The following is a 115,343-nucleotide window of genomic DNA, read 5'->3' as shown; positions in this document are numbered from 1 at the left end:
TCTTTGTATGAAAAAGCGCAAATTTTATAGTCCATAATGTCTCTTCAGTTAAAAAGAGAATAAAAGCTTTTCCAAATTCTACGCATTTAATGACTTTAGGGAAAGACAAGGATTCAATTTATGAAGAAGTGTTTTCTTTTTTAGTATAGAATAATTATAAAAAAGGGTTGAGTATGATGCCGGTTAATTCTTTTGAAGATTATCCGATGAGCTGGAAGCCATCGATTGATAAAACTAAAAAGCCGATTTATCAAGTACTCGCGGACCAATTGGAGCAGGATATATTAAATGGAGTTTTACTACCGGGAACCAAACTTCCTCCGCAGCGAGAACTAGCCGATTATTTGGATTTAAATTTGAGTACCATTTCAAAAGCATTTAAAGAGTGTGTGTTAAAGGGCTTGTTAAGTACATCTGTCGGAAGTGGCACCTTTGTATCGTATGATGCGTTATCGAATGCATATTTACTGGAAGATGCGAAGCCGAAGCATCTAATTGAAATGGGAGCCACACTCCCAGATAATGCTTCTTTCGAGCCACTATTCCTCCAGTTGAAAAGTATGCTACAAGAGACAGATTACGAAAAATGGTTTAGTTATGGCCGAGCAGGAGAAAGCCTTTGGCAAAAGGATGCGGCTATAAAGCTAATTCGAAGGGGTGGGTTTGAAACAACGGTTGATCACATTTTATTTGCAAACGGGGGACAAAATGCAATGGCTGCCACATTGGCTAGTCTTTGTCAGCCAGGAGATCGCATCGGTGTTGATCAACATACTTACCCGGGATTGAAAACAGCTGCAGCGATGCTTAGTGTGAAAATAGTACCGATAAAATCAGAGAATAATGAAATGAGTCCAGCAGCCTTTGAATATGCTTGTAAAAATGAGCATATTAAAGGGATTTTCTTAATACCAGATTATCATAATCCGACAGCTAGCTGTATGTCTGTAGAAAATCGAAGAAAGATTGCTTCAATTGCCAAAAAGTATAATCAGTTCATTATTGAAGATGCTACGTATCATCTCCATAACAAAAAACCACTTCCGGCAATCGCATCCTTTGCACCGGAACGAGTCATACATATTGCAAGTTTATCCAAATCAATAGCTCCGGGGTTACGACTGGCCTATGTAGCGGTGCCAAGTCAATTTAAGGAGCTAATTTCAAAGGCACTTTATAATTTAAATATATCAGTATCCCCATTACTAGCAGAATTAGCAGCACGTACTATAGTATCTAATCAGTTTGAGGTCTTAATTGAACGGCATCGGGAAGAAACAATTCGCAGAAACCAAGTCGTCAATCGATATTTGGAGAACTATACATGTTTTGGTCATGATGCTGGCATCTTTCGATGGCTGTTATTACCAGGCATTATCACAGGGGCTGAGTTTGAAAAGTTAGCCGCCGAGCGCGGGGTACAAGTATATGCGGCTGAACGTTTTGTAGTTGGAAACAGTAGCCCAGAACGCGCTGTAAGGGTTGCTGTATGCGCACCAGAATCACTCGAAGAGCTTGAGCAAGGACTGACTATACTTAAATGTTTACTAAACGATCTTATTTAATATTGAGTAACTTTGGTAGGCATTTTTCAAATACATGTAAAACAAACTTTGTATTTATAATCGGAATTTTATGATAATATTGTCCGCCATACAATTTTAATGTTGTATGGCTTTTTTGTGCATGTTATCATGATTCAAATCTAGTAGGCGTATTAAAAGATAAAGGTGGTTAACTGGTCATTTATTCTTTGGAAAAAAAAGTAGCTATCCATATAATCATAAAAAAGGAAGGTTTATAAATGGAAAACAAGTTTGCAAGTAGAACGCATTTAATAAAATCCTCGGAGACTCGTGAAATATTGAAAGTAACCGCAAGACCTGAAGTTATCTCTTTTGCGGGAGGACTCCCTGCTCCAGAGTTATTTCCTGTAGAAGCTCTAAAGGAAGTATGCAATGCCGTTTTAAATGAAGAAGGAGCGGCTTCTCTTCAATATAGTACAACTGAAGGATACATCCCTTTAAGAAATGCTATTTGTGAGATGATGATAGATAATGGTATCAACTCCACGATTGAAAATATTCTTATAACATCCGGATCCCAGCAAGCAATCGACCTTACCGGAAGATTATTCCTTGATGAGGGAGATACTATTATTTGTGAAAGCCCAACCTATCTTGCAGCGATTAACGTATTCAAGTCATATAATGCTAAATTTGTAGAAGTTGATATGGATGAAGATGGCATGATGATGGAAGAGTTAGAGAAAAAACTGCAGGAACATCCAAACACAAAATTTATCTATACCATTCCGGATTTCCAAAACCCCACAGGCCGGACTTTAAAACTGGAAAGACGAAAAAGAATGATTGAGCTTGCCAATCAATATGATGTACTGATTATAGAGGATAATCCGTATGGCGCTATTAGATTTGCTGGAGAGGAACTTCCCCCTTTGAAACATTTCGATGCGGAAGGAAGAGTAATCTATTTAAGCACTTTCTCTAAAATCTTTGCCCCTGGTCTTCGTCTTGGATGGATTTGTGCAGATGAATCCCTAATTGATAAGTATGTTGCCCTAAAACAAATTGCCGATTTACATACAGACAGTTTTGCTCAAAGAATTACAGCTAAATATATGGAACTATTCCATATCGAAGATCACATTCATAACATAAAAGCTGTTTATAAAGAAAGATGTGCAACTATGCTCTCTTGTATCGAAGAACTTTTTCCCGCAAATATTTCTTATAGTAAGCCAGAAGGAGGATTATTTATATGGGTTGAGCTTCCTGAGGGGCTGGATGCAGCGCATATATTTTCAGAGTGCTTAAGAAATAATGTCGCCTGTGTTCCCGGAACTCCTTTTTTTCCAAACGGTACAGATAAAAATACATTACGCCTAAATTACTCCAATATGTCGAACGAGAAAATTAGGGAAGGTATGAAGCGTATGGGAGAAGTATTGCATCGTGAATTAGAAAAAGAAACAACCCTTCTTGATTCCAAGCTGACTGTCTGACCGGGAATAAAATTAAGGTCAAAGACGAAGTGGTACAAAACTAAATGTTTATGCTTTTAAACTAAATTGGAGGAAGAAGGTATTCACTATGGTTAGTAAAATGAAAGACACAGCAGAAACGTACATAAATGATCCAGAAAAACAAAAACAATTATATAAAAGAACATTACTTATTATAGTTATATCCCAAATGTTCGGGGGAGCAGGACTGGCTGCCGGAATAACAGTTGGAGCATTGCTTGCAGAACAAATGCTTGGTACGGGTGCATTTGCCGGTATTCCTGCTGCTTTATTTACGTTAGGATCAGCTGGGGCAGCATTAGTAGTAGGAAGACTTTCTAATCATTATGGAAGACGCAGGGGTCTCTCCACAGGATTTATAGTAGGTGGACTTGGAGCAATAGGTGTTGTAATTGCCGCTGTCTTAAACAGTGTGATTTTATTATTCGCTTCCCTGCTCGTATATGGGGCAGGTACTGCTACAAATTTACAAGCACGTTATGCTGGTACAGATTTAGCAACGAAAAAACAGCGGGGAACTGCGGTTAGTATAGCCATGGTTTCCACGACACTTGGTGCAGTTGCAGGTCCAAATTTAGTCGAAGTGATGGGAAGTGTGGCTCACTCTATCGGTGTTCCAGAACTCGCAGGTCCCTTCATTTTATCCGCAGCCGCATTTATATCCGCAGGGATTTTTCTATTTATTTTTTTACGTCCTGACCCGTTCAAGATTGCTTTACAAATAAATGCACAAAAAGAAAATATGGAAACTAGTGAAGTTCCGGAACAGAATCCACTAAATAAAAAAGGAATTGCAGTTGGAGCTATCATTATGGTACTTAGTCAAATTGTGATGATTTCCATTATGACGATGACGCCGATTCATATGGGACATCATGGTCACGCTCTAGGGGCAATCGGGCTTGTTATTGGTTTCCACGTCGGTGCGATGTACTTACCTTCCCTTGTAACAGGAATTCTTGTTGATAAGATTGGTCGACCCGTCATGGCGATTGCTTCGGGAGTAACATTGCTCCTTGCAGGAATTGTAGCATCGATAGCACCAGGAGATTCTGTATTTTTCATGATTCTTGCCCTATCTTTACTCGGAATAGGATGGAATTTTGGATTAATAAGTGGTACAGCTTTAATAATTGATTCGACTGAGCCTGCGACACGTGCCAAAACGCAAGGTACAGTGGATGTTTTTATAGCTTTAGCAGGATCCGCAGGCGGTGCAATGTCGGGTATGGTGGTTGCTGGTTCCAGTTATGAAATGTTATCACTTGCTGGTGGGATTTTATCCTTAATCCTTATTCCCATCGTTGTATGTTCTATTGGCAGTAAAAATAAACAGAAGCAGTATTTAAAGGAGTCTCCTTTTAAAAATAAAGGGATAAAGACTTAGAGGGAGTTTGAGCTTTTGGCAAGGTGGTAAACAGATAAAAAGCTGATTTTTGTATTTGTAATACTAGTTTGGCTTTTAGGTGAAAGTACAGTACTAATATGAAAGAGGAGGATTTTTTGATGAATCAAATTAAAGTCTATACAACTAATACTTGTCCATATTGTACAATGATGAAAAATTTCTTAAACGAGAAGGAACTTCCTTTTGAAGAAGTAAACGTCCAGGAAGATCCGATTGCTGCAGACCGTTTAGTAAAAATGACAGGTGAAATGGGAGTACCACAAACTGAAATAAATGGTCAATGGATACTAGGATTTGATCCGGAAAAAGTAATGCAGCTAGTTAAGTAAACTAAAAATTACTAATATCCTTAGCTGTTTAGTAAAAGTTATAAGAGAAAAGAGGGTAGCGTTAGTTCTTCCTCTTTTCTCTTTTTAATGATAAAAGGAATAGCTGTTTCGTAAGTATTTTTAGACAGCTTACATATGATTGAAAAGAGGAAAGAAAATGAAAAATCCCATAGTCATTGTTGGAGCTGGTTTAAGTGGGCTTCGAGTTGCATCTCTACTCACTGCACAGGGAATCGAATGTAAGGTGCTAGAGGCTAGAGATAGGATTGGCGGTAGGGTCTTGAGTACTTCTGTTCCAAACAAACCTGAATTAGGCAAATTTGACCTTGGACCAACCTGGTTTTGGCCACGGTATGAGAGCACGATTACCAATCTCGTTAAAGAATTGAATTTAGAAAGTTTGGTCCAGTATACAAAAGGGGCAATGCTTTCAGAACGATCTCCAAACGAAGCGCCAGAGCATTTTGTGCTTCCCGAAAATGCTGATGCAAGGTCGATTCGATTAATAGGAGGGGTTCAATCTCTTATTAATGCTGTAGCAAAGACTATACCTTCAGAAACGGTCGAGTTAGAAACACGAGTTACAGCAATCCGACTAGATAACAATTCTCTTATAGTAGAAGCAAATACTGCTGATGGAAAGAGAAAAAAATTTTCAGCAAGTGCTATTATCCTAGCATTGCCACCTAGGATTGTAGCTCATCAAATTGAATTTTCGCCCTCTCTCCCGCCAAATCTAAATACTGATCTACTAAGCAAACCCACTTGGATGGGAGGGCAGGCTAAGGTAATTGCAGTTTATGACCGTCCTTTTTGGAGGGAAGCTGGGTTATCTGGTTTCGCAACAAGCTGGGTAGGACCCTTGCAAGAAATCCATGATGCTTCTCCTCATACAGGGGCTGGTGCATTGTTTGGTTTTTTCGGATTACCTGCAAGAATGCGCCGAACAATGGGTAAGGATGAAATTTTAAAATTAGTTATAGACCAATTGGTTAGGCTCTTTGGACCCTCGGCTCAACAGGTAAGGGCTATCCTTTATAAGGATTGGGCTCAGGATACTGAGACGACTGTCGAGGAAGATCTAGATCCACTTAGAGATTTTCCGATTTATGGTCAACCACCAAATGCAGGAATTTGGGAAAAGAAAATTTATTTTGCTGGAACTGAGACTAATTCACAATTTGGCGGTCATCTGGAAGGTGCACTTCAATCAGCTGAACAGGCAGTTGCTGAGATTATTCAGTTAAAGAACTAGCCGTAATGATACATTTTGTACTGGTCTAAAAAAATAAAACAAACAACAACACCTTTCGTTGAAAGTGGGTATACAATACCTAAATTATCAACGTGAAGGTGTTTTTTTCTATAGGGTAAAAAATACTTCTAATAAAAACAGAACTATAAGAAATATTATATTGGCAACAATAATTTGGTAATATACTACAATAGGAATTTGCTCTTATCTTCTAATCCATACTTAAAAGAGTAGCAGTTTTTATAATAGTCGTTTTCATATAATTTCCAAATGATATTCTATAGAGCTATACTGAAATTATAATATTGAAACATTTTTTAGCGGAGGTCCTTGAATGAATTTGGTTGGAAGTATATATAAAAAGATGAGCTCCAAAGATAAAGTAATTATTGCCATAGTTCTATGTTGTTTTATAGGTTCTGTTATTTTTGTTTTTAATAATTATTCCTTTTATGACAAACCTATAGCAAAGATTGTCCATACCAATATAGAAGATGTGGTCAAAGTAAGTGATATAAATGGTAATGAAGATACTTTATATACACAGCATATAATTGCAAAATTATTAAATGGAGAAGAAAAAGGAAAGGAGATTCATTTAACAAATGAATACTCCCAATCCAAAGCCTATGATCATGAGTTTCAAATTGGAAATGAGTTATTTGTTAAAATCGATCAAAGTGATAAAAAGGATGTAGATTTAACGGGAACAATTCAAGAGGTCAAACGGGATAAGTATTTGTTGCTGATTGGATGGGTATTTATCATTGTCTTACTGATTGTCGGCAAAAAGCAGGGGCTATTCTCGTTTATTAGTTTAGTATTTAATGCCATTCTTTTATCATATGCACTAGATGTCTATATTCATAATTCCAGTCAAAGTCTCTTATGGATTTGTGGAATAAGTGTTATTTTGTTTACGGTCATTTCATTGTTGCTTGCGAATGGTTTAAATGAGAAAACATATGCAGCTATTATCGCGACCTTGCTTGGAACTTTTGTATCTCTATTGATTACATACCTTGTTCTGTTGGTTACTGGAGAAAAGGGACTGCGTTATGAGGAAATGCAGTTTATTACTCGACCGTATCGCATGGTATTTATGGCGGGATTATTCCTTGGCTCTTTAGGGGCTGTAATGGATGTAGCTATAACTATGTCTTCCTCGATTTTTGGATTATATGAGAAAAATAACTATATATCCGTAAAAGCACTCATTAAATCAGGAATGGAAATCGGAAAAGATATTATGGGCACGATGACAAATATTTTGTTTTTTGCTTATGTAAGTGGTTCGATTCCAACGCTTATTCTCTATTTTAAAAATGCTTCTCCATTTGGTTATACGATTTCCTTAACTCTTTCACTGGAATTGGCTCGTGCGTTAGCGGGAGGTATAGGAATTGTGTTGACCATTCCGATAGGTCTGTATACTACCTTATTTTTCGTGAATAGAAAGAGGGCAAAACTATGAATGTATTAGTGTTATTGGGAGGTATCTTGTTACTATTAATGACCATTATCGGCGGCAGAAAAGGGGTAAGGTCTTTTTTTGCTTTGTTTTTCAACTTTGCTGTCATTATAATAACAGTTATTTTGCTATGTTCCCCGGATATTAATCCAGTAATTGTAACTTTATTCGCATGTGTAGTGATTAGTTGCATCAATCTTTTCTATATTAATGGAGTGAATAGCAAAACAAAAACAGCTTTTCTGTCCACGATTATTTGTATTGTTATCTTACTTTTATTTATTATCTTCGTAACGAATAAGTCAATGATACAAGGATTTGGCGAAGAAGAAATAGGGGAGCTTGGAGCGTTTTCCTTATTAGTCGAAGTAGATTTTGTGAAAATTGCAGTGTCAGTGATTATTATGAGTACAATTGGGGCGATTACGGATACGGCAATAGCAGTTTCCTCTCCTATGCGGGAAATCCATTATCATCATCCGGACATTAGTCGAAAAGAGTTATTCCTCTCTGGATTGTCTATTGCAAGAGATATATTAGGAACTAGTGCAAATACACTGTTTTTTGCGTTCTTTGGAGGATATTTAGCATTGCTCATATGGTTTAAAGATTTATCGTATTCCGTTGGGGATATCGTCAATTCGAAGATTTTCAGTGCCGAAATAATCACGATCCTTTGTGCAGGAATTGGTGTAACATTGGTTATTCCTATAACGACATGGATTACAGCTTATTTTTTTGTGAGGAACAAAGAAACAAATGAAAAAGTATGATAAAAAGGTTCATTACTATATATTTTCTAACCTTCAAATAATTATTTGGAGGTTTTCTTATTTGATAGACAGCACCAATTAGAATAAGCAAAAAATAACAATATAACATTCGAAAAATTTGTGTTAAAATAAAATATCAGTCTATTTAATGATAAAATAAGTACATATTATTTCAACTGGGGAGAAGTGATTGTACTCTTTTATAATAGATGTATGAAGAATATGTTGGGGGATAGTAGGATGAAAAATTTATTAATTAAATGGAACCAAATTAGCCTTGTAAAAAGGATTGTAGTCGGTATTATAATCGGTGTTATCTTAGCATTAACCCTTCCTAATGCCGCAAGTGGGGTCACGATTCTTGGCTCTTTATTTGTTGGTGCATTAAAGGCAGTTGCACCAGTACTAGTATTATTCTTAGTGATGCACGCCATTGCTGGACATAAAAGCGGTAAGAAAACGAATATGAAGTCAATTCTGTTTCTTTATTTGCTTGGTACATTCCTAGCAGGTGCTGTAGCTGTAGTTGCAAGCTTTATATTCCCAGTTACATTAACATTAACAACAGGTGCAGAAGATCTTGCACCACCAGAAGGTATTGTGGAAGTTGTTCAAACATTATTATTTAACTTAGTTGCTAATCCGGTTGATGCTATTATAAATGCAAACTATCTAGGTATACTAACGTGGGCAGTTGTACTTGGACTTGCCTTAAAGAGTGCAAGCCAAAATACGAAAGACATGTTAGGTAGTTTTTCAGATGCAATAACGAAAGTAGTACAATGGGTGATCAATTTAGCGCCACTTGGTATTTTGGGGCTTGTATTTGATGCAATTGTTACAAGTGGGCTTTCTGCTTTAGTTGAATATGGTAGATTGATTTTGATTTTAGTAGGATGTATGTTGTTTATCGCACTTGTCGTGCATCCATTACTCGTGTTCATCTATACGCGAAAAAATCCTTACCCTCTAGTTTTCATGGTTTTACGAGAAAGTGGTATTACGGCATTCTTTACTCGTAGCTCTGCTGCAAATATTCCAGTAAATATGAAATTATGTGAAAAACTTGGCTTAGATGAAGATACGTATGCAGTATCCATTCCTCTAGGTGCTACTATTAATATGGCTGGAGCAGCCGTTACAATTGCTGTTCTAACACTTGCAACAGTAAATACGCTAGGTATTGAAGTCGATTTTGTAACTGCTCTTCTGCTTTCCGTTGTAGCAGCTATTTCTGCAGCGGGTGCATCAGGTGTTGCGGGAGGATCTCTATTACTTATCCCTTTAGCTTGTAGCTTATTTGGAGTTCCAGCTGATATTGCTATGCAAGTTGTAGGGGTAGGTTTTATCATTGGTGTTATTCAAGATTCTTGTGAAACTGCACTGAATTCTTCTTCTGACGTATTGTTCACAGCAGCGGCTGAAGAAGCTAAAGTACGTAAAGAAAACAAAGTTGGTAAAGCATCTCCTGTTAATTCTTAAAAAGTACAGCCATAAAAGCTATAAAAGCTACTATTACCGAAGATAATTCGGTGATGGTGGCTTTTTGTTTTAATAGGAGAAAGTTGAGGTAAATAAAGACTAGTCCTCTAAATAGTGGTGAAACCGAAAAAAGTCACAAAGACATAAATTACGATAATGGAATCGAATATATGTTTATTTCACTTTGTTTCTTCTATATAGATTGACCATAATCTTCCAATACTTCTTTTGAAATCGGTAACATTTTATAAATAGTATTTGGACATAATGAGTAATAAATGTATACTTAGTAAGGAAGTTTAATGGTCAGACGTTTGACCTTCTAATAATACTATTTTGTGGAGGCATTAAATGAACTATTTAATCTCAATCTTAGGCTTAATTGTTGTGCTGGCTCTTGCCTGGGTTGCAAGTAATAATCGCAAAGGAATAAAAATTAGACCAATTATCCAAATGCTTGTTATTCAAGTAATATTAACTTACTTATTACTGAATACGAAATTTGGATTGATACTTATTAAAGGAATAGCCGCTGGTTTTGAAAAATTACTTGAATTTGCAAATGAAGGAATCAATTTTGTATTTGGTGGACTTGCGAATGAAGGACAAGCTCCTTTCTTCTTAACAGCTCTACTTCCTATTGTATTCATCTCCGTTCTGATAGGAATTCTACAACATATTAAAGTGCTTCCTTTCATTATGAAATGGTTGGGCTGGATCATCAGTAAAGTTAATGGCATGGGTAAATTAGAATCATACAACGGAGTAGCATCTGCTATTGTTGGACAATCTGAAGTTTTCATTACGGTGAAAAAACAGCTTGGTCATCTATCTCCTCAACGTCTATATACACTTTCAGCGTCAGCGATGTCTACTGTATCGATGTCTATTGTAGGAGCATACATGACGATGATTGAGCCGAGATATGTCGTAACGGCAATCGTGATTAATTTATTTGGAGGATTTATCATTGCTTCCATCATCAATCCATACACTGTAACCGAAGAAGAGGATCTCCTGGTTATCCAATCTGAAAAACAAAGCTTCTTTGAAATGTTGGGCGAGTATATTTTAGATGGATTTAAGGTTGTCATCATAGTTGCGGCGATGTTAATTGGATTCGTTGCATTAATGGCGGGGGTAAATACCTTATTTGATGTAATATTTGGAATCTCGTTCCAAGAAATTATGGGATTTGTTTTTGCTCCATTCGCTATTTTAATGGGTATTCCTGTTTCAGAATCAGTAACAGCGGGAGGTATCATGGCTACCAAATTAGTGACAAACGAATTTGTAGCAATGCTCTCATTAAATGAATTAGCGTCAGGCTTAAGTGAGCGATCAATCGGAATCCTTTCTGTTTTTCTTGTTTCCTTTGCAAACTTCTCTTCCATTGGAATTATTTCCGGTGCAGTAAAAGGTCTTCATGAAAAACAAGGTAACGTTGTAGCGCGAATGGGCTTGAAGCTTTTATACGGAGCAACATTAGTAAGTGTATTATCAGCAGTTATTGTAAGCTTTATCCTATAATCTTAACAAAGAAGATTCGCTATTCGTAGTGGATCTTCTTTTTCGTATTTCCGTCCTATCATGTAAATTTGTTGGAGAAATGCTAAAATTGAAAAGATAGTTATTTTGAGAAAAGAGTTTTGACCATGCATAAACTTAAAAATATTCCATTACAAACAAAAATATTAGGTCTAATTAGTACGTTAATTCTTTTAATTATTATTCTTCTCGCAAGCATATTTGCTTACCTTCAATCGGTCGATACAAGAAATCATGTGAAACAGCTGGCGTTACAATCAGCAAAGTCGATTTCTCTCATGCCAGAGCTTAGGGATGCTATTGAACAAAAAGATATTGAGACTCACTTCGGACCAATTGCCGAGCAAGTAAAAGATCAGGTGCATGCGGCAAATATAATTATTGAAAATCGAGAGGGCATTATTTATTCACATACGAATCCAAGCCTGGTCGGTCAGAAGAGTTTAGACGATACCAGTTATCAGACATTGGTATTTGGTGGTTCTAATAATTTTGAAGCGCAGCGTGAGGAAGGCGCAGTTTTAATTGGGAAGGTTCCGATTATGGCTGATTATGGAGAATATACTCAAGTGATTGGAACGGTATCCGTCGAGTTTCTGGAAAGTGACATCTATGAGAGTATATATCAGCGGGTGAAAATTATTATTATCGCATCACTAATTGTATTGCTGTTAGGAATTACTGGAGGTATATTCCTAACAAAAAGTATAAGAAAAGATACGTTGGGGTTGGAACCACATGAAATTGCTGCATTGTATCGGGAAAGAAGTGCCATTCTTTTATCTGTTAAAGAGGCAATTATAGCTATTGATGAAAATGGATTTTTAACTTTGATCAATCATTCTGCAAAGTCTATGCTGAATCTTAACGAAAAAGATTTTATAGGTCAGCATATTCAGCATGTCCTTCAGGATATAAACATAGAGGATGCGTTAAAGACAGGAAAGACTGCTCATAATGTGGAGGTCTTGATCAATGATAAAATGTTCATCTTTAATATAATCCCGATAATCGAAAATGGAAATGTAACAGGCGTCGTTTCTAGTTTTCGAGACAAAACGGAGTTAAAAAAGCTGATGAATACAATAACAGAGGTACGTGACTATTCAGATGGACTTCGAGCACAAACACATGAGTACACCAATAAATTATATTTGTTATCAGGATTATTACAGTTAGAACGATATCAAGATGCATTTGAGCTTATTCAAAAAGAGTCTATTACTCATCAGCAGCAAAATGATATATTATTTAACCAAATTCATGATGCAAATGTCCAAGCTATTTTGTTAGGGAAGCTTGGAAAAGCATCGGAAAAGAAAATTATTCTTGAAATTGATGCCGACAGCTATGTAGACCCTTTACCAAGTCATATAGAGGTAACAGACATTATCACAATTATAGGAAATCTTATCGATAATGCGTTTGATGCGGTTGCAGAGCAGAAAGAGAAAAAAGTGACTTTTTCTATAATGGGACTTGGAAACGATATTATTATAGAAGTAATGGACAATGGAAAAGGAATCTCAGACGACTTGTTGGCATCCTTGTTTACGCTAGGTTACTCCTCTAAGGGTGAAAATAGGGGGTATGGTCTATTTAATGTCAACCGTATTGTAGAATCGCTTGGTGGAACAATTGAAGTGAGTAATAAACCTAATGGTGGGTCTATTTTTACAGTCTACCTTCCTAAAAAGGTTTTCGGATAGAGTAAGGAGTGGGATAAAGTGATTAAAGTTGCAATAGTTGAGGACGATTTTCGAATTGCCCAAGTACAAGAACAGTTTTTGCAAAAGGTAACGGGTGTAAAATTGGTCGGGAAGGCGCTAAATGCGAAAGAAGCGATGGAGCTTTTAAACGAAAATGAAGTAGATTTACTTTTACTAGATATCTATTTGCCTGATAAGCTTGGTACCGATTTATTAGCTACAATTAGAGAGAGTTATCCAGCAGTTGATATTATTATGGTGACAGCTGCAACGGAACGAACAATGCTTGAGAAGACAGCCAGATATGGTGTATTTAACTATCTATTAAAACCAGTAACCATGAAAAAATTTGTAGAAACCATTGAAGATTATAAAAGAAGAAAAGAATTATTAAGCAAGAGTGATGAGATTGATCAGACAATAATCGATAGATTCTTTGGAATCACCAACCAATCGACAATCCTGGAAAAGGATCTTCCTACAGGTGTTGATCGCCATACGTTAAAGAAAATAAAAGAAGTGGTGGAAGAGCTTAAGGGCGTCTCGATCGATGAAATGAGTGAGACGATGGGGGTATCTAGAACGACTGCAAGAAGATATCTAGAATTTCTTGTTTCAGAAAATGTCTGCATCGCAAAACATGAGTATGGAATTGTAGGAAGGCCTCTGCGAAAATATTACTTAATAGAATAACAAGTAACATTCATTCTACTTGAATCAATTAACGAGGGATAAACAATGAGGAAAAAAATAATAGTCATTGTGATGATTTTGGTGACGCTATTAACCGGATGTTTACCGGAAAAGAATCAAGAAGTCATTGCAAATGAAGTAACGATTATTGCTCCGAGTTCAATGGGTGGAGGCTGGGACTTAACAGCACGGGCAATGCAAGACGTTTTAATAAGTGAAAACTTAATAGACGAAGATATTCAAGTAATGAATAAAATAGGAGCTGGTGGAGAGTTAGGCTGGAAATATACAAATCAGCAAAAAGGTCATGTATTAGCTATTAATTCTAGTTTGCTCATTACCAATCATTTATTAGGCCAGAGTAAGATAACTTATAAAGATTTTACACCAATCGCCACGTTAGCTACGGAATGGGAGGTTGTGATCGTTTCTAAGGATTCAACTATAAGCAGTGCAAGGAGCTTAATGAACAATATGGAAGAAGCCCCCCATAATTTTAAAATTGGTGTTTCTCCAAGATTAGGGAATGATGATCAGCTATCGTTTGTATTGGCGGGTAAACAAGTGGGATTAAAATCCGATGAGCTTGATTTTTATATATATGAAAACAGTGCTCAAGTAGTAGATGCCTTATTAAAAAAGCAAATAGATGTGGCAACAATGACTTTAGCAGAGGCAAAAAAATATTACGATATCAATCAAGTGAAAATACTCGTTATTTCATCAGATAAGAGATTAAAAGAGCTTCCAGATGTTCCTACATGGTCAGAGGAAGGCATTGATTTAGTATTTGAACATTGGCGTGGTGTGATGGGACCGCCAAACATGACGAAGGATGAAATTCAATTTTGGGATACGACAATCGAAAAAATGGTGCAAACAGAAAAGTGGCAGCAAACGCTAGAGAAGTATATGTGGAAAGACTTTTATAAGAACAGTAGTGAAACTGCAAAATTTCTAGAAGAGCAAGATAGGATGTATGAAACTTTAATGAATGTAAATAGGGAAGATTAATATGTCTATGAACAAAATAAACAAAATAGTTTAAATAAATTTAATGATATAATATTTCGTATTATTTACTTTTTACACTAATAGCTGTACGATTGGCAAAAGTACAAGACACTGGCTTGTTTCAAACCTAGCTACTGTCTTTACAGCGTTACTTTTTAATATAACTATTGGAGGAACGGATAAATGTGGATTCTAACTGTTTATACGAATGATGGTAGTATTAAAATGTTTGAATTTGAGGACGAAAAAGAAGCAAGAGAATCAACAGAAAAGATAAAAGACAATAAAATTCTCTCAAATGTCGTCTATTTCAACGATCGTATTATAGAAGCTGTTATTTAAGAGGAATGTTATAATTACAAGGTTGACTCCAAGATCTATGTGTTAATATCTCCACCTTTTCATACAAGAGGGGAGAGAAGGACTGCATAATCTGAGACAGCCTTGTTTTTTCGTATATAAGTGATTAGTAAGAACGGGAGGACATCATGACTTTAGCATCTGTTGTTAAGTTGATAAATAAAAGAAAACAAAGCCAGCTTCCATTTATAGAAACTTTACTATGTGGCATATTAGGTGGTTTGATATTCACATTATTAAAATTACCGTTGTCGTGGATGTTAGGACCTTTAACGGCTGTTATAGTCTGGAAGTTATTATCCAACCGGAATTCATATTGGCCGGCAAGTTTTAAAAATGGAGGTCAAATGTTACTAGGTTATAGTATGGGCCTATCGTTTACGATTGCTAGTGCGAAACAGATTGTAGACCAGCTACCATCCATGGCTATTATTACTATTCTAATGGTAGTTGTCGGAATGGCAATTGCTTTTTTTGTTTCCAAATTAACTGGCATTAATATAGCAAGTGCGGTAATGGGGACGACGCCTGGTGGGTTATCCCAAATGGTTTTATTGAGTGAAGAGATCAAAGGAGCAGTTCCACCATTGTTACCTTCATGCAAACAATTAGAATGTTAACAGTTATCTTCATTGTACCTACACTGTCAATTCATGCATTTTCAAGTGGTGGAACAATAGCCGGTACTCCTACTGTTGATGTAGTAACGCAAACAGAATACAGCAATTTTTTTCAAATTATTACGGTTCTTATCATTGTTCTACTTATCACTGCGTGTGCAGTTCGCTTCAAATTTCCAACCCCATGGATTATAGGACCTCTACTATCATCCGCTATATTAACTGTGGCTGGCTTTGGAACATTTCCGTTACCTCACATACTTATCATACTTGCCCAGCTTTGCTTAGGTGTTTATTTGGGTCTCGGAATAAAAATGGATATGCTGAAAAATTGGAAAAAGCTACTGCCCTTTTCGATTGTTTCTGGATTTTTGATTGTTGGTTTTGCGCTTGTTTTAGCTTATGGCTTACATATCGTCTATCCGATTTCAATGACTACAGCTTTTTTATGTATAGCTCCAGGTGGCTTACCAGAAATGGGTGTTACGGCACACACCGTCCAAGCGGATGTATCAATGGTTGCCGCCTATCAGTTGTTTCGTGTTTTTTTCATATTGTTTATCGTTCCGATTTTTTAAGGTATGTATTTGGTGGCCCGGATGTTTTAGAGAGTTCGGCAAAAGCTTAACTTATTCTATTTAAAGACTTACGACCTGATTTGTAACCTGCACTCCCATATATAGCTCAAAAAACGCTTGGATTTACCAAGCGTTTGTCTAAATCTATTCCTAATTTTCAAATAATAATTTTAATGTACTAAATGGCTGTAAAGTATTTAAATAACTATATTTTGTAAACGTTTACATAGATGTTTTCCTCCTTTATATTAATTAAATAATATCTAAATTGTTTAATTATTTTCCATATTTGATAAATGACATTTGGGGAAAAGAAGTAGTGAGGGGGAAAAGTATGTTAGCACTTTTAGGTTTTTCAATGATCGCCGTATTTATGTATTTAATAATATCAAAACGTATGTCCGCTATGGTTGCGTTAGTTGCGATACCAATTTTGTTTGCATTACTAGGAGGATTTGGACAGGGCATCGGTGAAATGATGCTAGAAGGTATAAAGCAAGTAGCACCGACTGGTGTCATGTTAATGTTTGCTATACTGTACTTTGGTATAATGATTGATGCGGGCTTATTTGATCCGCTTGTGGCAAAAATTTTAACGATTGTTAAAGGTGATCCATTAAAAATTGTTATAGGTACAGCTATTCTTGCGATGATTGTTGCACTTGATGGTGATGGAACAACAACATATATGATTACAGTATCAGCAATGCTGCCGTTATATAAGCGCATTGGAATGAACCCACTTATCTTAACCTGTGTTGCGATGCTCTCATTTGGCGTTATGAACATGACACCTTGGGGTGGACCGACAGCTAGAGCGGTAGCAGCATTGCAGCTTGATGTAGCAGATGTGTTCACACCTCTTATCCCTGTTATGGCTGCAGGAATTCTGTGGATTTTATTTACAGCGTTCATTCTTGGGAAAAAAGAGCGTAAAAGATTGGGAGTTGCCAAGATCCAATATTCAAAGGAAGAGATGCTTGCTGTAAGTGAGTTAGCGGCAACTTCCACAGTAGAGGACTATAAACGACCAAAAATGTTATGGGTTAACCTTGCATTAACAGTTGCACTGATTGTTTGTTTGGTTACTTCTGTATTACCATTATCTACTTTGTTCATGATTGCTTTTGTTATAGCGCTTATGATTAACTATCCAAATCTAGAAGATCAGAAAGCCAGAATTTCTCATCATGCAGGAAATGTACTTGCAGTTGTTGGATTAGTTTTTGCTTCGGGTATTTTCACTGGAATTTTATCTGGAACGGAAATGGTTGATGCAATGGCCAATAGCTTAGTTGCCGTTATTCCAGAATCTTTTGGTTCGAGTTTTGCTGTTATTACTGCTGTAACAAGTATTCCATTTACTTACTTTATGGCAAATGATCCTTACTATTTCGGCGTGTTGCCAATCTTGGCTGAAACTGCTGCAGCTTATGGGGTAGATCCAGTAGAGATTGCGCGTGCTTCTATATTAGGTCAACCAGTTCATGCGATGAGCCCATTAATGGCTTCTGCTTACCTACTTGTGGGGATGGCTGGTGTAGAATTTGGAGATCACCAAAAGTTTATCATTAAGTGGGCATTAGGTTCATGTTTTGTCATGATTACAGCAGCAATTTTGTTAGGAGTTATAACTTTCTAATATAAAAAATCATCTCGGCTTTTTAGCTAGAGATGATTTTAGTATTTTTCGGGGAGTTTGAGAAAGGTATGTCTAACCGGAATATTTAATAATAGAGGAATTTTTCAGTCTTAAACAGGATTGTTTAAGTGATGGTACAATAGGAATTAAGGTAGATTATTGTTCTAATTTAATGGAGAAACTAGTGGAGGTGTGAATATGAATAAAAAATGGACGTTTGAACAAATACGAGATTATGTTGCGAAGAACTCAGATAGTGAATTACTTTCAAAAGAATATCTAGGTTTTTCGCAAAAACTACAGTTTAAATGTTCATGTGGAAATGAATTCGAAAAAACATTTACAAAATTTAAAGGTAGTAATCAAAAAAATGTTCTAACTGTCAAGAAGCGAGACCTTCTCGTTAAAGTTTTCAAAATATTACCTCGATGATTAATAGAAACAAGAAGAAACCAATCATAGTATTTAATCTATGATTGGTTTCTTTTTGTTCCTAGCTTAGGAAATAATAAGCTCTATGGCTTGTAGATCAGTATAGAGAAACTGTGCGGTAGTGGGTTGATTGAAGTGTCCGCTAGGATTTCCGCTACAGGGCGTACGCTTTCCGCCGGCTTGGCTTCAGCCGCTTCCCTCGCTATGCTCAGTCCAGGGTCTTCAGCTCAAGCTATTCCGGCTGGAGTCCACGCCCTTTCGCTCCAATCCATTTTAATAGCTAACAACTCAACTTTAACTCTTTCCATTAAGAGCAACAAACTAGTCGCTGAAAGTAACTAAATTAGCAGGAAAGCAATCAAATCGTAAAAGAACAAGTTTACTTCTAAAAGCGATAATTATTAAGCAATGCTATCCCAATAAATGGTTGAGTAATTCGAGCTTTATCCTGCTCAATGCGGATACTAAATGAGCAAGAAATTCCCATTGATTGTAGCGCAAGGCTGCTCACCGCCCGCCCCGCGGTAAGCGTCCGCCTGGAGCGGAAATCAATTGCCTTTGCCGTATCTCTTACGTCGCAGTTTCTCTATTATGGGCGATATTCCAATATTATTGCTCATTTCCATTTGCCATAGGGGGCGGATATAGGTACTTGCTCTATTGTTTCTATTTTTTGAGGGTTGAACCAAAGTTATTAAGAATTATTGGTCATCAAGTGTAAGGAATCTTCGCTGCAAAGCATTCTTTGGAAAAGAGATTCTTAACATTTCATTTTGAAAAGTAACTAGAGTATCTTTTTCAGGGATTGTATAAGGAAGAGTAATCATTTGCTCTCTTCTTGAATAAAATTGTTTTCTGCCTGTGTGCGTGGGATATTTAATTTCTTCCTGAATAGAGTCCTCTACACCTATTCTTAGATGATTTTCTACAATTTCTAATTTAATCTGATTGCGTTTGCAGCCAGGTAATTTTACTTCGACAATCACGTCCGTTTCGGTTTCAAATGTGTCAATTTGAAATGAATGAAATGGAAGATGATTGTCTAGATGGTTAAAAAATTGACTGAAAAGCGAATCCATTTGTTGCATCATATTCCATAATGGTTTAAAACCAAATTCCGATGCTACCATGAAATGATCATTTTTCTTTTGGGGAAGATTACCATCGCCATAATTCATTTTTGTGCCTCCTACCAGTATTTATACTCATGCATACATTATGTAGGGGCGAAAGATGGGAGTGGGCTAAGTGAAATGTAATATGTACAAGCGAATAAAATTTTCTTTACTTTTTACCAATGTTATGATTTAATTCATTATATCAACAAACCGTAATCATTACTATTTGTGTCGATGATATTTTTATATTCAGTTGATGGCTTATAGCTTATAGTTTAGTTTTTAAATTATAAGGAAGTTATTACTAGGAGGAACAGCAATTATGAGAGTAAATATTACATTGGCTTGTACAGAGACGGGCGATCGAAATTATATTACAGCGAAGAACAAGCGGACCAATCCGGAACGTATTGAACTAAAAAAATATTGCCCGCGTGTACGCAAAGTAACGCTTCATAGAGAAACAAAATAATAAAGAGGGAGGTATTACAATGGCAAAAAAATCGAAAGTGGTCAAGGACAAAAAACAGCGAGAACTGGTTATTCGCTATGCAGAACTTCTGAAGGAATTAAAAGAAATGGGAGATTATATTGGGCTCAGCAAGCTTCCGAAAAATTCGTCACCTACACGATTAAAAAATCGTTGTGAAGTGACTGGAAGACCAAGAGGTTATTTGCGTAAATTCAATATATCTAGAATTGCATTTCGAGAATTGGCACATAAAGGACAATTACCCGGTGTAAAAAAATCGAGTTGGTAATATAAATCAGGATTACATTAAATACTTTAGTTTGTCTATAACACTTGAAGAGAAGGGCTAGGAAAAGAATTTCTTTCGAAAAGTATAGTTAACCTAATGACGTTGGAGAACCTTCAATGCAATTATTGGGAGATTTGACCGTTTGATGTCGACTTAGGGATAATGTGTCGTGAAAAGCATTATTACACCCTAACTTACTAGTTTCAAATAATCTGTATGTATCTTATTAGTATTCCTTTAATGTAATCTAGAAAATGTTTATTCAACAACTCCAAAAGTTTTGTGTTGATGACGGGTATTAAAGAGTAGGAATTAATATAGCCATAAAAAAGCACTATCTCCCTAGGGATAATGCTTTTTCTAAATTATTCTTTGCAGTACTTTCTTCTATCAATTATCTGGATGCAGGTTATTTTGCATGAGTTCCTGTACTTTGTCAATCTGTTCCTGAGACGCAAGCTCGGTCTTATACCAGCCTTTATTGCTCATTATTTCAAAAAGCTGATAATGGTTTGAATTTGCATTTTCAAAGCATTGCTTATATATTTCTCGTAGTTGTTGATGTGTTGTCTCTAATATAGTATTGCTGATGCTTCGACAGCGTCCTTTTTCTAATTCTAAACAAAGCTGGAGTATTTCCCGGTCTGTTAGTCCGCGTTCTGCGATATTATTTGGCATATGAATCCACCTTTTGTTGTTATTGAATGTTATTTGTTTGGTTGAAATATTGGGAGAGCTCGATAATTTTTAGCTGGTGTTTTTCTGCCATCTGCTCAAGTGTTTTTCTTAGCTCTGGGTCTTTACATTGCGTTGCACACCAGTTCATCGTTTTTGCGGTGATCACCTCTGCACGAATTTCATCCTCCATAAATGCTAATTCTTTCATCGTTAGAACAGTCATCTCATATCACCTCCAAAACTATAAGAAAGTCTTTTCTCATACTCTTTCATACATATGGACAATTTATTGATAGCGGCACCAATAGGATTATTTATCGTTACCATTGAATTTAATTGCTGGGATATTATTGTAGATGAAGCTTGGTGAAATTTCTTCATCATTATTTTCAGCATAGAACTCTTCTTGGATAGCGATATTCGCTTCCGTAGCTGAGGTAACATCTTTTTGTAGGTAAGTTTTTTTTCTTCATTCATTTTTTCGTTCAACTCAATGTTTACTTCGGCTGCTTCCACTTGGGAAAACTTATCTTTTTTCATGTTCTTCACTCCTATTATTTTTAGTATGAAGCAAAAAGGAAGGAAAATACGAAACGTATAACAATGAATTGCCAATTAGAACTCAATTACCCTAAAAAGAAATAAATAAAACCAGACTATAGCTTTGAACTAGGGTCTGGTTTTAAGAGGCACATATTATGAAGTTATTTCTCGCTCAGCTGACTGATTCATCCGCTGTTTCTTAGATTTTCTAAAATAAAGTAATTCATAAATACAAGGAATTACAATCAATGTTAGTAATGTTGCCATTGCTAATCCACCTATAACAACAATAGCAAGGCTTTGTGATACTAAACTTCCTGATTCCGCTTGCTTCATGAGTAGTGGAAGCATTGCACAGATTGTCGCGATTGCGGTCATGAAAATTGGTCTCATTCTTGTTGCGGTTGCTTCGACAAGTGCATCGCGAATAATCATTTTTTGTTCATTTTGCTTCACACGATCTAATAGTACAATCGCATTTGTTACGACAATCCCAATTAGCATTAATGCTCCAAGAAGAGCTGTAATATCAACTGATATTCCACTAATAAGAATTCCAAGGATTGCTCCAATTGCTGCAAGTGGTAATGAGCATAGAATCGCGATTGGTGCTTTAATAGATTTAAATGTGATGACCATGATTAAAAATACAATTCCGATAGATACAAGCATTATAAGGAATAAATCTGTAAAGTCTTCTGCTTGTTGGCTGCTTGAACCACCGATAAGGACATCGACATTTTCTGGGATATCTAAACCTGCTTTATCCTCTTTATCGCCGAAAATTTCAAGATTTACTGCACTTGAGATTTCTGATAGCTTTGCTGGATCTACGGAAGCTGTAACTCGAAGATAGGTATCTCCGTCTTTATGAAACTGGTTCGTTGATCTTTCCTCACTTTGTAATGTAGCAATCGATGAAACTGGAACAAGACCTGTATCCGTCATAACTTGGATTTTTTCTAAGTCTTCTGTTGTTTTAGTATCGAGAAGTGGTTCCAAGAATACTGTTTTTTGTTTATCATTCACACTAATTGTTCCGATTGGTGTTTTATTTAACATGACACCTAACTGTTGTGCAACTTGTTCTGTATTTCCTTTTGACGGGTCAACTACGAGAGAGTGCACTGTTTTCTTTTCGTCTTGATTGGTCGTTACTTCCTCTACACCTTCAATACTTTGTACTTTTTCTTTTATAGCTGTTGCTACTTCTTCCAAATCAGTTACATTTTCACCAACGACATCAATTGTAATACTCGTGCTTGAACCACCCATCATAAAGGAGGCTGCCGATAATTCTAAAGTGGCATCAGGATAGTCCTCTTTTTTCTTTTCCATTTCTTTCATGATATGTTCTGTATCTTTTTTATCGTGCACTAAAATACTGAAGGACGCTTCAGTTGGTGATCCTACCCATCCATATTGAGCTGCTTCTGCTGGAGAACCGACTTGAGAAAATACATGCTGCACCTCATCTATTGCCAGAATGGAGGATTCAAGCTCCAATGTCTTTTCCTTTACTTCCGTTATTGGTGTGTCATTTGGGTAACTAAGTGTTGCCATGACATAGTCAGCAGAAGAATTGTCCACTGCTCCTTTAGGGATGACAAAATAAGTACCGATGGATCCGAAAAATAGAAGTATGGAAATAGTGAAGACAATCCATTTGTGGTTTAAAGACCACGTAACTAGTTTTGGAAAACGAATAGCTGGTTTATGTTCAGGCATCTTTGTATTTTTTAATAATCTTGCACTCATTACTGGCACAACAGTTAACGCTACGAGTAACGATGCAAGTAAGGAATAGGTAACCGTTAAGGCAAATGGTAATAGGAATTCTTGTAATCCACCATTTAATAAGCTCATTGGTAAGAATACGGCTACTGTTGTCAGCGTGGAAGCAGTAATCGCAACACCTACTTGTTTTGTTGCGTCAATAACCATTTGAACGGAGAATTTCTCTGACTGCATTTTGCGGAAAATATTCTCGATAACAACGATACTGTCGTCTACTAAACGTCCCACTGCAACAGCGACACCACCAAGCGTTAAAATATTCAGGGTTACTCCAGACATTGATAATAGGAATAACGTAAAACATAGTGATAAAGGAATCGATACGATAGTGATAAAGGTAGAACGGATATTTCGTAAAAAGAGCATAATAACAATGGTTGCAAATAGTGCACCAAGTAGCACTTCTTTTATCATCGTATGAACGGAGTTTTCGACTAAATCAGCGGATGATACGTAAATGACAGATTCCTGCTGATTATATTTTTCATTGATTTCCTTTGTTGCTTTTTCAACTTCTTTACTAATCGTTACAGCATTCGATTGGCTGTCTTTCGTGATGCTTATATCTAAGCTGTCTTTTCCATTAAAACGGCTGATAAAGTTTGTATCCTTTGTTTCTTCAATAGAGGCAATATCACTTAGCTTTACATTTGGAGCTACTGTTAACCCCTTTAGCTTTTCAATGCTTGTGACATCCCCAATTACTTTAACATTGCTCGTTTTACCGTCTATCGTTTTTTCTCCGACAGCTACAGCAGTATTTTGACCTTGAAGTACTCCCATGACCGCTTGAAGAGGAATTTGATTTTCGGCCAATTTTTCTTCATCAATCTTGATAGAAATAATGGAATCCGTAACGCCATATACATCTACATTAGAAACACCTTTAATCTCTTGATAGATAGATTTAAGCTCTTCTCGTGCAAAATCCATATTTTCCGTAGTTAAACCTTCATCAAAAGTAACGGCAATGTTGACGATTGGAATCATGGACGTATTTAGCTGTGATATGGTAGGTTTAGCTATATAGGGAGGCAATGCCACACTGCTAATTGCATCCTGTACATCCTGTTTCGCTTGTTTCATATCAGACCCTGCTTCAAAAAATAGGTCTACTTTTGAAAAGCCATCCCCCGTTGTAGAATAAACAGATGTTTTTCCATTCAATCCAGTAACTGCTCTTTCAATTGGAATGGTCACTTCAGACTCCATTGTTTTGGAGTCAGTGCCATGACCCATAGAAATGATCGTTACTTGCGGATTATCCGCAGTCGGTAAAAATTCCATTGGTAGCCTAAAATAACTGACTATACCTATCACTAATATTAAAATCGTTAATACAGCGACAGCGGCCCTGTTACCAAAAGCCCATTTAGTAAACGTTGACATAGAAATAATTCCTCCTAAAAATTACAATTTTGCACCAATAAAATGCTAGCATAAAAGAAAAGTAAAAAAACAGATTTGTAGATAATTTTAAAAATTTTACAAAAACTTAATTTCTAAAAGCTCCCTTCTATCGGTAAAGTTCCTATTTCATTTTAGAAAATAGAAAAATGTTCCACATTGAACCTTAGATTTAACTTTTTCTACGACCTAAGGCTTAGAAGGGGGGAGTTAACTGGCTGACGCTAATTATTAGGAATAACCTGGTCACGGTTATGGCTATAATGAACCATGGAAAGATGATTTTAGGAATATGTCTTGATATAAGTAAACTTAAAGGAGTAATGCATGATGAATTTTATATCCTCATTATTTGATTCGCATATTGACTTATATATAAGACTGGTTGTAGCAACGATAGTCGGATTTTTTATAGGTTTAGAAAGGGCGATAAAAAATAAGCCCGCAGGTATTAGAACTCATATATTAGTATGTTTAGGATCGACATTAGCGATGTCCTTATCAACTTTAAATCAAGGACCCTATATGGACCCGATGCGGTTGGCAGCTCAAGTAATAAGTGGCATTGGTTTTCTTGGAGCAGGTGTAATTTGGATAGATAAGGGAAATGTGAAGCGTGGACTTACTACTGCTGCAAATCTTTGGATTACTGCGTGTGTCGGTTTGACAATAGGGTATGGAGCATATGATTTAGCAATTATTACGGCAGTGTTAATGTTTATAGCGATGAACTTGCCAAAGCTTGTGGTGAAAATAGGGATTTTACCATCCAGAGAAAAAGATGATGATAGTGATGGGGAGTAACCAAATAGTTTAAATAAGACAAATGAAGCAAAGACTACAATTATCGTAATTAGCGGTAATTGTAGTTTTTTATGGTTATTTACTGCCAAGAAGTAGGTTACAGAATGGGGGATAAAAGCAGTGGAACAAACAAGTAACCAAAAGTTAATCGATGACTGGATTAAGCATTATCGCTCCTTTACTTCACAAGGAAAAAATGCCTCCTACATACCAGCTTTAGAAAAGGCAAATTCTTCTCATTTAGGCATTTCCATCATAGAACCAGATGGAAGCATTATAAGGTCCGGTGATTGGGAAGTAGTATTCACGCTACAAAGCATTTCTAAAGTAATTAGTTTTATCGCAGCATGTATGCATCATGGAGTTCCTTATGTTTTGGAACGGGTCGATTTAGAACCAACCGGTGATCCATTTGACTCTATCATTCGTTTAGAGATGCATAAGCTCGGCAAGCCACTAAATCCCATGATTAATGCAGGAGCTATTACGGTATCTTCTATCCTACCGGGGGAAGACTCAAAAACGAAGTTGGATTCCGTATTACTATTAATGGAGAAAATGGTTGGGAAACCATTTACCTACAATGAAGAAGTGTTCCTCTCTGAATGGAAAACGGCGAATCGAAATAGAGCGCTCGCTTATTATTTAAAAGAGACAGGCTATTTAGAAATAGAAGTAGAGGAAGCTTTAGAAGTGTATTTGAAACAATGCTCGATTGAAGTGACGACAGAAGATATTGCTTTGATGGGGTTAGTACTAGCACATGATGGCTATCATCCACTTCAGAAAGCCCAAATCCTTCCGAAAGAAGTTGCTAGATTGGCAAAGAGTCTTATGCTGACTTGTGGTGTCTACAATAACTCGGGACGATTTGCTGCATTCATTGGGATTCCGTCAAAAACAGGAGTTTCTGGAGGCGTTATGGCAGCAGTACCACCTCGTGTTAGACAGGAGGCATCTCCTCTACTCGAAGGATGTGGGATAGGTATTTATGGACCTGCTATCGATGAGTATGGAAGTAGTGTAGCGGGAGTTTTTTTATTGGAGAAAATAGCGAAAACATGGGATTTGAGTATTTTTTAGAATAAAAATATATAAGGCTTTCCTAGTGTTGTACATAAGGGAGGCCTTCTCTCTAAATACTGTCCTATTTAGTTGTTGATACCTTATAAAAACAGTCGTATAATACGTAATGGAATCACTAGCAAATTCTATCCATTTTATTCTGTTTTCTTCCACCCACTCTCTGGTAATCTTCCGCATTACCAAAATATGACCTTCGTCATGCCACAAATAATATTTCTTTCATTCTTTATTTTAAACCGGATCGATTTCAATTTTTTAATAAAAGGAGTGCAGTAAATGACCAAAAAGTTTTTCGGTTTCATCGTTATAGCTACTCTAGCTGTATCGATAATATTAGCAGGATGTTCAACATCTAATTCACAACAAAATAATGATAAAAGTAAGGAAGCTCCAAAAGATGAGCTTGTTTTAGCTTTTGGGTCTGAACCTGAAACTGGATTCGATCCAACGACTGGTTGGGGACGTTATGGTTCTCCTCTATTTCAAAGTACTCTATTAAAAAGAGATGACAAGCTTAATATTGTTAATGATTTGGCAACAAGTTATGAGGTAAATGAAGACGGCAAAGTTTGGACTGTAAAATTACGTGAAGATGTGAAATTTTCAGATGGCGAGCCTTTAACAGCACAAGACGTTAAATTTACTTTTGAAACAGCGATGAACAGTGGATCTGTTGTGGATTTGAATGGATTGGAAAAAGTAGAGGCAGTGGATAATACAACTGTTAAATTCATACTGAAGGAAGCACAATCTACGTTTATAAATAATTTAGTTGCAACTGGTATTGTACCGAAGCATGCATATAGTGAAAACTATGGAGAAAACCCAATAGGCTCCGGACCATATCAGCTCGAACAATGGGACAAGGGCCAACAGCTAATTGTTAAGGAAAATCCTGAATACTATGGCAAAAAACCTTACTTTAAAAAAGTTACTTTTGTATTTTTAAATGAAGACTCTGCCTTTGCGGCTGCTCAAGCAGGAACAGTTGATCTTGCGTATATCCCAGCAGCATATAGCAAACAGAACGTTCCTGGCATGAAAATTAAAGCAATAAAAACAGTAGATAATCGTGGGATTGTATTTCCTTATGTGAAGTCCGGTAACTTTACAAAGGACGGCTTACCAATTGGGAATGATGTGACAGCAGATCCGGCTATTCGTCACGCGATAAATATTGCGGTAGATCGAAAAGCATTAATCGACGGAGTGTTAGAAGGCTATGGTTCCCCAGCTTATACATCAGTCGATGGGCTACCTTGGTGGAATCCAGATACAGTGATAGAAGATGCAGATGTAGACGGAGCACGTCAACTATTAGAAGAAGCAGGCTGGAAAGATACAGATAATGATGGAATTCTTGAAAAAGGCAATATGAAAGCAGAATTTACTCTCTATTACGTTGCGGATGATGTAATAAGACAATCACTTGCAATTTCCGTTGCGGATATGATGAAACCACTTGGTATTAATATAAAAGTTGAAGGCGGCAGTTGGGATATTATCGGACAAAAAATGTATTCCGAAGCTGTTCTGATGGGATGGGGAAGTCATGACCCGCATGAAATGTATAATATCTATGGCGGTAATAATGCCGGAGTAGATTACTATAATACTGGATATTATCGAAACGATACAGTTGACGGATATTTTAAAAAGGCCCTTCAAGCGAAAAGTGAAGCAGAAGCAATTGAGTTTTGGCAAAAGGCTCAATGGGATGGAACGACTGGTTTAAGTGCAAAAGGAGATGCTCCATGGGCATGGTTAGTCAATATTGATCACCTGTACTTAGTGAAAGAAGGTCTTGATATAGGAGAACAAAGAATCCACGTACATGGACATGGTTGGCCGGCAACAGATAATATCGTTGACTGGAAATGGAGTAAATAAACGTGCGTAAAATGCTTTTAGGAAAGCTAGGAATCTTTCTATTACTGAAAGGTTTAAGAATGCTTACATTATTAATAGCTATTTGTTTCATTTCGTTTTTGTTAGTAAAAAACTCTCCAATAGATCCGATTCAAGCCTATATTGGTGCGGATATGTTAAAAGTGGGGCCGGAGCAACGAGAAAAGATAGCCGAGTATTGGGGACTTGATCAACCAGTTATGGTGCAGTTTTTGAATTGGGGATCTGCCCTACTGGCTGGTGACTTGGGCACATCCATGATTTTTCGTCGACCGGTAGCGGAAATAATAGGAGAACGATTTGTAAACTCTCTTGTCCTAATGATAACAGCATGGGTTCTATCAGGAGTAATTGGTTTTGTTATGGGAGTTTTGTCTGCTATGAAGAAGGACACTTGGATTGATCGATTGATTAAGTGGTATTGTTACACACTTGCATCTACTCCTACTTTTTGGATGGGACTTTTAATGCTCATAGTGTTCGCTGTGTGGCTCGGCTGGTTTCCAATCGGATTGGGTGTTCCAGCAGGGGTACTTGCAGCTGATGTGACCATTGCAGATCGAATAGAGCATCTTATTCTACCGGCCATTACACTAAGTATTATTGGTGTTGCTAATGTTGCGTTACATACGCGTCAGAAGCTAATCGATGTACTTGCGAGCGATTATGTGTTGTTTGCGAGGGCTAGAGGAGAACGTGGTTTTATATTGTTTTGGAGGCATGGATTACGTAATGTTGCTTTGCCAGCAATAACCTTACAATTTGCGGCGTTTGGCGAATTATTTGGAGGCGCTGTACTTGCAGAGCAAATATTCTCTTATCCAGGTCTAGGACAAGCGACGGTAGAAGCAGGTCTTCGGGGAGATGTTCCGCTTCTATTAGGATTAGTCATTTTTAGTACATTCTTTGTTTTCGCAGGGAATTTAATTGCTGATTTGATTTATTATGCTGTAGACCCAAGAACGAGGGAGAGTAGAATGATATGATTCAAAATCTCCATGTTCGAAAAAAAGAAGAAAATCGATTTTCGTTAAATCGAAGACAAAGGAAGCTCATAACAAGTATTGTTGCGGCGATACTTTTGCTAGGTATAGTAGTGGTTGGTGCTTTACTAGATGAGGATAGAATTGCGACTAATCTTATTGCTCGTAATTTAGCACCGTCTTTTGATCATCTTTTTGGTACAGATTGGCTAGGGAGAGATATGTTTGCCCGAACAATTATGGGCCTTTCATTAAGTGTGAAAGTTGGATTGATTGGAGCAATTGGCAGTACGTCTATTGCGCTAATTCTAGGTATGGCAGCAGCGACAATGGGTAAAGTAGCTGATCGTATAATCTCATGGCTGATCGATCTATTCCTCAGTGTCCCTCATCTTGTGACCTTAATACTCATTGCGTTTACGTTAGGAGGAGGGTTTAAGGGGATTGTCATGGGGCTTGTTTTAACTCACTGGCCAAGTTTGGCCCGTGTTATTAGAGCTGAGGTTATGCAAATTCGATCAGCAGAATATGTTCAGATTTCCAAGCAACTAGGAAAATCTAGGGGGTGGATTGCAGTTCATCATATACTTCCCCACCTAACCCCGCAAATCTTAATCGGTTTTATGTTGATGTTTCCTCACGTGATTTTACACGAATCTGCCGTAACATTTATAGGTTTAGGGCTGTCTCCACACGAGCCGGCTATTGGCATTATTTTGTCAGAATCCATGAAGTATTTGTCTGCAGGTATGTGGTGGCTTGCTTTTTTCCCAGGCCTTTGCCTGCTTATGATAGTTCAGACATTCGACCGAATAGGAGAAAATCTTAGATTACTTTTGGATCCTACGAAAAGCAATGATTAATAAAAGGAGGGAGAAAAAATGCCTATCCTTGAAGTGGAAAATTTATCGATATCATTTAATCAATATACAGCTGGTTTGAGACGGAAAAACATACAAGTAATTTCAAGCCTGCATGTCACGCTTGAAGCAGGGGAGATATTAGCAGTAGTAGGAGCGAGTGGTTCGGGGAAAAGTTTGCTCGCTCATGCGATTCTTGGAATACTTCCCGATAATGCGCTCGTAAGTGGAACCATTAAATATAATGGGGAAGTGCTCAACGCTTCCACACAAGCATCACTACGTGGTAAAGAGATTGCACTTATTCCACAATCGACAAACTATTTAGACCCACTAATGCGTGTAGGAAATCAAGTTCGTACCTCCGTCAAAACTGGAGATGCTACTGTAGCCCAACGAGCGGTTTTTAAAAGGCTTCACTTACAACAATCGGTGGAGAAGATGTATCCCTTCCAGCTTTCTGGGGGAATGGCAAGAAGAACGCTTCTATCCACCGCAATCGTAAGCGATGCGAAGGTAATTATTGCAGATGAACCTACACCAGGTCTAGATCCAGTAGTTATGAAAGAAGCGTTAAATAACTTCAGAGAGTTTGCAGATAATGGATGTGCGGTTATGCTCATTACACATGATATTGAATCTGCTTTAACAATTGCTGATAAAATCGCTGTGTTTTATGCAGGTACGACAGTTGAGGTAGCTCCTGTAGAAGATTTTACGGGGAACGGCGAATCATTGCGGCATCCTTATAGTAAAGCATTATGGAGAGCCTTGCCTCAAAATGATTTTATTCCAATTCCTGGTTCGCAGCCTCATCCAAGTGCCCTGCCAACTGGTTGTTTGTTTGCACCGCGTTGTACAATGGCAACCCCTGCATGCAGTGAGAAACAACCGGATATGCAAAATATCCGCGACGGAATGGTGAGGTGTATGCATGCGACTTGAAGCAAAAAATATTGGATTTCGATATGGTAATGGACCATGGCTATTCCAACATGTCAACCTAACTGTAGAACCTGGAGAAATTGTCGGACTCACAGGACCTAGCGGACGTGGTAAAACAACTTTATGCCGTATTTTATCGGGATATGAAAAGGCGTTAGAAGGAAATGTGACGATTGGTGGTTTGCCCATTGCTTCGAAAGGAGTCCACCCAGTTCAATTAGTTTTCCAACATCCAGAAAAAGCAGTAAATCCACGTTGGAAAATGGGGAAGGTGCTTAACGAAGGAGGAAGGCCCGACATAGAACTGCTAGATTTATTAGGAATTGAGCAGGAATGGTTAACTAGATGGCCGGGAGAGCTATCAGGTGGAGAACTACAGCGATTCTGCGTAGCAAGAGCCCTAGGAGCTGGGACTCGCTTTCTTATAGCGGATGAAATGACTACGATGCTGGATGCAATCACACAAGCTCAAATTTGGCATGCAGTTATGGAAATTGCAAAAAAAAGAGAAATGGGCATCATCGTGGTAAGTCACGAAGCTAAGCTTGTTCAAAGACTTTGTGATCGAGTGATTACATTAACTGACCCAAATTAAGTGACTAAAGTATTTTTAAAAGAATTTAGCCCTTTAGGTAAAAAGATGTGCATTCAATTATTTTACTATAGCTGAGCAAATTGTTTATAAGCCGCTCTAACGTGAAAACGTTGGGGCGGCTTGTTTTGCGTTAATAGAACTTGTCTTATAAATTATTTAAATTAGTTCTTTTTTAGTAGCAGTCGGTAATATACTAATTGCAATAGATCATATTTATCTATGTAAAGGAGACAATGCATTGGAAAGTATTAAAGAGACTACGCTTTCGGAATCAGTCGATAATTTTTATTCCCGTATTGGTAAAAGAATTGCTGATATTATAGCTAGTATTATTCTTTTATTACTACTAGCACCATTACTTTTATTTTTTTCGATTCTTGCATTGTCACTTTCAGGTAGGCCTATTTTTTTTAGACAAATTAGAAGTGGTATGTATAATACATCTTTTGAGATTTGGAAATTCCGAACGATGCAAACCATGATGGATGAGTCTAGCAGTCATCAATATGAATGGGGAAATGGCGTCCCAAAAAACTTTTCTTTTGTTAAACCGATAGATCAAGAAGTGACTAAAATTGGAAAGATATATAGGAAGTATAGCATCGATGAATTTCCTCAGTTATGGAATGTTCTGAAAGGTGATATGAGTTTTGTAGGTCCTAGACCGGAGATGGTAGAAATTACGAGCCACTATTCCGAAGAGCAAAAGAAGCGATTACGAGTAAAACCGGGAATTACAGGCTATGCCCAAATAAATGGCCGTTCAGAAATAAGTCATGGACAAAAAATGGAGTTGGATCGATATTATGTGGAAAATTGCTCCCTGGCATTAGACATAAAAATCATTGCTCGTACCATATTATTAGTTATTCGGGGGAAGGGGGCGTATTGAATCGATGACTTTTTTTCAATTAAGAATGGTTAGAAGAAGATGAGGCAGACAATTAGTTTGAAAGAAATTCTTCGTTTATTTTATAAAAAACGTAGAGTAATAATTATTGTTGTGCTACTGATTACATTAGGAGGAGGGTCCATATATTTTACAATACCACCGGTTTACGAAGTTAGGACGGACCTCCTAATTAATAATTCGAATAAAATTTCCCCAAATACTTTACTCCAAGCGAATGAAATTGATACAAATTTACGGCTTATAGAAACATATAAGCAAATGTTAAAAAGCGACAGAATGATTAGTAAAGTGAATGAAGAATTAGAAAAACCCTACTCGAAAGGAACCATTACAAATAACGTAATAATAGAAACGAGTAATAACTCACAAATTATTACGATTGTTGTAAGTGAAAAAACACCTGAAGCAGCTGCATTGCTGGCAAATATTTATGCGGAAACTTTTCAAAAACAGGTTAATGAATTAATGAATCTAGAAAATATAAATATTTTGAAAGAAGTTTCGGCTGAAACAGATGTAACTATGGTCAAACTAAGTGCCATTTTATATTATTTTATTTCCTTTGTTATAGGGATACTTCTCTGCATAATTACCATTCTTATAAGAGAATTTTATATGACAGATTTAAATACAGTTATTAAAACAGAAAGAAGTTTAGGTATACCTAGCTTAGGGACGATTTCTATTACTAAGACAAAGAAAAGTATGAAAAAAAGAATTAAGGATAAGCAAAACCAATTTTTGCAAAATTTGAATAACCGTCCCCATTTGATTGAAGAATTTAGAAATTTACGTGCGAATGTTCAATATCAAATGGAACAAAAAAAGATTAAAGCATTTATGGTAACAAGCGCGAATGTGGGGGATGGAAAAACCTTTGTTAGTGGCAATTTGGCAATCGTCATGGCGATGGACGGTAAAAAAACAGTATATGTAGATACGGATCTTCGGAAACCGGATGGAAGGAAGTTATTTAATCTTCCGGAAAGAAAAGGTCTTACATCTGCCGTATCAGGAGAATTTAAATTGGAAGAAATAATACAGCAAACTTCAATTAATAATTTATTTTTTATAAGTGCTGGTCCGACACCTACCAATACAGCAGAAGTATTATCTTCTACAAGGATGAAAGAGGTTGTGGAGGAATTGAAGACAAGCTATGATGTTATCATTTTTGATACATCTCCGTTATCGGTAACAGATGCACTAGGTCTATCATCATTAGTAGACGGATGTTTATTTGTCGTTAATGCCGTAAATACAAAAGAAGAACTTGCGAGAAAGAGTATGTCTAGATTAACAAAAGTAGGGAGAATATTTTTAGGGTCGGTATTAAACAGAAGCGATATTAAACAAAAATGATGGGAATTATTACTGCTATAGATAGGGGACTTTGAAATGCTTGTAGATATACACAATTATATATTGCCGGTTGATGAAAGACCGGGAAATGATGAGGGAGCAATTCGACTAGCAAAGCAAGCAGTGGAGAACGGAATAACACATATTATTGCAGCGCCACATAGTATGAACAAAGCCTGTAGTGACTTTGAACCATGGATTAAGCATCTAGTAACTAACTTGAACAAAAAGCTTATAGAATTAAACATTCCGTTAACAGTTCTCGAAGGAATGGAAGTACAACTCAAGGAGGGTTTACTTGATGATGTAGAGAAACAATTTTTACCACTAGCAGGTACAAATAAATATATATTAATAGAATTACCTAAAAATAGAATACCTGCATTTACCCAAAAACTATTTTATGAAATTCAATTAAAGGGATATATACCTATCATCGCACATCCAGAACAAAACGCAGAAATAGTTAAAAATCCGGCAAAACTCTTTGAGTTAGTAAACAAAGGGGCACTTGTTCAAGTGAATGCAGCAAGTATGCTAGGTATACATGGAAGGCGGATAAAAAGGTTTGTCAAAAAATATGTCGACATAATCTTATTCATTTTATGACAACTAATTCGTATAAAGATGAGAAGGCGCCATTTATTCAAAATAATGCTTATAAAGTTATTCAAAAAAAATTTTCTTTAGAACTTGTAAATTATTTCAGAGCTAATTCGGAGCATGTAGTGACAGGTACCGAGTTCCATATCCGTGAACCGATTCAATTTTAGGGAAAGCAAGCTGATGGGAGAAAAAAATGACTGATAGTACAAGTAAATGGTTGCCCAATTTATTATTTTTAACTTTGGCAATGAGCGCATTCGTATTTGTTGAACCTTCTCCATATGATCTGTTTTTCATACTTATTATGTTAATTGGTTTTGTTTTCTCTATTTATAACTTTACAAAAGACATGATATTCCCATTATTGATACTTTGTGTTTTTTTAATATGTAATTTACTTCCTTTATTTTTCATAGAAGAAATAGGGTCATCCATTTTTTTTACTGCAATTACTTTTTACTTAGCATTTACATGGATTGTATTAATTGGAATGAGTGACTTTATAAAACCACCGTATTTACAATTCATCCTACATGGCTATTTAATTTCGGCCTGTATTTCAGCGATTATAGGTATATTAGCATATTTTTATATCTTACCTTCAAGTGATTTTTTTTTAATGTATGGAAGGGCGAAGGCGCTTTTTAAAGATCCAAATGTGTTCGGTCCTTTTCTCGTTATACCTGCTCTATTTTCGATTAGTATGGCAGAGCTGAAAGATAGGAAGCTAAACAAGAAAGTTTTTTATTATCTCACATTTCTACTTTTGTCAGCGGGAATCATTATTAGTTTTTCTAGAGCTGCTTGGGGAAATTTTGCAATTTCTTTATTAATCTATTTGTGTTTATTTAAAATTAATCATTTTAGAAATCGAATCCATACGATTATTTTTCTTATTTTAATCGGTATTCCAGGAATTTTATATTTCATTCAAACTCCTATGGTTGAAGATTTACTAGTTACTAGATTAAGTTATCAAGGTTATGATAACGATCGATTTGATACACAGCTTGCGGCATTTGAAAGTGGACTTTCAAACCCTTTTGGAATCGGACCTGGTCAGTCGGAAAATACTTTTCAATACTCACCGCATAGTCTTTATGCGAGGGTTTTTACTGAAAATGGAGTGGTCGGATTAATCTCATTTTCTTTACTTTTGATAGTTAGTATATTTAAGGCTTTTGCTAGGTTTTGGAATGCAAAGGTTTACGGGACTTTATATCTAGTTATCTTCGCTTCTTTAACTGGTTTAGCATTTAATAGTTTATTTGTTGACACATTACATTGGAGACATTTGTGGTTGCTATTAGCGTTAGCTTGGTTACCAGAAAAGTAGCTTATAATTCAAACTTAATAGTACGGCTATTAGAAACTAAATAGAGCAAAGAAATGAGTGGTAGGGTGAGTATCCTAGTGAGTATTAATTGTACAACTTATAACCATGAGAATTATATTGCGGATGCAATAGAAAGTTTTTTGAGTCAAAAAACAAATTTTAATTATGAAATTCTTATTGGAGAGGATTGCAGTACTGATAATACAAAACAAATAGTAGAAAAGTATGCAAAAATGTATTCCGAGAAAATTAAATTAATAACTTCTTCACATAATGTTGGTGCGCGAAAGAATTCACTACGTCTTATTGAGAACAGTAAAGGTAAATACATTGCAGAATGTGAGGGGGATGATTATTGGACAGACCCCTATAAGTTGCAAAGACAGGTAGATTATATGGAAAATCATCCGGATTGTAGTTTATGTTTTCATTCTGCAGAGATTATCCAAGCTCCAGATAAGTCCACTGGTAGGATGATTAGATCCTATTTTGAAGATACTATAAGCCCGATAGGGGATATTATTAGTGGCGGGGGAGGCTTCTGTCCTACACCTTCTTTGCTTTATCCTAAGAGATATATGGAAACCCCCCCTTCATATTATTTAAAAGCACCAATAGGGGACTACCCTATGCAAATGTATCTTGCAAGCCAAGGTTATGCATATTACATGGATAGATGTATGAGTGCTTATCGAACTGGTGTTAAAGGTTCGTGGACAAACCGTATGAGCTTTGGCTCCAACATTAAAGGAAAAATCATTCAAATTAATGAAGGGATTATTCAGTTATTAGACGGATTCAGTGAATCGACAAAGCATGAATACCAAAATGAAGTAAATAAAGCGAAACAAAAAATAGAGTTTGAGTTACTTATACTTAAAAAGCAAAAAAAGGAACAGAAATACTTTAACTTTGGTAAGTATTCTTGGTTATTGAAAATAAAAGCTCGCATAAAAATATTTATACGCTGTAATTATCCCAAATTATTTTTAAAATTGTCTAAATTAAAAACAGCTAAAATAAGTAGGAAAACTAATGAGTAAGAATCAATCATGAAAGAGTTCTCCTCATTAAAGAAGAAGACAATATCTGCTGTATTTTGGAGTTTTTTCGATTTAATAGCTAACCATGGTATTCAATTTATTATTCAAATTATTTTAGCAAGACTTTTATTACCAGAACATTTTGGTGTGATTGGCATGATTTTGGTCTTTATTGCCATTTCTAACTCGATTGTTGACAGTGGATTTACACAGGCTCTAATTAGGGATCAGCATACAACACAAGAAGACTATTCAACTATCTTTTATTTTAATCTGGTTATGTCTTTTATTTTATATGTAATGCTTTTTATTAGTTCCAAGTCTATCAGTATTTTTTTTGAAGAACCGCAGTTAGTTGAAATAATTAGGGTTCTTTCTATTGTGGTAATCATTAATTCATTAGCAGTTATTCAAAAAGTTATGCTTATGAAGCGAGTAGATTTTCGAACAATAACTAAAATTAGTATGGTATCTTCGTTTGTTTCAGGAACTATAACGATTGTCGTTGCTCTTTTAGGTTTTGGAGTTTGGAGCCTTGTAATTAATATGATTGCCCTTCAATTTTTTCAAACATTACTTTTTTTCTTCTATAATAGATGGCTACCGTCCTTTACATTTAACTATCAATCATTCAAAAGATTTTTTGGGTTCGGTTCAAAATTACTTCTTTCGGGACTAATAGATACAATCTATAATAATATATTCTTTTTTATCATAGGGAAGGCCTATTCTTCTATTCAACTAGGATATTACTCAAATGCAGTAAAGTTTCGAGATCTTGCTTCCCAGTCTTTGGCTTCAACTATTCAACGTGTGACGTATCCAGTACTTAGCGCTATCCAAGAAGATGAGGAACGTCTGAAGTTAGGATTCAAGAGAATCATAAGAATTTCTGCATTTATCAATTTTCCATTATTGATTGGATTGGCAGCAACTGCAAATCCACTTTTCCATATTCTTTTTGGAGAAAAGTGGATTCCTTCAGTTATCTACTTTCAACTTCTTTGCTTTGCAGGTATGCTGTATCCACTTCATGCTTTAAACTTGAATATTCTACAAGTCAAAGGTAGGTCTGATTTATACTTATTAATAGAAATCATAAAAAAGTCTTTTTTTTCGCTATTGATTCTTTTAAGTTTCTTTCTAAAGTTAGGGATTATCGGTTTAATTTGTGCGGCAATGTTAAATTCTTATGTATCGCTATTTATAAACACATATTTTTCAGCAAAGGAAATTGCTTATTCTTTTAGGGAACAGTTGAAAGATCTAATGTTTCCTTTTTTGATATCACTTCTTATGGGTGTGAGTGTTTATTTGCTTGGTGATGTTTTGCCTAGCAATCATTTTGTTCAACTAGTTTTTCAAATAATAATTGGGATTATTATCTATATAGGGATGAGCAAAATTCTTAGAATACAAGAGTTAACTGTTGTATTTGAATTACTAGTTCCACTATTATCCAAAATAAAATACTGGTCAATCAGGTAAAATAAATTGAATCCAAACTATATTAATATCTATTTAGAGAGGGAATGAATAAATGAAAATACTTTTGACTTCCGCAGGGAGAAGGGGATATTTAGTTAAATATTTTAAGGAAGTGTTAGGTAATGAAGGAGAGGTACATGTTGCGAACAATACGGATTCAACAGCAATGTTATATGGAGATATGTCTGTAATTACACCGCTTATTCATGATGAAGGTTATATTCCATTTTTGAAAAAATATTGTCAGATTAACCACATAGATGTAATTATTCCACTGTTTGATATTGACTTACCAATCCTCTCAAAATGTATAAATGAATTCAAAGAGATTGGAGTTAGAGTTATCGTTTCCAATGAAGCTTTTATCAAAATATGTAATGACAAATGGGCGACATATAATTATCTTAAAAAGAACGGTTTTTATACACCAGCCACTTTTTTAAACATTTCAGATGTGTTAAAAGCAATCAATGATGGAAGCGTACATTTTCCACTAATAGTTAAACCTAGATGGGGAATGGGGTCTATTTCTATATTTGAAGCAGATAATAAAGAGGAGTTGAAAGTTTTATATGAAAAGACAAAAAAAAATATTAACTCTTCATATTTATCTTTTGAGTCAAATCAAAATAATAAATTTCCGGTAATCATACAAGAAAAGCTAAATGGTCAGGAATATGGATTAGATATAATAAATGACCTTAATGGAACATATATGACAACTGTTGTAAAGAAAAAGTATGCAATGAGGTCTGGGGAGACCGACCAAGCAGAAATCGTAATCAATCGGGACCTGGAGCTTATCGGTAAAGAGATTGGAAGCTTAACAGGTCATATTGGCAATTTAGACATTGATGCTTTTAGTGTTGATGGGGTTCCCTATGTATTAGAGATGAATGCTAGGTTCGGCGGAGGGTATCCTTTTAGTCATCATGCCGGGGTAAACCTACCAAAAGCAATTTTTTTGTGGTTAAAGAATGAACCAGTTGAACAATCGGTACTAGAACCAGAAATTGGTGTAATCGGTTATAAAGATATCCAAGTAATAGGTGATGGCATGGGTGTAGCAACTATTCAAAAACTAAAGGAGGCTATTAATCATCGAAATTATGTTTAAGGAACCCATTTACATTACAAGGCCACTACTGCCGAATCTAAATGATATTTTAAGTAGTTTGACAGATGTTTGGAATAATCAATGGTTAACTAATAACGGACCTCAGCATTCCAAACTAGAAGACCAATTAAAACAATATTTGAATGTAGAAAACTTATCATTGTTTAATAATGGCACGTCGGCACTACTCCTAGGAATAAAAGCTTTAAATCTTACTGGAGAGGTAATAACGACTCCATTCACTTTTCCAGCAACGGTTCAAGCACTTGATTGGAATAATTTAACCCCAGTATTTTGTGATATTGATCCCACCACTCTTACTTTAGATGCCGCAAAAATCGAATCTCTCATAACTGAAAAAACTTCTGCAATTCTTGGAGTCCACACATTTGGAAATCCATGTGATGTTAAGCGAATTCAAACAATAGCTAATAAATATAATTTGAAAGTGATATATGATGGTGCCCATACTTTCGGAACAAACATAGAGCAGCACCCTATCGGAAATTTCGGGGATATGACAATGTTCAGCTTTCACGCAACAAAACTGTTTAATACGGTAGAAGGTGGAGCACTGACTTATAAAGATGAAAGTTTAGTAGAAAAATTAAACCTTCTTAAGAATTTTGGGATTGCAAATCCTGAAGAAGTCATATTGTCTGGTCTTAATGCAAAATTGAACGAAATTCAATCGATAATAGGACTTGAAGTTTTGAAATTAGTAGAGTTGGAGCGTCAAAAGAGACATGAAATAAAAAAGGTTTACGAACAGTATTTGGCTGATATTCCTGGTATTCGAGTACTGACAAAAAATGAAGGTGATCAAAGTAGCTATCAATATTTTGTCATTCAAATTGATAAGGAAATATACGGGAAAACTAGAGACTGGCTTCACGAAAAATTAAAAGAGTTTAATGTATTTACAAGGAAGTACTTTTTTCCGTTGTGTAGTGAGTTTAAATGGTATGAGAACTTGAAATCCGCAAGAAAAGAAAATCTTCCACAAGCACATAAAGTAGTGACAGAAGTATTAGCTATGCCATATTACGGAGAATTACAAATGGAATCTGTAATAAAAATCTGTAAGGTAATTCGTGAAAGCCGATGAAAGGAATTATTTTAGCCGGAGGGTCTGGTACCCGTTTATATCCTTTAACCAAGGCAATTTCAAAGCAAATGCTTCCAGTATATGATAAGCCAATGATTTATTATCCACTATCTGTATTAATGCTTGCAGGCATAAGGGATATTTTAATCATTTCAACACCAAGAGATATTGAAGGATTTAAGGAATTACTAGGTGATGGTACTAAAATAGGAATCGATTTGCAATATACAGTGCAAGAAAAACCATTAGGTCTCGCAGAGGCATTTACTATAGGTGAAGGGTTTATAGGGCAATCATCTGTAGCTTTAGTGCTAGGAGATAATATTTTTTATGGCTCGAATTTTGGCAATAAGGTACGAGACGCAGCGAATTTATCAGAAGGAGCACTCATATTTGGTTGTTATGTCAAGGATCCAAGGGCATATGGTGTTGTGGAAGTTGATGAGCAAAAGAATGCGATATCAATAGAAGAAAAACCTGATAAGCCAAAATCTTCTTATGCAGTTCCTGGATTATATTTTTTTGATAACGAAGTAATCAATATCGCTAAAAAAGTGAAACTTTCAGCTCGTGGTGAGTTAGAGATTACCTCCATTATTGAGAAGTATCTACAAAAAGGAAATCTGAAAGTGAAGATTATGGGTAGAGGATTGGCTTGGTTAGATACTGGTACTCATGAATCATTATTAGAGGCATCCAATTTTGTTGAAGCTATTCAAAATCGGCAAGGGCTATATGTTTCTTGTATTGAAGAAATTGCATATCGCAGGGGCTATATAACAAGGGAACAGTTGCTACAGCTCGCCGAGCCATTACTGAAGACGAACTATGGAAAGTATTTAGTAGATATTGCAAATTTCAATAAAGCTTAAAGGAGTTTAAGATGAATATTTTAGTTACGGGTGGAGCAGGGTTTATTGGATCTAATTTTATCAAATACATGCTTTCTAAATACAATTATACTGTGATTAATTTAGATTTATTAACTTATGCCGGTAATTTAGAAAATTTCCGTGGTATAGAACTTTCGGAAAGATATCATTTTGTTCAAGGGGATATTTGTGATCGGGAACTTCTTAAAGAGCTATTTAAGCAATATGATATTCAGTCTGTTATACATTTTGCAGCTGAATCACATGTTGACAGAAGTATTGAAGACCCTGAAATATTTTTAAAATCGAATGTATTAGGTACCCAAGCTCTACTGGATACGGCAAAAGAGTATTGGAAAGCTAATAAAGCAGATAAATACTGTACAACTTATAAAGATGATGTCAAGTTTATACACATATCTACTGATGAAGTATACGGTTCTCTAGGGAAAACGGGAAACTTCACAGAAGATACAAAACTTGCCCCCAACAGTCCTTATTCAGCTTCTAAAGCAGCTTCAGATATGATTGTAAGAGCTTATTATGAAACCTACAAGTTACCAGTAGTTATTACAAGATGCTCTAACAATTATGGATCATACCAATATCCCGAAAAGTTAATCCCCCTTATGATTCACAATGCCTTAAATGAGTTACCTTTACCGGTATATGGTGATGGAAAACAAGTGAGAGATTGGTTACATGTTGAGGATCATTGTTCCGCGATAGACACTGTTCTCCATAGTGGAATAGTTGGAGAGATATATAACATAGGTGGAAATAATGAAAAAGAAAATATTGAAATAGTCAAATTCATACTAAAATCCTTAAATAAGAGTGAGGATTTAATCGAGTTTGTTCAAGATCGATTGGGACATGATAGAAGGTATGCAATTAGTAACCTCAAAATAATGAGAGAACTGGGCTGGTCACCAATGTTATCGTTGGATGAAGGTCTAACTAAGACAATCCAATGGTATAAAGACAACAAAGCATGGATGAACATTAAGAAGGAGTCTAGTACAAAAATTTAGAAATGAAAACATATACTATTCAATAAGTTAAAGGAGTAATAACAGGATCCTTTTCAATATTTCTAGAATGACAATTTCTCTTGTAGGGAATTTTACTTTATACCGGCCTTAAGGATAATTTGAGATAGGCGGAACCTAGAAAACAAAATGAGGGATAATAGATGAGAATTGTTCAACTGATCACACATATGAATGAACTAGGCGGAGCTCAAGTACATGTCCGTGACTTAGCTAGACGGCTTGCAGTGGATGGTCATACGGTGACAATTGTTTCTGGGGGGGAAGAAACAATTGCAGAGGATTTAGTTATTCCTTCCGTTGAATTTGTTCATAGCAAATTTTTAATACGAAATATTCACCCAATAAAAGATTTTATAGCCTTATTAGATATACGGAAAAAAATAAAAAAAATTCGTCCTGAAATAGTTGCAATCCATTCATCAAAAGCAGGAATTCTTGGTAGGATCGCTTGTTGGTCCCTGCGTATTCCTTTTGTATTTACGGCGCACGGTTGGTCATTTACAGAGGGAGTGGAGCAGAAGAAGCAAAATTTTTATAGAAGAATTGAAAAGTGGATTGGGAAAATTAGCTCAACAGTCATCACTGTTTGTGATTATGATAGAAGCCTTGCCTTAAAACATCAAGTGCTTCCATACGAAAAACTAAAGACTATTCACAACGGTGTATTAGACAAGAAAGATACTAGTAGTGGAAAAGAACCGAGAGAAATTGTGAAAATTTTGATGGTAGCTCGCTTTGAAAAACCAAAAAAGCAACAGGAGCTCTTAGAGAAACTTTTGCTTCTTAAGGATTTAAACTGGCATATGATTTTTGCAGGTGATGGAAGTTTAAGACAAAAATCATCTCAATTTGTCCTGGAAAATAACCTAGGTCATAAAGTAACATTTTTAGGAAATCATTCAAATATCGCAGATTTATTAAGTGATTCTGATTTGTTCATTTTAAATTCCTCATGGGAAGGGCTTCCTTTAAGTATATTGGAAGCGATGTCACAAGGCCTCCCGATTATTGCCTCTAATGTTGGGGGTGTGAAAGAAGCGGTTAGAGATTGGAAAAATGGTTTTTTAATTCATGAAGATTTATCTGAAAAGCTTACCATATTAATAAAAGATGAGTTACTACGAAAAAAAATGGGTGAAAAGAGTCGTGAAATATATGAGGCAAGTTTCAGGTTTGAAAAAATGTATGAGAAAACAGTTTCTACGTATCATAACTTAACTATATCGGGGGAAAATAATTGAAGGTATTAGTAACTGGAGCAGCAGGGTTTATCGGTTCCTATGTGGTACGAGCGTTATTAGAACAACAATTTACTGTTGTTACAGTAGATAATTTGTCGACAGGTAAGCAGAGTAATCTTTTGGAGGATACTCGATTTTATGAAATGGATATAACAAATAATGATTTAGAGCGTGTGTTTAAATATGAACAACTAGATTATGTAATTCATTTAGCTGCTCAGTCTTCCGTATTTGAGTCAATAATAAATCCAATGGATGATTGTCAATCGAACTTAGTTGGTACACTTAATATTCTCCGTTTTTCTAATCAATATAATGTGAAGAAATGTATATTTGCATCTTCAGCCGCTGTATATGGAAATCCCACTACTTTGCCTATTAAAGAAGATTCGAAACTGGCTCCACTGTCTTTTTATGCTTTATCTAAGCTATCTGCTGAAAAATATGTGCTACTATATGAAAAACTATTTGGACTAAAAAGTTGTATATTAAGATTTTCAAATGTATTTGGTCCTATGCAGGCGAGTGGAGTAATTACAAAATTATTGGATTGTTTATTAATTAGTAAAGACCCAGTCATTTTTGACGGTAATCAAACGAGAGACTTTATATATGTAAAAGATGTTGCTGCTGCTTGTATTCAATCATTATTATCTGAAAGTACTGGGACATTTAATATTAGCTCTTCAAACGAAATATCCATTCAGCAAGTGTTTGAAGAGATAACAGTCCTTACTGGGATTCAGACTAAACCAATATATAAATTATTACGAGAAGGAGAGATTGTAAGAAGTGTTCTTTCCAACGAGAAAGCAATAACATCTCTTAAATGGTCTCCAACGTATAGTTTTGTATCCGGTCTTGAAGAGACAATCAATTATCATACTTATTTAAAACAGACCTAAATTGAACGGAGGATTATTTGGAGCTCATTCTTATTAAATCGTATAACCATTTAAAATTATTCGAAAAAGAATGGTCTACAATTTTGGAAGAAATTCATAACACAAATCCTTTTATAGAATTTGAATTTGTGTATAATTGGTGGAGGTTTTTGGGAGAAGATAAAGAAATTGAAATATATGCAATTAAAGAAAATAATAGTATTATAGCTTTTTTCCCTTTTCATTCTGAAAAAAGATGGTTTGGCTATATACTGCATTTTTTAGCATATGGAGATGCTAATTATATGGATATCATTGCAAAAAAAGTGATATGGATCGGGCGATAATGTTTGTTTTTGATGCACTGATAAAGACGAAGAAGCAGGTTGTTTTTTATTTGCATGGCTTATTAGAAAGTGTAGATACCCCTCTTAAACTATCTAATTATTTAAAAGCAAGAAATATTAAAGAGAGATATTATCAAATTGAAACTCCTTTTATTGATTTACAAAATCTTTCTTATAATGAATATATGCATACCCGCAAAAAGTTACATGGTTTGGATAGAAGGGAAAAAAAGCTGCATTTACTTGGAGATGTTCGTTTGCAAATTTCTCCCTCTACAAATATGAGCCAAATATTTGAGGTACATCGAAAACGATGGGAAAAGAAAAATGATACTAGCGGGTTTTCAAGTGATAAAAAGAAAGCATTTTTTAAATTTCTAGCGGAACAAAATCACGGAATACTAAATGTACTCTTAACAACATTGACGTTAGAAGATGAGATAATTGCCTTTACTTATGGATTTTCATGTAGAGGTAGATATTTGGGTTATGTATTGGGACATGACTCCGATTTTGATGACTACGGTCCAGGTAGAATACTAGTTAAAGAGAAAATCAAAAAAAATAAAGATGATGGATTTCATAAACTGGATATGAGCATAGGGTATGAACCTTATAAGTTTGATTGGAATACGGATCTTGATTACACTAGAAAAACAATCTTCTCTACTAATACTTTCAAAGCTAAAGTATATAGAAATTTTTTATGGTTGAAGGCGACGTCTATTTCTACAGTTAAAAAAAATTACCCTCTTGTAATATTCCGTAGAAATGTAGTTGGCAAGTTAAAATATTATCTCCGTAATAAAGATAAAATCTATTTAAGAAAATTTCATTGGAAAAATAAGTTGATATCTTTCATGTTTGAACGAAAGAGGTATTTAATTGCAAAGAGAACAGAAAGTAACATACATGTTAAAAGTGAGTTTCAGCTTATAACTCCTAAAGAAGTACTTACGATGAAGCAAGATCGAAAAAATATATTACAAAAGAAATTTCGTGGATTTAAAGGATACTACTTTGAAGATAAGCATGTGCCTTTTTGGGTCAATGATAATGTAATACGGTTAGATGATATTGAAGTTATAACAAACCTAAAAAAAAGAAGTGTTTATATTCAGGAATGGGAACATCAAGATTTAGAGAAAGTTATTTCATTTGTCCAAACAAAATATAATCCAAAACATATATTTATTCATTTAAGTAAATACGATAAGGAAGGTATAAAAAAGTTGGAAGCTTACGGTTTTCAAATCATCGAAAAAATTTCTTACTCAAAAGTATTTGGAATTAAAAACGTAAAAAAAGAGATAATAAGATAACAGGAGAAGTGCATATAATCATCCGTGTGAAGCAAATCCTTTTTGATTTCTTGTTTGTGTTAAAAGGGTCTGTATTAAATTATTTATACTATCAATGGGATTACTATTATAAAAAATATTAGCAAATTCAGAATTTGGCGTGGCAGATAAATCACCGAAGTCAACTCTAGTAAGGAAGTAGACTTATGCATTGGAAAGTTTGTTCTATTACTAAGAACAATGAAGAAGAAGAAAGGATGAAGTCCTGGGAGCTCTCGTTATTTCTTTAGATATGGAGCTAAATTGGGGAGTACACGATGCATTTACACTTCAAAACTATGGAGAAAATATACTAGGGGCTCGCATTGCAATACCTAGAATTTTGCAGTTATTTCTCAAGTATGATATTCACGCGACTTGGGCAATTGTTGGTATGCTTTATTGCAAAAGTAAGGAGGAACTTCTTTCAAAGCTAGAAGACTTAGAGGTTCCATATGAGAATGAAGCTTTTTCTCCAAAATCTAATCTGTGGCAAGTTGGAGAGAATGAAATACAAGATCCGTATCATTACGGCCATTCACTGATTGATACAATAAAATCCCTACCTAACCAAGAAATTGGAACTCATACATTTTCCCATTATTATTGTTTAGAAGCAGGGCAAAGAACTGAACATTTCGAAACAGATTTACAAGCGATTGTTCAACTAAATGAAGAAATTACATCATTAGTCTTTCCAAGAAATCAAACTAATAATGACTATTTATATGTTTGTAAAAAGTACGGCATCAATGCGTACCGTGGTAATGAAAAAACTTGGATTTATAGTCCTTACACAAGTAAAACAAATACCCGAACAAAAAGAATGCTCAGATTGTTAGATGCGTATGTAAATTTGACAGGACACCATACATTTCCATTAAAAAGCATTCAAAAGGAACCAATCATCAATATAAAATCAAGTCGCTTTTTAAGACCCTATAGTAAACAACTTGCAGTATTAGAAAAATTGCGTTTAAGACGTATAAAAAATGGATTAACAAAAGCTGCTAAAAACAATGAACTATATCATCTTTGGTGGCATCCACATAATTTTGGAAAGAATATTGAAGAGAATTTGCAGTTTCTCGAAGAAATCTTAAAGCATGTAGATTATTTAAAAGCAAACTACAATTTTCAAAGCATGCATATGAGAGATGTAATAGATGTACTGAAAATTATTTCATAAAAAGCACGAAGGGAGTGCTACTCACCTTCGTGCTTTTTATGTCACTCCATATTTCCGATGTAGTTCAACAATCTCCGCATCTTCATTTCTTTTCTCAGTAATTAAATCCCTTAAAATTTGAGATCCTAACATGCTATATACTGTCCCGTTTCCGCCGTAGCCTAATAAATAGTAATGATTGTTTTTGGTAGGGTGTTCACCGATGAAAGGAAGGTTATCGTTAGACTCGCCAAAGCTCGCCGCGTACGCGTAGTCAATTTTTAAATCATAGTTTGGGAATAATTTCATAGTTTGATGTAACAAGTTGTTAGCGCGTTTCATAATTAATTCGTCTGAAACCGGCGCTTCTGGTATATCCTCATCTAATCCACCCGCAATTATTCGGCCGTCTACCGTTGTACGTATATAAAGATATGGTCGTTTTGTTTCCCAAATAAGTGCTCGTTTATACCAGTCAGATAAATCTTCAATTGGATTGCTTACAAATACATAGGATCGGTTAATATCTGCACCAATTCTATTGCCAACTGGTGTAGTTTCATAACCTGTTGTATATATGATATGTTTTGCATGGAATGTCTGTCCGGAAGTACGTAGCTCGAGGTGATCTTCTACATTAAATACATCTTGCACCTCGACATATGGAAAGAGATGAACTCCCATCGATTCGACTTTCTTTAGAAGTGCTTGTACAAATTTTAATGGGTTTACTTCTGCATCATTAAACGTAACTAAAGCACCTAACTTAGAAAATGGAAACTTTTCTTTTATATCCTTTTGCTCGTAATAGTCACATGGAAGTCCATACTTTTGCAAAGTAGCGTATTCGGTTTTTATTTTTTCCACGTCTTTTTCATCGCTCGCATAACAAATACTAGGTCTACGAATAAAATCTGCATCTATATGTAGTCGATTTACTGTTTTTTCAATGTCATCCACTGCTTCATAACAAAGCTGATAAAAGCGGACAGCCTCTAGTTCCCCTATTTGTTCAATCAATTCATGCAGCATAATATCATTGGAATACTGCAGCAAGCCTGTATTGGCACTAGTGCTACCAGTGCCAAGCGCCCGTTTATCTAATACTGCAACGGATAAACCAGCCTCTGCTAATGCAAGAGCAGTTAAAGAACCGGACATGCCAGAGCCGACAATTACTGTATCATATAGATCTAGCTTCTCGTAAAGCATATTTGGAGTAAAAGGAGCAGTTGTTGTAGGCCAATAAAGTGAGCCATTATGTATGTTCATGCGGTGATTCCCCCTATTATATATTTCTATTAATATACCCCCTCCTAATAAGATTTAAGCCTATTCATGTTATACTAGATAATATTAACTTTAAAGGATGTTTGAAATGAATCAAGATAAACCACATGTACTAATAATAGATGGAATGGCCCTGTTATTCCGCTCATTTTTTGCAACAGCTATGTCCGGAAACTACTTCAAAAATGAGAAAGGGATTCCAACGAATGCTGTACAAGGATTTGCACGCCATGTACTTGCAGCACAAAATTTAATGCAGCCGACACATATGGCGGTTTGTTGGGATAAAGGGATGCATACGTTTCGGAATGAACTGTATGACGGATATAAAGCAAACCGTCCGAAACCAGCAGAGGAACTAATCCCCCAATTTGATATGGCACAAGATTTATCGGAGCATTTAGGCTGGATGAACTTTGGAGTAGTTGGAATGGAAGCAGATGATACAATCGCTTCTATTACTCATAAATGGCAAGAAGATGCGAAGTTCACAATCGTTAGTGGAGATAAAGATTTATTACAGCTACTTCATCCATCAACGGAAATCGCATTTACGAAAAAAGGATTTACAATCTACGATGTGTACAATGAAGCGCGTTTTATAGAAGAGTATGGAATTTCACCGTTACTATTCCCTGATGTGAAAGCGTTCATGGGAGACACTAGCGATGGCTATGCAGGCGTAAAAGGGATTGGGCCGAAAACGGCATTACAATTAGTGCAAACTTATGGCAGTGTGGAAGCAGTAATTGACTCCCTTCATTTATTGAAAGCAGGGCAACGAACGAAAATTGAGACAGATCTAGAAATGCTAAAATTATCAAAGGAACTTGCAACAATTAGAAGGGATGTCCCAATCGAAGCAGAATTAAATCATTTAGCTGTAAACGATATCCCGGCTTCGAAATTCGATTATTTATATGAACACGGCTATACGATATTGGCAAGACAGCTTCAAAAGTAGAGCGATTTGTATGTTAGTTAAAGAGTTTTTCCTGATTCGTTGGGAAGAACTCTTTTTTGTTGGTTAGGAAAACTATATGTGATTAAGACATATGGATAACTTTTTTCAAATAGCCTAAGATTTTATACGCGATATAGGGAAACTGTGCGGTAGTGAGATACGGCACAGGCAATTGATTTCCACTCCAGGCGGACGCTTACCGCGGGGCGGGCGGTGAGCCTCCTCGTCGCACGCTCCTGCGGGGTCTCACCTGTCCCGCTGATCCCGCAGGTGTCGCCGCCTTGCGCTTCCATCAATAGAACTTGCTGACTAATCCGTAAACAAATGCAAAAAAGCTATTTAATTTATTTACAACTGTCCAGCAGTTTCTTATTTAAAATCATTTTATGTACAGTATTAATTATAGGAAAGGTTGCTATTAGCCATTCGGAGCAATGGCAGCTTTCAATAATTGATCACAATCGCTAGATAGTCTATCTTATTCCACTAATCAAAGGTTTTCACCCATAGAAAATACAAAATCGTACTAAATTTAGTGTCTTATTATGGAGTAAATAGCAAACTCTATTGGATTGGAGCGAAGGGGTGGCGACTCCGGCGGGAACAGTACGAGCTGAAAGCCCCGCAGGAGCGGGAGCTCCGAGGAGATTGAAGCCGTGCCCGCGGAAAGCGTCCACCCTGTAGCGGAAATCCAAGCGTCCACTTCATTCAACTCACTACCGCACAGTTTCCCTATTATATGTGTTACCCATTTATCCTTCCAATGTGCTAATGCTAGAGACAGGTGCTTTAGCACTTTTGTAACGTATCAATTCTTAAGTAGGGAATTTAATCATACAATGACTAAGTTTTACTGACAAAAGAAAAATAGTAAAACTATTATCAAAACATAGAAAATAAAATATAATTACTTTATATATAAGATGGACATGGTTTTTCGCAAGGGGGAGACTGATTTGATTCGACTTTTACAAAACAAAGACTTGGAAGCTGCAGCAAACATTGTTGCTTTTGCATATCCAGGGATGAATATCCAAACACCAGAGAAAAAAATGGAATTTATAGGACGTTTAACGAAAGAGCAAGAAGAACAAAATGGTATTCAGTATTTTGGGTATTTTAATGAGGAAGAAGAACTTTTAGGTATGTATCGTCTGCATGATTTTGAATGTAATGTGAACGGTAAATTCCAGCGTATTTTTGGTATTGGAATGGTAGCGGTGCATCTGCTTCATAAAAAAGAAAAAATTGCATTTACACTTCTTTCTCATTTCCATCAATATGCTAGTCAAGAAAATGTATCGCTAGTATCACTTTATCCGTTTAATCCAAGTTTTTATCGCAATATGGGTTATGGTTATGGACCAATGAAATATGAATTTAAAATTAAACCGAATGCACTTGTTTCAAATGGTGAAAAAGGATTGGTCAAGTTCTTGTCTCCAAAGGATGAAGAAGTAATCGTTTCCCTGTATAACGATTATGCGCAAAAAAATCATGGAATGATTAAAAGAACGTGGACTGAACGACAACGAATTAAAAATGGGGTAACTAATTATGTCGGCGTGATAGAAAATGGACAGCTATTAGGTGCATTAGCATTCACTTTAGAAACGGTAAAAGATAGTCACTTTTTACATCAATATATGATTGTCCACGAATGGATATGGACAGATCCAATTGCCTATAAACAAATAGCTGCTTGGTTATATTCCCAACAAGATCAAGTGGATCGAATTATTTTTCGGACAAATGATCCATCCTTTTTATACACGCTTTCGAATCCATTAAACGGCTCCAATCATCTGATACCTAGTGTTTATCATGAAGTGGCAACTACTGGAGCAGGTTTAATGTATAGAATAACTAATGTCGTTGATTTCATACACGAAATGAATTTCCAGCAGCTCAGAAGACCGGATGAATATATCAGGTTATTAATAGAAATTGAAGATACATTCTTAATAGAACAAAACGGCTTATATGAAGTTATTTACAATGGTGATTTTTGGAATGCCACAAAAATATCGAATATCAATGAAGAAGCAACCATTAAGATAGGTATCCATGATTTGAGTTCCTGGTGGATGGGATGCATATCGGTTGAGGCGCTTCATAATTTTGGAGTTATATCTATTGGCGACATAGATATTAAGAAGCTTGATGAGTGGTTTAAACCGAAACAAAGTCCTATTTGTTTCACATCGTTTTAAAGACTTATACAAAGGGGTATGAAATGATTACTTTTAAAACAATGGAGCATTTAACTTTTAAAGAAGCGCATGAACTTTTTACGAATGGTTTTGAAGGGTATTATATACCGATGAAGATGTCATTGGATGCTTTTGTTGCACGTTTCGGAAATGAAAATCTTTCACCAGCTTTGTCGATTATTATGTTTGACGATAATAACCCGATTGGATTTGTTTTACAGGGCATTCGAGAAGTAGATGGTAAGAAAATCGCCTGGAATGGCGGTACGGGTATTATTCCTGCGTACAGAGGGAAGAAACTAGGTTCTCTACTGGTAGAAAAAGCCCTTCATCTATTAAAAGAACAAAATGTAGATATTGCAACATTAGAAGCTTTGTCCATTAATCAGCCGGCTATTAAACTATACGAAAAAGCTGGCTACAATGTAATCGACACATTACATTTTTTAGAGGCAGATGGAGAGCTCTCTTTTGATGAAGAAGTTGCAGACGAATTTTCTATAAAAAGATTGCCTGCTATACAAGTGAGCAATACAGGGATATTTCCTTCTGTTGTACCTTGGCAAGTAGATACAACTAATACTCCAAGAGTTGGGGGTGAAGCAATAATTGCAACAAAGGAGAATGAAATTCTTGCAGCTTGTTTAGTAAGGACAAAGCAACAATATGGGGGAGAAATAGAAGGAGTCACTTTGTTTCAAGCAGCAATTGCTACAGAGAAAGAGGAAGGGGAGCGTGCGCTCAAAGCGGTCCTCCAAGAAGGATTATACTTTGAACACTCACTCAAAAGGACGACGTATAATTTATACGATCATACGAAAAAAACACTTCCTTTTTTACAGAGCAAAGGATTTAGAAATACGGCCATTTCCCAAGTATTTATGGTGAAGGAATTATAGAGGAAATATAACGAAGACTGTTCCTAGTGTAGAACAGTCTTTTTTCACGTTAATCCTGATCATCAAGGGATTCTGTCACTTTTTGCATTAGCCCTTTTATTAAATTTTGGAGTGATTTGTATAAAAGTTAAAATAGATGCATTTTGAGCATAGGATACTTTGCGAATTTTACTTTCTCGATTTTGCCCACCATTATCATGAATGAGTAAAAAAAGCTCATCGTCTTCTATTTCGTATCCGATAAGGGGTACCCAGTGATAAGAAAATGTCGCTTTTTTTCTCCAACGAAAGGAAAAATATTTATCGAATTTGAGCGCAACGGGTCTACCGTTTTTAAGTTCATCTAGTGCTGTATGAAGAGAACATTTTTCAATTTGCCAATTTGGACCGAGTATTTTGCGAAGATTACGGACAAATCGATGGGTAAATAATCCGATGCGAGTACCACCCAGTTTTTCGTAAAGTGTGTTGGGGGTATCAGGAAAAGTATTTTCTTGTAAATAATTTAATAATAGAAATGCTGTCACTGGACCGCATGCAGAGGCTTGATAGTCTGCTCTAATCGATGAATCATATTGAGATAAGCCTTGTAGCTGTAATTGGATTTTCATACGGACCCTCCCTTTATTCTGCATTATCGGACAGTAAGCCCCTACTTCCATGCTAAGAGAATCTTTCCTTTCAATAGGTGGGGCTCTTTATTATTTTATATAAATTCCAACTAGTTTGCACATTATCATAAACTATTGAATATAAAAATAGAAATTTTAGAATATTTTATATATTTGTTGATTGAGTTATTTGTTTGCCATACAATTAGAGATATTAATAAGTAGAGAGCAAATGAATTAGGAGGAATCCAATCATGCAAAAAGTAATAGTTTATAGAAAAGTGGATCCACGTGTTTTAGATTATTTGCGAACAACATGTGAAGTTATTTATTTTGAAGAGTTAGATGAATCGACATATCCCGAGTTCATGTCTCATTTAAAGGATGCAGAAGCATTACTTGGTTCTGCTCTAAAAATCGATGAGGAAACTTTGGATAAAAGTCCAAAGCTGAAAGTAATAAGTAATATTTCGGTTGGATATGATAATTTGGATTTAGATCTATTAACAAAACGGAATATAATTGCAACAAATACACCAAGCATTTTGAATGAAACTGTAGCAGATGCAGTCTTTGGTGTACTTCTTTCTGCAGCTAGAAGGATACCAGAGTTGGATGCGTATGTGAAACAAGGAAATTGGGATTCCATGATTGGAGAAGAATTATTCGGAACTGATGTGTATGGAAAAGTAATAGGCATTGTAGGAATGGGTGGGGTTGGAAAGGCAATTGCTACACGTGCAAAATTTGGATTTGGTATGGAAATTCTATATCATAATAGAAGTCGTGATGAGGAAATCGAATCGACTTATAATGCACAATATTGCAGTTTTCAGGATTTGCTGAAACGTTCGGACTTTGTTTGTAATATGGTTCCACTAAGCGAGGAAACGAAAAGCATGTATGGGGCTAGTGAGTTTAAGCTGATGAAGCAAAACGCTATTTTTGTAAACGGATCACGGGGTGCTGTCGTTGATGAAGATGCTTTAGTTGAAGCATTGAAGAATAAAGTAATTGCGGGAGCTGGATTAGACGTATATAAACAAGAACCGGTTAAGGTCGATCATCCACTATTGAAACTTGCGAACGTCGTCACTACACCACATATTGGGTCAGCGACGGTAGAGACGAGATTTAAAATGGGGATGCTCGCTGCTGATTCTGTTTTACAGGTACTTAGAGGGGAAACCCCTACGAATGCATTGAACATATTAACCTCGCGTGATGCAATAACAAATGAATAGTGTGAAATAAAATATTACAAAATACATAAAGCCCTTTGAAACCAAAAGTAGCGGTTTCAAAGGGCTTTAACAATTTGTGATTATTTGTTTTGAACATCTAAAAATTCTGTTACTTGCTCCTGCGCGAAGCTCGTCGCAGAGAAAAAGGTATACCACCAGGCAGATAGCCCCTCAATATTAATTAATTCTGAGCATCTAAAAATTCTGTTACTTGCTCTGGTGATTTTGCGTTTGCACTGTGTAAATGTGCTTTTTTCTCGCCGTTTTGATAAATAAGAAGACTTGGAATTCCCATTACTTCGTATTTTTCTGCGATTTCCGGTAATTCGTCACGGTTTACTTCATACCATGTATATTGGTTGTACTTTTCAATGATTGGGTCGATGAACATTTCCATGCGTCGGCAATCGGGGCACCAACCAGCTTCGAATTTTACTAGTACTTCGTTGTCACCAGAAATGATTTCGTTGAATTGTTCTACAGTTGTAATTTTGTTCATATTAAAACCTCCTATAATCTTTTTTCATATATAGGTTCCAGGCGACCCTCTTATGATTAAATGCCAAATTTCTGTATTTGATCAAGCTCCTCGGCGAAGAGCTTTGTCGTGGCTAAGCAGGTGCCTTTCACTTTTCTAAATTAGTTTACACTGTTTCAGAAAGACTAGAAAGAAAATTGCTCGTTTTTATTCATTTTATTATTGCGAAAATTTAAAAATTGTTCTAAACTAATAGACATAGAGAGTGTTCTATTTTTTTTATCTATAAAATGAATGAGCATTCATTCAAGACGAAGGGGAGGCTTTTGCACGTGACATTTCAAATTAAAAAAGCAGCTGTTCTTGGCTCGGGGGTAATGGGATCTGGAATTGCAGCACACTTAGCGAATATAGGTATTCCGACATTATTGTTAGATATCGTGCCAAAAGAAGTGAGTAAGGAAGAGGAAGCAAAGGGGTTAACATTAGAGCATCCAGGAGTTCGTAATAAATTTGCTCAGACTGCTTTACAAAAATTGCTGAAGCAAAAACCCGCACCTCTAACTTCTACAAAAAACTTACAACTCATTACTGCAGGAAACTTTGAAGATGATTTAGAGAAGTTAAAAGAGGTCGATTGGATCATTGAAGTAGTAGTGGAAAATTTAGATGTGAAAAAAAGTCTGTATGAAAAAATAGACACAGTTAGAAAAGCGGGGACAATAATTAGTTCCAATACTTCAGGTATTAGTATTAATGCAATGGTGGAAGGAAGATCTGAAGATTTTGCTAAACATTTTCTTGGCACACATTTCTTCAATCCACCACGTTATTTAAAGCTGTTAGAAGTGATACCTGCGAAAACAACCGATATCCAGGTAGTAGAATATATGAAGCAATTCGGTGAAGATATTCTAGGAAAAGGAGTCGTATTAGCAAAAGATACGCCTAACTTTATTGCCAATCGAATCGGCACGTATGGTTTACTTGTGACTCTGCGTGAAATGCAGGCACGCGGATATTCTGTTGGAGAAGTAGATTCGGTTACTGGCCCACTGATTGGACGTCCAAAATCTGCGACGTTCCGCACATTAGACGTAGTCGGATTAGATACGTTTGCACATGTCGCAAAAAATGTATTTGACCAAACGACCGGGGAAGAGCAGAAAGTGTTTGAAGTACCGGCATTTATGCATCAAATGCTTGAAAATAAATGGCTTGGTGCAAAAACAGGGCAAGGTTTCTTCTTAAAAGAAGGAAAGGAAATTAAAGAATTAAATACGGAAACACTTGAATATGAGCCAGTCAAAAAGCTAAAAACACCATCGATGGAAATGGCAAAACAGCAAAAAGGATTAGCGGCAAAAGTGAAAACGTTAACATATGCTAAAGACCGTACTGGAGAACTGCTGTGGAGCATTTTAAGCCCGACACTTATTTATTCCGCTAAGTTGCACGGAGAAATTGCAGACGATATCGTATCCATTGACCAAGCGATGAAATGGGGATTTGGCTGGCAGCAAGGACCGTTTGAAATATGGGATGCAATTGGTGTAAAAGAGTCAGTTGAAAAGATGAAAGCAGAAGGAAAGGAAATCCCTACATTCGTACAGTCGCTTTTAGATAAAGGATTCGAATCCTTTTATAAAGAAGAAAATGGCGATCTTTATTACTTTGGTGGAAATGACTACAATATCGTTTCTTTCAATGAAAAAGTAATTGACCTGAAGCGTTATAAGAAAAAACATGGTGTTATTAAATCTAATTCCGGTGCTAGTTTAATAGATTTAGGTGACGGAATTGCTTTACTGGAATTCCACTCTAAATCAAATGCAATTGGACTCGACATATTACAAATGATTAACTTTGCGATTGAGGAAGTGGAGAAAAACTTTAAAGGGCTTGTTATTGGAAACCAAGGGAAAAACTTTAGTGTTGGTGCAAACCTTGGGATGATTTTGATGGAAGCTCAAGACGATAATTTATTTGAATTGGATTATGTTATTCGAAGTTTCCAAAATGCAACGATGAAAATTAAATATTCCACTAAGCCAGTGGTTGTTGCACCATTTGGAATGACACTTGGCGGTGGTGCTGAAGCTTGTTTACCAGCAGCACATATTCAAGCAACGACCGAAACCTATATGGGGCTAGTAGAAGTAGGGGTTGGTCTAATCCCTGGCGGCGGTGGTAACAAAGAGTTATATATGAAGCATTTAAAAGGGCTTCCAAAAGGCGTCCAGGTGGATTATCAATACGTTGCCAATAAAGTATTTGAAACAATTGCAATGGCAAAGGTTTCAACGTCTGGAGAAGAAGCTCTTGAAAATAACTTCTTAAACTTTGCAGATGGTATTAGTGTGAATCCTGATCATCAATTGTATGATGCAAAACAAGCAGCACTTAGTCTTGCAAATGCTGGATACAAAGCCCCATTACGAGAGAAGGTTCCTGTAACAGGGTCTCCTGGATATGCAACATTACTTTTAGGTGCTGAGGGTATGTTCTTATCTGGCTATATTAGTGAGCATGACTTGAAAATTGCGAAAAAGCTTGCCTATGTGATTGCTGGAGGAGAAGTTCCATACGGTACATTAGTGGATGAGCAATATTTACTTAACTTGGAACGCGAAGCATTTTTGAGCTTGGTAGCTGATCCAAAATCGCAAGCAAGAATGCAACATATGTTAGTGAAAGGTAAGCCATTGCGCAACTAAGTATGCGTAGGTGATAAGGGAGGAAAAACTCATGCGTGAAGCAGTTATCGTAGCAGGTGCAAGAACACCAGTTGGTAAAGCAAAAAAAGGATCTCTCGCAACTGTTCGTCCAGATGATTTTGGAGCATTAGTTGTAAAAGAAACATTAAAAAGAGCGGGAAACTATGATGGACCAATCGATGATTTAATATTAGGCTGTGCTATGCCAGAAGCAGAGCAAGGGATGAATGTTGCTCGTAATATAGGGGCTTTGGCAGGCCTTCCTGACTCAACACCAGCGATTACAGTGAATCGCTTCTGTTCATCAGGCTTGCAATCGATTGCATATGCAGCGGAACGAATTATGCTAGGGCATTCGGAAGCAATTATTGCAGGCGGAGTAGAGTCAATGAGTATGGTTCCAATGATGGGAAATACGATCCGACCGAATGCACACTTAGCAGAAACAGCTCCGCAGTACTATATGGGGATGGGGCATACAGCGGAGCAAGTGGCAAATAAGTACGGCGTGAGTCGCGAAGACCAAGACGCCTTTGCAGTGCGTTCACATGAACTAGCTGCAGCTGCCATTGCTGCTGGTAAGTTTAATGATGAAATTGTTCCAGTAGAAGTAGTGAAGCGTTTTGTAGACGAAAGCGATAAAGCGCAGGAGAAGAAGTTTTTGTTTGAAATGGATGAGGGAGTTCGGGTTGGAACATCTATTGAAACACTTTCCAAGTTACGTCCTGCTTTTAACGTCCGTGGTTCAGTAACAGCGGGTAACGCTTCGCAAACTTCAGACGGAGCAGGGGCAGTTTTAGTGATGGACCGTGAAGTGGCGGAAGCACAAGGATTAAAACCAATTGCTAAATTCCGTTCCTTTGCAGTAGGAGGAGTTGCACCTGACGTAATGGGAATTGGCCCAATTGTTGCCGTTCCAAAGGCATTAAAACTTGCTGGTTTATCTATAGAAGATATCGACGTTTGGGAGATTAATGAAGCGTTCGCTTCCCAATCGATCCAAGTTGTACGTCATTTAGGGATTGATCTAGATAAAGTAAATGTAAATGGGGGAGCAATTGCCCTTGGTCATCCGCTTGGGGCTACAGGTACTATTCTGACATTAAAAATGATGAGTGAATTAAAACGACAAGGAAAACAATTCGGTGTTGTAACGATGTGTATCGGTGGGGGAATGGGAGCTGCCGGAGTGTTCGAACTGCTATAAACAAACTTTTCAAGGGGGAATTTAACATGACGGAAGTAAAACAAATGATTAAAGGTGGAAGCTTTTTAGTAGAAGACGTGGAAGCAAATCGTATTTTCACACCAGAGGATTTTACAGATGAGCAAAAGATGATTGCGAAAACGGCGGAAGACTTTGTCACAAATGAAATATTACCGGTAGTAGAAAAATTAGAAAATCACGAGTTCGAGCATTCGGTTCGATTACTTAAATCTGCAGGTGATCTAGGCTTACTGGCAGCAGATATTCCAGAAGAGTACGGCGGGATTGCATTAGATAAAATTTCTTCTGCACTAATTGCGGAGAAGTTATCTGTAGCTGGTGGTTTTTCGATTACACACGGTGCCCATGTAGGAATCGGAACTTTACCAATCGTCCTTTTTGGTAATGAAGAGCAAAAACAAAAATACTTACCAAACTCCGCTTCTGGAGACAAAATTTCTGCATACGCACTTACAGAGCCAGGTTCAGGTTCAGATGCTTTAGGAGCAAAAACTACTGCAAAGTTAAACGCAGAAGGCACGCACTATGTTTTAAACGGGGAAAAACAATGGATTACAAATGCAGGTTTTGCAGATGTATTTGTTGTATACGCAAAAGTGGATGGGGATAAATTCTCTGCTTTTATCGTAGAGCGTGAATTCCCAGGCGTTTCTATTGGAGCAGAAGAAAAGAAAATGGGGATTAAATCGTCTTCCACTCGCACACTTATTTTACAAGATGCCCAAGTACCAGTAGAGAACTTACTAGGTGAGATTGGCCGCGGTCACGTCATTGCGTTCAATATTTTAAATATTGGTCGTTACAAACTAGGAGTTGGAACTGTTGGAGGTTCTAAACGTGCACTAGAATTAGCAATTTCTTATTCTAATCAACGTCAACAATTTAAAACGCCTATTTCTTCTTTTAATTTAACGAAACAAAAATTAGCGACAATGGCTTCGAAATTATATGCGACAGAAAGCTTAATCTACCGCACTGTTGGATATTTTGAAGAGCGTATGAGTCAGTTGAGTGTAGAAGAACAAAAAGATGGCAAAGCGATTGCAGCATCTATCGCAGAATACGCAATTGAATGCTCTATTAACAAAGTAGTAGGTTCCGAAGTATTGGATTATATTGCGGATGAAGCTGTGCAACTACATGGAGGATATGGTTTCATGCAAGAATACGAAGTAGAGCGTATTTACCGTGACTCGCGTATTAATCGTATCTTTGAAGGGACGAATGAAATTAACCGACTAATCGTTCCAGGTACTTTCCTTAAAAAGGCAATGAAAGGCGAATTACCACTTCTTCAAAAAGCACAAAGCTTACAGGAAGAGCTACTTATGATGATGCCAGAAGAGGTAAGTGATGCGCCATTAGCACAAGAAAAAGTATTAGTAGCAAATGCGAAGAAAATTGGTTTGCTAGCAGCTGGTCTTGCAGCACAGCGTTTCGGCACTAAACTAGAAGCAGAACAAGAAGTACTTGTGAACATTGCAAATATCGCAAATAACTTATTTGCAATGGAATCGGCTGTTCTACGTACGGAAAAAGCCATTGCACGTAATGGAGTAGAAAAAGCGAATCAAAAACTGCTTTATACTCAAATTTTCTGCCAAGAAGCGTTCGAAGCAATCGAGAAGGATGCGAAAGAAACGCTCATCGCATCTGTAGAAGGCGATACATTACGCATGATGCTATCCGCTCTTCGTAAACTAACACGTAACACACCTTATAATGTTATTGCTAAAAAACGGGAAGCATCTGTTAAATTGATTGATGCAGAGAAATATGTCGTTTAATTAACCCCCTACAAAAAACGATGGACGCAAAGTGCGGTTCATCGTTTTTTTTGATATGATAAAAAGAAAAAAGGTGAGAAGTAATGACAATACAATTTTTTGGTTATCCTAAATGTAGTTCATGTAATAAAGCGAGTAAGTGGTTGAAGGACAAAGATGTAGAATTTACATATCATCACATTGTGGAGGACCCTCCCACAAAAGAGTTAATAAAAGAAATAATAGAAAAAACAAATGTCGAATTAAAGAAACTTTTTAATACGAGTGGTACAAAATATAGAGAGTTACAACTAAAGGACAAGTTACCGAATATGACGGAAGCGGAACAAATTGAAACGCTAGTATCCGATGGTATGCTTGTGAAGCGACCACTTGTTTTTGATGGTAAGCATTTGACGCTTGGTTTTAAAGAAGAAGAGTTTGAACAAATTTGGTCAAACAACTAAAGTAACTTGTTTTTAATATAAAAATATGTGAATATTATAGATGAATATATAACTTATTTGAGAGGGGTATAATTTATGAGCACACCAAAAGAATTGAAATACTCAGAAGAACATGAATGGGTAAAAACAGAAGGTGGAAATGCACGTATCGGTATTACTCATTTTGCGCAATCTGAGCTTGGGGATATCGTGTTTGTCGAGCTTCCACAAGTGGGAGACGATATTAAAGCAGGAGACCCATTCGGTAGTGTGGAATCAGTAAAAACTGTTTCAGAACTTTATGCTCCAATTAGCGGAAAAGTGGTTGAAGTGAACAGTGAGCTAGAAGATAGCCCTGAATTTGTAAACGAATCTCCGTATGAAAATGCATGGATGATCGTTGTTGAGCCATCAGATGCTTCAGAAATCGATGGTTTATTAACTGCTGACCAGTATGAAGAATTAATTTCAGAATAATAATTAAAACGCCGGTTAATTGTCGGCGTTTTTTTCATATACTGAGTTAACGATGAAGATTAGGGAGAGAAGCTAATTGGCTAATGTATTTAGTGAAAAAGTAATTCTCGTCGAAGGAAGGTCGGATAAGCTTCAGCTTTTACGGCTTCTTGATGAATCCCCAGAAATTATTTGTACAAATGGTACAATCTCCAATGTAAAGCTAGAGGAAATCTTAAGCCCATATGATGACTTGCCGATTTATGCTTTTTTAGATGCAGATAAATCAGGTGAGCAAATACGTTCAATCGTCCGAAAAGAATATCCAGAAGCAATTCATCTTTACACAAATCCGATGTATTGTGAAGTCGCAAATACTCCTTTCAAAGTTTTGGCTTCTATATTGAAACGTGTTAATATTAAAGTGAAAAAAGAATTTTTACTTTAGGATGATGTTTTGTGAAGGAATGGACGAGTGAACAATGGGAGCATTACAAAAATAACAACGAGCTTTCATTATTCTATCTTTATACACCGATGTGCGGTACATGCATGGTGGCAAGCAAGATGATGCAAGTGATCGACGAACTAGTGCCAAATCCAGTAGGCCAAGCAAATATAAATTACCTCGAAAGCCTGGCAATGGAATATGAAATAGAAAGCGTCCCATGCTTACTGATCGCCAAAAAGGGACACGTATATAAAAAGATATATGCTTTTCAATCCGTTCCTTTTCTGCTAGAAACAACAAAAAATATTGACGATCAAGCGATGATATGATAGTATACTTCTTACTGAGCTTTACCAATTAAATAGTATTACTCTTATTAAGAGTGGTGGAGGGAAGTGCCCTACGAAGCCCGGCAACCGTCATGTAAATGAAATGGTGCCAAATCACACAAAGCAAACGCTTTGGGAAATGAGAGAATGGATAAGTTCTTTTCGATGGATAACTTACTTCCCTTCTGCTCTTTTGCAGAAGGGATTTTTACTTTATTGTGCAAGATTCAAACTTGCACAATAAAGTAATAGCCTCCGGCGGATGCCACAGATTTTGAATTGAGCTAGCTCAATTCAAAATCTGGGCGCAATTACGCCGAGGCGTAATTGATTTAGGAAGGTGTGAGATTTACATGATAAGTTTAAAAGATGTTTCGAAGAAGTTTAAAACGAAACTAGGTACGATAATTGCTGTTGATGATGTAAATCTTGACATAAAGCAAGGCGAAATTTTCGGCATTATTGGATATAGTGGTGCTGGAAAAAGTACAATGATCCGTTTGCTAAATGGATTAGAGAAACCAACTGCTGGACAAATTATTGTGAACGGAAAAGAAATTACATCGATAAATGAGGAGAAGCTTCGTCAAGTTAGACATAAAGTAAGTATGATTTTCCAACATTTTAATCTGTTATGGTCCCGAACAGTTGCAGAAAATATTGCATTCCCCCTTGAAATTGCAGGAGTTCCAAAGGATCAACGAGTAGCGCGTGTTAATGAATTGATTGAACTTGTGGGGTTAGAGGGAAGAGGCGACTATTATCCTTCACAACTATCTGGTGGGCAGAAACAGCGTGTGGGAATTGCTCGTGCACTGGCTAATCGTCCGGAAGTTCTGCTTTGTGATGAGGCGACATCTGCACTGGACCCAGAAACAACGGACGCTATTTTAGATCTATTGGTTAGTATTAACGAGAAACTTGGCTTAACCATTGTATTGATCACTCACGAGATGCAAGTCATTCAAAAGATTTGTAATCGAGTGGCAGTAATGGAAGGTGGACGAGTTGTAGAAGAAGGGGACGTCCTAGAAGTCTTCCAAAATCCACAACAACCTATTACAAAACGGTTTGTTTCGCAAGTTTCTGAACCGACGCAAACAATGCAAACGATACAAAATTTAGTGGATATATATCCAAACGGTAAGTTAATCAAACTCACTTTTGTAGGAGAACAAACAGAGCAACCAATACTTTCTAGGCTGATCAAACAATTCGAGCTAGAAGTAAATATCGTGCAAGGAAATATCTCGCATACAAAAAGTGGTGCATTTGGGACACTAATTCTTCAAATAGATGGCGACGCATTAGCTGTCGATGAAGCAATACGATTTATACATGAACAGAAAGTAAGTACAGAGGTGATCAACAATGATTAATACGCTTTTTCCGAATGTTGATTGGCCTAAAATGTGGGAAGCAGCACTAGAGACATTATATATGACAGCAGTTTCCACTATTTTAACTGCAATTTTTGGTTTAGCACTTGGGCTAATATTATTTTTAACAAGTCCACATCAAGCATGGGCAAATAAATTAGCGAATTGGTTAACAGGGGCTATAGTCAATATTTTCAGATCTATCCCTTTTATTATTTTAATCATTTTGCTTATTCCTTTTACGAAATTACTACTTGATACAATTCGTGGCCCAAACGCAGCTTTCCCAGCTCTAGTAATTGGAGCAGCTCCGTTCTATGCACGAATGGTATTAATCGGTTTACGAGAAATTGATAAGGGTGTTTTAGAAGCGGCAAGATCAATGGGGGCAAAGACTTCTACTATTATATGGAAGGTTCTCCTTCCTGAATCATTGCCAGCCCTAGTTTCGGGAATTACAGTCACTTGTATTTCGCTCGTTGGCTATACAGCGATGGCAGGAATAATTGGTGCCGGTGGTTTAGGAACACTAGCGTTTCTAGATGGCTTCCAACGAAATAGAACGGATGTCACCTTAATGGCTACGATTTTAATATTAATCCTTGTGTTCATTATTCAATGGATTGGAGACATGGTGACGACGAAGATTGACAAACGTTAGGTGTTTACGGGTCTACCCGATCACATATAAAAATGGGGACAATAGAAGGAGAGAATACAGATGAAGAAGTTTTTAGCTGGAGCTTTATTATCCGTAAGTGCGCTTGCGCTAGCAGCTTGTGGAGGAGAAGAAGAAAGCAATAAATTGGTAGTAGGTGCTTCCAACACACCACACGCTGTCATTTTAGAAGAAGTAAAACCAATCTTAGAAGAACAGGGAATTGAATTAGTTATAGAATCTTACCAAGACTACGTATTACCAAATAAAGATTTAGAATCCGATGAACTAGATGCAAACTATTTTCAACATATTCCATATTTAGAGGATCAGATTAAACAATTTGGTTATGATTTTGTGAATGCTGGTGGAATTCATATCGAGCCAATCGGTTTATATTCTAAGAAATATAATTCTGTTGAAGAGCTTCCAGAAGGCGCTACAATCTTAATGAGTAACTCAGTTACAGACCACGGTCGTGTTTTATCGATGCTTGAAAGTGAAGGATTAATCAAATTAGCAGAAGGTGTTGAAAAAACGACTGCTGAAATCTCTGATATTGTAGAAAATCCGAAAAATCTTCAATTTGATCCAAACTATGAACCAGCATTAATGGTTCAATTATATGAAAATGACGAAGGCGATGCGTTGCTTATCAACTCAAACTATGCAATCGACGCAGGGTTAAATCCAATTGAAGACTCTATCGCAATTGAAAACTCAGATTCACCATACGTAAATATCATTGCAACAAAAGCTGGTAAAGAAAACGATAAAAATATCAAAGCATTAGTAGATGCATTACACTCAAAAGAAATCCAAGACTTCATTCAAAAAGAGTGGGGCGGCACAATCGTTCCAGTAAATGAATAAATAATATGATTAAGCAGGCACGCATATGAAGTGCCTGCTTTTTTATATGCGAGATAATAAAATCGCATCGCTCGTAAAGGAACCCCATGCGCTCGGAAAGCCGAGATACGCGCCTCGGAAAGGAAAGTTATGCGCTCGTAAAAGAAAGGAATCCGCTGCATAAGAAAGTTCATCACTCCTAGAGGAACCCCACGCGCTCGCAAAGCCGAGATCATCGTAGGGGAACCTCATGCGCTCGCAAAGCCGTGGTATGCGCTCGTAAAAGAAAGTTATGCGCTCATAAAAGAAAGCTATCCGCTCGTAAGAAAGTTCATCACTCCTAGAGGAACCCCACGTGCTCGCAAAGCCGGAGTATCCGCTCCTAAAAATAAAATCAAAATTATTAGATTTCTATCGGTATCCATGCTATCCTAATTCTGAGGTGATAAAAATTGTTTATTAAACCGTATACAAAATCTACTCATTTGGAAGCGATGGAAATGCTTTTAAAGAGGCTTTCTTTAGATCACCCGAAGCATCTAACAGTAACAAATCAAATCGGTACTACCAGAGCTGGGGATATTGGGGAAGAGATAGTGTTTCGAGAATTAGAGAATATGCATTTACCTTTTAAATTTTACGCTTTTCATAAGTTATTACTACATGCAGAAAAATCATTTGAGTTGGACTTTCTTTTAATCACTCCTTTCGGTGCTATTATTTTGGAAGTGAAAAATATGATCGGCATATTAGAATTCACGGAGAATCCATCACAATTAATTCAACGCAAAGAAACGGGGGACATAAATAAAATTCCTTGTCCTGCTGTCCAATTGAACGATTACAAATATCAACTCTCACAGTTTTTTAATGATCACAATATCCCCATACAAATCTTCGGAGCAGTTGTATTTGCCTCAAGAAAAAGCTTCGTTAAAACCTCTACAAATAAAGCGCAAATTCTTTATAGAAATGAAGTTCGTCCATTCCTTCGAAAGTTTCAAAAACTTCCATCCACAGTAACTGAACAAGATATGGAAAAAATTAAAGATGTTCTTCTATTGAGTAATACTCCATTTACTCATTTCCCTCTTTCCAAACATTTTTCAATACAACCAAAAGATATTATTCGTGGCGTTGAATGTACAAGATGTGGATATCTCGGAATGCAAAAAAGAAACCGTACATGGTATTGTCCCTCCTGTAGAAAAAATGATTACTCTGCGTATAAAAACACAGTTACCTCTTACTTTCTATTGTGCAAAGATACTATAACAAACAAAGAATGTAGAGAATTTTTACTTTTAAGCAATAGACATGAAGCAAAAAGAATCTTAGCTAACTCCAATTTAACGAAAACTGGAAGTCATAAATCTTCGGTATATAAGTTAATAGAATAGTTGGACCACAATCGTTCTTTCTACAAATTAATTTCAAAAAAATGTTTAATAACAAAATACTTGGGTATGTACCATAGTGTAGGTGTAAAAAATCGAAAGGAATGATTCATTATCAATTCAGAGGGATTACCTTACACGGAACAGATGGACCACGCATTCAGAGGAGTACACGGATTCGGATATGACGAATTACGGAGCAGTCAAGCTTTACGAATGAAAGTGGAAAAAAGAAGACAACGAGATTATGAGAAAAGTGTACAAGTTGTTGCGAGAATTGATGCGAAAGCATTTAGAGGCTAATAAGATGAAATCCATGAAGACAAGTGCTTCATGGATTTTTTTGTTAACACTATCCTTATAGTGAAATCGATTCTCAATTAGAGATTCGTATTGAAAATATCAACTTATTCCAATTTCCCATAGAGTTTAAGGGAAAAGGTATTAATATCAAGATTTTTCTATGTTTTATATATTAAATAAGAAACTGTTTCAAAAGATTTGCCAGAGACTTCAGTTTGGGTTAAGATTAGAATGATAATAAATTAGAATGGTTATGCATTCATAGTTACTTAATGGAGGGTATTCAATGTCAACTTTAGTGATTAAGGATTTACACGTTGCGATCGACGGTAAAGAGATACTTAAAGGTGTTAATTTAACGATTAATACAAATGAAATTCACGCTATTATGGGTCCAAATGGTACTGGTAAATCTACTTTAGCTTCTGCTATTATGGGCCATCCAAAATATGAAGTAACTTCTGGTTCAGTGGAATTGGACGGGGAAGATGTATTAGAAATGGAAGTAGACGAGCGTGCAAAAGCGGGTCTATTTTTAGCAATGCAATACCCAAGTGAAATTACTGGAGTAACAAACGCAGACTTTTTACGTTCAGCTATTAATGCACGACGCGCGGAAGGCGAAGAAATTTCTTTAATGAAATTTATCCGCGAATTAGATAGTAAAATGGAATTTTTAGAAATGGACGTAGATATGGCACAACGTTATTTAAATGAAGGATTCTCAGGTGGAGAGAAAAAACGTAATGAAATTCTTCAATTAATGATGTTACAACCAAAATTCGCTATTTTAGATGAGATTGACTCTGGTCTTGATATCGATGCGCTTAAAGTTGTTTCTAAAGGGATCAATGAAATGCGTGGAGAAGGATTCGGAAGCCTAATCATCACTCACTACCAACGTCTTCTTAACTACATCACACCGGATCATGTGCACGTAATGATGCAAGGTCGCGTTGTAAAATCAGGTGGTCCTGAGCTTGCGCAAAAATTAGAGGCACAAGGATATGACTGGATTAAAGAAGAGTTAGGAATTGAAGATGAGACAGTTGGACAAGAAGCATAAGAAAGGGGACGAATAAGCATGACGGTTGAAACAAAATTGGCATTAACCGAGCAAGATATCCGCTCCTTTTCAGAAGGTAACCAAGAACCAAGCTGGATGACGGAACTTCGTCTGAAAGCATTAGGTGAACTGGAAACACTTCCAATGCCAACACCAGATAAAACAAAAATTACAAATTGGAATTTCACTGAATTTCCTACACATACTGTAGAAAGCAATGCTTACACTTCTCTTGAGGAACTTCCAGAAGAAGTAAAAGCACTTGTGCATGCAGAAGAACAAAAAAATATTTATATTCAGCGTAATAATACACCTGCTTTTGTATCTTTATCAGCAGATTTACAAGCTAAAGGTGTTATTTTTACAGATATTTACACTGCCCTACGTGAGCATAGTGATCTTGTTCAAAAATACTTTATGACTGATGGTGTAAAAGTAAATGAACATAAACTAACTGCACTTCATGCAGCACTTTTAAATGGTGGAGTATTTGTATACGTACCGAAAAATGTTGTAATCGAAGAGCCAGTTCAAGTTATCTATTTACACGATAATGATTCAGCATCTCTGTTCAACCATACCCTACTTGTTGCGGATGAAAACAGTGCTGTAACATATGTAGAAAATTACTTATCTACTGTAGAAAAAACAACTGGCCAAGCGAATATCATTTCAGAAGTAATTGTAAAAGATAACGCGAAAGTAACATTTGGTACTGTAGATGTATTAGCAGAAGGATTTACCACTTATGTTAACCGCCGCGGAGTAACTAGTCGTGATGCAGTGCTTGAATGGGCACTTGGCATGATGAACGACAGCGATACAATTTCTGAAAATGTAACGCATCTTGTAGGTGATAACTCTGAAGGACATGTGAAAATGGTTGTTGTAGGTCGCGGGAAACAAAAGCAAAACTTTACAACAAAAGTTATTCACTGGGGTAAACATACAGAGGGACAAATCTTAAAACACGGTGTGATGAAAGATGAAGCTTCTTCTATTTTCAATGGTATCGGGAAAATTGAATTCGGTGCAACGAAATCGAATGCAGAACAAGAGTCTCGTGTCCTAATGTTAAGTGAAAAAGCTCGTGGGGATGCAAACCCAATTCTATTAATCGATGAAGATGATGTAACAGCAGGTCACGCAGCTTCTGTTGGCCGAGTAGATCCACTTCAGTTGTACTATCTAATGAGCCGTGGTATTTCAAAACACGAAGCAGAGCGTCTAGTTATTCATGGATTCCTTGCTCCAGTAGTGAACGAATTACCAATCGAAGGTGTAAAGAAACAGCTGACGGAGGTTATTGAAAGGAAAGTTCGCTAATGCTCAGTAAAGAGATTCGAAGCTATTTTCCCATCTTAAACCAAGAGATTAACGGGCATCCACTTGTCTATTTGGACAGTGGTGCTACTTCTCAAAAGCCAGTACAAGTAATTGAAGCAATTAAAAAGTATTATGAATTTGAAAACTCTAATGTTCATCGTGGTGTTCATACACTAGGGAATCGTGCGACGGAAAGCTATGAAGGAGCACGTGAAAAAGTTCGTAAGTTCATAAATGCTAAGTCAACTAAAGAAATAATTTTCACTCGTGGTACAACGACTTCTCTTAACACAGTTGCCCAAAGCTACGGCAGAGCAAATGTAAAAGAAGGCGATGAAATTGTTATTACACATATGGAGCACCATTCGAATATCATTCCTTGGCAACAACTTGCGAAAGAAACTGGTGCTACACTGAAATATATAGACTTAGAAGCAGACGGGACACTGTCTTTAGAAAAAGTTCGTGAAACTATAACTGATAAGACGAAAATTGTCTCCATTGTATACGTTTCAAACGTACTTGGTACGATGAACCCAATTAAAGAAATTACACAAATTGCACATGAACACGGAGCTATTATGGTTGTGGATGGAGCTCAGGCTGCGCCACACTTAAAGTTAGATGTTCAAAACTTAGATTGTGATTTCCTTGCCTTTTCAGGTCATAAAATGTGTGGACCTACAGGAATTGGTGTACTTTACGGAAAACAAGCATTGCTAGAAGAAATGGAACCAATTGAATTCGGTGGAGAAATGATTGACTTTGTAGGTTTGTATGAATCTACATGGAAAGAGCTTCCTTGGAAATTTGAAGGCGGCACACCGATCATTGCAGGTGCAATTGGTCTTGCGGCTGCAATTGATTTCCTTGAAGAGATTGGATTAGATGAAATTGAACAACATGAGCATGAACTTGCTGCGCTTGCGATGGAGAAAATGTCTACGGTAAATGGTCTATCTATATATGGACCTGTAGATCCATCTAAACGAGCAGGAATTGTAACATTTAACTTGGATGATGTGCATCCACATGATGTTGCAACTGTGCTCGACATGAGTGGTATTGCTGTTCGTGCTGGTCATCATTGTGCACAGCCTTTGATGAAATGGTTACAATGTACGGCAACTGCAAGAGCTAGTTTTTATCTTTATAATACTGAAGAAGATATTGACAGACTTGTAGCTGGACTGCGCACTGCAAAGGAGTATTTTAGCGATGTCTTCTAATTTAGATCAACTATATCGACAAGTAATAATGGACCATTATAAAAATCCTCGCAATAAGGGAAGTATTGAGGATGGCGCTTTGACAATTGATATGAATAACCCGACTTGCGGTGACCGTATTCATCTGACGCTTCAAGTGGAAGATGGTGTCGTTCAAAATGCCAAGTTTGACGGGGAAGGTTGTTCTATTTCCATGTCCTCTGCATCAATGATGACACAAGCGATAAAAGGGAAGAAAATCGATGAAGCACTTCAATTATCGCATATCTTTTCGGACATGATGCTTGGGAAAGAATACGACGATTCCATTGATCTCGGTGATATTGAAGCATTAAACGGGGTTGCCAAGTTTCCAGCACGTATTAAGTGTGCAACGTTAGCTTGGAAAGCAATGGAAAAAGGCGTTTCTGAAGAACAACAATAAAAGTAGAACGGAGGAATTACGATGGCAAAAAAAATGCCTGAAATTGGTGATTATAAATATGGTTTCCACGATAAAGACGTATCCATTTTCCGTTCAAAACGTGGTTTGACTAAAGAAATCGTAGAAGAAATTTCACGTATGAAAAGTGAACCACAATGGATGTTAGATTATCGTTTGAAAGCATTAGAAATTTTCTATTCTAAACCGATGCCACAATGGGGTGGAGATTTAGGAGCATTAGACTTTGATGAAATTACGTATTACGTAAAACCATCGGAAGCTACACAAAAATCATGGGATGAAGTACCAGAAGAAATCAAAGCTACATTTGATAAACTAGGTATCCCTGAAGCAGAACAAAAATACCTTGCTGGTGTATCTGCACAATATGAATCAGAGGTTGTTTACCACAACATGAAAGAAGAACTAGAAGATATGGGGATTGTATTTAAAGATACAGACTCTGCACTTCGTGAAAACGAAGATATCTTCAAAAAATATTGGGGAACAGTTATTCCTTCAACAGATAATAAATTTGCAGCACTTAACTCAGCAGTATGGTCGGGTGGGTCATTTATCTATGTACCACCAGGTGTAAAAGTGGATACACCACTTCAAGCATACTTCCGTATTAACTCTGAAAATATGGGTCAATTCGAACGTACGCTAATCATAGTAGATGAGGGCGCTTCTGTACACTATGTAGAAGGTTGTACAGCTCCTGTTTATACGACAAACTCACTTCACTCTGCTGTAGTTGAAATTATCGTTAAAAAAGATGCTTATTGCCGTTATACAACAATTCAAAACTGGGCGAACAACGTTTATAACTTAGTTACTAAACGTACAGTTGTTGAAGCAAACGGAACAATGGAATGGATTGATGGAAACATCGGTTCTAAATTAACGATGAAATACCCAGCATGTATCTTAAAAGGTGAAGGTGCACGTGGTATGACCCTTTCAATCGCAATTGCTGGTAAAGGGCAACACCAAGATGCTGGTGCGAAAATGATGCACTTAGCACCAAATACGTCATCTACGATTGTTTCGAAATCGATTGCGAAACAAGGTGGTAAAGTATCATACCGTGGTATCGTACACTTTGGACGTAAAGCAACAGGTGCTCGTGCGAACATCGAATGTGATACGTTAATCATGGATAACCAGTCTACTTCGGATACAATTCCATACAACGAAATCTTGAATGATAATATTTCTCTTGAGCATGAAGCAAAAGTTTCTAAAGTATCAGAGGAACAATTATTCTACTTGATGAGTCGTGGATTAAGTGAAGAAGAAGCTACAGAAATGATCGTAATGGGCTTCATCGAGCCATTCACAAAAGAACTTCCAATGGAATATGCGGTGGAGATGAACCGTCTTATCAAGTTTGAAATGGAAGGTTCTATCGGGTAATTTCTATTTTTTCTTACCAAAAAGCAACAGGGTGAATGCATATTTCACCCCTGTTGCTTTTTTTGTATAAACAGCTGTCATAATGTTATGATAAAATAACTTGAACAGTGAGGTGACAAACATATGATTAAAATTGGCTTAACTGGTTGGGGAGATCATTCTGACTTGTACGTATCAACGGCAAAGGATAGATTGAAAGATTATAGTGCGCATTTTCCGGTCGTTGAATTAGACACAGCTTTTTATGCGATACCTCCTATCAAAAATGTTTTGAAATGGATAAAAGAAACGCCAGATAATTTTCAATTTGTCGTAAAGGCGTATCAAGAAATAACCGGACATTTACGCGGGGAGTCCCATTACGAATCAATGGAAGAGATGTTCGAGCGTTACCGAGAGTCCATTCAACCTTTTAAAGAAGCAGGAAAACTTGCGATGGTGTTGGTGCAATTTCCCCCTTGGATTACATGTGTCAAAGAAAATGTAGAGTACATACTTCGAGTGAAAGAAGAATTGAAAGATTTCGAGCTAGCGATTGAATTTCGCCATCAATCTTGGTATTCTTCTAAATTCCAAAACAGAACACTAGATTTCTTAAAGAGTCATCATCTTCACCACACCGTGTGCGATGAGCCACAAGCTGGAGAAGGTTCTGTTCCGCTGATACCAATCGCCACTTCTGATAAAGTCCTTGTTCGATTACATGGTCGAAATACATATGGTTGGAAAAACCCAGGTAATAATGAAAAATGGCGTGAAGTACGTTATTTATATGATTATAATAAAGAGGAGCTCACATTTATCCAAAACAAAGTGGAGCAATTGCAGAAACAGGCAAAAGAAGTAGTTGTATTATTTAATAATAATTCTGGAGGGCATGCGGCAAAAAATGCGAAATCCTTTCAAAAAATGCTTGGCATTGAATTTGAAGGACTTGCTCCCAAACAATTAGACTTATTTGAAGGTGGGATATAATGGAGTGGGTGTTACTAGTAGTTGCTGGGTTATTTTCTGGTATAGTGGGAGCATTAGTAGGTTTAGGTGGAGGAGTCATTTTAGTTCCAGCTGTGTTGTTTTTTGGGACGACACTTGCATTAATTCCTAATATTACTCCTCAAAGCGTTGTGGGGCTTTCTGTCATCATGATGATCTTTACGGGTCTTTCTTCTACGTTATCGTATATGAAGTCAAAGACGGTGGATTTTAGAAGTGGATTTATCTTTTTTATCGGAAGTATTCCTGGAACTATACTTGGTGCATGGGTGAATAAGGGATTGGATTTACCGTCATTTAATTTGTATTTTGGTATTTTACTTATTGTTTTATCTACCCTTTTACTTGTGCGTGATCATTTGAAGCCAGTGAGATGGTTTGTGGAAAATGGGAAGAAGCGAACGTTTACGGACGAAAAAGATACGTATGTATATGGATATCCTATTTGGTTTGCTTTGGTATTAACATTTGGTGTTGGATTTGCATCGGGTCTATTTGGTATTGGCGGTGGTTCGATTATAGTCCCTGCCATGATTTTGTTATTCTTGTTTCCTCCGCATGTGGCGGTTGGAACATCGATGTTCATGGTGTTTTTATCTTCGCTAGTAAATTCGGCAACACATATATCACTTGGTAATGTACCTTGGCTTTATACAATACCAGTTGTTCCAGCTGCATATATTGGTGCGAAAATCGGTGCCAAGTTAAATAAAAAACTAAATTCAGATTCACTTGTTTTGGCACTTAGAATTGTGCTGTTATTATTAGGTGTACGCTCTATTATTGATGGGTTGTTTTAATAACTTTATTTAGTCTTGCTCTCCGCGCAAGCGAGGCATATTTGATCAAATAGAAGAGGTGTATGAAAGGTGAGAGAAACAATCCATATTTATCACACAAATGATTTGCATAGCCATTTAGAAAATTGGCCGATGATACATCAGTTTCTCTCGGAGCGTCATAAAAGCCATGGACCGACTGACTCCTATTTAACACTCGATATCGGAGATCATATAGATCGTTCCAATGTTTTCACTGAAGGAACATTGGGGAAAGGAAACATCCAATTACTGAATGAAGCGGGTTATGATTATGTCACCATTGGTAATAATGAAGGAATTACGCTTAGTCATGATGATTTAAACACATTGTATGAAGCTGCCAACTTCGAAGTAATTGTGTCCAATTTTACTGATTTAAGTGGAAATATTCCTTCATGGGTGCTTCCTTATAAAATTCATGTGACACCGACGGGTATACGGATTGGTATTGTAGCAGCGACCGCTGATTTTGGATTGTACTATGAGCAATTAGGCTGGCATGTTCAACAGCCACTTGAGCGTTTGAAAGAAGTTTGCAAGGAAATAGAAAGAGATGTTGATGTGCTTGTTTGTTTATCTCATTTAGGCGTGTCACAGGATGAGATCATGACAGAGAAGATACCAGAAATCGATCTTATTTTAGGATCCCATACGCATCATTTCTTTGAAAAAGGTAAAATGATAGGTAACACTTTACAAGCTGCTGCCGGTAAGTATGGTGCATATGTGGGGCATGTGACAATCGATTTTGATCATGAGACAAAAACAATCATATCGAAGCAAGCCATGCTGTATGCCACAGATACTTTAGCAAAGCCGAAAGATCTTGATCTACAACTGAAAAAGTGGGAAGCTCTTGGTAACGAGGAACTTTCTGAAGCTATTCTTCAGAATGAGACCTTTTTGCACAAAGATTGGTTCGGTCCTTCAGATATGTCTCGATTTTTCGGTAATGCTTTGCTTACCTTTACGAAAGCTGATTGTGCGATGTTTCCTGCTGGGATATTTTTAACAGACTTACAGATTGGTCCTATTAGTGCTAGCGACTTACATCGATGTTTGCCACATCCGATAAATCCATGTGTTATCACATTAACAGGAGCAGAATTGTTGGAAATTGTGGAGCAATCTAAAAATGAGAAATGGCCACACTTAGAGGTAAAGGGGCTCGGGTTTAGAGGCAAATACTTAGGGGCTATTATTTTCGAGCAATTGATGGAAGATGAGCATGGGGATGTATTTATTGGTGATGAACGATTGTTACTTGAAAAAGTGTATACATTGGCGACACTTGATATGTTCACATTTGGTTATTTTTTTCCTTCCTTTAAATTTGCAACGAAAGAATACTATATGCCGGAGTTAATACGCGATGTAGTTAAGTGGTACGGCAATCAGTTACTGAGTCAAGCATAATAATCCTTCTTATTACATAATAGTAATAAGGGGGATTTTTTGCTATTCTATCGTAAAAAAAAGCGTTTTCCTTTTTTTTCTGCTCAGCGAAAACTAGCTATACTAATAATGTTATTTATCTTATCAGTTGCAGGCGTATTTTATTTCGTTAACAACCAATTGACTCCAACTTATCTGGATTATGCGGAAGTACAAACCAATAAAATCGCATCAATGGTTATTAGTAAAGCAATTAACTCAAGGACAGCGAACGTTTTAGATGTAAACGATATTATCGAGGAAGTACCGTCAACAAATGGTAGCACCAATATGGTAACGACGAAATTTAATACAGAAATTATTAATCGTGTCTTGTCGGATACGAATAGTTTGGTGCAAGCCCATCTAGAACAAGCAGAAAAAGGAAACTTATCGAGTTTACCTTATCTAGATGATATTGAATACGATAAAACAACGATGGAAGATCAAGGCGGCGTTGTATTTTTTGTGCCGATGGGGCAGGCAACGAATATACCGCTAATCGGTAATTTAGGACCTAAAATTCCTATTCGGTTTCATGTGATTGGAAATGTTCAATCGACTGTTGTACCGACTATAGAAAACTTTGGTATTAATAATGCGTATGTAGAAGTGAGTATTCATATTAAAGTAAATGTCCAAGTTATTGTACCGCTTGCTAGTAAAATGAGTGTTGTCGAACAAAAGATTCCCGTAGCCATGGGATTAGTGCAAGGGCAAGTGCCGCATATTTATACTGGAGGAGATGGTTCTGCTGCTCCGTCTGTTGAGGTGCCGATTCCGTTACCTGAAAAATAAAAATTCCAGAGAAAACAGAAACAACTGTTACAATAGAGAAAATGAATATAATAGGTAGAGGCTGCAGAGCTTAATAGTACTATACAGGAAGATGACGCTTATGATCGTATACGAAAGGAAGTTTTGCCGAAGCTAAATATAGTCCGTCAAACGATATTTAGTTGGGGTTATTCTAAAAAAGAATAACACTGTCATTTATATGAAAAATATAAATGGTGAGCTACAGATGGTAAATAATCGTTTTTATGCTTAAATTCAATAGTGGAAGCCAACCTATATACATATGTAGGTTGGCTTTTTATATTTTTGAGGAGGAATAGGTTTTGGAAAATACGATTTTTTCTTTATTGCCACCGTTACTTGCAATCATTATGGTGCTTGTAACGAAGCGAGTTATTTTATCTTTAGGGGTTGGAATTGTATCTGCAGCGCTTCTCGTAGAAAATTTTGCTCCCGTGGATTCGTTGCTATTATTATGGGAATCATTTAGAACTTCTTTTTGGGAAGAAGGGTTAAATGCTTCTAATATTTATATTTTGCTTTTTATATTAATGCTTGGTGTTGTGACAGCGTTTGTAAGTTTATCAGGCGGTAGTACAGCATTTGCTGCATGGGCGATTAAAAAAATAAAAACTCGCCGTGGCTCAAAATTATTAACCGCTTTTTTAGGAATGCTCATATTTGTAGATGATTATTTTAATGCGTTAGCAGTTGGTCAAATAGCTAGACCCATAACTGATTCACATCGCATTTCACGCGCAAAGCTTTCTTATTTTATCGATTCTACTTCCGCGCCTGTTTGTGTCGTTTCACCAGTTTCTAGTTGGGGAGCGTTTTTAATCAGTCAGTTAGGTGTTATTTTTGCAACGCATGCAGTAACAGCTTATACGCCACTTGAAGCATTTGTGTTAATGGCACCTATGAATTTTTATGTACTTGCGACTTTAGCGATTGTTTTTTTCTTAGCATGGACAGACTTTGACATAATGGAAATGAAGAAACATGAGAAGAGAGCGAAAGAAATGGGAGAACTTTTCGATTCGTCTAAACCAAACCCAGGAAATCTAGAAGGAAATTTCCCGGAAAATAATTATGGAAAAGTAATGGATTTAGTTTTGCCAATTGTGTCGTTAATAGTAGTGACGCTATTTGCAATGTTTTGGACTGGCTATAGACTTTCTGGTTATGAGTTGAATTTATTTGTTATTTTTGAAAATACCGATGTGCCATTTTCTTTATTTATTGGTGGCTTGGTAGCGACCATTTTGGCTGTCGTACTATATGTTCGACAGTTTAATACGAATCCAGAAGCGAGCATTAATTTAGTATGGAAAGCAATTGTAACAGGGATTCGTTCCATGCTTCCTGCTATATTTATTTTAATTTTTGCATGGTCTTTATCCTTCTTGATCAATGCATTAGAGACAGGCGTGTTTTTAGCTAATCTCGTAACGGACAACAATATTCCGGTCGGCGTTATTCCAGCATTGCTCTTTGTATTAACAGCATTTATGGCATTTGCTACTGGATCTTCTTGGGGTTCATTTGGTATTTTATTGCCAATTGGTGCTAGTATTATTATGGCGATAGAACCAGAGTTATTGTTGCCAGTACTTGCAGCGGTTCTAGCAGGAGCGGTATTTGGAGATCATTGTTCACCGATTTCGGATACAACCATCATGTCAGCTACTGGAGCTGGGGTTAATGTAATCGATCATGTTATGACGCAATTACCATATGCGATTATTAGTGCGGTTATAGCGGCGATTGGCTATTTAGTTCTTGGTTTAACAGATTCCATTTTTATAGGGTTTGTTTCGGTTATAGGGATTCTAATTGTATTGTTTGTTGTTTGGAATGCGAAAAATAAGAAGGAAATGGAAGCAAATTAATAATCCATTTTGGCTCTGAAGAGTTAGTTCAGAAGGTTGTTTGAATTCTAATAATATGGTACATTGACAACAGTGTAGTCAGTTTATGAAGAATGGAGTAGGTATGAATGACATCGTGTAAACCAACGAAATCAGAGCATCAACGCAAACCAGATTGGTTAAAAATAAAGCTTAATACGAATGAAGACTATAAAGGTCTAAAAAAATTAATGCGCGAAAATAATTTACATACAGTTTGTGAAGAGGCAAGATGTCCGAATATACATGAATGTTGGGGTTCTCGAAGAACTGCTACTTTTATGATTTTAGGAGCAGTTTGTACTCGTGCTTGTCGTTTCTGCGCGGTTAAAACAGGTCTACCAAATGAACTAGATTTAGCAGAACCAGAACGCGTTGCAGATTCTGTTGTTATCATGAATCTAAAACATGTTGTGGTGACAGCAGTAGCTCGTGATGATTTAAAAGATGGCGGTTCAGAGGTATTTGCTGAAACTATTCGTGCAATCCGTCGTAAAAACCCGTTTACAACAATAGAAGTACTGCCTTCTGATATGGGAGGCATTGAACAAAATATCCAAAATATCATGGATGCAAAACCAGATATTTTGAACCATAATATTGAAACGGTACGTCGATTAACTCCAAGAGTTCGAGCTCGAGCAAAATACGACCGCTCACTTGAACTACTGCGTCGAGCAAAAGAAATGCAACCAACTATCCCTACGAAATCTTCTTTAATGTTAGGTTTAGGGGAAACTCATGAAGAGATTTTAGAAGTAATGGACGATCTTCGTGCAAACAATGTAGATATTATGACGATTGGTCAATACTTACAACCTACGAAAAAGCACTTACCTGTGTTAAAATATTATTCACCTGCTGAGTTTGGAGAATTACGTAAAATTGCAATGAGCAAAGGTTTCTCACATTGTGAGGCTGGTCCACTTGTAAGAAGTAGTTATCATGCTGACGAGCAAGTAAATGCTGCGGCGAAACAAAAACAAGCACAAGGCGAGGAACTTCTAGCTACTCAAAATAGCTAATGGATGGGTGATGGAATGATAGTTGCAGAAGGTTTTACATATGAAATTATAGAAAATTACCGAGATGCATATAAAGAAGAGGCTTTTTTGGATCGCTATAGTGAAATTCTCTCAAAGTATGACTATATAATGGGGGACTGGGGATATGGTCAGCTTCGTCTAAAAGGATTTTTTGAAGATCGAAATCATAAAGCGACCTTCGATACGAAAATAAGTACGATGAAAGATTACTTATATGAGTATTGTAATTTCGGCTGTGCCTATTTTCTAATCAAAAAAACGGGTGTTGCCCCGAAAGTAAAAGCAAAAGTAGTAGAGGAAACCATACAAGAAAACCTAGAGCAGGATCATTTATGATCTTGTTCTAGGTTTTTTATTAGGTAAGAAAGAGTTTTAGTTGGAAAATTTGCGAATTTAGTTGGAATTTTTGAGGTTTTATCTGGAATTTTACTGCTGTTAGTTGGAAAAAGGCCGCTTTAGTTGGAAAGCTGTGGTTCAAGGGAGTTACAGACAATCGATAACCATAAAATTATAGAAAAGAGAGGAAGAAAGTGTATTGCCACCTTCTACCTCTCTTAAAACTTGCACAATAAAATAATTTCTCAGTTTAGTAATTCTCTTAAGTAATCTCTTAATTCTTCCGCTTCTACTTCTGTTCTATTATAGACATGCTCTAAATAGCCTGGTTCTTCTAAATCATCTGGTCCCAGTATTGCTGCTCTACCGTATTGGATATCCATTACAAGCACTTTACCAAAAAAACGAGAGCTTTGTAAGATCGCTAAATCATATCTTTGGGAATCTCCTGTAAAACCAACGAATCTCGTTTTTGTATCTTCCACATCATCGTATAAAAAAAATCGCTCCATTTGGTGACACTCCTTCCTAACTACGAATTATGGTACTATAGAAGAGAGGTATATATCAACTGAACATGACTCAGGAGGCTTTCCAATGTATTTTGTAGATCGAAAAAAAATAGCTGAGACAATTGCACATATGAACAAATTAATAACACTGATCGAAGGTGAAGTAGATTGGCACTCAGATGAACAATCTAAATTAGCTTTAGAGCGCGTAGGACAAAATATCATTGAATCCATTATTGATATAGGAAATTCAATGATTGACGGTTTTATTATGCGTGATCCAGGTGGTTATGATGATATAATCGACATTTTAACGGATGAAAAGGTTATTCCAGCAGAAATGGATGCACCATTAAAAGGTAATTGAATTTAGAAAAGAATTAGTACGACACTTTTATGCAGTTGACCATAAGCAATTAGAACAAATACTTATTGACAATTTAACTTATTTAAAACAATTCCCTGGATATGTAGAAAATTATTTGCTTAATGAATTAGGACCGGTCTCTGCATTTTTACCGGAGGATTCCAATGTTAAATTATAAGGCCTATTGTTTAGATTTGGACGGAACAGTGTATAGGGGGAAAACTCCTATTAAAGAAGCGGTGGACTTTGTACATTATCTACAAGGGAATGGGATCGAACCTTTTTTTGTAACGAATAATTCTTCCATGACTCAAAAACAATTGCAAGAAAAAATTGCGAAGATGGATATTCATGTGTCAGTAGATCATATTATTTCTTCTTCCATTGCCGCTGCTAATTATATAGAGGAACATTATCCGAACAAATCGGTGTATATGATTGGAGAAATTGGATTAGAAGATGCACTAGAAGCTAAACAAGTAGTTCGGACAGAAGGTATTGCGGATGTAGTAGTGATGGGGATTGACCGCGGTATTAATTATGACAAGCTTGCAACTGCATGTCTTTCCATTCGAGCAGGTGCAGCATTTATATCGACAAACAGCGATCATGCATTTCCGGATGAAAGAGGATTAATACCGGGCAACGGTGCTTTTACAAAATTAGTAGAGTATTCTACTGGTGTAGAACCAATATATATGGGGAAACCTGAAGCATTTATGCTTGAGTTTATTCAACAGAAATATGGGTATAAAAAAGAAGAGATGATCATGATTGGAGACAATTATTCCACGGATATTTTAACTGGGATTCATATGGGCATCCATACGGCCCACGTGAATAGTGGGGTTAATCGTACAGAGGAAGTTCAAAGTAAAGCAGAGCAACCGACGTACTGTTTAGAGACACTACATGATTGGATAAAATAAAAAGAAGAAAATACCACTATTAGAATAGAGGATTTTCTTCAATATATGCATATATTTTTTTCACAAGATCTTCTGGGGAATCCCCTTCGACAACATCTCCGTTTACGATTGCGAGTAAAGTTTCGGAGCATAAGGAACAATGACTGAGGCAGCCATATTCTAGTACATCTAAGTTAGGATCTTGTTCTAATATGTCAAAAGCTTCTTGAGAACCATTTGCAAGGTTGCTTATACAAAATTCAACCATAGGATTCATAGCTGTCACCTCACTACAACGTCATGCTACTCCTTTTTTCGCTATCCGTCAATGCAGAAGCTCCCTTGTGAAAAGCATCACAATCATTTATAATTTTAGATGACATTCAAAGATGAGGGAGATAATTATGCGAAAATTAGTATTATTAGGTGGAGGATATGGTAATATGCGAATTTTGTCGCGGCTGTTGCCAAATAATTTACCGCTTGATGTAGAGATTACTTTAATAGACCGAACACCATTTCATAGCTTAAAAACCGAGTTTTATGCGTTAGCAGCTGGAACATCCTCTGATCATGAAGTCCGTGTGGGGTTTCCGGAAAGCGAAAAATTAACGATTAAGTATGGAGAAATTACGGAAATTGATGTAGAAGAAAAACAAGTACTATTAGCAGACGGTGGAGCAGTCCCTTATGATGATTTAGTTATTGGGTTGGGCTGTGAAGATAAGTATCACGGAGTACCTGGTGCGGATGAATTTACGTATAGTATTCAAACCATCGGTCGTTCTCGTGACACATACGCAAAACTTGGAGGACTTCCTGCTGGATCAATCGTTGGAATCGTTGGTGCAGGTTTAAGCGGAATTGAGTTAGCTAGTGAACTTCGTGAGAGTCGTCCAGATTTAAGGATAAAACTATTCGACCGTAGCCCACGTATTTTAAGAGATTTCCCAGAGCGATTGAGTAATTATGTGAAAAAATGGTTTGATTCAAACGATGTAGAAGTAGTTAGTAATTCAAACATTACTAAAGTAGAACCAAACAAATTGTATAATCATGAAGAGGTTATCCCTGTAGACGTGGTTGTTTGGACTGCGGGTATCCAACCAGCAGCTACAGTGGGTGCATTACCAGGTGAAAAAGATAGTTCTGGACGAGCTATACTAACACAATATCATGATTTACCAAATTACGAGAACGTCTTCGTTGTAGGAGATTGTGCATCTCTTCCTTTTGCACCAAGTGCGCAATTAGCGGAGGAGCAAGCGGAGCAAATAGTTAAAGTGCTACAAGCCCGTTGGAGAGGTTTACCGCTTCCTGAAAAAATGCCAGAAATAAAGTTGAAAGGCTTTATGGGTTCCCTTGGAAAGAAACAAGGATTTGCTTACATGGCAGATATTTCAGTAACTGGCCGTATTGCAAGACTGATGAAATCTGGATTGCTTTGGATGTATAAAAGACATAATGGTTAAATAACCTTAGAAACGTTGTAATATCAGCGTTTCTAAGGTTATTTTTTTGTCCTCTTTAAGAAATTTATGTGGTGTGTATCATTTTCTCTAAATAATTCGGCATGGTTTAGAGTAACTGTGACTTAGAGAGCTTGAAGAAAGTGAACGCTTGGATTTAGCACGGCGGTGCTTCGCTTTCCGCGGGCGAGCGACGAGCCGCTTCGTCGCAAGCGACTGCAGGGTCTCGTCTGCCTCGCTTTCCCGCAGGAGGCTCGCGCCGCCGCACTAAATCCCTTCAATTATATTGCAGTATATGTAACTCCAGAAATTGGATAAGGGTAACCAAACAGCTGTCGAAAGCAACCAGTTCTAGTCTGAGAACACCCAAACGTCTGTTAAGAGCAACTAGCTCTAGTCTGAAAGCAACCAAATTAAATTACTCTGGAGAGCAACCAATTTTCATAAAACAAGTTTACTTGGTGTGAGACGCCGATGACTACCTCGCAGTTTCCCTATACTGCGTGAATTACCCATGAAAAGTAGTTGTTACTATATACACAATAAATATTTGGAACGCAAGGTTTAAAGGTATATAATCGCTAGTTCTTTTTGTAAAGTCTCATTACTATGAGTTTGCAAAAATATATATGACAGGAGGTTTAATTTTTCTATTTATAGGAAATATAAAACTTGTATTTGTAATAGTGATAATGTGACAGGAAAAGTTGAAATCCTTTTTTATTGTGTAGTGTAAGGTACTATATATGAAAACTATTGATAACTAATGAGAGAAATAGTTTCCATAAAGTTACATATCTAAAATAGACGGTTACTGCTCTTTTTGAAGTGAGAAGGAGGTGAATGACGATATGTATAAGAGAGTAGTACAAGCGGCTATTATGTTTGGCATTTTAAGTGTACCGACATTTGCATCAGCGGATGGTGGACTACTAAGAAATACGTTAAACAAATCTTCGAATCTTATAGAAACGGTGACAGATTCGGTTTCGGAAGTGCAGCTAACTGAAAAAGTTGCCGAAACGGAAGAACTGATCCAACCTGTTAGGAAAGTAGTGAATACCCTAGATGAGACTACGGAGAAGCTAACGGAAACTGTAAAAAGTGAAAAGCCGATAGTTGACTTAAATGTTTCTTCAAACCCTTCTATAGGAGTTAACCTTGGGGTTGTGGAATCAGAAGTATCAAAAACTCCAACTGTAAAGGTAGATACGTCCATTGTGAAAGTAGAAGTAGATGATACAGCAAAAATAGAAGCTGATTTGTTGGAGGCTCATACTCAGGAATTAAATAAGAAACATCCACAAGTCAGTGTAAAAACTCCTATTATAGATGTGGAAACTATAAGAACTGAACAATCTACTCCAAATACAAATTCGGATTTACCTAAAACAGCTACTGCGCTATCTCTGTTAGAACCGGATAATGTAGCGCAAAAGAAGGAAATCGTTATCCCTGAAATAGAGCAACCCATTCAACATGAACAGCCTATTTTAATGGATGAGCCAGAAATTGGTTTTGAATCGGAGGATCTTCAGAAATCATATCTAGGTGAAGTAGTTACTAAACCACTGGACACTGCTCCAAAGCGGGATATAAAAAAGAAAAAAGAAAAGCGACCAGAATCTTTTCCAAAAATACCTTCTGAGGATTACAATCAATTAAAAGTAGTGCCTACTTTTCAATCAGGCCCATCCACTCCAACACAAACTGGTGGATCAGGAGGACCCATGCCATTCGCAACCATGAATGAAATGGCAATGGCCTTTGAAAGTAGGGGTGCAATTTTTCCAACCATGACACGACTATTATACGATCAGTGGTTGAATGCACCGCCGTTCCAACCACCTCGACAATCTCTTTTTTCTATAAGTAGCATATAAAACTTATATTAAAAGGAGAGAATAAAAAATGAAAAATGTACTCAGAACTTTAACAATTACAGGTGGATTGGCAGCTAGTTTATTAATTGGAGCAGGAGCAGCTTCTGCAGCAGGAAATGATAATTCTTTGTTGAATGGTGAGCATGATTTATTGGAAAGATTAAACTTTTTGGGATCTGAAGATAATGGTATTCTCGTAATTGATTCACAGAAAGATGCAGATTCGAATGTGAATGTAGAATCTACGGAAGATGCATATCAGTCGAATTTAGATGCAGATGCTTCAGCCACAGCAACATATGAAGGCGAAGACGAAACCGCTTCAGTTGATACTGATGGAGACGCTGGAGTAATGAATGAAACAGTAGCAGATGAAGAAAATGACATGTATTCATCTACAGCAGAAGCAGATGCAGAGGGTACAGTCGGAGCAATATATGAGGGCAAAGACGAAACTGCTTCCGTTGATGCTGATGGAGACGCTGGAGTAATGAATGAAACAGTAGTAGATGAAGAAAATGACATGTATTCATCTACAACAGAAGCAGATGTAGAGGGTACAGTCGGAGCAATGTATGAGGGCGAAGAGGAAACCGCATCATTAAATGCTGATGGAGATGCAGGAGTAATGAATGAAACAGTAGTAGATGAAGAGAATGACACTTACTCTTCAATGACAAAAGGTGCGTTTGTCGGTAGCTTAAATTCTTTGTTCGAAAATGAAGATGATTCTTCCTATCTGAATGCAGATAACAACACTACTTTCATGAATAGTATTGAATCAGACGACGAAAATGAGTCATCTACATTTGCTCTTGGAACTGATTCTGCTTCTTTCTTAGCTGTAGGTTCTGAAGACGATGAAAACGAAAATCATGCAACATTCATGTCAGCTTTATCTGCATGGATCAAAGCTGAGCAAATGGAAGACTCATCTTATCTAGGGACTGAAGTAGATACTACATCTATGTTAGGCTTAGAATCAGAAGAAGAAGACTCTTTCTTCTCCATGTTAGATGCTACAGCAAATCTTTGGGTAGAATCTACAGAAAATGAGGAAGAGAATGATTCAAGCGAATTGGGATTAAATCTTGATCTTGGCTTGTTAGCAAGCTCGGAATCAAAAAACTAATAACTTAAGCTCAACTTATACAGTGTATAGACATACTTGACTGCAGACATCCTTTAGAGGTTGTCTGCAGTTTGTTTATTGAGAGCATATTAAAATACATTTATAAAAAAGCTATCAGAATATGAGTACGTCCTTTTGTGTTTTTGTTTATGATTCAACATAAAAAACTTTGAAACAATGTTAGTGTATTGTCTCAAAGTTTTTTGATTGTTATTCTTTTTCGCTCACATACCCATATTTCTCAAGTGCTGCATATACTGGTTTTAGCTGAATATAACCTTCACCAATCATCTCTTCATTAATCATAACAAGTGGATAGAAAAACTCATCTTCTGCGATACGGTTTGCGATATCTTGCTGGCTTTCATTCTCAATTGGCTGCTCGATATCAATATACGTAAACGTTATTTCGTTTGCTGGGAATTTACGGTTAATTGCAGCACTAAGCCATTCGTATGTATCCCTAGAAGATGGCGCATTTACGCAACTGGCGCACACTACATCAGCACCATAAATTTCTATATTTAACGCTTGAGGTTTTGTCATTGTTTAGCTCCTTCGAATTCTTTATTGGATTTTTTCCCTTACTGATATTATAATGATTATAATGAAAGGAGTCGATAGATATGACTGATACAATGAATGAACAAGTTCAAGAAGTTTTAGATAAATTGCGCCCATTTTTACTACGTGATGGGGGAGACTGTGAGCTTGTTGACGTAGAAGATGGTATTGTAAAGCTACGCCTTCTTGGAGCTTGCGGAACTTGCCCAAGTTCAACAATTACATTAAAAGCAGGTATTGAACGCGCTCTTTTAGAGGAAGTACCTGGAGTAGTGGAAGTAGAACAAGTATTTTAACTTCATTCAGCAGGGCACACAAACACTGCTGAATGAAATCAAAGCCTCCGGCGGATGTCACAGATTTTCAGTGGAATTTATCGAGCGAGCTCGATAAAAATCGAGACGCAAATACGTCAAGGCGAATTTGATTAAATAAATAAAAAAGAAGCCATTAAACATAGGCTTCTTTTTCTTTTTGTTCTCGTATTTCTTGCCAACGTTCTTTTGCCATTTCTACAATTTTAGGCTCAAAAGAGGTACTTTGTTTTTCAATTACTTTCGAAAAGTAACGTGTAGCGTATTCCACGTCTCCAATTCTTCGGGATAACTCTGCTATCAAATAGAGAACTTTCGTTTCAGACATTTGCGTTCCACTATAATCTCCAAACGAATAGGAATCTACATAGCGATCCCTTGCTATTTCGATGAAGCGCAGTTCATCCGTCTGTTTTTGCTGCAGACGGTATAGCCAAGCGGTTCGTAGAGCCAATCCCGCGATATTGATAAATTTCTCTTTTTTTATTGTTCCAAAAATAATTCCTAGTTTGTAGGTGTTAATACCTAATTCTATACTTCTTTCATTTCCATATGAACGTGGAACCCATTTGTTTGCAATCTTTTCTTGAATTTCGTCCTTAATACCAGGAGCAAAGTATTTTGAAAACTCCTCTGTAAATGAAGCTCCGCAATGTTCACAAACGAATATATTATAGAGTAAAGGGTTTACCTCTTTGTTTTGGTATATTGGTTGGAAGTCAGAAGCATAAGATTCTACTTTGACAAATTTAGACCGGACTTTAGTCGTTATAAATTGTTTTTTACAGTGTAAGCATTCGATGCTTTTTTGATAATAAGGAGAAATTTCCATAAAAAACCCTCTTTTCAGCCAGTTTGTTCCTAGTTCTATTATACTCTATAATTCTATTGAAAGCGAAATAATTAATTTCTTGTTGGATGTAATTGATTCAAGTAGTTTTCCTTGTCTAGATAGTAAAAACACTGCTATTATATACAAAAGGAAGGAATGGTGATTCAGATGACAGAAGTAGTAATTATATCTGAAGCGGCAGCTTACCGCGTAAAAGAAATGATGACGCATAATGGCGAAGAAGGAGCTATGCTTCGCGTTTCAGTAAATGGTGGTGGATGTAGCGGTCTTTCTTATGGAATGGGTTTTGAACATGAAAAAAAGGAAGATGATATAGAGCTTTTACAGCATGGGATTGATATTGTAGTGTCGAAAGAGGATGCTCCAATTCTAAATGGTACGACGATCGATTACAAAGAATCCTTAATGGGTGGAGGCTTTACGATAGAGAATCCTAACGCTATCGCTTCCTGTGGATGCGGAACTTCATTTAGAACGGCTCAAAAAGCCGGGACTCCTGAGAACTGTTAAAAAGTTGGAGAGAGCATTTCCTACTAATAGGAAATGCTCTCTCAATATTTGTTGTCTGTAAATTCTAAACTAAACAATCCTTTAACAATGTATTGAAATAGCGTGATAAAAGGGATAATATAAGAGATAAGAGGTTTTTGTCGCAAATTAGACAAAAGAAAACGTTAAGATGACGAATAATTTGTGTCATAAAGGTCTTCTAAAATATATAAAAGGTGGTTGTGATTTTCTTGAAAAGACCAACAATTCTAGTATTAGGTGCAGGTTATGGTGGATTATCCACTGTAGTCAACCTTCAAAAATTAGTAGGAACAGATGAAGCAGACATTATTCTAGTGAATAAAAATGATTATCACTATGAGTCTACATGGTTACATGAGGCTTCAGCAGGTACTTTACGTCCAGATCAAGTTCGTTATGATGTAAAGAGTGTTATTAACCAAAGCAAAGTAACTTTTGTTAAAGCAACAGTTGATGCAATCGATGTTAATACAAAAAAAGTCGCAACTAGTGCTGGTGAGTATACATATGACTACCTAGTAATTGGTTTAGGTTTTGAAGGGGAAACTTTTGGAATTCCTGGCTTAGATAAGTATGCGCTTTCGATTGCGAATGTAAATGCAGCACGTCAAATTCGTGATCATATTGAATATCAATTTGCTAACTGGTCAACAGATGATGTGCAAGACGATACTCGTTTAACAATCGTTGTAGGTGGAGCAGGATTTTCTGGTATCGAGTTTTTAGGTGAATTAGGAAACCGTATACCTGAACTTTGCAAAGAATACGACGTACCGAAAGAAAAAGTACGTGTAGTATGTGTAGAGGCAGCTCCAATGGTACTTCCTGGTTTTGACCCAGAACTAGTGGAATATGCTGTAAGACGATTAGAGTCAAAAGGAATTGAATTCTCTATTGGAACACCAGTAGTAGAAGCAACTCCAGAAGGCGTTAAGATCAAAAAAGGCGAAGACGAGTTTGAATTCATCACAGCTGGTACTGTTGTATGGGCTGCTGGGGTTCGCGGAAATCGCTTAATCGAATCTTCAGGCATTGAAAATATGCGTGCTCGTGTTAAAGTAGACAAAGATATGCGTGCTCCTGGTTTCCCAGACGTTTTCATCGTTGGAGACTGTGCACTTATGATTAATGAAGAGATTAATCGTCCATATCCACCTACTGCACAAATTGCTATGCAACAAGCTGTTACAGTTGCGAAAAATATTGTTGCTCTAATGAAAGGCAATGATACAGAAGAGTTTGTACCTGCACTAAAAGGAACAGTATGTTCACTTGGAGAGCATGATGCAATCGGTGACGTAATGGGTAGAAAACTTACTGGAACAAAAGCTTCCATCATGAAAAAAGTAATTGATAACCGTGCACTTTACATGATCGGTGGAGTTCCACTTGTAATTAAAAAAGGTAAATTTAGTTTATAATAAATAAAAATTTGCAGCTCCCCCTAATTTAAAGGTGGGAGCTTTTTTAAAGGGGATGTTGTTTATATATGACTAAAAAAGATCGGGGAAATGTCTGGCTAGGGGTAGCCGGCTTAGTTATCAACGAGATCGGTGAATGGCTTGTAGTGAAAAAAAGATATGGCGGACTTGATGGGAGATGGTCGCTTCCAGCTGGTTTTGTCAATAATGACGAAACGGTAGATGAAGCAGCCTTAAGAGAAGTTAAGGAAGAAACTGGGGTAGAATGTCTACTTCAACATATGATTGGTTTTAGAAGTGGTGTTATCCAAAATAAGATTAGCGATAATATGGCTATTTTTCTATTGCGCCCCATTGAAAGAGATCCCATTCTGAAAGCACAACTATCGGAGCTTTATGAAGTAAAATGGATTCATCCTTCTAAATTATTGCATGATGAAAATGCTTCTGTTATGATCCGTGAATTAGCAGAAAAGAAATTTGAAGATGGCTTTAGCACACTTGATGGTATAAACCCGGGAGATGTATTTGGTTATACGAGTTATAAATTATTCATTAAGTAATTTTGAGTTAACAGCAAATGTTCAATCAACTTATTTTGCTATGGACTTGAACGTTTGGAAAAACATATATCGTGGTTTTAACTGTCGGGGGATGCTAATACTACTACCCCCGACAGTTTTTTTGATTAGTCACATATGTATCTTAAAAGGTAATTAAACAAAATATAAAAGCATAAGGTTAAGGAGGAGATTATGGCTTTATAGCGCTTCTTTCAAGGTTTAACTTTTACTTGAATTTCTTTACCGATGCTAAAGATAGATTCCGCCACAGGATTATCGTATAAAGTGTCTAGGGGACACTCTAAACACAAGTCACGATTTATGGTAGAGCGATTATTAAATCCAAAGCTAACTGAAGAAATTTAATTGTGAGCCAATGTATTTCACTTTTTTATTTACAAATAACTCTATATATGATATATTATCAGAATATTAAAATAATCATTAAAGGGGCTGTTGGAATGGAAAAGGTAAAACAAGAAGTGGTTACTAGAAACTGTCCATATTGCAAAGGGGAAGGCTATTTTCAATTACGCTTAGGCGGTTCCGAAACTTGTAATTGTTGCAATGGTTCAGGGAAAAAATAATTCCTTTATGACAAATAGGTGAAAATACACAAGTACATTGAATACTCTCCTCCGTTAAGGTAAACTAGTAAAAGATGCTACGGAGGTAATAGATTATGGGAGATTTTATGCTTGTGCAAATGATCATTTCGGTGCTCATATTTTTTGTCATGTTTTTTGGAATCGCTTTTTTACTTAATATGCTACTTAGAATGACATGGTTTATGGCAATTGTTTATCCAATCGTTGTCATATTTATAATTGATGAAGTTGCTTTTTTTGATTATTTCACAAAGCCAGGAATTGCTTTCTCAGCACTTGGGGAAAAGTTAATGTCATTGCATGCAGCAGATATTATTATTTTGTCTAGTGGACTTGTAGGGGCAATTGCAGCTGGGTTTGTTATTAAATACTTAAGAAAAAATGGATATCAAATGTTCTAAAAGGATGACTCACTTAGAGTCATCCTTTTTCTCATACTATTGCCGTATAAATAATGATAGAAATCGCGATACCTGTTAGAGCACCCATGAATACTTCGATCGGTTTGTGGCCGAGTAAGGTTTTTAACTCTTCAATTTTCTCTTCGCTTTTCATATGAGACCATTCTTTTGTTTGGGTAACAAAATTTTGAAAGTCTACGCGCATTTGGTTGATGACTACTGCTTGTTTGCCTGCTTGAAAACGAACACCAGTCGCGTCAAACATGACAATAACAGCAAATACAGTTGCAACTGCAAAGAGGTTCGAATCAATTCCTGTTTCATACGCAATTGCGGTACAAAGCGAGGTTACAGCAGCAGAGTGAGAACTAGGCATTCCACCAGTAGAAGTGAATAATTTCCAATCTAATTTTCTTGTTACGAGAAAATGAATAGGAATTTTTACAAATTGAGCAAAGAAAATAGAAAAAAGTGCAGCCATTAATGGTGTGTTTTGGAGGATTGCCAAAGTAGACACCGCCTTTCAGTTAACTTAAGTAAGTATAGTATAACACATTCATACAATTCGAAAAATGAATCTTCTTCCTATATAATAAGAATGAATCCGAATATGTAGGGGGAAAAATAATGATTATTAGTACAAATGAAGTATTATTCGATGAAATTCAATCTGAAACACTAGTGGTGGCTGTTTCAAAACATGCGGAAAACACAAGTAAATGGGAAGCGTTCCTAAGTAGTTATGGCGAACATATTACAGAATGGGTAAAGAGTGGAGACATTTCATCAGAACTTAAAAAAATTGTAAAAGTACCTGTAGCGAATAAAGAAACTTTAAAAAGAATTCTTTTTGTAGGAATTGGCGAACGTAAACAATTAACTCAAGAAAATATTCGCGAAGTTTTTGGTCTTGTTGGAAAAGAATTATTAGCCAGCAAACCTGAGTCATTAGCAATTTGGATTCCATCATTTAGCACAGAGTCTATTTTGGACGGAGATATCGCTTATTTAGCTGCGGAAGGGCTTACAATGGGTTCATTTGTATATGAAGGATATAAAACATCTTCCAATGTTCCGGATTATTATTTACCAGCAATTGAGCTTTTAACCGATGAGGATAGTGATGAAATAGTTTCTTACTTTGAAGTAGGGACAGTTTATGCGGATGCAGTAAATGAAGCTAGAATTTTAGTAAATACTCCAGGTAATGTCCTGACTTCTACACAATTGGGAGAGTATGCACGAGAACTAGGCAGTACATATAATTTCGAAACAGAAATTTTAGGTAAGAAAGAAATAGAAGAGCTTGGGATGGGTGCTTTACTCGCCGTTAACCAAGGATCCGTAGAAGAACCAAGGTTAATCGTTTTAAAGTACCAAGCTACTGAAAAATGGGAAGATGTTGTGGCACTTGTTGGTAAAGGAATTACATTTGATACTGGTGGTTACTCAATCAAAACAAAAACAGGTATTGTCGGGATGAAAGGCGATATGGGAGGAGCAGCTGCAGTGCTAGGTGCGATGCAAATCATTGGTGAGCTCCGTCCTAACAAAAACGTAATTGCAGTAATTGCATCGACTGATAATATGATCTCTGGCAATGCTTTTAAACCGGATGATGTGATTACTTCAATGAGTGGGAAAACGATTGAGATTTTAAATACGGATGCAGAAGGGCGCTTAGTGCTTGCTGATGCAGTAACGTATGCTAAACAGCAAGGTGCGAACTACATTGTAGACGTTGCCACACTAACTGGTGGAGTTATTACAGCACTTGGTTATGATAAAACCGGAGCACTTACAAATAATGAAAAATTTTTCGAAACTTTCATGGAAGCTTCTCTTGAAACAGGAGAGTTTACTTGGAGATTACCTTTAACGGAAAGCGATAAAAAACGTATCCGTAAAAGTGATGTAGCAGATTTAAACAATTCACCAGGTAGCGATGGTCATATGATTTTTGGCGGTGGATTTGTTGGAGAGTTTGTAGAAGAGACGCCATGGATTCATTTAGATATTGCAGGAACTTCCGATACGAAAGCCGCATATGATTTCGGACCAAAAGGCGGTACTGGTGTTATGGTACGGACTCTTGCAACATTAATTGAACGAATGGCTGAAGAAGAATAGGGAAAACGCACAGCCTATTACTCCTTAACCGCATACACTGTTGGGAAAGGAGGAACAGCATGGTACGATATAATAGAGGTGGCTTTGGTGGAGGCTTTAGAGGTCCTGGCTTTGGATTTGGTGGAATTGGTGGTCCATTTATAGGAGGTTTAGTTGGGGGTCTTTTAGGTTCTTCATTTGGAGGATATGGTTACAACAACAGATATCCATATTATCCACCTTATCCACCATACCAACCATATCCATATTATCCATATTATCCGTATTATCCTTATTACGGTGGTTATTAATAATAAACAAAAAGCTTTTGCAACACGTGAATTTTACGGTTGCAAAAGCTTTTTATACTTTTGCAAATCATATGAGCAAGTAAATTCTTTATTTTGACGAAAAAATTGACAGCCACTTGCGGAATACATCTTCCCTTCGTTATGATAATACTGAATACTTTATAGAATAAGAGGATAGTTATGAAAAACCCATATGTGTTTGGATTTTTACCGTTAATAACGATTTTATTATTTAGTTTAACTTTCTCTGTTTTTACGATGAATAAAGCGATAGCATTGTTTAAAGTTATAGGTGTATATAGTGGTATGCGAGAATTCTTATCTGATTTAGAGCTGAAACTATTTTTACTCATTATTTTAACACTAGTTTATTTTATGCTGTTTTCTGCTTTAAAACTGATTGCGGAAACAATACATGAGATTGGGATGTTATTTTTTTCAAAGGATTTTGAAGGGAAGACTATTTCACAAGCTCGTGGCGGTTACGTGATCTTTTTTGTAGGAGCAGTAATTTCTGCTGTTGGTTTACAGTCCCTTCAATTATTGCTGCTCATTTTTCTTGCAACTGCATTGATCTATTTTATATATGTCGTTTTTAAATTGAGTAATTCGATGAGTTTATTGGGGACAGTAGGGTTAATCATGTTCGAGATTATTATTTGGAGTCTATTTCTAGCGTTAGTAATTTATGCAATCATCAAGCTATACAATGGAGTTATAGCAAGCTTACCTTTATTGTAAAAGACAAAAGAAGCTATGGTTAAGTAGCTTCTTTTGTCTTTTTGAAAAGTATAAAGCTCATGGATAACTTTATACTGGAATTCTTCATCCAGCTTCAAGTACCTTACACTTTAGTTCTTTTTCATTATTTGATTGAAGATGGAATGGTGAAATTTTTTCGATTCGATTGGTTTCATATTTTTAGGCAAATCATAGCCAATCCAAACAGTAGACGTATACGTATCCGATAATCCTGCTATCCAATAATCCACATAATCATTCGTTGTACCTGTTTTAGCACCAATATACGATGATTGAACTGAAATGCCTTTGCCAGTTCCATTAGCGACTACATCATGTAACAAATTACGCATCGTTTGTACGGTTTTTGGTGACCAAACTTCTTGTTTTTCCTCATTCCATTCATATAAGATCTCGCCATTTTTGTCTACCACTTTACGAATTGCATGTGCAGGTTTATACATACCGTTTATAAAGCTTGTATATGCATCAGCCATTTCCAACGGCGTGACTCCTTTTGTCAGCCCACCTAAAGCGGCTGCATAGGAATGATCTTCGTTTACTATATGGTTGAATAGAAACGGTTCCAGTTTATTAAATGCCGTTTCGATACCGGTCGTTTGCAATAAGCGAACAGCAGGTGTGTTGTAGCTAAAACGAAACGCTTCTTTAATCGTGACATTCCCATAAATTGCTCCTCCATAATTTTGAGGACAGTAGGTACCTATGCAGAACCTTCCTGCATTTATCACATTTTGAGGTGTTAAAGAAGTCGTTTCAAATAAGGGGGCATATACAAGTAAAGGTTTAAATGCTGAACCTGGTTGACGAACTGCTTGGTATGCTCGGTGAAAGTCGTACTTTTTATAATCTTTTCCTCCATATAGACTTATAATTTCCCTCGTTTCATTATTAATAACAGCAGATGCCGCTTGGAGGCCGGGAGTTTTAGTTAGAAGATTATTGATATACTTATCGTCTTTTAATTGCTTCGCTGGATCGAGTGCAGTATATATGGTGATTCCTTTTGTACTGATTTCGCTGACTCGAGATTGAAGCTCTTTATCGAAAAAATGTTTTTGGTGTTCGTTTTGAGCAGCAGCTATTTTTTCTAGAAAACCTTCTTTATAAGCGATTAGATTTTTTAATTCTTCCATTACGTAAGTGCTATAGGCAGGATATAGTTGTGTTTTCGTTTTTATATGCAATACAATTGGCATTGCTTTTAAAGCATCACCATCAGTAGCAGTTATCTTGTTATTTTTGACCAATACATCAATGAGTAACTCTTGTCTTTTTTTCGTTGCATCGAAATGGACTAAAGGATCATATAACATTGGGTTATTTGGAATAGCGCTTATAAAGGTGAGCTCGGCTTCTGTTAGCTCGTTTAACGGGCGGCTAAAATAATAAGTTGCGGCAGCCCCTATTCCATAGACTTGGTTTCCGAAGTAGATCTCATTTAAATAATTGGCTAGTATTTCCTCCTTTGTGGATTGTTTTTCCATTTCATAAGCATATAATAATTCCGTTACTTTTCGTTCATATGTTTTTTCAGTAGTCAAATAACGCAATCGGACAAGTTGTTGTGTGATAGTACTTGCACCTTGTTCTTTTGAATTGGCAATGGCGTTTGCAAAAACGGCACGGAAAATCGCACTAAAATTAAATCCAATGTGGTTATAAAACTCTACATCCTCACTTTGTATAAATAATTCTTGAGCAAATAGAGGGATAGATTCAAGTGGTAGAGGTTCTCGCCATTCAACATAATCCTCTGAAAAAACTTGCTCCTGTTTATCAAGGAGAACAATAGGTGAAGAAATTGATGGACTCGATATTTGAATAGACTTTGCGAGATTATCTTTATATGAACTAGCTACTAGTATTTCTGTATGTATAAAAGAATATAAAATCCATATGAAAGGAAAACAAAGTAATAGGATGATAAAACCGATTGCTTGGCGCATTTGTTGTACTCCATTTCATCATTATAAAGATCGATTACATCTTATTGGAATTGAGTCCAGATTATCATAATCCATGACAACTCCTTGTTAAAAGAATAGCACACTTTCTAGTGGAAAGTGTGCTAGTTTTAAGTTGTTTTTGCATGAAGTTCTTCTTCTAACAATACATCTTCAAAATCTTGCACTGGTTTCTTTCGTGCAAAATAAATAATGAAAAAGGCGATTAAAAATAAGCTGCCAGTTACAAAAAATACAGAAGAGATGCCAATATATCCGCTTATAAAACCACCAAACATAGGTCCAATAATATTTCCTAAAAAACGGAAGCTTGTGTTATAACCCATTAATTCCCCTTGTACTTCGATCGGTGCTTCTCTTCGAATCAATGCTGTCGTTATTGGTATGAGTCCACCAGATGCAATTCCAAATAAGAATCGTAGGACGATCAATTGCCATAAATCAGTAACGAAAGCTTGTGGAATGATAAATATAAACGCGATGATTAGTAAAGCGGATAATATTTTTTCGTATCCCATTGTATCTCCAAGTTTCCCCCAGGTTCTAGCAAAAAGTAAACTGCCGACCCCTGTTGCACTAAAGGTAATACCTGCGAGTAAGGCTACTTCGGTTGAATTAGTTAAATGCGAAACATACAAAGAGAGAAGAGGCTGAATACTAAATAAACCGATTTGAACAATCGACGTTATTATTAATACATTTAAAATAAGTCGATGGTGAAAAATACCCGAAATAACTGTTTTTCTGGAAAATTCATGGTCGCTAATCTTCTTCTCTTTTTTTATTTCTCGTATACCGAAAATAACGAGTAATGCAGCGAGTGAAACAGCGGAAGAGGTAATAATAAAGGTATACTGAAAACCGAAAGTATCTGCTAAGAAGCCACCCATTACCGGGCCAAATAGTGTACCGGATACACTTCCTATTTGTAGTGTCCCCATCGTTTTTCCAGCTATATTTCTTGGTGTTTGTGCGCTTATGAAAGCTAGTGAAGTAGGGATAAATCCAGTAACAATCCCCATAAATAAACGAAGGATAAAAAATGCTTCTACAGAATGAACGAAGCCCATTAATAAAACACTTGTTGCAATGCCAAAACCATTAATAATCAGTATAGGTTTGTACCCATATTTGTCCGCAATTCTTCCCCAAACTGGAGACATTAAAAAGGCGGTCACAAACGTAACTCCAAATACTAACCCAGCCCATTTTTGAACGTAGCTTTCAGAAAAGTCACCCATACTGTTAATATATAATGACAAAAAGGGCATGATCATCGTCATTGTGCCCGAGACGAGAAAGTTAGAAAACCACATGATCGTAAAATTTCTCTTTTGTACGCTCACCGTAATCCCTTCTTTCTTTTTTTGTTGCGTACTTAATAGTCACATACTAGTATAGAACATTTCGAGTGACTAAGAAAGTTAGATACTTTGTCACTGAAATTGAGATACGAATATGGTAAACTATTTTGGGGTGAATAAATTCGTGAAAAAAATAACTTTATTCTTAATTATAAGTACCGCGCTTATCTTAAGTGCATGTGGAACAACGGCTAAAGAAGCACCGAAAGAAGAAAAAGTTCCTGAAAAAGAAACAGCTGTAAATACTGATACCCAACAAAAAGGAGAGATAACCATGTATCCACAACTGAATGCAGAAGTTGCTTCTAATGAAGCATTAGTTATTATGCATACTTCTATGGGAGATTTGAAAATCAAACTATTTCCAGAATATGCACCAAAAACGGTCGAAAACTTTTTAACGCATGCGGAGAACGGCTATTATGATGGCATCATTTTCCACCGTGTTATTCAAGATTTCATGATTCAAGGTGGCGACCCGACTGGAACTGGAATGGGTGGCGAAAGTATTTACGGAGAAGAATTTGAGGATGAATTCTCGATGAACCTATTTAACATAAGAGGCGCTTTATCTATGGCAAATGCTGGCGCGAATACGAATGGTAGTCAGTTCTTTATCGTTCAAGCAACTCAACCACCAGCAACTGTAGAGCAATTAACAGAAGGTGGATGGCCAAAAGAAATTGCGGAAGCATATGCGAAGAACGGTGGAACGCCACATTTGGATCAAAAGCATACTGTTTTTGGACAAGTAATAGAAGGAATGGATGTTGTTGACCAAATAGCTGCGGTAGAAACTGGTGCACAAGACAAGCCGGTAAAAGATATAACAATTGAATCCATCGAGATTATTGAAAAATAAGTAAGGAAGTGTAGATATGTTTACTTTTTTACAGCCAGCGTTCCTTTATTTGTACTTTCCAGAAGATAAAACGGAATATATTCCAGTAGTCATCGAATTTCTTGTATTATTGGTAATTTGTATATTTGTTTTCAGATGGTTCAAAAAGAAATCAGCAAGAGACGCCGAAAAAGCAAAAGTATTAGAAGAAAAAATCATGCAAATGAGAAAAGAAGAATTAGAAAAGCAGTCATCTCAATGAGATGACTGCTTTTTCGTGTTCAAGTGGTATGCTAATTGTTTAGGGAAACTGCGCGGTAAAGATCTTAAGATGTTCGCCATGATTTCCGCTCCAGGCGGACGCTTTCCGTGGGGCGAGCGGTGAGCCTCCTCCTCCGCTAACGCTACGTGCGGGGTCTCACCTGTCTCGCTAATCCCACAGGAGTCGCCGCCTTGCACTCCAATCAATAGAACCTACTAATAATCACTATAAAGTATGTCTTATTCAATTAACCATAGGTTTTCCCTATAGAAAAAACAATGTAGTACTAGATTTAGTGCATTATGTCTTAGTAATTAGCAAACTCTACTGGATTGTAGCGAAAGGGTGGCGACTCCAGCGGGAACAGCACGAGCTGAAAGCCCCGCAGGAGCGTGAGCGACGAGGAGATTGAAGCCGTGCCCGCGGAAAGCGTCCACCCTGTAGCGAAAATCACGGCGGATACCTAATAAAGACTCACCGCGCAGTTTTTTCCTATACTGAGCAAGTAAAAGCTTCTAATAGATGATTATTCCAGTGCTCTAGTAAATCGGGCAACACCATCTTGAATCGTTTCGAACGGGCAAGCACAGTTCATCCGTAAAAAACCATCACCAGCTTCTCCATACTTAGTCCCTGGCTCTAGCGCTAGTCTTCCTTTCATTAACAGCCGTTCCATTATATCTTGTTCAGAAAGTCCAGTACCTCGGTAGTTGATCCATAACAAATACGTTCCTTCTGGTTTCGCTACTGTTATTCCTTCAATTTTGGATAAATGCTCTACAGCGTAGTCCATATTAACGGAGAGAACTTTCATTAATTCCTCTAGCCATGGTCCACCTTCTTCATAAGCTGTTTGCAATGCCGTTAACGCAAAAATATTTAGCCCCATTACTCCACGAGTCATAGCAAAATGCTCCAATGTTTTTCGTTTTTCTTCATCCGGTACAATAGTAGCCGCTGCTTGAATTCCTGCGATATTAAATGTCTTAGTAGGTGCAAAGAATGTAATAATATTCGAAATATCTTCTGCTGCATTTAGCAAAGGAGTATGTTGAAAAGGTTTATATGTAAGGTCTGCATGGATTTCATCCGAGAGAATTAGTACATTATATTGTTTACATAGTGCTGCCATTTGTCGAAGGTCTTCTTTGCTCCATACCTTTCCACCTGGATTATGCGGATTGCATAATACAAATACTTTTATCCCTTTTTGTAAGCACTCTTCAAAAAGTTCAAATCCACTTCATATCCGTTATCTTTTTCTGTCAAACGGCAAGTGATGACTTCTCGTCCTAAATTTTTAGGAATACTTGTGAATGGGGGATAAACAGGTGTGTGTATTAGTACTTTATCACCTAGTTCTGTAAATAACTCGATTGCTTCTGCCATGGCCGGAATAACACCTTGGCGAAATAAAATCCATTCGTTATCAATCGCTAATTGGTGCTTGTTTAATGCCCAACTAGACAAAGCTGTTTTAGCTTCTTCTGGTGTAATGGCGTAACCAAAAATTGGATGTTCCATTCGTTTATGAATGGCATCTGTAATAACCGGTGCAATAGCAAAATCCATATCTGCAATCCACATAGAGAGCACGTCTGATGTATCCTCCAAAGAATAAATTTGATCAAGCATGTCCCATTTAACAGAGAAGGTATTTCTTCGATTATAAATAGTAGAAAAATTAGACAAAATAATTTCTCCTTTCAATTTAAGATTATTATGTTATTATATCCCTAACTAATAAAACTAGTAAGGTGAAACTAAATGGATACAATTGAAATGAATAGAAAAGCAATTTGGACTCTACAAGAGTGGGATCCATTCAATTTAGGAGTAGATGGTTACGAAACAGAAACAGCAGATGTTGTAGCAGATTTACAGAACATTGATCATCCTTCTGAACTGGCGAAACGGATTCAGGAAATTTATGAGCATTCGTTCGAGCAGTGGATACCACTTGAAAAATGTGTGGAAATTTCATATAAGTTGATTGCCTTAAAATATGAAATGAAATGTATTATTTAATAAAAAAAGCTTTCGGTTTCAGTATATCCCGAAAGCTTTTTTTGTTTTATGCATCTTGTAAGCCATCTAATAAATTGGATGCTGGTACTTCCAATGCGTTCGATAATTTTAAGATGGTTTGGACAGATGGTGTTTCGTTGCCTGATTCATATGCCTCTAGTTTTCCTGTACCAATTCTTGTTTTTAAAGCAAGTGTTTCTAAAGAAATATTACGCTCTTCTCTTAGTTGTCGTAATTGTTCATGCAATTCTTTTTTCATAAATTCATCCACCTCTTTAAAAGTCTTAATTGTTACTATATTATAGCACAATTCTTTTTAGAACAGCTTTGAAGTATTGACAGAAAAAGTACTTTTATCCCGTATAACGGGCAGTAAGACTCCCGCTTCAAAATTGAAGAAAAACGAAAAGATAAGTGGGAGATCAACTGCTGGCATGAGCCCGATGAAATGATCCCAGACTAAGTACGCAACATCGTGTTGCTCCTGTGCAAAGCTCGTCGCAAAATAAAAGAGCGTTTGCAACGTCTGTGTGACCCACATCGTGTGGGACATAACTAACAATAAGTGGGGGATGAAGACCCCCCCACTTATTGTAGTTTCACTTTATTACAAAAACAATTTAATGATTCCTTGCACAAAAATAATAATGATTGCGATAGGAGCAGCAAAACGAACGATAAAATACCATGTACTAAACAAGGAATGTCCTAACTTTAACTCATTGGAAAGTTCTTCCTTCGTTAATTGATAACCAGCAAATAAGGATATGAAAAATGCACCTAAAGGTAATCCAAAACTGCTGGTGATAAAATCTGCAAAGTCAAAAACAGTCATTCCAATAATATGTAGATCAGAAAGTACTCCAAAAGATAATGCGCTTGGAATTCCTACTAAGAAGATAATTATGCCGTAAATCCAAGAGGCTTTTCTACGGCGGTCATAATTAGAACGAATTCCAATAGATACAGATATTTCCAACATCGAGATAGACGATGTCAGAGTAGCGAAAAGCAGTAAGATAAAGAAAATAATCATAAAAAATGCACCGAAAGGTATTTGTTCAAATACTGCAGGTAAGATAATGAATGCCAAACCAGGTCCTTGATCGGGAGTGTACCCTAGTGCGAAAACAGCAGGGAATATAACAAGTCCAGCTAATATGGAAACTCCGATATTCATCAGGGATACATTTAACGCAGAACTTCCTAGTTTTTCTTCTTTTGATAAATAAGAAGCATATGTAATCATCACGGCTACTCCAACGCTTAGAGAGAAGAAAGCTTGTCCCAGTGCCAGCAGAATTGTTTTTCCGTTAAAATAAGACCAATCTGGGACAAACAAAAATTTAATCCCTTCCATTGCGCCATCAAGTGTTAATGATCGTATGACAAGTGCGATAAAGAAGACAAATAAAAGAGGCATCATCCACTTACTAGCACGTTCAATACCGCCTTTGATACCGCCTTGCACAATCCAGATGGTTAAAAGCATAAATGCTCCTTGTGCAATGATTACTTCCCAAGGATTTTGGATAATAGAACCAAATAACTCACCGAAGTAATTTTCGCTTCCACCTTTCAGTTTAAAAAATATAGCTCGGACTAAATAACTTAAGATCCATCCGCCTACAACGCTATAAAAGGATAAAATAATAGATGAAAATATTAATCCGGACCAACCTAACAGATACCATGGTTTTCCTGGAGCTTGTTTTTTGAAAGAAGTGACAGGGTCTGCTTGTCCACGTCTTCCGATTACAAATTCTGCAAGTAAAATAGGAAGACCAATTAAAAGTGTACTAATAATGAAAAGTATAAGAAAGACACTACCACCATTAGTTCCTGCCATATACGGAAACTTCCAAATAGCCCCTAAGCCGATTGCACTTCCGGCCGCAGCTAGTATAAATCCAATTTTCGATCCGAAACGATCTCTTTTTGCCAAAAATAACTCCTCCTTCAGGTAGAACGGTCTTATTGTACACGAGGTTAAAGAGAAAATGTAGACTTATTTTGAAACATTCTAGAATTATCTTTCGTATCACCTATACAACAAGAGAGAGTGAGGGGGAGCAATGCATAATAGTGGAATGATTGAGCGTGCGCAAAAAGGAGATAAAAAAGCATATGCGGAGCTAATTCAAATACATCATCGAACGGTAGAAAAGTTTGCTTATCAATGCGGAGTAAAAGCAAATGATTTACCAGATGTTACACAAGAAGTATTTGTTAAGCTATATCGTTTTTTGCCTCAATTTAAGCATGAACGTTTTACGACGTGGTTATACAAAATAACATTAAACGCAACAAGGGATTATTACCGTAAGGAAACAAGAGAAAAGGCGAAAGAAGAAAAACTGACGCGTAATGTAACTACATCCTATTGCACAAAATCAGCAGAAGATAGAATTTTAGTATTTGAAGAAGATCAAGAATTACATAAAGCAATTCAATCGTTAGATGAGAAATATCGACACCCAATCATCCTTTTCTATTTTCATGAATTATCCTATGTACAAATAAGTGAAGTACTAAATGTTCCAATTTCCACGATTAAAATAAGGTTACTTCGAGCAAAAGGTCATTTGAAAACTGCACTAGAAATGAACGGAGGTACTGAGCATGGACGATAAACGATTAGAAGAACGTTTGCATTTATTGAAAGATTCATATGAGCGAATCCCATCGGAAATGGATGTAGATGCCATATTGAACAAAATAGAGGAAGCACCGCAAGTAAATGAAAAGAAAAACAAAGGAACGAAATGGCAACGAGTAACAGTTTGGGCTGTGAGTATCGCTAGTGTTTTTATCATCGGAGTGTTAAGTGCAGATTATTTGGAAGGTGGAGGGATAAAAAATAGTCAAAACAAGCAAGAAGAACTGGAGCGAACGGATGATTTGATAGAATATGCAAAAAGTTTGAAGGATCAATACGAAAAAGAAAGAGAAAAAAGACGTCAAGTACTAGATATACCAGCTAAGGATTTTAAAACACTATCTTTTGTTCAGCAAGCAGATGGGTTTGCATCATCGATAGATTATTTTTCAAAACAAACATATGAATCCAATTATTACACTTCTAAAGATCGATACAAGGAGTTGTTTGAAAAAGCGGTTAATAATATTCATCTACCTTCAGAAATGGTTGGTGATGTATTAAAACAGCAGGAAAAATTAGATGAAGCAAAGACTTCGCAGTTTTTTAATTCCTATTACTCGAAAATTATAGATTTAAAGATTTATTTTAATCAAAAACAAAATGTAACCAAAAAACAAGTTGTTTCGCTTGAAGCGGAAGGTTTATATTTAGAGAATGGAAAATTCCATTTTAATGGGGATGACAATTATCTAGCGCATAAAGCATTTTTAGCTCCCCCTGTTGCAGGATATTTAGAAATGCTTGAGCAGGAACCATATACTTATGCAGGAGAGCTTGTTTATTCCCTAGAAGATTCGGTAGCCGCTATGTTGATGTTTGAGAATAGTTTATTAGAAAGCTTTGATTACTATAGTAATATATCAACGATGAAAGCATATTACACAGAAATCTTTCATGCAGTTGTAAAAGGTACTCAGGATCAATCTATTTATGGTGATGATGGAAAAGTGAAGGAAGAATATCGTCAGTTATGGAAAGCAATGATGTCACAAACCAGCAATTCACCGGTCAATTATATTCTTACTCCAATTGTAAAAGAATTTGAAGCAAGTAATTGGAGGAAATCTGATAGTTGGGAAAGCCTCAATTATGGAGATGTCGATGATGCACTTCATTTAGCAATCAATGGAGACTTAGGACAATTTATAGAAAATCCGCCATCTGGAAAAAACGAAACATCTGTGGATGACAATTTTGTTCAAAGAGTTCATGCGTTATATAAGTTATTCGCAGGGACTCATGATCAAACAGTTTTAAAAGATGCTAAACCAGAAGAAATAGTTGGGCTATATTATTACTGTGCTCAACTAGGTGATAAAGAAACGAAATATGAACTGTATATTAAAGATGATCAGTATCAACAAATTCCAAAAGAAGAATATATGAAGGCTCCGCATCAAAAGATAACAGATTTTCGCAAGGAGTTTTCTTCGCTACATTTTGAACAACGTTCTGATAAAGAGGGGTATGTAGTATTAACGCTTCATCCTGACCGTACTCTTTACATGCACGACGAAGTAATTGGTTTTGCGGTGATCCACACAGAAAACGGTTGGCGAGCTGCATTCATGCCCACTCAGTGATTTTTGCTAGTCGGTATACCGATATGTTATAATTTACCGTGACTATAACGTATATAAAGAAAGTAGGAACGGGTATTATGACAAAAATTTATAAGGTAGGAGATGTGGTCACGGGCAAAGTAACGGGTATTCAGCCTTACGGAGCATTCGTTGGTTTAGATGAACATACACAAGGACTAGTGCATATTTCTGAAATAACCTATGGATACGTGAAAGAAGTTGGGGAGTTTTTAACAGTTGGCGAAGAGGTGGATGTGAAAATTCTTGAAATAGACGACGATGCGGGAAAAATTAGTTTATCCATCCGTGAGCTACAAGAAAAACCAGTCGTTCCTAAAAAAGAAGATAAGCCACGTAAAACACTACAAGCCCGTGTAGATGAACATGACGTGGAAGGCTTTAACACACTAAAAGAAAAACTAGGCGAGTGGATAAAAAAATCTATCTAACTGTTCTTTGGTCAAAAAATGGAAGCAGCTCTTATTGAGGAGTGCTTCCATTTTTTATTTTACGTAATCGATATTGTAAGTTTTGTCTGCTCATTCCTAAAGCTTCCGCTGCCTTTGTCACATTCCCATCATGTTTATCCATCGCTTTTTGTAAGTAATAAGCTTCGGCTTCTCTCAAATACTCATCCAATGGCAGCAAGTCTTTATCCGAAGATATAACAAAGTCCTCTGCTTTTTTCGATGATTCGTTGAAATCTTGTACTTTTAACTTAAAATGTAGAGGCAGCATATCAAATTTCAATATTCTTTCCGTTGTAATCATCGAACTAATCTCATCTAAGAGTAGCTCTAATTCTTTTAGATTTCCTGGCCAGTCATAACTTAATAGGGCTTCTATAACGTCTTCTTCTATTTCTTTAATGGTAGAGCCATACCGATTTAAATACCGATGAAAATAATCTTCTACAAAAGGTAATATATCTTCCGTTCGTTCTCTTAGAGGCGGAATATTAATCGTGACAGTTGTAAAATAATAATACAGTTCCTTGCTTAATTGTTTCTTTGCGATTAGATCGATTGGGTCTAATCCGATACTTGCGATATACAAATTTTTACTATTGCTATTTGCATTTAAAATATCCAACAGCTTAATTTGTAAATCGATGGATAATAAATCGATTCTTTCACAAAATATAGTGCAGTTCGATAGAGATCTAAGCTCTTTTTCAAATTTGTCTATTAAATGTTTATCCGAACTATGACAATACAAGCTGATAAATTGTTCATTCGGAGGGGAAAGCTGATGGTGTATGGCTTCAGCGATTAGGTCTTTCCCAGTGCCGGCTTCTCCGGTAAGTAGTACGGGCATTCGTACATGGGCAGCTTTAATAGATCGTTCCTTTACATCCTTCATAAGTTGAGATGCTGCCGTAATAGTGGAGAGGGTAATCGCTTCATTATACCTTTTTAGAGGCTGGTATATTAGCCGTTCCAATGTTGTAATATCTCGGGAAAATTCAATCGCGCCAATCAGTTTACTATTTCGAAATAGGGTATGTATCGTTGATTGTGGTTATTTCTTGCCCATTTCTATTCCAATACGTTTGTTTCACACGTAAAACTGGTTTTTCACTATGCAATACTTTTAACAAGGTACTTTCTTGTTGCTCAAATTGAAAAAGGTCCAAAATGGATCGGTCGACTACGTCTACTGAATCTAGACCTTCAATTTCTTTCATTTTTTCATTATAAATAATCGTTTTTCCTGTTATATCAACAGCATGAATTCCTACAGATACATGCCCTGTAGCAAACTTGTAAAAAGGGAGAAGCTTACTCAATTGGTCCTTCATCTAGCTCACCTCAAAAATATTTTTAACATTTTAAAATTTAATACTTGAAAAACGCAACAATCTTTTGCATTATTATATATGTAAATGATTTATAAACGCAAATTATTTTTGCACTAACAATTAAAGGAGGATTTACATGTTACCTTATAAACACGAACCATTCACAGACTTCTCCAAAGAAGAAAACAAAAATGCGATTAAAGAAGGATATAAAGTAGTTGAAGCATATTTAGGTGAAGAGTATCCATTAATCGTTGGTGGAGAGCGTATTACTACTGAAGGTAAAATCACTTCTTATAACCCAGCAAAGAAAGAACAAGTGGTAGGGATTGTTTCAAAAGCGACGAGAGACATTGCTTCTAAAGCGATGGACATTGCAGATGAAACATTTAACACATGGAAAAAAGTTAAACCAGAAGTACGTGCAGATGTACTTTTCAAAGCAGCAGCAATTATGCGTCGTCGTAAAGCTGAATTCTCTGCATTATTATCAAAAGAAGCGGGGAAAACATGGGTTGAAGCTGACGTAGAAGCAGCTGAAGCAATCGATTTCTTAGAATATTATGGTCGCCAGATGTTACGTTTAAAAGATGGTGTTCCAGTTGAAAGCCGTCCAGGCGAATATAACCGTTACGACTATATTCCATTAGGAGTAGCAGTAGTTATCTCTCCATGGAACTTCCCATTTGCTATTATGGCTGGTACTACAGTTGCAGCAATGGTTGCTGGTAATACAGTATTATTAAAACCTGCATCGACCACACCAATCGTTTCTTATAAATTTGTAGAAGTATTAGAAGAAGCTGGTATGCCTGCAGGCGTAGTTAACTTCATCCCTGGTTCAGGTGCAGAAATTGGTGACTTCTTAGTTGAGCATCCACGTACCCGTCTAATCAGCTTCACTGGTTCTCGTGATGTTGGTTTAGGAATCGTTGAAAAATCATCTAAATTGGCAGATGGTCAAATTTGGATTAAACGTACGATCCTTGAAATGGGTGGTAAAGATACAATCGTAGTAGATAAAGAAGCAGACTTAGAACTAGCTGCTCAATCTATCGTAAAATCAGCATTCGGTTTTAGTGGTCAAAAATGTTCGGCATGTTCACGTGCTGTAATCGTGGAAGATGTATACGATCAAGTAGTAGAGCGTGTAGAAGAGTTAACAAAAGCATTAACAGTAGGAATTCCTGATAATGATGAGCACTTCGTTGGTCCAGTTATCGATGGTTCTGCATTCAATAAAATTATGGAATACATTGAAATTGGTAAAGGAGAAGGCCGTTTAATAGCTGGTGGTACTGGTGATGATTCAGAAGGTTATTTCATCCAACCAACAGTTATTGCAGACCTTTCTCCAACTGCGCGCATTATGCAAGAAGAAATCTTCGGTCCAGTTGTTGGTCTTACAAAAGCAAAAGATTTCGACGAAGCAATTGAAATTGCAAACAATACGGAATACGGTTTAACGGGTGCAGTTATTACAAATAACCGTATGAACCTGGAAAAAGCACGTGAAGATTTCCATGTAGGTAACCTTTACTTTAACCGTGGATGTACAGGTGCGATCGTAGGATACCAACCGTTTGGTGGATTTAATATGTCTGGTACAGATTCAAAAGCTGGCGGTCCAGATTATATTGTTCTTCATATGCAAGCAAAAACAACTTCTGAAATGCTTTAATACTATATAACACTAAATAGGTAGGCACATCTTTGGTGGGTCTACCTATTTATAAAATAAAAGAGAAAGTAAATACTTTCTTATTTTTATTTAAGTATCGATGGATATACAGTGCTTTGCCTCTTGTGGGCAGACATAGGCGGCTTGCGCTTTTCTAATAAGAAACGGGGGAAATGAAGATGACAAACTCACAACATGTGATTGATCAAACAGATAAATTTGGTGCAAATAACTACAATCCACTTCCAATCGTTATTTCGGAAGCAGAGGGTGTTTGGGTAAAAGATCCAGAGGGTAATAAATATATGGATATGCTTTCTGCATACTCTGCAGTGAACCAAGGGCATCGTCATCCTAAAATTATTCAAGCGTTAAAAGACCAAGCAGATCGTGTTACTTTAACATCTCGCGCATTTCACAATGACCAATTAGGACCATGGTATGAAAAAGTGAGTGAAATTACAGGAAAAGAAATGGTATTGCCAATGAACACTGGAGCAGAAGCGGTAGAAACTGCATTTAAAGCTGCTCGTCGCTGGGCTTATGATGTAAAAGGAGTTGCAGAAGGCCAAGCGGAAGTCATCGCATGTAATGGGAACTTCCATGGTCGTACAATGACAGCAGTATCTCTATCATCGGATCCAGAATATAAACGTGGCTTTGGACCAATGTTACCTGGTATTAACTTAATCCCTTACGGAGACTTAGAAGCACTTAAAGCAGCTATTACACCAAATACTGCGGCATTCTTAATCGAACCTATTCAAGGGGAAGCAGGAATTCTAATTCCACCAGCTGGATTTATGAAAGCAGCATATGAACTATGTAAAGAAAATAATGTGTTGTTTATAGCTGATGAAATTCAAGCAGGTCTTGCGCGTACTGGTAAAATGTTCGCTTGTGAATGGGAAGATGTAAATCCGGATATGTACATCCTAGGTAAAGCACTTGGTGGTGGGGTATTCCCAATTTCATGTGTAGTTGCTGACCGTAGTGTACTTGAGGTATTCAATCCAGGATCTCATGGTTCTACATTTGGAGGAAATCCTTTAGCGTGTGCAGTATCCGTTGCTTCATTAAATGTATTAACGGATGAGAAACTTGCAGAACGTTCATTAGAGCTAGGTGAATACTTCATGAATGCATTAAAAGAAATCCAACATTCTTCTATTAAAGAAGTTCGTGGACGTGGATTGTTTATCGGTATGGAACTGACAGAAGAGGCTCGCCCATATTGCGAGCAGTTAAAAGAACTTGGATTATTATGTAAAGAAACACATGACACGGTGATCCGTTTTGCACCACCTCTAGTGATTTCAAAAGAAGACCTAGATTGGGCAATCGACAAAATAAAAAAAGTATTTAGCAATCAATAAATCATAGACAAATAGGAAGTAATGTATGTTACAATGATTCCGAAGAAATAATTATGAATTAAAGAGGCGAAATAATCAAATGGCTGAAAATTTAAACCTGTTCACATCAACCCAGGCTGTCATTAAAGAGGCACTGCAAAAATTAGGTTATGACGAAGCAATGTATGAGTTACTGAAAGAACCACTTCGCATGATGGAAGTTCGCATTCCAGTAAGAATGGATGATAATACAGTAAAAGTATTTACAGGTTACCGTGCTCAACATAATGATGCAGTTGGACCTACAAAGGGTGGAGTACGTTTCCATCCAGCAGTAACGCAAGAGGAAATGAAAGCACTTTCTATGTGGATGACACTGAAAGCTGGAATCGTTGATCTTCCATATGGTGGAGGTAAAGGTGGAGTAGCTTGTGATCCACGTGAAATGTCCATGGGAGAAATTGAACGATTAAGTCGTGGTTATGTACGTGCAATTGGTCAGATTGTTGGACCAACAAAAGATATTCCAGCTCCAGATGTGTTTACAAACGCACAAATTATGGCATGGATGATGGATGAGTATAGTCGTATGGACCAATTCAACTCACCAGGTTTCATTACTGGTAAACCACTTGTACTTGGCGGATCACAGGGTCGCGATCGTGCTACTGCACAAGGTGTTACTATTGTTATTAATGAAGCTGCAAAAAAACGTAATATCGATATGCAAGGTGCACGTGTAGTTATCCAAGGTTTTGGTAATGCCGGCAGCTTCTTAGCTAAGTTTTTGAGTGATCAAGGTGCAAAAGTTATTGGTATTTCTGATGCTTATGGAGCTTTACATGACCCTAATGGTTTAGATATCGATTATTTATTGGATCGTCGAGATAGCTTTGGTACAGTTACAACACTATTTGAAAATACAATTTCTAACCAAGAACTGTTAGAGTTAGATTGTGATATATTGGTTCCAGCAGCAATTGAGAACCAAATTACTTCAGAAAATGCTCATAATATCAAGGCTACTATTGTAGTAGAGGCGGCGAACGGGCCAACAACTTCCGAAGCTACTAGAATCCTTTATGATAGAGGTATTTTATTAGTTCCTGACGTATTAGCTAGCGCAGGAGGAGTAACGGTTTCTTACTTTGAATGGGTACAAAATAACCAAGGTTATTACTGGACAGAAGACGAAGTAAACGAAAAATTAGTGAAAAAATGGTAGATGCTTTTGAGAATATCTATGAAGTAGCATCAACTCGCAATATCAATATGCGTCTAGCTGCTTACATGGTTGGGGTACGCAGAACAGCAGAAGCATCACGCTTCCGTGGTTGGGTATAATAAGTTAGTCCATAAAAACGCTTGTAAAATACAAGCGGTTTTTATTATCATTAAAGAAGATAAATTAAAGGAGGAAGTTCAATGAATGCATTCTCATTTTATAATCCTGTAAAATTAATATTCGGAAAAGGGCAATTAGCTAAATTAACGAATGAGCTTGTAAATTACGGTCGAAAAGTTCTTGTTGTATATGGCGGAGGTAGTATAAAGAAAAACGGCCTATATGATCAAGTGATGAAAGCTTTAAAAGAAGCGGATATGCAAGTATTTGAGTTATCGGGAGTTGAACCGAATCCTAGACTTTCTACAGCAAAACGCGGAGCAGAAATTTGTAAAACAGAAGGAATTGACGTTGTACTAGCAGTTGGAGGTGGTTCCGTTATCGATTGTACGAAACTAATCGTAGCTGCTGCAAAATATGATGGGGACGCATGGGATTTAGTGACCCGTAAAGCAGTACCAAAAGAAGCGCTTCCATTCGGGACGGTCTTAACATTAGCAGCGACAGGTTCAGAGATGAATTCAGGTTCTGTTATTACCAATGAAGACACACAAGAAAAATACGGATGGGGAAGTCCGCTCGTATTCCCGAAATTTTCAATTTTGGATCCAGTACATACGTTTACAGTTCCTCTGGATCAAACGGTTTACGGTATTGTCGATATGATGTCTCATATGTTTGAACAATATTACAATGAAGCGACAAATACTCCTGTGCATGATGAAATGATTGAAGGTGTCCTTCGTGCTGTGATTGAAACGGCACCGAAGTTAGTGAAGGATTTGGAAAACTATGAGCTGCGAGAAACGATTTTATACGCAGGCACCTTAGGATTGAACAACTTCTTACGAATGGGTTACATCGGAGATTGGGCTAGTCATAATATAGAGCATGCTGTTTCAGCGGTATATGATATTCCTCATGCTGGAGGACTAGCTATCATTTTCCCAAGATGGATGCGCCATAATGTTCATGTAAATCCAGAACGCTTTGCAAAGTTAGCAGAAAAAGTTTTTCAAGTGGACCCAACCGGTAAATCAGCAGAGGAAGTGGCACTAGAAGGAATTGATCGATTAGTATCGTTTTGGTCTTCGCTCGGTGCACCGACGAATTTAGCTGACTATAATATAGATGATTCTCAAATTGATCTAATGGTAGAAAAAGCAATGGTCAACGGAGAATTCGGTAATTTTAACAAGCTGGATGCACAGGATACAAAAGCAATCTTAACTGCATGTCTATAAGAAAAAATGTAAGTATTGGTTTATGCTGAGTAAAAAGATAATATTTAAAAAGAAAACACATGAGGGAGCAACTGCTCAATCATGTGTTTTTAATATTGTATGTTGGTCTCGATGAGTGGTCCACGTTCTAATGCCGTCATCTTCATCGAATGAGATGGTGACATCTGTTACACCTTGCTGATTTAATATAAGTTCTTTCAATACATCATGAATATCATCTACTTTGGCGAACGAAAGAGTTGGATCTATTTCTGCAACTAAATTGACGTGCAAAAATTCACCTTCTTTGATTACTTCTAACTCTTTAATATCTTTTACATTGGGATTTTCGGATATAACATGTGCAATATGTACAAGCATTTGCTCATCTGTTTCTCCTAGAACACCCCTAGCATTGTCTAAAAAGACCTTACCTACTACGTAAAACATCATGACCCCAATAAGGATGGAGGCAATTCCTTCTGCTTGTAGAAATCCTGTAAAATGTGAAATTAATACTGCGATAAATGCAAGAACTCCACCAGATGTAGCTACTAAGTCTTCCATAAAAACGAGTTTCGTCGCAGGCTTTGCCCTATTTAGATTTGCAAAACTCGTCGTAAGTGGTGCAAGGAAGCCGCCTTTTATATTTACTTCGTGCAAAATTTCTTTACCTGCTTTGTATAAAACGGCGAATTCTAAAATAATCGAGATTCCCAAAACGATCAAACTAATAACAAAACCACTAGCAGCAACCGGATGCTGAATATGATGCCATCCTTCTTTAATAGTCTCGTAAGAAAGAATTCCTACTAATAGTACGGCACCTAAACAAACGAGATTAACTAAGCGACCAAATCCATTGGGAAACCTTGGAGTAGGGGCTTTCTTTGATAGGGCAGAACCGATAAATACGAAAAATTGATTCGCCGCATCCCCGATGGAGTGCATCATTTCTGCGAACATGGCTACATTACCAGTTAAGAAGAATGCCCCGGCTTTTAAAGCTGCAATGATAGTATTGACAATTGCAGCAGTTAAAGAAGGCATATTTCCCCCTTTTAGTAACTTAAAAAATCCTTTCATACGAATGACTCCTCCTGTCAGATAGATTCTACTTCCACAGTTTCAATAAATTTCTGTTTTTTGATTGTATTATAGAATTCTACCGTATTTTTTTTAGTGACTATAGACAACCGCAAATCGATTTCATGCTTGATGATATTATTGTCTAAAACTACATCTTTTATCCGAATACTTTCTATATAAAGACCACTAGCTTGAAGAAAATCATATACTTTCGCAATGCTTTCTGTATTTGAAACTATTACAATTAGTGACAATTCTTTTGATCTCAATCTTTTAGGTCCTATTTTCGCCATTAACGGGGGAATTATCTCAATACCGATTAAGACAATACATACACTTAGTGCTGCCTCAAAATAAAATCCTGCACCAACAGCAATACCAATTCCACCTGCGCCCCAAATCATAGCAGCAGTCGTTAAACCAGTAATACTATCGTTACCTCTACGAAGAATAACCCCTGCGCCAAGGAAACCAATACCACTTACAATCTGAGCGGCTAAGCGCAGGGGATCCATTGTTATGTTAATACCTTCATGTGGGTGAGCTTTGTATGCGGATTCAATCGATATGTATGTCAGCAGGCAACTAAATGTAGCGATAACGATGCTAGTTTTTAACCCAACTGGTTTCTTTTTTAGTTCCCTCTCTATACCTATTATTAAACTTAATAATGCCGCAATAGCTAATTTAAATATGATCTCAGCGCTACCGCTTATATCTGGCAACCATTCCATTATGTATTCCCCCTATATTTTTAAAATGATAAGTTGAGTATCTATTATATATATGAGGAAAAATATCGACGTATATCATAATTGATTCTTTAGAGCTTTATTGATATGTAATACCCATTATTAACGGGTTTAATCCTATTTGGATTTTTTCCGCTTTCTTAATCCTTGGGTATTTAAATTAATTAGAATTGAAAGGTTTAGAAGTAGAAATAATAAGATAGAATAAATTTATTGAAGTTTTTTTAGAAAAAGTGTTGCTTTTTATTTATAACCAGGTATATTAATACTTGTCCTTCGGAACGACATTCAAACGATTTGAAATCTTTCAAAAAAATGTTTGACATCTAATCCGAAAGAAGTTATACTAATAAAGTCGTCAAAATGAGACGACAACATGAACATTGAAAACTGAACATGCAAAACGTTAAGAAATATAGCATTTCAGATTAACTTGTTAGTCTGATAGCTAAACAATTATGACATCATTTAATG

General features: G+C 36.6%; 112 protein-coding genes, 4 pseudogenes and 2 riboswitches (1 of these 118 running past the window's edge). Of the genes and pseudogenes, 94 read left to right on the top strand and 22 right to left on the bottom strand.

The window, feature by feature from the left end; genetic code table 11:
- The 17 genes and pseudogenes from OR571_RS05330 to OR571_RS05250 form a co-directional block, all read left to right on the top strand.
- Nucleotides 1-30, top strand: partial view of a hypothetical protein gene (locus OR571_RS05330; RefSeq protein WP_282241826.1) — the 3' end only. The gene continues 306 nt to the left of window position 1, outside the view; the window shows 30 of its 336 coding nt (coding positions 307-336); its start codon lies beyond the left edge, outside the window; its stop codon occupies nucleotides 28-30.
- A 146-nt stretch (nucleotides 31-176) separates the two neighbouring features.
- Complete coding sequence (locus OR571_RS05325) at nucleotides 177-1,565, top strand: aminotransferase-like domain-containing protein (RefSeq protein ID WP_282242062.1); 1,389 nt, start codon at nucleotides 177-179, stop codon at nucleotides 1,563-1,565.
- 239 nt (nucleotides 1,566-1,804) lie between these two features.
- Nucleotides 1,805-3,025 (top strand): aminotransferase-like domain-containing protein, encoded by a 1,221-nt coding sequence (locus tag OR571_RS05320; protein ID WP_282241825.1) that lies wholly within the window; start codon nucleotides 1,805-1,807, stop codon nucleotides 3,023-3,025.
- A gap of 88 nt (nucleotides 3,026-3,113) precedes the next feature.
- Nucleotides 3,114-4,433, top strand: a complete 1,320-nt coding sequence (locus tag OR571_RS05315; protein WP_282241824.1) for an MFS transporter — start codon at nucleotides 3,114-3,116, stop codon at nucleotides 4,431-4,433.
- Between the two features lie 119 nt (nucleotides 4,434-4,552).
- Entirely contained in the window at nucleotides 4,553-4,783 is a 231-nt protein-coding gene (locus tag OR571_RS05310; RefSeq protein ID WP_282241823.1) for a glutaredoxin family protein, read from the top strand.
- Between the two features lie 157 nt (nucleotides 4,784-4,940).
- A complete protein-coding gene (locus OR571_RS05305; RefSeq protein WP_282241822.1) occupies nucleotides 4,941-6,038 on the top strand; it encodes a flavin monoamine oxidase family protein in 1,098 nt (365 codons plus the stop codon).
- A gap of 334 nt (nucleotides 6,039-6,372) precedes the next feature.
- The gene (locus OR571_RS05300) at nucleotides 6,373-7,512 is read left to right on the top strand and encodes a YibE/F family protein (protein ID WP_481900363.1); all 1,140 of its coding nucleotides are present in this window, start codon (nucleotides 6,373-6,375) and stop codon (nucleotides 7,510-7,512) included.
- Entirely contained in the window at nucleotides 7,509-8,282 is a 774-nt protein-coding gene (locus OR571_RS05295; protein WP_282241821.1) for a YibE/F family protein, read from the top strand. The genes OR571_RS05300 and OR571_RS05295 overlap by 4 nt, the downstream gene beginning before the upstream one ends.
- A 240-nt stretch (nucleotides 8,283-8,522) precedes the next feature.
- The gene (gene sstT / locus OR571_RS05290; RefSeq protein ID WP_282241820.1) at nucleotides 8,523-9,764 is read left to right on the top strand and encodes a serine/threonine transporter SstT; all 1,242 of its coding nucleotides are present in this window, start codon (nucleotides 8,523-8,525) and stop codon (nucleotides 9,762-9,764) included.
- Nucleotides 9,765-10,115: 351 nt separating this feature from the next.
- The gene (locus tag OR571_RS05285; protein ID WP_282241819.1) at nucleotides 10,116-11,294 is read left to right on the top strand and encodes a NupC/NupG family nucleoside CNT transporter; all 1,179 of its coding nucleotides are present in this window, start codon (nucleotides 10,116-10,118) and stop codon (nucleotides 11,292-11,294) included.
- Nucleotides 11,295-11,419: 125 nt separating this feature from the next.
- Nucleotides 11,420-13,021: an ATP-binding protein gene (locus OR571_RS05280; protein WP_282241818.1), complete on the top strand. Its 1,602-nt coding sequence runs from the start codon at nucleotides 11,420-11,422 to the stop codon at nucleotides 13,019-13,021.
- Nucleotides 13,022-13,039: 18 nt separating this feature from the next.
- Nucleotides 13,040-13,714, top strand: coding sequence for a response regulator (locus OR571_RS05275; RefSeq protein WP_282241817.1), 675 nt, complete (start codon nucleotides 13,040-13,042; stop codon nucleotides 13,712-13,714).
- A gap of 45 nt (nucleotides 13,715-13,759) precedes the next feature.
- Nucleotides 13,760-14,728: a tripartite tricarboxylate transporter substrate binding protein gene (locus OR571_RS05270; RefSeq protein ID WP_282241816.1), complete on the top strand. Its 969-nt coding sequence runs from the start codon at nucleotides 13,760-13,762 to the stop codon at nucleotides 14,726-14,728.
- Between the two features lie 183 nt (nucleotides 14,729-14,911).
- On the top strand, nucleotides 14,912-15,070 hold the full coding sequence (locus OR571_RS05265; protein WP_282241815.1) for a hypothetical protein: 159 nt from the start codon (nucleotides 14,912-14,914) through the stop codon (nucleotides 15,068-15,070).
- Between the two features lie 218 nt (nucleotides 15,071-15,288).
- Nucleotides 15,289-16,286: pseudogene (locus tag OR571_RS22905) on the top strand (AbrB family transcriptional regulator); the annotation flags it as partial.
- A 334-nt stretch (nucleotides 16,287-16,620) separates the two neighbouring features.
- On the top strand, nucleotides 16,621-17,928 hold the full coding sequence (locus OR571_RS05255) for a CitMHS family transporter (RefSeq protein WP_282241814.1): 1,308 nt from the start codon (nucleotides 16,621-16,623) through the stop codon (nucleotides 17,926-17,928).
- Between the two features lie 198 nt (nucleotides 17,929-18,126).
- Nucleotides 18,127-18,360 (top strand): hypothetical protein, encoded by a 234-nt coding sequence (locus tag OR571_RS05250; RefSeq protein WP_481900362.1) that lies wholly within the window; start codon nucleotides 18,127-18,129, stop codon nucleotides 18,358-18,360.
- Between the two features lie 701 nt (nucleotides 18,361-19,061).
- On the opposite strand, the gene OR571_RS05245 is transcribed toward OR571_RS05250, so the two are convergent.
- The gene (locus OR571_RS05245) at nucleotides 19,062-19,538 is read right to left on the bottom strand and encodes an Hsp20/alpha crystallin family protein (RefSeq protein WP_282241813.1); all 477 of its coding nucleotides are present in this window, start codon (nucleotides 19,536-19,538) and stop codon (nucleotides 19,062-19,064) included.
- Between the two features lie 262 nt (nucleotides 19,539-19,800).
- On the opposite strand from OR571_RS05245, the gene rpmG reads away from it, so the two are divergent.
- A complete protein-coding gene (gene rpmG / locus OR571_RS05240; protein ID WP_282241812.1) occupies nucleotides 19,801-19,950 on the top strand; it encodes a 50S ribosomal protein L33 in 150 nt (49 codons plus the stop codon).
- A gap of 19 nt (nucleotides 19,951-19,969) precedes the next feature.
- A complete protein-coding gene (rpsN, locus tag OR571_RS05235) occupies nucleotides 19,970-20,239 on the top strand; it encodes a 30S ribosomal protein S14 (protein ID WP_282241811.1) in 270 nt (89 codons plus the stop codon).
- Between the two features lie 390 nt (nucleotides 20,240-20,629).
- On the opposite strand, the gene OR571_RS05230 is transcribed toward rpsN, so the two are convergent.
- The 4 genes from OR571_RS05230 to OR571_RS05215 all read right to left on the bottom strand — a co-directional run bounded on the left by OR571_RS05230 (nucleotide 20,630) and on the right by OR571_RS05215 (nucleotide 24,646).
- Nucleotides 20,630-20,917 (bottom strand): spore coat protein, encoded by a 288-nt coding sequence (locus tag OR571_RS05230; protein ID WP_282241810.1) that lies wholly within the window; start codon nucleotides 20,915-20,917, stop codon nucleotides 20,630-20,632.
- A gap of 19 nt (nucleotides 20,918-20,936) precedes the next feature.
- On the bottom strand, nucleotides 20,937-21,140 hold the full coding sequence (locus tag OR571_RS05225; RefSeq protein WP_142540085.1) for a hypothetical protein: 204 nt from the start codon (nucleotides 21,138-21,140) through the stop codon (nucleotides 20,937-20,939).
- Nucleotides 21,137-21,457, bottom strand: coding sequence for a hypothetical protein (locus OR571_RS05220; RefSeq protein WP_282241809.1), 321 nt, complete (start codon nucleotides 21,455-21,457; stop codon nucleotides 21,137-21,139). The genes OR571_RS05225 and OR571_RS05220 overlap by 4 nt, the downstream gene beginning before the upstream one ends.
- 156 nt (nucleotides 21,458-21,613) lie before the next feature.
- Complete coding sequence (locus tag OR571_RS05215) at nucleotides 21,614-24,646, bottom strand: efflux RND transporter permease subunit (protein WP_282241808.1); 3,033 nt, start codon at nucleotides 24,644-24,646, stop codon at nucleotides 21,614-21,616.
- Nucleotides 24,647-24,994: 348 nt separating this feature from the next.
- Between OR571_RS05215 and OR571_RS05210 the strand changes: the two genes are divergently transcribed.
- The 23 genes from OR571_RS05210 (at nucleotide 24,995) to OR571_RS05100 (ending at nucleotide 47,746) form a co-directional block, all read left to right on the top strand.
- Complete coding sequence (locus OR571_RS05210; RefSeq protein WP_282241807.1) at nucleotides 24,995-25,468, top strand: MgtC/SapB family protein; 474 nt, start codon at nucleotides 24,995-24,997, stop codon at nucleotides 25,466-25,468.
- Between the two features lie 111 nt (nucleotides 25,469-25,579).
- Nucleotides 25,580-26,551 carry a glutaminase gene (locus OR571_RS05205; protein WP_481900365.1) on the top strand — a complete coding sequence of 324 codons (972 nt, stop codon included), beginning with the start codon at nucleotides 25,580-25,582 and terminating at the stop codon, nucleotides 26,549-26,551.
- A gap of 279 nt (nucleotides 26,552-26,830) precedes the next feature.
- A complete protein-coding gene (locus OR571_RS05200) occupies nucleotides 26,831-28,444 on the top strand; it encodes an ABC transporter substrate-binding protein (protein ID WP_282241805.1) in 1,614 nt (537 codons plus the stop codon).
- An 11-nt stretch (nucleotides 28,445-28,455) separates the two neighbouring features.
- Complete coding sequence (locus OR571_RS05195) at nucleotides 28,456-29,448, top strand: ABC transporter permease (protein WP_282242060.1); 993 nt, start codon at nucleotides 28,456-28,458, stop codon at nucleotides 29,446-29,448.
- Complete coding sequence (locus OR571_RS05190) at nucleotides 29,445-30,308, top strand: ABC transporter permease (RefSeq protein ID WP_282241804.1); 864 nt, start codon at nucleotides 29,445-29,447, stop codon at nucleotides 30,306-30,308. Before OR571_RS05195 ends, OR571_RS05190 begins: the two co-directional genes overlap by 4 nt.
- 18 nt (nucleotides 30,309-30,326) lie before the next feature.
- Nucleotides 30,327-31,250 carry an ABC transporter ATP-binding protein gene (locus OR571_RS05185; protein WP_282241803.1) on the top strand — a complete coding sequence of 308 codons (924 nt, stop codon included), beginning with the start codon at nucleotides 30,327-30,329 and terminating at the stop codon, nucleotides 31,248-31,250.
- A complete protein-coding gene (locus OR571_RS05180) occupies nucleotides 31,240-31,845 on the top strand; it encodes an ABC transporter ATP-binding protein (RefSeq protein ID WP_282241802.1) in 606 nt (201 codons plus the stop codon). The genes OR571_RS05185 and OR571_RS05180 overlap by 11 nt, the downstream gene beginning before the upstream one ends.
- Before the next feature lie 238 nt (nucleotides 31,846-32,083).
- The gene (locus tag OR571_RS05175) at nucleotides 32,084-32,737 is read left to right on the top strand and encodes a sugar transferase (RefSeq protein WP_348775021.1); all 654 of its coding nucleotides are present in this window, start codon (nucleotides 32,084-32,086) and stop codon (nucleotides 32,735-32,737) included.
- A 57-nt stretch (nucleotides 32,738-32,794) separates the two neighbouring features.
- A complete protein-coding gene (locus tag OR571_RS05170; protein WP_282241800.1) occupies nucleotides 32,795-34,120 on the top strand; it encodes a tyrosine-protein kinase domain-containing protein in 1,326 nt (441 codons plus the stop codon).
- 36 nt (nucleotides 34,121-34,156) lie between these two features.
- Nucleotides 34,157-34,729: a tyrosine-protein phosphatase gene (locus tag OR571_RS05165; RefSeq protein ID WP_282241799.1), complete on the top strand. Its 573-nt coding sequence runs from the start codon at nucleotides 34,157-34,159 to the stop codon at nucleotides 34,727-34,729.
- Nucleotides 34,726-34,893, top strand: a complete 168-nt coding sequence (locus OR571_RS05160) for a hypothetical protein (RefSeq protein WP_282241798.1) — start codon at nucleotides 34,726-34,728, stop codon at nucleotides 34,891-34,893. The genes OR571_RS05165 and OR571_RS05160 overlap by 4 nt, the downstream gene beginning before the upstream one ends.
- A 26-nt stretch (nucleotides 34,894-34,919) precedes the next feature.
- Complete coding sequence (locus tag OR571_RS05155) at nucleotides 34,920-36,062, top strand: O-antigen ligase family protein (protein ID WP_282241797.1); 1,143 nt, start codon at nucleotides 34,920-34,922, stop codon at nucleotides 36,060-36,062.
- Nucleotides 36,063-36,139: 77 nt separating this feature from the next.
- Nucleotides 36,140-37,105 carry a glycosyltransferase gene (locus tag OR571_RS05150; RefSeq protein ID WP_282241795.1) on the top strand — a complete coding sequence of 322 codons (966 nt, stop codon included), beginning with the start codon at nucleotides 36,140-36,142 and terminating at the stop codon, nucleotides 37,103-37,105.
- A gap of 9 nt (nucleotides 37,106-37,114) precedes the next feature.
- Complete coding sequence (locus tag OR571_RS05145; RefSeq protein WP_282241793.1) at nucleotides 37,115-38,593, top strand: lipopolysaccharide biosynthesis protein; 1,479 nt, start codon at nucleotides 37,115-37,117, stop codon at nucleotides 38,591-38,593.
- Between the two features lie 52 nt (nucleotides 38,594-38,645).
- A complete protein-coding gene (locus tag OR571_RS05140) occupies nucleotides 38,646-39,710 on the top strand; it encodes an ATP-grasp domain-containing protein (protein WP_282241791.1) in 1,065 nt (354 codons plus the stop codon).
- Nucleotides 39,703-40,818: a DegT/DnrJ/EryC1/StrS family aminotransferase gene (locus tag OR571_RS05135; RefSeq protein ID WP_282241789.1), complete on the top strand. Its 1,116-nt coding sequence runs from the start codon at nucleotides 39,703-39,705 to the stop codon at nucleotides 40,816-40,818. The genes OR571_RS05140 and OR571_RS05135 overlap by 8 nt, the downstream gene beginning before the upstream one ends.
- Nucleotides 40,815-41,690 (top strand): glucose-1-phosphate thymidylyltransferase RfbA, encoded by an 876-nt coding sequence (gene rfbA, locus OR571_RS05130; RefSeq protein ID WP_282241788.1) that lies wholly within the window; start codon nucleotides 40,815-40,817, stop codon nucleotides 41,688-41,690. The genes OR571_RS05135 and rfbA overlap by 4 nt, the downstream gene beginning before the upstream one ends.
- Nucleotides 41,691-41,701: 11 nt before the next feature.
- Nucleotides 41,702-42,724, top strand: coding sequence for a dTDP-glucose 4,6-dehydratase (gene rfbB, locus OR571_RS05125; RefSeq protein WP_282241787.1), 1,023 nt, complete (start codon nucleotides 41,702-41,704; stop codon nucleotides 42,722-42,724).
- A gap of 161 nt (nucleotides 42,725-42,885) precedes the next feature.
- Nucleotides 42,886-43,986 (top strand): glycosyltransferase family 4 protein, encoded by a 1,101-nt coding sequence (locus OR571_RS05120; RefSeq protein ID WP_282241786.1) that lies wholly within the window; start codon nucleotides 42,886-42,888, stop codon nucleotides 43,984-43,986.
- Complete coding sequence (locus OR571_RS05115) at nucleotides 43,983-44,891, top strand: NAD-dependent epimerase/dehydratase family protein (protein ID WP_282241785.1); 909 nt, start codon at nucleotides 43,983-43,985, stop codon at nucleotides 44,889-44,891. The genes OR571_RS05120 and OR571_RS05115 overlap by 4 nt, the downstream gene beginning before the upstream one ends.
- A gap of 17 nt (nucleotides 44,892-44,908) precedes the next feature.
- Complete coding sequence (locus OR571_RS05110) at nucleotides 44,909-45,217, top strand: GNAT family N-acetyltransferase (RefSeq protein ID WP_282241784.1); 309 nt, start codon at nucleotides 44,909-44,911, stop codon at nucleotides 45,215-45,217.
- Nucleotides 45,202-46,539: a GNAT family N-acetyltransferase gene (locus tag OR571_RS05105; protein ID WP_282241783.1), complete on the top strand. Its 1,338-nt coding sequence runs from the start codon at nucleotides 45,202-45,204 to the stop codon at nucleotides 46,537-46,539. Before OR571_RS05110 ends, OR571_RS05105 begins: the two co-directional genes overlap by 16 nt.
- Before the next feature lie 271 nt (nucleotides 46,540-46,810).
- Entirely contained in the window at nucleotides 46,811-47,746 is a 936-nt protein-coding gene (locus OR571_RS05100) for a polysaccharide deacetylase family protein (protein ID WP_282241782.1), read from the top strand.
- 36 nt (nucleotides 47,747-47,782) lie between these two features.
- Here the strand turns inward: OR571_RS05100 and OR571_RS05095 are convergent, their stop codons facing one another.
- Nucleotides 47,783-48,997 carry an NAD(P)/FAD-dependent oxidoreductase gene (locus OR571_RS05095; RefSeq protein WP_282241780.1) on the bottom strand — a complete coding sequence of 405 codons (1,215 nt, stop codon included), beginning with the start codon at nucleotides 48,995-48,997 and terminating at the stop codon, nucleotides 47,783-47,785.
- A gap of 106 nt (nucleotides 48,998-49,103) precedes the next feature.
- Here OR571_RS05095 and OR571_RS05090 point away from each other — a divergent pair, with 106 nt between their 5' ends.
- The 3 genes from OR571_RS05090 (at nucleotide 49,104) to OR571_RS05080 (ending at nucleotide 53,091) form a co-directional block, all read left to right on the top strand.
- Nucleotides 49,104-49,979: a 5'-3' exonuclease gene (locus OR571_RS05090; protein ID WP_282241778.1), complete on the top strand. Its 876-nt coding sequence runs from the start codon at nucleotides 49,104-49,106 to the stop codon at nucleotides 49,977-49,979.
- 956 nt (nucleotides 49,980-50,935) lie between these two features.
- Nucleotides 50,936-52,192, top strand: a complete 1,257-nt coding sequence (locus OR571_RS05085) for a GNAT family N-acetyltransferase (protein WP_282241777.1) — start codon at nucleotides 50,936-50,938, stop codon at nucleotides 52,190-52,192.
- Nucleotides 52,193-52,215: 23 nt separating this feature from the next.
- Complete coding sequence (locus OR571_RS05080) at nucleotides 52,216-53,091, top strand: GNAT family N-acetyltransferase (RefSeq protein ID WP_282241776.1); 876 nt, start codon at nucleotides 52,216-52,218, stop codon at nucleotides 53,089-53,091.
- Nucleotides 53,092-53,153: 62 nt separating this feature from the next.
- Here the strand turns inward: OR571_RS05080 and OR571_RS05075 are convergent, their stop codons facing one another.
- Nucleotides 53,154-53,702 carry a C39 family peptidase gene (locus OR571_RS05075; RefSeq protein WP_282241775.1) on the bottom strand — a complete coding sequence of 183 codons (549 nt, stop codon included), beginning with the start codon at nucleotides 53,700-53,702 and terminating at the stop codon, nucleotides 53,154-53,156.
- A 254-nt stretch (nucleotides 53,703-53,956) separates the two neighbouring features.
- Between OR571_RS05075 and OR571_RS05070 the strand changes: the two genes are divergently transcribed.
- Nucleotides 53,957-54,946, top strand: coding sequence for a 2-hydroxyacid dehydrogenase (locus OR571_RS05070; protein ID WP_348775020.1), 990 nt, complete (start codon nucleotides 53,957-53,959; stop codon nucleotides 54,944-54,946).
- A 181-nt stretch (nucleotides 54,947-55,127) separates the two neighbouring features.
- On the opposite strand, the gene OR571_RS05065 is transcribed toward OR571_RS05070, so the two are convergent.
- Nucleotides 55,128-55,445: a thioredoxin family protein gene (locus OR571_RS05065; RefSeq protein ID WP_142540102.1), complete on the bottom strand. Its 318-nt coding sequence runs from the start codon at nucleotides 55,443-55,445 to the stop codon at nucleotides 55,128-55,130.
- Nucleotides 55,446-55,714: 269 nt separating this feature from the next.
- Here OR571_RS05065 and OR571_RS05060 point away from each other — a divergent pair, with 269 nt between their 5' ends.
- From OR571_RS05060 to OR571_RS04945, 24 genes are all read left to right on the top strand, one after another.
- Nucleotides 55,715-58,141 carry a 3-hydroxyacyl-CoA dehydrogenase/enoyl-CoA hydratase family protein gene (locus OR571_RS05060; protein WP_282241774.1) on the top strand — a complete coding sequence of 809 codons (2,427 nt, stop codon included), beginning with the start codon at nucleotides 55,715-55,717 and terminating at the stop codon, nucleotides 58,139-58,141.
- 31 nt (nucleotides 58,142-58,172) lie between these two features.
- A complete protein-coding gene (locus OR571_RS05055; protein WP_282241773.1) occupies nucleotides 58,173-59,348 on the top strand; it encodes an acetyl-CoA C-acetyltransferase in 1,176 nt (391 codons plus the stop codon).
- Between the two features lie 26 nt (nucleotides 59,349-59,374).
- A complete protein-coding gene (locus tag OR571_RS05050) occupies nucleotides 59,375-61,156 on the top strand; it encodes an acyl-CoA dehydrogenase family protein (protein WP_282241772.1) in 1,782 nt (593 codons plus the stop codon).
- Nucleotides 61,157-61,239: 83 nt separating this feature from the next.
- Nucleotides 61,240-61,602, top strand: a complete 363-nt coding sequence (locus tag OR571_RS05045) for an arsenate reductase family protein (RefSeq protein ID WP_282241771.1) — start codon at nucleotides 61,240-61,242, stop codon at nucleotides 61,600-61,602.
- A gap of 75 nt (nucleotides 61,603-61,677) precedes the next feature.
- Nucleotides 61,678-62,058: a glycine cleavage system protein GcvH gene (gcvH, locus tag OR571_RS05040; protein WP_282241770.1), complete on the top strand. Its 381-nt coding sequence runs from the start codon at nucleotides 61,678-61,680 to the stop codon at nucleotides 62,056-62,058.
- Between the two features lie 76 nt (nucleotides 62,059-62,134).
- Nucleotides 62,135-62,485 carry a toprim domain-containing protein gene (locus OR571_RS05035; RefSeq protein ID WP_093269848.1) on the top strand — a complete coding sequence of 117 codons (351 nt, stop codon included), beginning with the start codon at nucleotides 62,135-62,137 and terminating at the stop codon, nucleotides 62,483-62,485.
- An 11-nt stretch (nucleotides 62,486-62,496) separates the two neighbouring features.
- Nucleotides 62,497-62,817, top strand: a complete 321-nt coding sequence (locus OR571_RS05030; protein WP_282241769.1) for a thioredoxin family protein — start codon at nucleotides 62,497-62,499, stop codon at nucleotides 62,815-62,817.
- A 41-nt stretch (nucleotides 62,818-62,858) separates the two neighbouring features.
- Nucleotides 62,859-62,963: riboswitch (SAM riboswitch) on the top strand.
- Nucleotides 62,964-63,170: 207 nt separating this feature from the next.
- Complete coding sequence (locus OR571_RS05025; protein WP_282241768.1) at nucleotides 63,171-64,196, top strand: methionine ABC transporter ATP-binding protein; 1,026 nt, start codon at nucleotides 63,171-63,173, stop codon at nucleotides 64,194-64,196.
- Nucleotides 64,189-64,857 (top strand): methionine ABC transporter permease, encoded by a 669-nt coding sequence (locus OR571_RS05020; RefSeq protein WP_282241767.1) that lies wholly within the window; start codon nucleotides 64,189-64,191, stop codon nucleotides 64,855-64,857. The genes OR571_RS05025 and OR571_RS05020 overlap by 8 nt, the downstream gene beginning before the upstream one ends.
- Before the next feature lie 60 nt (nucleotides 64,858-64,917).
- Nucleotides 64,918-65,727: a MetQ/NlpA family ABC transporter substrate-binding protein gene (locus OR571_RS05015; RefSeq protein ID WP_142540111.1), complete on the top strand. Its 810-nt coding sequence runs from the start codon at nucleotides 64,918-64,920 to the stop codon at nucleotides 65,725-65,727.
- Nucleotides 65,728-66,158: 431 nt separating this feature from the next.
- Complete coding sequence (locus tag OR571_RS05010) at nucleotides 66,159-67,106, top strand: nuclease-related domain-containing protein (RefSeq protein ID WP_282241766.1); 948 nt, start codon at nucleotides 66,159-66,161, stop codon at nucleotides 67,104-67,106.
- A gap of 144 nt (nucleotides 67,107-67,250) precedes the next feature.
- Nucleotides 67,251-67,406: a YuzK family famiily protein gene (locus OR571_RS05005; protein ID WP_211356420.1), complete on the top strand. Its 156-nt coding sequence runs from the start codon at nucleotides 67,251-67,253 to the stop codon at nucleotides 67,404-67,406.
- Nucleotides 67,407-67,692: 286 nt separating this feature from the next.
- Nucleotides 67,693-68,472 carry a Fe-S cluster assembly ATPase SufC gene (gene sufC, locus OR571_RS05000; RefSeq protein WP_282241761.1) on the top strand — a complete coding sequence of 260 codons (780 nt, stop codon included), beginning with the start codon at nucleotides 67,693-67,695 and terminating at the stop codon, nucleotides 68,470-68,472.
- An 18-nt stretch (nucleotides 68,473-68,490) separates the two neighbouring features.
- The gene (gene sufD, locus OR571_RS04995) at nucleotides 68,491-69,798 is read left to right on the top strand and encodes a Fe-S cluster assembly protein SufD (protein ID WP_282241760.1); all 1,308 of its coding nucleotides are present in this window, start codon (nucleotides 68,491-68,493) and stop codon (nucleotides 69,796-69,798) included.
- A complete protein-coding gene (locus OR571_RS04990) occupies nucleotides 69,798-71,027 on the top strand; it encodes a cysteine desulfurase (RefSeq protein ID WP_282241759.1) in 1,230 nt (409 codons plus the stop codon). The genes sufD and OR571_RS04990 overlap by 1 nt, the downstream gene beginning before the upstream one ends.
- A complete protein-coding gene (gene sufU, locus OR571_RS04985; RefSeq protein ID WP_282241758.1) occupies nucleotides 71,017-71,451 on the top strand; it encodes a Fe-S cluster assembly sulfur transfer protein SufU in 435 nt (144 codons plus the stop codon). Before OR571_RS04990 ends, sufU begins: the two co-directional genes overlap by 11 nt.
- A gap of 21 nt (nucleotides 71,452-71,472) precedes the next feature.
- Nucleotides 71,473-72,870 carry a Fe-S cluster assembly protein SufB gene (gene sufB / locus OR571_RS04980; RefSeq protein ID WP_282241757.1) on the top strand — a complete coding sequence of 466 codons (1,398 nt, stop codon included), beginning with the start codon at nucleotides 71,473-71,475 and terminating at the stop codon, nucleotides 72,868-72,870.
- A gap of 123 nt (nucleotides 72,871-72,993) precedes the next feature.
- Nucleotides 72,994-73,845: a DUF72 domain-containing protein gene (locus OR571_RS04975; RefSeq protein ID WP_282241756.1), complete on the top strand. Its 852-nt coding sequence runs from the start codon at nucleotides 72,994-72,996 to the stop codon at nucleotides 73,843-73,845.
- On the top strand, nucleotides 73,845-74,663 hold the full coding sequence (locus OR571_RS04970; protein ID WP_282241755.1) for a sulfite exporter TauE/SafE family protein: 819 nt from the start codon (nucleotides 73,845-73,847) through the stop codon (nucleotides 74,661-74,663). The genes OR571_RS04975 and OR571_RS04970 overlap by 1 nt, the downstream gene beginning before the upstream one ends.
- 69 nt (nucleotides 74,664-74,732) lie before the next feature.
- Entirely contained in the window at nucleotides 74,733-76,100 is a 1,368-nt protein-coding gene (locus OR571_RS04965) for a bifunctional metallophosphatase/5'-nucleotidase (protein WP_282241753.1), read from the top strand.
- Nucleotides 76,101-76,139: 39 nt separating this feature from the next.
- Nucleotides 76,140-76,916 carry a sporulation protein YunB gene (gene yunB / locus OR571_RS04960; RefSeq protein ID WP_282241752.1) on the top strand — a complete coding sequence of 259 codons (777 nt, stop codon included), beginning with the start codon at nucleotides 76,140-76,142 and terminating at the stop codon, nucleotides 76,914-76,916.
- Nucleotides 76,917-76,963: 47 nt separating this feature from the next.
- A riboswitch (Lysine riboswitch) is annotated at nucleotides 76,964-77,147 on the top strand.
- Between the two features lie 92 nt (nucleotides 77,148-77,239).
- Complete coding sequence (locus tag OR571_RS04955) at nucleotides 77,240-78,808, top strand: Na+/H+ antiporter NhaC family protein (RefSeq protein WP_282241750.1); 1,569 nt, start codon at nucleotides 77,240-77,242, stop codon at nucleotides 78,806-78,808.
- A gap of 107 nt (nucleotides 78,809-78,915) precedes the next feature.
- Nucleotides 78,916-79,851, top strand: a complete 936-nt coding sequence (gene lipA, locus OR571_RS04950) for a lipoyl synthase (RefSeq protein WP_142540122.1) — start codon at nucleotides 78,916-78,918, stop codon at nucleotides 79,849-79,851.
- A gap of 15 nt (nucleotides 79,852-79,866) precedes the next feature.
- Complete coding sequence (locus OR571_RS04945) at nucleotides 79,867-80,208, top strand: YutD family protein (protein WP_282241748.1); 342 nt, start codon at nucleotides 79,867-79,869, stop codon at nucleotides 80,206-80,208.
- Nucleotides 80,209-80,453: 245 nt separating this feature from the next.
- On the opposite strand, the gene OR571_RS04940 is transcribed toward OR571_RS04945, so the two are convergent.
- Nucleotides 80,454-80,720, bottom strand: coding sequence for a DUF3055 domain-containing protein (locus tag OR571_RS04940; protein ID WP_093269763.1), 267 nt, complete (start codon nucleotides 80,718-80,720; stop codon nucleotides 80,454-80,456).
- An 85-nt stretch (nucleotides 80,721-80,805) separates the two neighbouring features.
- Between OR571_RS04940 and OR571_RS04935 the strand changes: the two are divergent.
- A pseudogene (locus OR571_RS04935) lies at nucleotides 80,806-81,265 on the top strand (DUF86 domain-containing protein).
- Nucleotides 81,252-82,016, top strand: coding sequence for a TIGR01457 family HAD-type hydrolase (locus OR571_RS04930; protein WP_282241744.1), 765 nt, complete (start codon nucleotides 81,252-81,254; stop codon nucleotides 82,014-82,016). Before OR571_RS04935 ends, OR571_RS04930 begins: the two are co-directional and overlap by 14 nt.
- Nucleotides 82,017-82,035: 19 nt before the next feature.
- On the opposite strand, the gene OR571_RS04925 is transcribed toward OR571_RS04930, so the two are convergent.
- A complete protein-coding gene (locus OR571_RS04925) occupies nucleotides 82,036-82,272 on the bottom strand; it encodes a YuzB family protein (RefSeq protein WP_142540127.1) in 237 nt (78 codons plus the stop codon).
- Nucleotides 82,273-82,399: 127 nt separating this feature from the next.
- Here OR571_RS04925 and OR571_RS04920 point away from each other — a divergent pair, with 127 nt between their 5' ends.
- From OR571_RS04920 to OR571_RS04910, 3 genes are all read left to right on the top strand, one after another.
- The gene (locus OR571_RS04920; protein WP_282241740.1) at nucleotides 82,400-83,467 is read left to right on the top strand and encodes an NAD(P)/FAD-dependent oxidoreductase; all 1,068 of its coding nucleotides are present in this window, start codon (nucleotides 82,400-82,402) and stop codon (nucleotides 83,465-83,467) included.
- An 848-nt stretch (nucleotides 83,468-84,315) separates the two neighbouring features.
- Complete coding sequence (locus OR571_RS04915; RefSeq protein WP_282241739.1) at nucleotides 84,316-85,347, top strand: hypothetical protein; 1,032 nt, start codon at nucleotides 84,316-84,318, stop codon at nucleotides 85,345-85,347.
- A gap of 28 nt (nucleotides 85,348-85,375) precedes the next feature.
- On the top strand, nucleotides 85,376-86,479 hold the full coding sequence (locus tag OR571_RS04910) for a hypothetical protein (RefSeq protein WP_282241738.1): 1,104 nt from the start codon (nucleotides 85,376-85,378) through the stop codon (nucleotides 86,477-86,479).
- A gap of 210 nt (nucleotides 86,480-86,689) precedes the next feature.
- On the opposite strand, the gene OR571_RS04905 is transcribed toward OR571_RS04910, so the two are convergent.
- Nucleotides 86,690-87,025, bottom strand: a complete 336-nt coding sequence (locus OR571_RS04905; RefSeq protein WP_282241737.1) for a YuzD family protein — start codon at nucleotides 87,023-87,025, stop codon at nucleotides 86,690-86,692.
- An 80-nt stretch (nucleotides 87,026-87,105) separates the two neighbouring features.
- Between OR571_RS04905 and OR571_RS04900 the strand changes: the two genes are divergently transcribed.
- Nucleotides 87,106-87,339 carry a NifU family protein gene (locus OR571_RS04900; protein ID WP_100353777.1) on the top strand — a complete coding sequence of 78 codons (234 nt, stop codon included), beginning with the start codon at nucleotides 87,106-87,108 and terminating at the stop codon, nucleotides 87,337-87,339.
- 154 nt (nucleotides 87,340-87,493) lie between these two features.
- Here OR571_RS04900 and OR571_RS04895 read toward each other — a convergent pair whose 3' ends face one another.
- Nucleotides 87,494-88,189: a DUF2225 domain-containing protein gene (locus tag OR571_RS04895; protein ID WP_282241736.1), complete on the bottom strand. Its 696-nt coding sequence runs from the start codon at nucleotides 88,187-88,189 to the stop codon at nucleotides 87,494-87,496.
- 168 nt (nucleotides 88,190-88,357) lie between these two features.
- Here OR571_RS04895 and OR571_RS04890 point away from each other — a divergent pair, with 168 nt between their 5' ends.
- The 5 genes from OR571_RS04890 to OR571_RS04870 all read left to right on the top strand — a co-directional run bounded on the left by OR571_RS04890 (nucleotide 88,358) and on the right by OR571_RS04870 (nucleotide 91,734).
- Entirely contained in the window at nucleotides 88,358-88,720 is a 363-nt protein-coding gene (locus OR571_RS04890; protein ID WP_282241734.1) for a HesB/IscA family protein, read from the top strand.
- A gap of 230 nt (nucleotides 88,721-88,950) precedes the next feature.
- Nucleotides 88,951-90,162: an NAD(P)/FAD-dependent oxidoreductase gene (locus tag OR571_RS04885; protein WP_282241733.1), complete on the top strand. Its 1,212-nt coding sequence runs from the start codon at nucleotides 88,951-88,953 to the stop codon at nucleotides 90,160-90,162.
- A gap of 68 nt (nucleotides 90,163-90,230) precedes the next feature.
- A complete protein-coding gene (locus OR571_RS04880) occupies nucleotides 90,231-90,725 on the top strand; it encodes an NUDIX domain-containing protein (protein WP_282241732.1) in 495 nt (164 codons plus the stop codon).
- A gap of 461 nt (nucleotides 90,726-91,186) precedes the next feature.
- Nucleotides 91,187-91,312: a YuiA family protein gene (locus OR571_RS04875; RefSeq protein ID WP_282241731.1), complete on the top strand. Its 126-nt coding sequence runs from the start codon at nucleotides 91,187-91,189 to the stop codon at nucleotides 91,310-91,312.
- A gap of 95 nt (nucleotides 91,313-91,407) precedes the next feature.
- The gene (locus OR571_RS04870; RefSeq protein WP_188713353.1) at nucleotides 91,408-91,734 is read left to right on the top strand and encodes a YuiB family protein; all 327 of its coding nucleotides are present in this window, start codon (nucleotides 91,408-91,410) and stop codon (nucleotides 91,732-91,734) included.
- A 31-nt stretch (nucleotides 91,735-91,765) separates the two neighbouring features.
- Here the strand turns inward: OR571_RS04870 and OR571_RS04865 are convergent, their stop codons facing one another.
- Nucleotides 91,766-92,242: a divergent PAP2 family protein gene (locus OR571_RS04865; protein ID WP_282241729.1), complete on the bottom strand. Its 477-nt coding sequence runs from the start codon at nucleotides 92,240-92,242 to the stop codon at nucleotides 91,766-91,768.
- A gap of 119 nt (nucleotides 92,243-92,361) precedes the next feature.
- On the opposite strand from OR571_RS04865, the gene OR571_RS04860 reads away from it, so the two are divergent.
- The 3 genes from OR571_RS04860 (at nucleotide 92,362) to OR571_RS04850 (ending at nucleotide 94,895) form a co-directional block, all read left to right on the top strand.
- Entirely contained in the window at nucleotides 92,362-93,864 is a 1,503-nt protein-coding gene (locus tag OR571_RS04860; RefSeq protein WP_282241728.1) for a leucyl aminopeptidase, read from the top strand.
- 59 nt (nucleotides 93,865-93,923) lie between these two features.
- On the top strand, nucleotides 93,924-94,154 hold the full coding sequence (locus OR571_RS04855; RefSeq protein ID WP_282241727.1) for a hypothetical protein: 231 nt from the start codon (nucleotides 93,924-93,926) through the stop codon (nucleotides 94,152-94,154).
- A gap of 180 nt (nucleotides 94,155-94,334) precedes the next feature.
- Complete coding sequence (locus OR571_RS04850) at nucleotides 94,335-94,895, top strand: DUF5366 family protein (RefSeq protein ID WP_282241726.1); 561 nt, start codon at nucleotides 94,335-94,337, stop codon at nucleotides 94,893-94,895.
- 110 nt (nucleotides 94,896-95,005) lie between these two features.
- Here the strand turns inward: OR571_RS04850 and OR571_RS04845 are convergent, their stop codons facing one another.
- Nucleotides 95,006-96,865 carry a transglycosylase domain-containing protein gene (locus OR571_RS04845; RefSeq protein ID WP_282241725.1) on the bottom strand — a complete coding sequence of 620 codons (1,860 nt, stop codon included), beginning with the start codon at nucleotides 96,863-96,865 and terminating at the stop codon, nucleotides 95,006-95,008.
- A gap of 128 nt (nucleotides 96,866-96,993) precedes the next feature.
- Entirely contained in the window at nucleotides 96,994-98,229 is a 1,236-nt protein-coding gene (locus OR571_RS04840; protein WP_282241724.1) for an MFS transporter, read from the bottom strand.
- Between the two features lie 286 nt (nucleotides 98,230-98,515).
- Between OR571_RS04840 and OR571_RS04835 the strand changes: the two genes are divergently transcribed.
- Both OR571_RS04835 and OR571_RS04830 read left to right on the top strand, forming a co-directional pair.
- The gene (locus tag OR571_RS04835; RefSeq protein WP_282242057.1) at nucleotides 98,516-99,109 is read left to right on the top strand and encodes a peptidylprolyl isomerase; all 594 of its coding nucleotides are present in this window, start codon (nucleotides 98,516-98,518) and stop codon (nucleotides 99,107-99,109) included.
- A gap of 16 nt (nucleotides 99,110-99,125) precedes the next feature.
- Nucleotides 99,126-99,350 (top strand): hypothetical protein, encoded by a 225-nt coding sequence (locus tag OR571_RS04830; protein WP_282241723.1) that lies wholly within the window; start codon nucleotides 99,126-99,128, stop codon nucleotides 99,348-99,350.
- Between the two features lie 526 nt (nucleotides 99,351-99,876).
- On the opposite strand, the pseudogene OR571_RS04825 reads toward OR571_RS04830, so the two are convergent.
- Nucleotides 99,877-100,874, bottom strand: a pseudogene (locus OR571_RS04825) (MalY/PatB family protein).
- Between the two features lie 243 nt (nucleotides 100,875-101,117).
- Between OR571_RS04825 and OR571_RS04820 the strand changes: the two are divergent.
- On the top strand, nucleotides 101,118-101,378 hold the full coding sequence (locus OR571_RS04820; protein WP_282241722.1) for a DUF1871 family protein: 261 nt from the start codon (nucleotides 101,118-101,120) through the stop codon (nucleotides 101,376-101,378).
- A 46-nt stretch (nucleotides 101,379-101,424) separates the two neighbouring features.
- Here OR571_RS04820 and OR571_RS04815 read toward each other — a convergent pair whose 3' ends face one another.
- Together OR571_RS04815 and OR571_RS04810 are read right to left on the bottom strand one after the other, a co-directional pair.
- Nucleotides 101,425-101,637, bottom strand: coding sequence for a helix-turn-helix domain-containing protein (locus OR571_RS04815; protein WP_093269693.1), 213 nt, complete (start codon nucleotides 101,635-101,637; stop codon nucleotides 101,425-101,427).
- Nucleotides 101,638-101,985: 348 nt separating this feature from the next.
- Entirely contained in the window at nucleotides 101,986-103,323 is a 1,338-nt protein-coding gene (locus OR571_RS04810) for a sodium-dependent transporter (RefSeq protein WP_282241720.1), read from the bottom strand.
- A 130-nt stretch (nucleotides 103,324-103,453) separates the two neighbouring features.
- On the opposite strand from OR571_RS04810, the gene OR571_RS04805 reads away from it, so the two are divergent.
- From OR571_RS04805 to yugI, 3 genes are all read left to right on the top strand, one after another.
- Nucleotides 103,454-104,011, top strand: a complete 558-nt coding sequence (locus OR571_RS04805) for an RNA polymerase sigma factor (RefSeq protein ID WP_282241719.1) — start codon at nucleotides 103,454-103,456, stop codon at nucleotides 104,009-104,011.
- Nucleotides 104,001-105,623, top strand: a complete 1,623-nt coding sequence (locus OR571_RS04800; RefSeq protein WP_282241718.1) for a hypothetical protein — start codon at nucleotides 104,001-104,003, stop codon at nucleotides 105,621-105,623. Before OR571_RS04805 ends, OR571_RS04800 begins: the two co-directional genes overlap by 11 nt.
- A gap of 77 nt (nucleotides 105,624-105,700) precedes the next feature.
- Complete coding sequence (yugI, locus tag OR571_RS04795; protein WP_282241717.1) at nucleotides 105,701-106,072, top strand: S1 domain-containing post-transcriptional regulator GSP13; 372 nt, start codon at nucleotides 105,701-105,703, stop codon at nucleotides 106,070-106,072.
- Between the two features lie 31 nt (nucleotides 106,073-106,103).
- On the opposite strand, the gene OR571_RS04790 is transcribed toward yugI, so the two are convergent.
- A complete protein-coding gene (locus OR571_RS04790) occupies nucleotides 106,104-106,985 on the bottom strand; it encodes an AAA-type ATPase lid domain-containing protein (protein ID WP_348775018.1) in 882 nt (293 codons plus the stop codon).
- Between the two features lie 124 nt (nucleotides 106,986-107,109).
- Nucleotides 107,110-107,424: a PAS domain S-box protein gene (locus tag OR571_RS22755; RefSeq protein ID WP_348775017.1), complete on the bottom strand. Its 315-nt coding sequence runs from the start codon at nucleotides 107,422-107,424 to the stop codon at nucleotides 107,110-107,112.
- A gap of 136 nt (nucleotides 107,425-107,560) precedes the next feature.
- Here OR571_RS22755 and pruA point away from each other — a divergent pair, with 136 nt between their 5' ends.
- From pruA to OR571_RS04770, 4 genes and pseudogenes are all read left to right on the top strand, one after another.
- The gene (gene pruA / locus OR571_RS04785; protein ID WP_282241716.1) at nucleotides 107,561-109,105 is read left to right on the top strand and encodes an L-glutamate gamma-semialdehyde dehydrogenase; all 1,545 of its coding nucleotides are present in this window, start codon (nucleotides 107,561-107,563) and stop codon (nucleotides 109,103-109,105) included.
- A gap of 179 nt (nucleotides 109,106-109,284) precedes the next feature.
- Nucleotides 109,285-110,481: an ornithine--oxo-acid transaminase gene (locus OR571_RS04780; protein ID WP_282241714.1), complete on the top strand. Its 1,197-nt coding sequence runs from the start codon at nucleotides 109,285-109,287 to the stop codon at nucleotides 110,479-110,481.
- A 79-nt stretch (nucleotides 110,482-110,560) separates the two neighbouring features.
- Nucleotides 110,561-111,804: pseudogene (locus OR571_RS04775) on the top strand (Glu/Leu/Phe/Val family dehydrogenase).
- Nucleotides 111,805-111,885: 81 nt separating this feature from the next.
- Complete coding sequence (locus tag OR571_RS04770) at nucleotides 111,886-113,049, top strand: iron-containing alcohol dehydrogenase (RefSeq protein ID WP_282241713.1); 1,164 nt, start codon at nucleotides 111,886-111,888, stop codon at nucleotides 113,047-113,049.
- Nucleotides 113,050-113,124: 75 nt separating this feature from the next.
- Here OR571_RS04770 and OR571_RS04765 read toward each other — a convergent pair whose 3' ends face one another.
- Together OR571_RS04765 and OR571_RS04760 are read right to left on the bottom strand one after the other, a co-directional pair.
- Nucleotides 113,125-114,114, bottom strand: coding sequence for a cation diffusion facilitator family transporter (locus OR571_RS04765; protein ID WP_282241712.1), 990 nt, complete (start codon nucleotides 114,112-114,114; stop codon nucleotides 113,125-113,127).
- Between the two features lie 17 nt (nucleotides 114,115-114,131).
- Nucleotides 114,132-114,851: an MgtC/SapB family protein gene (locus OR571_RS04760; RefSeq protein ID WP_282241711.1), complete on the bottom strand. Its 720-nt coding sequence runs from the start codon at nucleotides 114,849-114,851 to the stop codon at nucleotides 114,132-114,134.
- Nucleotides 114,852-115,343 lie beyond the last annotated feature (492 nt).

It is taken from the genome of Psychrobacillus sp. NEAU-3TGS, from assembly GCF_029955155.1.
Taxonomy (GTDB): domain Bacteria; phylum Bacillota; class Bacilli; order Bacillales_A; family Planococcaceae; genus Psychrobacillus.
The sequence above is the reverse complement of the archived record's forward strand: the minus strand, read 5'-3'. Positions and strand labels throughout refer to the sequence as shown.

Excerpts from the sequence above, each read along its gene's own strand:
- OR571_RS05325 (WP_282242062.1), top strand. The coding sequence starts at position 177 with ATGCCGGTTAATTCTTTTGAAGATTATCCGATGAGCTGGAAGCCATCG.
- OR571_RS05320 (WP_282241825.1), top strand. The coding sequence starts at position 1,805 with ATGGAAAACAAGTTTGCAAGTAGAACGCATTTAATAAAATCCTCGGAG.
- OR571_RS05315 (WP_282241824.1), top strand. The coding sequence starts at position 3,114 with ATGGTTAGTAAAATGAAAGACACAGCAGAAACGTACATAAATGATCCA.
- OR571_RS05310 (WP_282241823.1), top strand. The coding sequence starts at position 4,553 with ATGAATCAAATTAAAGTCTATACAACTAATACTTGTCCATATTGTACA.
- OR571_RS05305 (WP_282241822.1), top strand. The coding sequence starts at position 4,941 with ATGAAAAATCCCATAGTCATTGTTGGAGCTGGTTTAAGTGGGCTTCGA.
- OR571_RS05300 (WP_481900363.1), top strand. The coding sequence starts at position 6,373 with ATGAATTTGGTTGGAAGTATATATAAAAAGATGAGCTCCAAAGATAAA.
- OR571_RS05295 (WP_282241821.1), top strand. The coding sequence starts at position 7,509 with ATGAATGTATTAGTGTTATTGGGAGGTATCTTGTTACTATTAATGACC.
- sstT (WP_282241820.1), top strand. The coding sequence starts at position 8,523 with ATGAAAAATTTATTAATTAAATGGAACCAAATTAGCCTTGTAAAAAGG.
- OR571_RS05285 (WP_282241819.1), top strand. The coding sequence starts at position 10,116 with ATGAACTATTTAATCTCAATCTTAGGCTTAATTGTTGTGCTGGCTCTT.
- OR571_RS05280 (WP_282241818.1), top strand. The coding sequence starts at position 11,420 with ATGCATAAACTTAAAAATATTCCATTACAAACAAAAATATTAGGTCTA.
- OR571_RS05270 (WP_282241816.1), top strand. The coding sequence starts at position 13,760 with ATGAGGAAAAAAATAATAGTCATTGTGATGATTTTGGTGACGCTATTA.
- OR571_RS05265 (WP_282241815.1), top strand. The coding sequence starts at position 14,912 with ATGTGGATTCTAACTGTTTATACGAATGATGGTAGTATTAAAATGTTT.
- OR571_RS05255 (WP_282241814.1), top strand. The coding sequence starts at position 16,621 with ATGTTAGCACTTTTAGGTTTTTCAATGATCGCCGTATTTATGTATTTA.
- OR571_RS05250 (WP_481900362.1), top strand. The coding sequence starts at position 18,127 with ATGAATAAAAAATGGACGTTTGAACAAATACGAGATTATGTTGCGAAG.
- OR571_RS05245 (WP_282241813.1), bottom strand. The coding sequence starts at position 19,538 with ATGAATTATGGCGATGGTAATCTTCCCCAAAAGAAAAATGATCATTTC.
- rpmG (WP_282241812.1), top strand. The coding sequence starts at position 19,801 with ATGAGAGTAAATATTACATTGGCTTGTACAGAGACGGGCGATCGAAAT.
- rpsN (WP_282241811.1), top strand. The coding sequence starts at position 19,970 with ATGGCAAAAAAATCGAAAGTGGTCAAGGACAAAAAACAGCGAGAACTG.
- OR571_RS05230 (WP_282241810.1), bottom strand. The coding sequence starts at position 20,917 with ATGCCAAATAATATCGCAGAACGCGGACTAACAGACCGGGAAATACTC.
- OR571_RS05225 (WP_142540085.1), bottom strand. The coding sequence starts at position 21,140 with ATGACTGTTCTAACGATGAAAGAATTAGCATTTATGGAGGATGAAATT.
- OR571_RS05220 (WP_282241809.1), bottom strand. The coding sequence starts at position 21,457 with ATGAAAAAAGATAAGTTTTCCCAAGTGGAAGCAGCCGAAGTAAACATT.
- OR571_RS05215 (WP_282241808.1), bottom strand. The coding sequence starts at position 24,646 with ATGTCAACGTTTACTAAATGGGCTTTTGGTAACAGGGCCGCTGTCGCT.
- OR571_RS05210 (WP_282241807.1), top strand. The coding sequence starts at position 24,995 with ATGAATTTTATATCCTCATTATTTGATTCGCATATTGACTTATATATA.
- OR571_RS05200 (WP_282241805.1), top strand. The coding sequence starts at position 26,831 with ATGACCAAAAAGTTTTTCGGTTTCATCGTTATAGCTACTCTAGCTGTA.
- OR571_RS05195 (WP_282242060.1), top strand. The coding sequence starts at position 28,456 with ATGCTTTTAGGAAAGCTAGGAATCTTTCTATTACTGAAAGGTTTAAGA.
- OR571_RS05190 (WP_282241804.1), top strand. The coding sequence starts at position 29,445 with ATGATTCAAAATCTCCATGTTCGAAAAAAAGAAGAAAATCGATTTTCG.
- OR571_RS05185 (WP_282241803.1), top strand. The coding sequence starts at position 30,327 with ATGCCTATCCTTGAAGTGGAAAATTTATCGATATCATTTAATCAATAT.
- OR571_RS05180 (WP_282241802.1), top strand. The coding sequence starts at position 31,240 with ATGCGACTTGAAGCAAAAAATATTGGATTTCGATATGGTAATGGACCA.
- OR571_RS05165 (WP_282241799.1), top strand. The coding sequence starts at position 34,157 with ATGCTTGTAGATATACACAATTATATATTGCCGGTTGATGAAAGACCG.
- OR571_RS05160 (WP_282241798.1), top strand. The coding sequence starts at position 34,726 with ATGACAACTAATTCGTATAAAGATGAGAAGGCGCCATTTATTCAAAAT.
- OR571_RS05155 (WP_282241797.1), top strand. The coding sequence starts at position 34,920 with ATGACTGATAGTACAAGTAAATGGTTGCCCAATTTATTATTTTTAACT.
- OR571_RS05145 (WP_282241793.1), top strand. The coding sequence starts at position 37,115 with ATGAAAGAGTTCTCCTCATTAAAGAAGAAGACAATATCTGCTGTATTT.
- OR571_RS05140 (WP_282241791.1), top strand. The coding sequence starts at position 38,646 with ATGAAAATACTTTTGACTTCCGCAGGGAGAAGGGGATATTTAGTTAAA.
- OR571_RS05135 (WP_282241789.1), top strand. The coding sequence starts at position 39,703 with ATGTTTAAGGAACCCATTTACATTACAAGGCCACTACTGCCGAATCTA.
- rfbA (WP_282241788.1), top strand. The coding sequence starts at position 40,815 with ATGAAAGGAATTATTTTAGCCGGAGGGTCTGGTACCCGTTTATATCCT.
- rfbB (WP_282241787.1), top strand. The coding sequence starts at position 41,702 with ATGAATATTTTAGTTACGGGTGGAGCAGGGTTTATTGGATCTAATTTT.
- OR571_RS05120 (WP_282241786.1), top strand. The coding sequence starts at position 42,886 with ATGAGAATTGTTCAACTGATCACACATATGAATGAACTAGGCGGAGCT.
- OR571_RS05105 (WP_282241783.1), top strand. The coding sequence starts at position 45,202 with ATGGATCGGGCGATAATGTTTGTTTTTGATGCACTGATAAAGACGAAG.
- OR571_RS05100 (WP_282241782.1), top strand. The coding sequence starts at position 46,811 with ATGGAGCTAAATTGGGGAGTACACGATGCATTTACACTTCAAAACTAT.
- OR571_RS05095 (WP_282241780.1), bottom strand. The coding sequence starts at position 48,997 with ATGAACATACATAATGGCTCACTTTATTGGCCTACAACAACTGCTCCT.
- OR571_RS05090 (WP_282241778.1), top strand. The coding sequence starts at position 49,104 with ATGAATCAAGATAAACCACATGTACTAATAATAGATGGAATGGCCCTG.
- OR571_RS05080 (WP_282241776.1), top strand. The coding sequence starts at position 52,216 with ATGATTACTTTTAAAACAATGGAGCATTTAACTTTTAAAGAAGCGCAT.
- OR571_RS05075 (WP_282241775.1), bottom strand. The coding sequence starts at position 53,702 with ATGAAAATCCAATTACAGCTACAAGGCTTATCTCAATATGATTCATCG.
- OR571_RS05070 (WP_348775020.1), top strand. The coding sequence starts at position 53,957 with ATGCAAAAAGTAATAGTTTATAGAAAAGTGGATCCACGTGTTTTAGAT.
- OR571_RS05065 (WP_142540102.1), bottom strand. The coding sequence starts at position 55,445 with ATGAACAAAATTACAACTGTAGAACAATTCAACGAAATCATTTCTGGT.
- OR571_RS05060 (WP_282241774.1), top strand. The coding sequence starts at position 55,715 with ATGAATGAGCATTCATTCAAGACGAAGGGGAGGCTTTTGCACGTGACA.
- OR571_RS05055 (WP_282241773.1), top strand. The coding sequence starts at position 58,173 with ATGCGTGAAGCAGTTATCGTAGCAGGTGCAAGAACACCAGTTGGTAAA.
- OR571_RS05050 (WP_282241772.1), top strand. The coding sequence starts at position 59,375 with ATGACGGAAGTAAAACAAATGATTAAAGGTGGAAGCTTTTTAGTAGAA.
- OR571_RS05045 (WP_282241771.1), top strand. The coding sequence starts at position 61,240 with ATGACAATACAATTTTTTGGTTATCCTAAATGTAGTTCATGTAATAAA.
- gcvH (WP_282241770.1), top strand. The coding sequence starts at position 61,678 with ATGAGCACACCAAAAGAATTGAAATACTCAGAAGAACATGAATGGGTA.
- OR571_RS05025 (WP_282241768.1), top strand. The coding sequence starts at position 63,171 with ATGATAAGTTTAAAAGATGTTTCGAAGAAGTTTAAAACGAAACTAGGT.
- OR571_RS05020 (WP_282241767.1), top strand. The coding sequence starts at position 64,189 with ATGATTAATACGCTTTTTCCGAATGTTGATTGGCCTAAAATGTGGGAA.
- OR571_RS05015 (WP_142540111.1), top strand. The coding sequence starts at position 64,918 with ATGAAGAAGTTTTTAGCTGGAGCTTTATTATCCGTAAGTGCGCTTGCG.
- OR571_RS05005 (WP_211356420.1), top strand. The coding sequence starts at position 67,251 with ATGGACCACGCATTCAGAGGAGTACACGGATTCGGATATGACGAATTA.
- sufC (WP_282241761.1), top strand. The coding sequence starts at position 67,693 with ATGTCAACTTTAGTGATTAAGGATTTACACGTTGCGATCGACGGTAAA.
- sufD (WP_282241760.1), top strand. The coding sequence starts at position 68,491 with ATGACGGTTGAAACAAAATTGGCATTAACCGAGCAAGATATCCGCTCC.
- OR571_RS04990 (WP_282241759.1), top strand. The coding sequence starts at position 69,798 with ATGCTCAGTAAAGAGATTCGAAGCTATTTTCCCATCTTAAACCAAGAG.
- sufU (WP_282241758.1), top strand. The coding sequence starts at position 71,017 with ATGTCTTCTAATTTAGATCAACTATATCGACAAGTAATAATGGACCAT.
- sufB (WP_282241757.1), top strand. The coding sequence starts at position 71,473 with ATGGCAAAAAAAATGCCTGAAATTGGTGATTATAAATATGGTTTCCAC.
- OR571_RS04975 (WP_282241756.1), top strand. The coding sequence starts at position 72,994 with ATGATTAAAATTGGCTTAACTGGTTGGGGAGATCATTCTGACTTGTAC.
- OR571_RS04970 (WP_282241755.1), top strand. The coding sequence starts at position 73,845 with ATGGAGTGGGTGTTACTAGTAGTTGCTGGGTTATTTTCTGGTATAGTG.
- lipA (WP_142540122.1), top strand. The coding sequence starts at position 78,916 with ATGACATCGTGTAAACCAACGAAATCAGAGCATCAACGCAAACCAGAT.
- OR571_RS04945 (WP_282241748.1), top strand. The coding sequence starts at position 79,867 with ATGATAGTTGCAGAAGGTTTTACATATGAAATTATAGAAAATTACCGA.
- OR571_RS04940 (WP_093269763.1), bottom strand. The coding sequence starts at position 80,720 with ATGGAGCGATTTTTTTTATACGATGATGTGGAAGATACAAAAACGAGA.
- OR571_RS04930 (WP_282241744.1), top strand. The coding sequence starts at position 81,252 with ATGTTAAATTATAAGGCCTATTGTTTAGATTTGGACGGAACAGTGTAT.
- OR571_RS04925 (WP_142540127.1), bottom strand. The coding sequence starts at position 82,272 with ATGAATCCTATGGTTGAATTTTGTATAAGCAACCTTGCAAATGGTTCT.
- OR571_RS04920 (WP_282241740.1), top strand. The coding sequence starts at position 82,400 with ATGCGAAAATTAGTATTATTAGGTGGAGGATATGGTAATATGCGAATT.
- OR571_RS04915 (WP_282241739.1), top strand. The coding sequence starts at position 84,316 with ATGTATAAGAGAGTAGTACAAGCGGCTATTATGTTTGGCATTTTAAGT.
- OR571_RS04910 (WP_282241738.1), top strand. The coding sequence starts at position 85,376 with ATGAAAAATGTACTCAGAACTTTAACAATTACAGGTGGATTGGCAGCT.
- OR571_RS04905 (WP_282241737.1), bottom strand. The coding sequence starts at position 87,025 with ATGACAAAACCTCAAGCGTTAAATATAGAAATTTATGGTGCTGATGTA.
- OR571_RS04900 (WP_100353777.1), top strand. The coding sequence starts at position 87,106 with ATGACTGATACAATGAATGAACAAGTTCAAGAAGTTTTAGATAAATTG.
- OR571_RS04895 (WP_282241736.1), bottom strand. The coding sequence starts at position 88,189 with ATGGAAATTTCTCCTTATTATCAAAAAAGCATCGAATGCTTACACTGT.
- OR571_RS04890 (WP_282241734.1), top strand. The coding sequence starts at position 88,358 with ATGACAGAAGTAGTAATTATATCTGAAGCGGCAGCTTACCGCGTAAAA.
- OR571_RS04880 (WP_282241732.1), top strand. The coding sequence starts at position 90,231 with ATGACTAAAAAAGATCGGGGAAATGTCTGGCTAGGGGTAGCCGGCTTA.
- OR571_RS04875 (WP_282241731.1), top strand. The coding sequence starts at position 91,187 with ATGGAAAAGGTAAAACAAGAAGTGGTTACTAGAAACTGTCCATATTGC.
- OR571_RS04870 (WP_188713353.1), top strand. The coding sequence starts at position 91,408 with ATGGGAGATTTTATGCTTGTGCAAATGATCATTTCGGTGCTCATATTT.
- OR571_RS04860 (WP_282241728.1), top strand. The coding sequence starts at position 92,362 with ATGATTATTAGTACAAATGAAGTATTATTCGATGAAATTCAATCTGAA.
- OR571_RS04855 (WP_282241727.1), top strand. The coding sequence starts at position 93,924 with ATGGTACGATATAATAGAGGTGGCTTTGGTGGAGGCTTTAGAGGTCCT.
- OR571_RS04850 (WP_282241726.1), top strand. The coding sequence starts at position 94,335 with ATGAAAAACCCATATGTGTTTGGATTTTTACCGTTAATAACGATTTTA.
- OR571_RS04845 (WP_282241725.1), bottom strand. The coding sequence starts at position 96,865 with ATGCGCCAAGCAATCGGTTTTATCATCCTATTACTTTGTTTTCCTTTC.
- OR571_RS04830 (WP_282241723.1), top strand. The coding sequence starts at position 99,126 with ATGTTTACTTTTTTACAGCCAGCGTTCCTTTATTTGTACTTTCCAGAA.
- OR571_RS04820 (WP_282241722.1), top strand. The coding sequence starts at position 101,118 with ATGGATACAATTGAAATGAATAGAAAAGCAATTTGGACTCTACAAGAG.
- OR571_RS04815 (WP_093269693.1), bottom strand. The coding sequence starts at position 101,637 with ATGAAAAAAGAATTGCATGAACAATTACGACAACTAAGAGAAGAGCGT.
- OR571_RS04805 (WP_282241719.1), top strand. The coding sequence starts at position 103,454 with ATGCATAATAGTGGAATGATTGAGCGTGCGCAAAAAGGAGATAAAAAA.
- OR571_RS04800 (WP_282241718.1), top strand. The coding sequence starts at position 104,001 with ATGGACGATAAACGATTAGAAGAACGTTTGCATTTATTGAAAGATTCA.
- yugI (WP_282241717.1), top strand. The coding sequence starts at position 105,701 with ATGACAAAAATTTATAAGGTAGGAGATGTGGTCACGGGCAAAGTAACG.
- OR571_RS04790 (WP_348775018.1), bottom strand. The coding sequence starts at position 106,985 with ATGAAGGATGTAAAGGAACGATCTATTAAAGCTGCCCATGTACGAATG.
- OR571_RS22755 (WP_348775017.1), bottom strand. The coding sequence starts at position 107,424 with ATGAAGGACCAATTGAGTAAGCTTCTCCCTTTTTACAAGTTTGCTACA.
- pruA (WP_282241716.1), top strand. The coding sequence starts at position 107,561 with ATGTTACCTTATAAACACGAACCATTCACAGACTTCTCCAAAGAAGAA.
- OR571_RS04780 (WP_282241714.1), top strand. The coding sequence starts at position 109,285 with ATGACAAACTCACAACATGTGATTGATCAAACAGATAAATTTGGTGCA.
- OR571_RS04770 (WP_282241713.1), top strand. The coding sequence starts at position 111,886 with ATGAATGCATTCTCATTTTATAATCCTGTAAAATTAATATTCGGAAAA.
- OR571_RS04765 (WP_282241712.1), bottom strand. The coding sequence starts at position 114,114 with ATGAAAGGATTTTTTAAGTTACTAAAAGGGGGAAATATGCCTTCTTTA.
- OR571_RS04760 (WP_282241711.1), bottom strand. The coding sequence starts at position 114,851 with ATGGAATGGTTGCCAGATATAAGCGGTAGCGCTGAGATCATATTTAAA.